The 82,659-nt window shown below is 69.1% G+C and carries 68 protein-coding genes and 10 pseudogenes (1 of these 78 only partly in view); 45 read left to right on the top strand and 33 right to left on the bottom strand.

Annotated features, from left to right (window positions below; translation table 11 throughout):
• A pseudogene (locus tag RNB18_RS21040) lies at nt 1-327 on the bottom strand (protein phosphatase 2C domain-containing protein); the annotation flags it as partial.
• Nucleotides 328-1,819: 1,492 nt separating this feature from the next.
• On the opposite strand from RNB18_RS21040, the gene RNB18_RS21035 reads away from it, so the two are divergent.
• Together RNB18_RS21035 and RNB18_RS21030 are read left to right on the top strand one after the other, a co-directional pair.
• Nucleotides 1,820-2,305 carry a DUF456 domain-containing protein gene (locus RNB18_RS21035; protein ID WP_311715615.1) on the top strand — a complete coding sequence of 162 codons (486 nt, stop codon included), beginning with the start codon at nt 1,820-1,822 and terminating at the stop codon, nt 2,303-2,305.
• Nucleotides 2,306-2,382: 77 nt separating this feature from the next.
• Nucleotides 2,383-2,754, top strand: coding sequence for a PPOX class F420-dependent oxidoreductase (locus RNB18_RS21030; protein WP_057610970.1), 372 nt, complete (start codon nt 2,383-2,385; stop codon nt 2,752-2,754).
• Here RNB18_RS21030 and RNB18_RS21025 read toward each other — a convergent pair.
• From RNB18_RS21025 to rsgA, 3 genes are all read right to left on the bottom strand, one after another.
• Complete coding sequence (locus tag RNB18_RS21025; RefSeq protein WP_311715614.1) at nt 2,751-3,233, bottom strand: methylated-DNA--[protein]-cysteine S-methyltransferase; 483 nt, start codon at nt 3,231-3,233, stop codon at nt 2,751-2,753. The two genes, RNB18_RS21030 and RNB18_RS21025, sit on opposite strands and share 4 nt — an antisense overlap.
• A gap of 2 nt (nt 3,234-3,235) precedes the next feature.
• A complete protein-coding gene (locus RNB18_RS21020; protein WP_311715635.1) occupies nt 3,236-4,615 on the bottom strand; it encodes a bifunctional transcriptional activator/DNA repair enzyme AdaA in 1,380 nt (459 codons plus the stop codon).
• A 134-nt stretch (nt 4,616-4,749) separates the two neighbouring features.
• Nucleotides 4,750-5,850 (bottom strand): ribosome small subunit-dependent GTPase A, encoded by a 1,101-nt coding sequence (rsgA, locus tag RNB18_RS21015; RefSeq protein ID WP_311715613.1) that lies wholly within the window; start codon nt 5,848-5,850, stop codon nt 4,750-4,752.
• A gap of 326 nt (nt 5,851-6,176) precedes the next feature.
• Here rsgA and RNB18_RS21010 point away from each other — a divergent pair, with 326 nt between their 5' ends.
• From RNB18_RS21010 to RNB18_RS20980, 7 genes are all read left to right on the top strand, one after another.
• On the top strand, nt 6,177-7,001 hold the full coding sequence (locus RNB18_RS21010; protein ID WP_311715612.1) for a hypothetical protein: 825 nt from the start codon (nt 6,177-6,179) through the stop codon (nt 6,999-7,001).
• A gap of 102 nt (nt 7,002-7,103) precedes the next feature.
• On the top strand, nt 7,104-8,291 hold the full coding sequence (locus RNB18_RS21005) for an NAD(P)/FAD-dependent oxidoreductase (protein ID WP_311715611.1): 1,188 nt from the start codon (nt 7,104-7,106) through the stop codon (nt 8,289-8,291).
• A complete protein-coding gene (locus RNB18_RS21000; protein ID WP_311715610.1) occupies nt 8,288-8,587 on the top strand; it encodes a (2Fe-2S)-binding protein in 300 nt (99 codons plus the stop codon). The genes RNB18_RS21005 and RNB18_RS21000 overlap by 4 nt, the downstream gene beginning before the upstream one ends.
• Entirely contained in the window at nt 8,580-9,977 is a 1,398-nt protein-coding gene (locus RNB18_RS20995) for an NAD(P)/FAD-dependent oxidoreductase (RefSeq protein ID WP_311715609.1), read from the top strand. Before RNB18_RS21000 ends, RNB18_RS20995 begins: the two co-directional genes overlap by 8 nt.
• 30 nt (nt 9,978-10,007) lie before the next feature.
• Nucleotides 10,008-10,901 (top strand): dihydrodipicolinate synthase family protein, encoded by an 894-nt coding sequence (locus RNB18_RS20990; RefSeq protein ID WP_311715608.1) that lies wholly within the window; start codon nt 10,008-10,010, stop codon nt 10,899-10,901.
• A 20-nt stretch (nt 10,902-10,921) separates the two neighbouring features.
• Complete coding sequence (locus RNB18_RS20985) at nt 10,922-11,923, top strand: proline racemase family protein (RefSeq protein WP_311715607.1); 1,002 nt, start codon at nt 10,922-10,924, stop codon at nt 11,921-11,923.
• A 65-nt stretch (nt 11,924-11,988) separates the two neighbouring features.
• Nucleotides 11,989-12,666: a GntR family transcriptional regulator gene (locus RNB18_RS20980; RefSeq protein ID WP_311715606.1), complete on the top strand. Its 678-nt coding sequence runs from the start codon at nt 11,989-11,991 to the stop codon at nt 12,664-12,666.
• Between the two features lie 30 nt (nt 12,667-12,696).
• On the opposite strand, the gene RNB18_RS20975 is transcribed toward RNB18_RS20980, so the two are convergent.
• The 4 genes from RNB18_RS20975 to RNB18_RS20960 form a co-directional block, all read right to left on the bottom strand.
• A complete protein-coding gene (locus RNB18_RS20975; RefSeq protein WP_311715605.1) occupies nt 12,697-14,175 on the bottom strand; it encodes a cellulose-binding domain-containing protein in 1,479 nt (492 codons plus the stop codon).
• A 353-nt stretch (nt 14,176-14,528) separates the two neighbouring features.
• Entirely contained in the window at nt 14,529-15,848 is a 1,320-nt protein-coding gene (locus RNB18_RS20970; RefSeq protein ID WP_311715604.1) for a radical SAM protein, read from the bottom strand.
• Between the two features lie 62 nt (nt 15,849-15,910).
• Nucleotides 15,911-16,609, bottom strand: a complete 699-nt coding sequence (locus RNB18_RS20965) for a pyridoxamine 5'-phosphate oxidase family protein (protein WP_311715603.1) — start codon at nt 16,607-16,609, stop codon at nt 15,911-15,913.
• Between the two features lie 38 nt (nt 16,610-16,647).
• Entirely contained in the window at nt 16,648-17,655 is a 1,008-nt protein-coding gene (locus tag RNB18_RS20960; RefSeq protein ID WP_311715602.1) for a hydroxyacid dehydrogenase, read from the bottom strand.
• A gap of 108 nt (nt 17,656-17,763) precedes the next feature.
• Here RNB18_RS20960 and RNB18_RS20955 point away from each other — a divergent pair, with 108 nt between their 5' ends.
• The 10 genes from RNB18_RS20955 (at nt 17,764) to RNB18_RS20910 (ending at nt 31,638) form a co-directional block, all read left to right on the top strand.
• On the top strand, nt 17,764-19,017 hold the full coding sequence (locus RNB18_RS20955) for a D-arabinono-1,4-lactone oxidase (RefSeq protein ID WP_311715601.1): 1,254 nt from the start codon (nt 17,764-17,766) through the stop codon (nt 19,015-19,017).
• 115 nt (nt 19,018-19,132) lie between these two features.
• Nucleotides 19,133-20,377, top strand: a complete 1,245-nt coding sequence (locus RNB18_RS20950; RefSeq protein WP_311715600.1) for an ROK family transcriptional regulator — start codon at nt 19,133-19,135, stop codon at nt 20,375-20,377.
• Between the two features lie 411 nt (nt 20,378-20,788).
• On the top strand, nt 20,789-22,648 hold the full coding sequence (locus RNB18_RS20945) for a glycoside hydrolase (protein WP_311715599.1): 1,860 nt from the start codon (nt 20,789-20,791) through the stop codon (nt 22,646-22,648).
• A 230-nt stretch (nt 22,649-22,878) separates the two neighbouring features.
• Nucleotides 22,879-24,141, top strand: a complete 1,263-nt coding sequence (locus RNB18_RS20940) for an ABC transporter substrate-binding protein (RefSeq protein WP_311715598.1) — start codon at nt 22,879-22,881, stop codon at nt 24,139-24,141.
• 20 nt (nt 24,142-24,161) lie between these two features.
• On the top strand, nt 24,162-25,130 hold the full coding sequence (locus RNB18_RS20935) for a carbohydrate ABC transporter permease (RefSeq protein ID WP_311715597.1): 969 nt from the start codon (nt 24,162-24,164) through the stop codon (nt 25,128-25,130).
• Nucleotides 25,127-25,993 carry a carbohydrate ABC transporter permease gene (locus tag RNB18_RS20930; protein ID WP_311715596.1) on the top strand — a complete coding sequence of 289 codons (867 nt, stop codon included), beginning with the start codon at nt 25,127-25,129 and terminating at the stop codon, nt 25,991-25,993. Before RNB18_RS20935 ends, RNB18_RS20930 begins: the two co-directional genes overlap by 4 nt.
• A gap of 25 nt (nt 25,994-26,018) precedes the next feature.
• Nucleotides 26,019-28,883, top strand: coding sequence for a glycoside hydrolase family 2 TIM barrel-domain containing protein (locus RNB18_RS20925; protein ID WP_311715595.1), 2,865 nt, complete (start codon nt 26,019-26,021; stop codon nt 28,881-28,883).
• A gap of 139 nt (nt 28,884-29,022) precedes the next feature.
• Nucleotides 29,023-30,027, top strand: coding sequence for an ABC transporter ATP-binding protein (locus RNB18_RS20920; protein ID WP_057610992.1), 1,005 nt, complete (start codon nt 29,023-29,025; stop codon nt 30,025-30,027).
• A gap of 1 nt (nt 30,028) precedes the next feature.
• On the top strand, nt 30,029-30,832 hold the full coding sequence (locus RNB18_RS20915) for an ABC transporter permease (protein WP_311715594.1): 804 nt from the start codon (nt 30,029-30,031) through the stop codon (nt 30,830-30,832).
• Between the two features lie 5 nt (nt 30,833-30,837).
• Nucleotides 30,838-31,638: an ABC transporter permease gene (locus RNB18_RS20910; protein WP_062036493.1), complete on the top strand. Its 801-nt coding sequence runs from the start codon at nt 30,838-30,840 to the stop codon at nt 31,636-31,638.
• Between the two features lie 27 nt (nt 31,639-31,665).
• Here RNB18_RS20910 and RNB18_RS20905 read toward each other — a convergent pair whose 3' ends face one another.
• Nucleotides 31,666-32,928 carry an MFS transporter gene (locus RNB18_RS20905; protein WP_311715593.1) on the bottom strand — a complete coding sequence of 421 codons (1,263 nt, stop codon included), beginning with the start codon at nt 32,926-32,928 and terminating at the stop codon, nt 31,666-31,668.
• A gap of 173 nt (nt 32,929-33,101) precedes the next feature.
• Between RNB18_RS20905 and RNB18_RS20900 the strand changes: the two are divergent.
• Nucleotides 33,102-33,299 (top strand): annotated as a pseudogene (locus tag RNB18_RS20900) (hypothetical protein); the annotation flags it as partial.
• Nucleotides 33,300-33,357: 58 nt separating this feature from the next.
• On the opposite strand, the pseudogene RNB18_RS53735 reads toward RNB18_RS20900, so the two are convergent.
• Nucleotides 33,358-33,429, bottom strand: a pseudogene (locus RNB18_RS53735) (hypothetical protein); the annotation flags it as partial.
• Here RNB18_RS53735 and RNB18_RS20890 point away from each other — a divergent pair.
• From RNB18_RS20890 to RNB18_RS20870, 5 genes and pseudogenes are all read left to right on the top strand, one after another.
• On the top strand, nt 33,413-33,577 hold the full coding sequence (locus tag RNB18_RS20890; protein WP_311715637.1) for a hypothetical protein: 165 nt from the start codon (nt 33,413-33,415) through the stop codon (nt 33,575-33,577). The pseudogene RNB18_RS53735 and the gene RNB18_RS20890 sit on opposite strands and share 17 nt — an antisense overlap.
• Before the next feature lie 41 nt (nt 33,578-33,618).
• Nucleotides 33,619-33,723: pseudogene (locus tag RNB18_RS20885) on the top strand (class F sortase); the annotation flags it as partial.
• A 189-nt stretch (nt 33,724-33,912) separates the two neighbouring features.
• Nucleotides 33,913-34,200: a hypothetical protein gene (locus RNB18_RS20880; protein WP_311715592.1), complete on the top strand. Its 288-nt coding sequence runs from the start codon at nt 33,913-33,915 to the stop codon at nt 34,198-34,200.
• Nucleotides 34,201-34,202: 2 nt separating this feature from the next.
• Nucleotides 34,203-35,366, top strand: a complete 1,164-nt coding sequence (locus RNB18_RS20875) for an LPXTG cell wall anchor domain-containing protein (protein WP_311715591.1) — start codon at nt 34,203-34,205, stop codon at nt 35,364-35,366.
• Between the two features lie 516 nt (nt 35,367-35,882).
• Nucleotides 35,883-36,086: a hypothetical protein gene (locus RNB18_RS20870; protein ID WP_280859260.1), complete on the top strand. Its 204-nt coding sequence runs from the start codon at nt 35,883-35,885 to the stop codon at nt 36,084-36,086.
• A 427-nt stretch (nt 36,087-36,513) separates the two neighbouring features.
• On the opposite strand, the gene RNB18_RS20865 is transcribed toward RNB18_RS20870, so the two are convergent.
• The 5 genes from RNB18_RS20865 to RNB18_RS20845 form a co-directional block, all read right to left on the bottom strand.
• The gene (locus tag RNB18_RS20865) at nt 36,514-37,002 is read right to left on the bottom strand and encodes a hypothetical protein (protein ID WP_311715590.1); all 489 of its coding nucleotides are present in this window, start codon (nt 37,000-37,002) and stop codon (nt 36,514-36,516) included.
• Nucleotides 36,990-37,745 (bottom strand): hypothetical protein, encoded by a 756-nt coding sequence (locus tag RNB18_RS20860; protein ID WP_311715589.1) that lies wholly within the window; start codon nt 37,743-37,745, stop codon nt 36,990-36,992. Before RNB18_RS20860 ends, RNB18_RS20865 begins: the two co-directional genes overlap by 13 nt.
• Complete coding sequence (locus tag RNB18_RS20855; protein WP_311715588.1) at nt 37,667-38,035, bottom strand: hypothetical protein; 369 nt, start codon at nt 38,033-38,035, stop codon at nt 37,667-37,669. The genes RNB18_RS20860 and RNB18_RS20855 overlap by 79 nt, the downstream gene beginning before the upstream one ends.
• Nucleotides 38,036-38,066: 31 nt before the next feature.
• Nucleotides 38,067-38,546 carry a hypothetical protein gene (locus RNB18_RS20850; RefSeq protein ID WP_311715587.1) on the bottom strand — a complete coding sequence of 160 codons (480 nt, stop codon included), beginning with the start codon at nt 38,544-38,546 and terminating at the stop codon, nt 38,067-38,069.
• Nucleotides 38,547-39,248: 702 nt separating this feature from the next.
• On the bottom strand, nt 39,249-39,728 hold the full coding sequence (locus tag RNB18_RS20845) for a hypothetical protein (protein ID WP_311715586.1): 480 nt from the start codon (nt 39,726-39,728) through the stop codon (nt 39,249-39,251).
• A gap of 166 nt (nt 39,729-39,894) precedes the next feature.
• Here RNB18_RS20845 and RNB18_RS20840 point away from each other — a divergent pair, with 166 nt between their 5' ends.
• Nucleotides 39,895-40,533: a hypothetical protein gene (locus RNB18_RS20840; RefSeq protein WP_311715585.1), complete on the top strand. Its 639-nt coding sequence runs from the start codon at nt 39,895-39,897 to the stop codon at nt 40,531-40,533.
• Between the two features lie 450 nt (nt 40,534-40,983).
• On the opposite strand, the gene RNB18_RS20835 is transcribed toward RNB18_RS20840, so the two are convergent.
• Nucleotides 40,984-41,451, bottom strand: a complete 468-nt coding sequence (locus RNB18_RS20835) for an ester cyclase (RefSeq protein WP_311715583.1) — start codon at nt 41,449-41,451, stop codon at nt 40,984-40,986.
• An 87-nt stretch (nt 41,452-41,538) separates the two neighbouring features.
• On the opposite strand from RNB18_RS20835, the gene RNB18_RS20830 reads away from it, so the two are divergent.
• From RNB18_RS20830 to RNB18_RS20820, 3 genes and pseudogenes are all read left to right on the top strand, one after another.
• Nucleotides 41,539-41,889, top strand: coding sequence for a winged helix-turn-helix transcriptional regulator (locus RNB18_RS20830; protein ID WP_311715582.1), 351 nt, complete (start codon nt 41,539-41,541; stop codon nt 41,887-41,889).
• A gap of 867 nt (nt 41,890-42,756) precedes the next feature.
• The gene (locus tag RNB18_RS20825) at nt 42,757-43,275 is read left to right on the top strand and encodes a hypothetical protein (protein ID WP_311715581.1); all 519 of its coding nucleotides are present in this window, start codon (nt 42,757-42,759) and stop codon (nt 43,273-43,275) included.
• Nucleotides 43,268-43,642: pseudogene (locus RNB18_RS20820) on the top strand (GntR family transcriptional regulator); the annotation flags it as partial. The gene RNB18_RS20825 and the pseudogene RNB18_RS20820, both read left to right, overlap by 8 nt.
• 242 nt (nt 43,643-43,884) lie before the next feature.
• Here RNB18_RS20820 and RNB18_RS20815 read toward each other — a convergent pair.
• The 4 genes and pseudogenes from RNB18_RS20815 to sigJ all read right to left on the bottom strand — a co-directional run bounded on the left by RNB18_RS20815 (nt 43,885) and on the right by sigJ (nt 48,107).
• Nucleotides 43,885-45,258, bottom strand: coding sequence for a WD40 repeat domain-containing protein (locus RNB18_RS20815; RefSeq protein ID WP_311715580.1), 1,374 nt, complete (start codon nt 45,256-45,258; stop codon nt 43,885-43,887).
• A gap of 22 nt (nt 45,259-45,280) precedes the next feature.
• Nucleotides 45,281-45,509 (bottom strand): annotated as a pseudogene (locus RNB18_RS20810) (transposase); the annotation flags it as partial.
• A gap of 72 nt (nt 45,510-45,581) precedes the next feature.
• Complete coding sequence (locus RNB18_RS20805) at nt 45,582-46,190, bottom strand: hypothetical protein (RefSeq protein ID WP_311715579.1); 609 nt, start codon at nt 46,188-46,190, stop codon at nt 45,582-45,584.
• A 978-nt stretch (nt 46,191-47,168) separates the two neighbouring features.
• Nucleotides 47,169-48,107, bottom strand: coding sequence for an RNA polymerase sigma factor SigJ (gene sigJ / locus RNB18_RS20800; RefSeq protein ID WP_311715578.1), 939 nt, complete (start codon nt 48,105-48,107; stop codon nt 47,169-47,171).
• A 168-nt stretch (nt 48,108-48,275) separates the two neighbouring features.
• On the opposite strand from sigJ, the gene RNB18_RS20795 reads away from it, so the two are divergent.
• Nucleotides 48,276-49,376: an LUD domain-containing protein gene (locus RNB18_RS20795; RefSeq protein WP_311715577.1), complete on the top strand. Its 1,101-nt coding sequence runs from the start codon at nt 48,276-48,278 to the stop codon at nt 49,374-49,376.
• A gap of 106 nt (nt 49,377-49,482) precedes the next feature.
• On the opposite strand, the pseudogene RNB18_RS54090 reads toward RNB18_RS20795, so the two are convergent.
• Both RNB18_RS54090 and RNB18_RS20785 read right to left on the bottom strand, forming a co-directional pair.
• A pseudogene (locus RNB18_RS54090) lies at nt 49,483-50,543 on the bottom strand (IS110 family transposase).
• A gap of 168 nt (nt 50,544-50,711) precedes the next feature.
• A pseudogene (locus RNB18_RS20785) lies at nt 50,712-50,888 on the bottom strand (IS5/IS1182 family transposase); the annotation flags it as partial.
• A gap of 314 nt (nt 50,889-51,202) precedes the next feature.
• Between RNB18_RS20785 and RNB18_RS20780 the strand changes: the two are divergent.
• On the top strand, nt 51,203-51,547 hold the full coding sequence (locus RNB18_RS20780; protein ID WP_394817646.1) for a hypothetical protein: 345 nt from the start codon (nt 51,203-51,205) through the stop codon (nt 51,545-51,547).
• A gap of 34 nt (nt 51,548-51,581) precedes the next feature.
• Here RNB18_RS20780 and RNB18_RS20775 read toward each other — a convergent pair whose 3' ends face one another.
• Nucleotides 51,582-52,397 carry a hypothetical protein gene (locus RNB18_RS20775; RefSeq protein ID WP_311715576.1) on the bottom strand — a complete coding sequence of 272 codons (816 nt, stop codon included), beginning with the start codon at nt 52,395-52,397 and terminating at the stop codon, nt 51,582-51,584.
• 309 nt (nt 52,398-52,706) lie between these two features.
• On the opposite strand from RNB18_RS20775, the gene RNB18_RS20770 reads away from it, so the two are divergent.
• The 8 genes and pseudogenes from RNB18_RS20770 to RNB18_RS20735 all read left to right on the top strand — a co-directional run bounded on the left by RNB18_RS20770 (nt 52,707) and on the right by RNB18_RS20735 (nt 63,862).
• Entirely contained in the window at nt 52,707-53,270 is a 564-nt protein-coding gene (locus tag RNB18_RS20770) for a hypothetical protein (RefSeq protein WP_311715575.1), read from the top strand.
• On the top strand, nt 53,267-53,878 hold the full coding sequence (locus RNB18_RS20765) for a hypothetical protein (RefSeq protein ID WP_311715574.1): 612 nt from the start codon (nt 53,267-53,269) through the stop codon (nt 53,876-53,878). Before RNB18_RS20770 ends, RNB18_RS20765 begins: the two co-directional genes overlap by 4 nt.
• Before the next feature lie 1,063 nt (nt 53,879-54,941).
• The gene (locus RNB18_RS20760; protein WP_311715573.1) at nt 54,942-59,393 is read left to right on the top strand and encodes an AAA family ATPase; all 4,452 of its coding nucleotides are present in this window, start codon (nt 54,942-54,944) and stop codon (nt 59,391-59,393) included.
• Between the two features lie 314 nt (nt 59,394-59,707).
• Nucleotides 59,708-60,241, top strand: a complete 534-nt coding sequence (locus RNB18_RS20755) for a hypothetical protein (protein WP_311715572.1) — start codon at nt 59,708-59,710, stop codon at nt 60,239-60,241.
• A 1,009-nt stretch (nt 60,242-61,250) separates the two neighbouring features.
• Nucleotides 61,251-61,673: an effector-associated constant component EACC1 gene (locus RNB18_RS20750; protein WP_311715571.1), complete on the top strand. Its 423-nt coding sequence runs from the start codon at nt 61,251-61,253 to the stop codon at nt 61,671-61,673.
• On the top strand, nt 61,673-61,993 hold the full coding sequence (locus tag RNB18_RS20745) for a hypothetical protein (protein ID WP_311715570.1): 321 nt from the start codon (nt 61,673-61,675) through the stop codon (nt 61,991-61,993). The genes RNB18_RS20750 and RNB18_RS20745 overlap by 1 nt, the downstream gene beginning before the upstream one ends.
• Before the next feature lie 9 nt (nt 61,994-62,002).
• Entirely contained in the window at nt 62,003-62,215 is a 213-nt protein-coding gene (locus RNB18_RS20740; RefSeq protein ID WP_311715569.1) for a DNA-binding protein, read from the top strand.
• 790 nt (nt 62,216-63,005) lie between these two features.
• A pseudogene (locus tag RNB18_RS20735) lies at nt 63,006-63,862 on the top strand (IS5 family transposase).
• A gap of 64 nt (nt 63,863-63,926) precedes the next feature.
• Here the strand turns inward: RNB18_RS20735 and RNB18_RS20730 are convergent.
• The 3 genes and pseudogenes from RNB18_RS20730 to RNB18_RS20720 all read right to left on the bottom strand — a co-directional run bounded on the left by RNB18_RS20730 (nt 63,927) and on the right by RNB18_RS20720 (nt 67,302).
• Nucleotides 63,927-65,711: a VanZ family protein gene (locus tag RNB18_RS20730; protein ID WP_311715568.1), complete on the bottom strand. Its 1,785-nt coding sequence runs from the start codon at nt 65,709-65,711 to the stop codon at nt 63,927-63,929.
• 186 nt (nt 65,712-65,897) lie between these two features.
• Nucleotides 65,898-66,287, bottom strand: a pseudogene (locus RNB18_RS20725) (helix-turn-helix domain-containing protein); the annotation flags it as partial.
• Nucleotides 66,288-66,846: 559 nt separating this feature from the next.
• Nucleotides 66,847-67,302 (bottom strand): MarR family winged helix-turn-helix transcriptional regulator, encoded by a 456-nt coding sequence (locus RNB18_RS20720; RefSeq protein WP_311715567.1) that lies wholly within the window; start codon nt 67,300-67,302, stop codon nt 66,847-66,849.
• Between the two features lie 173 nt (nt 67,303-67,475).
• On the opposite strand from RNB18_RS20720, the gene RNB18_RS20715 reads away from it, so the two are divergent.
• The 3 genes from RNB18_RS20715 to RNB18_RS20705 all read left to right on the top strand — a co-directional run bounded on the left by RNB18_RS20715 (nt 67,476) and on the right by RNB18_RS20705 (nt 69,936).
• Nucleotides 67,476-68,441, top strand: coding sequence for an alpha/beta hydrolase (locus RNB18_RS20715; protein ID WP_311715566.1), 966 nt, complete (start codon nt 67,476-67,478; stop codon nt 68,439-68,441).
• Between the two features lie 123 nt (nt 68,442-68,564).
• Nucleotides 68,565-69,152 (top strand): TetR/AcrR family transcriptional regulator, encoded by a 588-nt coding sequence (locus RNB18_RS20710; protein WP_311715565.1) that lies wholly within the window; start codon nt 68,565-68,567, stop codon nt 69,150-69,152.
• Nucleotides 69,145-69,936 carry an alpha/beta fold hydrolase gene (locus RNB18_RS20705; RefSeq protein ID WP_311715564.1) on the top strand — a complete coding sequence of 264 codons (792 nt, stop codon included), beginning with the start codon at nt 69,145-69,147 and terminating at the stop codon, nt 69,934-69,936. Before RNB18_RS20710 ends, RNB18_RS20705 begins: the two co-directional genes overlap by 8 nt.
• Here RNB18_RS20705 and RNB18_RS20700 read toward each other — a convergent pair.
• On the bottom strand, nt 69,931-70,389 hold the full coding sequence (locus RNB18_RS20700; RefSeq protein WP_311715563.1) for a hypothetical protein: 459 nt from the start codon (nt 70,387-70,389) through the stop codon (nt 69,931-69,933). The genes RNB18_RS20705 and RNB18_RS20700 overlap by 6 nt on opposite strands.
• A gap of 75 nt (nt 70,390-70,464) precedes the next feature.
• Nucleotides 70,465-70,833 carry a VOC family protein gene (locus RNB18_RS20695; RefSeq protein ID WP_311715562.1) on the bottom strand — a complete coding sequence of 123 codons (369 nt, stop codon included), beginning with the start codon at nt 70,831-70,833 and terminating at the stop codon, nt 70,465-70,467.
• A 77-nt stretch (nt 70,834-70,910) separates the two neighbouring features.
• Between RNB18_RS20695 and RNB18_RS20690 the strand changes: the two genes are divergently transcribed.
• The gene (locus RNB18_RS20690) at nt 70,911-72,353 is read left to right on the top strand and encodes a hypothetical protein (RefSeq protein WP_311715561.1); all 1,443 of its coding nucleotides are present in this window, start codon (nt 70,911-70,913) and stop codon (nt 72,351-72,353) included.
• Here RNB18_RS20690 and RNB18_RS20685 read toward each other — a convergent pair.
• From RNB18_RS20685 to RNB18_RS20675, 3 genes are all read right to left on the bottom strand, one after another.
• The gene (locus RNB18_RS20685; RefSeq protein ID WP_311715560.1) at nt 72,343-74,319 is read right to left on the bottom strand and encodes a PE-PGRS family protein; all 1,977 of its coding nucleotides are present in this window, start codon (nt 74,317-74,319) and stop codon (nt 72,343-72,345) included. The genes RNB18_RS20690 and RNB18_RS20685 overlap by 11 nt on opposite strands.
• Nucleotides 74,320-74,343: 24 nt before the next feature.
• The gene (locus RNB18_RS20680; protein ID WP_311715559.1) at nt 74,344-76,035 is read right to left on the bottom strand and encodes a DUF2264 domain-containing protein; all 1,692 of its coding nucleotides are present in this window, start codon (nt 76,033-76,035) and stop codon (nt 74,344-74,346) included.
• A gap of 69 nt (nt 76,036-76,104) precedes the next feature.
• On the bottom strand, nt 76,105-77,145 hold the full coding sequence (locus RNB18_RS20675; protein ID WP_311715558.1) for a rhamnogalacturonan acetylesterase: 1,041 nt from the start codon (nt 77,143-77,145) through the stop codon (nt 76,105-76,107).
• Nucleotides 77,146-77,340: 195 nt separating this feature from the next.
• Here RNB18_RS20675 and RNB18_RS20670 point away from each other — a divergent pair, with 195 nt between their 5' ends.
• Nucleotides 77,341-79,023, top strand: a complete 1,683-nt coding sequence (locus RNB18_RS20670; RefSeq protein WP_311715557.1) for a rhamnogalacturonan lyase B N-terminal domain-containing protein — start codon at nt 77,341-77,343, stop codon at nt 79,021-79,023.
• 2 nt (nt 79,024-79,025) lie between these two features.
• Here RNB18_RS20670 and RNB18_RS20665 read toward each other — a convergent pair whose 3' ends face one another.
• Complete coding sequence (locus RNB18_RS20665) at nt 79,026-80,435, bottom strand: RICIN domain-containing protein (protein WP_311715556.1); 1,410 nt, start codon at nt 80,433-80,435, stop codon at nt 79,026-79,028.
• On the bottom strand, nt 80,432-81,508 hold the full coding sequence (locus tag RNB18_RS20660) for a glycoside hydrolase family 43 protein (protein ID WP_311715555.1): 1,077 nt from the start codon (nt 81,506-81,508) through the stop codon (nt 80,432-80,434). The genes RNB18_RS20665 and RNB18_RS20660 overlap by 4 nt, the downstream gene beginning before the upstream one ends.
• A 189-nt stretch (nt 81,509-81,697) precedes the next feature.
• On the opposite strand from RNB18_RS20660, the gene RNB18_RS20655 reads away from it, so the two are divergent.
• On the top strand, nt 81,698-82,659 hold the start of the coding sequence (locus tag RNB18_RS20655) for an autotransporter (protein WP_311715554.1). Its footprint extends 1,132 nt past the window's final position; the window shows 962 of its 2,094 coding nt (coding positions 1-962); the start codon lies at nt 81,698-81,700; its stop codon lies off the right edge, out of view.

Genomic DNA, 82,659 nt, shown 5'->3' with positions numbered 1-82,659 from the left:
GTAGGTGGGAGGGCCGGAGCCGACGAATCCGGCGGGGGCGGGAGGGAGGGTGGGGATGTCCACGCGGGTGGCGGTGCGGGGTGCCTGCGGCGCGGGGGCGGGGCCCGGGTCGGCACCGTCCTGGTCGCGGTCGGCGGTCCGGCCACGTCCGGGTGGCTCGGGAGGCTCAGCGGTCGGGTTGGGCTGAGTGGAACCCGGGCCGGCTGCGGGGGGTTCGGCTTCGACGTCAGGTGCGGCGGCCCACCAGTCGACTTCGACGCGGCGCGCACCGGCTCCGCCTCGGTCGGAGGGTCCTGGAGGGCTCTCGGGGCCGCCAGATGTGGGCACGTCCTCGGCGCCGCCTCCGGGGTCCGTGATGCCGGAGGCGGGGCCACCCCTACGCGGGTCGACTCGGCCGACACCAGGCCCTCCGAAATCGCCGCGGCCTGGCTCAGCGGCCCGATCGGCGTCCTGCGGCGGACCATCCTCGACATCACCCCGCGAAACCGCTCCGCCGACGCCGTCGGGCGAAACGGCCCGGTCGGATTCCTGCGGCGACGGGGGTGGAGTCACGGGGCGAGGTGGGGCTGAGGGGTGCGGGGGTGGCGCGGTCGGCGGCCTCGGGGGCTCGTTCGGCATGCGCGAGGTCGGAACGGTCGTGGCCGGAGGCTTCTCGGTGGACGTACGGCCGCCGGGTGGCGGGGGCGGACGGTCCTCGGCGGGCCGCTCGACGAAGCCGGGCGGCTTGGGGCCGGGCGGGAAGGACGCGGGGCCGTCGGATGCATCGGGTGGCGCCTGCCAGGGGATGCGGTGCCGGCCGGGTGGGGGATCCGTCCCCTCGGAGAAGCCTGTCCGCGGCGCGGGGACCCCGGTACCGGGCCGACGGCTCTGTTCGTCCGCAGCACCCGGCTCGGAACCGGGCTGTCCGTCACCGGGTCCCGTCTCAGAGCCGGGCCGTCCACCACCCGGCCGTGCCCCCGAGCGCGACTGCTCCCCACCGGGCCCCGCCTCCGAGCTCGGCTGCCCCCCACCGGGCCCTACCGCCGCCCCAGGCCATCCACCACCGGGCCCAGTCTCAGCGCCCGGCCGACCACCACCGGACCCCGCCCCGAGGCTCGCCTGCCCAACACCAGGCCGCACCTCCGACCCCGGCGGTCCACCACCGGGCCCAGGCTCAGACCCGGGCCGACCACCACCGAGCCCCGCCCCCAAGCCCGGCCCACCCACACCAGGCCCCACCTCCGAATCGGACCGTCCACCACCAGGCCCCACCTCCAGCCCGGCCCGTCCCTCGCCAGCCCCTGCCTCGAAGCTCAGCCGTCCACCCCCCGACCCGTCCCGCACCGCCCCCGCCGCAGAGGCGAAGCGGTCGTCCAGGGTGTCCGGGGCCGGTGTGGGGCCCGTGTCGTCGGTGGAGTCGTACAGCTGCCCCCACCAGTCGTCCTCGTGACCGCGACCGGTGGGTGTTCCCCCCTGCTGGCTCATGCCCCCAATTGTCCACCGCATGGGCCGTATGAAAACGGGGCATCCCGAAAATCAAGCTCCGCCCCGCGCATCGAACTGTGTTACGAAAGCGTCGCCGGACGGTTCCACCCCCCACGGGAGAACCGCCCGGCGACGCCGAGTGACCCCCCGATCCACCACGGCGGACGCACGTCGTGGTGATCGGTCGGGTCGGCCCTGAGTGTGACCTGCTTCCCTGTCGCAGAGCTGTGACGGACGACGGCCCGAGTGCCCACCGCCATGAGGCCGATGCGCAGCTCTTCCTCAACGGGCCGGGAACGGGCCGGGTTGATATCGCTGACCTGCACTTTCTGCCTGCCTCCTGCACCCTGGACTCATGGGAGTGTGGGATCTCCTGCTGGTCGGCCTGGTCATGCTGTTCGGCCTGGTCGGGGTCCTGTTGCCCGGGGTGCCGGGGTCGTGGCTCGTGTGGGCCGCGGTCCTGTGGTGGGCGCTGAAGGATCCGCAACTGGTCGCGTGGAGTGTGCTCGTGGGGGCCACGGTCGCCCTGTTCCTCTCCCAGGTGGTGCGCTGGTCGCTGCCGCCACGCCGGCTGCGGGAGAGCGGGGCCACCCCGCGCATGGGGGCCTACGCCGGAGCCGGCGCGTTCCTCGGCTTCTTCCTGATCCCCGTGCTCGGCGCGATCCCCGGGTTCATGGGCGGCATCTACCTCTCGGAACGCCTCCGCCTCGGCCACCACGGGGCGGCGAAGGCCGCCCTGCGCACGGCGATGCGCTCGGGCGGTTCCAGCGTGCTGGCGGAACTGTTCACGTGTCTGCTGATCATGGGCGCGTGGCTGGGGACGGTGCTGTGGGGCGGCTGACCTAGGACCGCAGTCCCGGACAGGCCTGGTACGAGATTCCGATGTGCGGGCGGCGCGGGCGTGTTTGGCTGGCGGGCATGACCGAATTCAGCGAGGCCGAGCGCGCGTACCTGAAGTCCCAGCGGCTGGGACGACTCGCCACCGTCGACCCCCAGGGACAGCCGCAGGCGAACCCGGTCGGCTTCTTCCCGCAGGACGACGGCACCATCCTGATCGGTGGCTACGCGATGGGCCGCACGAAGAAATGGCGCAACCTCCAGAAGAATCCGAAGGTCGCGCTGGTCGTCGACGACATCGCCAGTCTGAAACCGTGGACGGTGCGCGGCATCGACATCCGCGGGGAGGCGGAACTCCTCACGGGCCCACACGAGTTGGGCCCGCACTTCAGCGAGGAACTGATCCGCATCCATCCACGACGGATCCACAGCTGGGGGCTCGAGGAGTCCTAGAGGGCGCCTTCGAGGGTGAGCAGGGCCGTCTTGCGCTCCAGGCCGCCCGCGTACCCGGTGAGCAGGCCGTTCGCGCCGATCACCCGATGGCACGGGCGGAGGATCAGCAGCGGGTTCGCGCCGATCGCGCCGCCCACGGCCCGGACGGCGACGCGGGCGGCACCGACGCGGGCGGCGATCTCGCCGTACGTCGTGGTCGCCCCGTACGGAACGTCGTCGAGGGCGTCCCAGACACGGGTCCGGAACTCGGTGCCGTCAGGACGCAACTCCAGCTGGAACTCCTTGAGTTCACCGGCGAAGTAGGCGGCGAGCTGCTCCTCCGCGTCCCGGAAGGGGGTGGGGTCGTGGACCCAGCCCTCCTGGACGGTACGGCCCTTCTTCTGCTCCGGAACGGACAGCGAGGTCAGCGCGCCGGTCTCGTCGGCGGTGAGGAGCAGGGTGCCGACGGGGCTGTCGAGACGGTTCCAGCGGATGGCCATGATTACTCCAACTCTCCTGCTGTGCACAGGTGTTGCCAGGCGTAGGAGCGCCAGGGGCGCCAGGTGTCGGGGGCGTCGAGGCCCGGTGGGGCGACATCGGGGTCACCGAGGGCACGGGTGCGGATGACGGCGACGGTACGGGCGTCCAGGCCGGGCAGGGCGAGGAGGGCGTGCTGCACCTCGTCGCGGTCGGCGCCCGGATCGAGTCGTACGGCCCCGTCGGCCAGGGCGGTGGCCAGCGTGCCCAGCGGGCCGGCCGCCTCCGAAAGGGCCGCGGGTTCGGGGAAGAGGTGGGTGAGGCTGCCGCAGGGCGCGTCCAGGGTCTTGCCGTATCGCTGGACGAGCCGTTCGGATGCGCTACGGCCCACCAGTGCCCGTACGGCGAACTCCTCGGGGTCGGCGGCGCCGGGCGACCGGAGTCCTGGCCGGGCGGCGACCAGGGGAGCGAGCCGGGTGTCCTCGCCGAGCCGCTCGTCGACGGCGTAGGGATCGGCGTCGAGGTCGAAGAGCCGCCGCAGTCGTCCGACGGCGGTGGTCAGGTCGCGGAGGTCGGTGAGGTGCAGGTGGGCGTCGAGCCAGCCGCCGGGGTTCGCGCCGGAGGTGGTTCCGGTCGTGCCGGTGCGTTCGTGGACGGCGACGATGCCGGTGCCGTGCGGGAGGCGGAGGGTACGGCGGTAGGTGCGCCGCCCGGGTGCCCCGCTCACCTCCTCGACGCCGGGTACGGCCTCGCTCTCCAGCAGGTCGAAGACGGCGCCGGACCGGTAGGGGCCGCGGTGGGCCAGTCGTAGCGGAATGCCCGCCGTGGGGGTGGCCGCGCGGCGTGTGGTCCGGGCGGCGGCCCGCAGGTCGCTGGGGGTGGAGGCGTAGATCTCCCGGACGGTGTCGTTGAACTGCCGCACGCTGGCGAAGCCCGAGGCGAACGCGATCTCCGTGACCGGCAGGCCGGTGGTCTGGAGCAGGACACGCGCGGTGTGGGCCCGCTGGGCGCGGGCCAGGGCGACGGGGCCTGCGCCGAGCTCGGCGGTGAGCTGGCGCTGGACCTGGCGGGCGCTGTAGCCGAGGCGGCCGGCGAGCCCGGCGACGCCCTCCCGGTCGACGACACCGTCGCCGATCAGGCGCATCGCCCGGCCCACCACGTCCGCCCGTACGTTCCAGCCCGCGGAACCGGGGACCGCGTCCGGGCGGCACCGCCGGCAGGCCCGGAACCCGGAGCCCTGCGCGGCGGCGGCCGTCGCGTAGAAGCGGACGTTGCGACGCTTCGGGGTCACCGCGGGACAGCTGGGCCGACAGTAGATCCCGGTCGTCTCGACGGCGAAGAAGAACTCCCCGTCGAACCGGGCGTCCCGGCTGCGAACGGCTTCGTACCTGGTGTCTTCGTCCATCACGTGTTCCAGTGTCCGCCGCGGGCGAGGATGCCGCTGGCGGAAATCGGACACGGTGATGGGGGTGCCGCGTCGGGTCCGTGGGCGGGCGCGGGTCCGTCGCCCCCACCCCGCCGCGGCCGAACGACTGCCCGCTACCTCCGGGACCCCCGCTTCGCCTCCATCGCCGCCTTGCCTTCCGCGCCCCTCTTCTTCCACTCCTTCCTGATCTCCGAACGGAGCCTCGCATCCGTCTTCGCCACGATCCGCTGGTTCTCCCGGATCAGCTTCCGGTAGCTCTCCAGCCGCCGCTCGGGCAGCTCGCCGGAGTCGATCGCGGCGAGCACCGCGCACCCCGGCTCACTCTCGTGCGCGCAGTCATGGAAGCGGCACTGTGCGGCCAGGGCCTCGATCTCGGAGAAGACCTGTCCGACACCGGTCTCGGCGTCCCACAGCCCCACGCCCCTGAGGCCGGGCGTGTCGATCAGTACGCCCCCGCCCGGCAGGGCGAGGAGATTGCGGGTCGTGGTCGTGTGGCGCCCCTTCCCGTCCGCGTCCCGTGCGGCCTGCACAGTCATCACGTCCTCGCCGATGAGCACGTTCGCCAGAGTCGACTTCCCCGCGCCGGACTGCCCGAGCAGCACGGTCGTACCGCCGGAGACGACCGCGACGAGTACGTCGAGCCCCTCCCCGTCCAGCGCGCTGACGGTCAGCACCGGGACGCCCGGCGCCGTCGTCTCCACGTCCTGCACGAGATGCGCGAGCGTCACCGCGTCCGGCACGAGGTCGGCCTTGGTGAGCACGACCACCGGCTGAGCGCCGGACTCCCAGGCCAGGGCCAGGAACCGTTCGATGCGGCCGAGGTCGAGTTCGACGGCCAGCGACACGGCGACGATCGCGTGGTCGACGTTGGCCGCGAGGATCTGCCCCTCGGACCGCTTGGAGGAGGTGGAGCGTACGAATGCGGTACGGCGTGGCAGATACGTCCGTACATAGCGAGGGTTGCCCGCGGGCTCGACGACGGCCCAGTCACCGGTGCACAGGACCCGCATCGGATCGGGCGGGGTGACGAAGGCCGTGTCGGCCCGCATCATCCCTTCGGCGGTGACGAGGTCGCACTGCCCGCGGTCGACCCGGACCACCCGTCCGGGCAGGAGCCCCTCGGACTCGTAGGGGGCGAACGCGTCCGCCCATGCCTCGTCCCAGCCGTAGGGAGCGAGAGCGGAGAAAACAGAAGAGGTGGAGCTGGAAGTCAAGGGAGACCCTTCACAAGGGTGGCCCCGGCACCAGGAGTTGGTGTCAGCCGACGGCCACGGAGGTGGACTTGATGATCTGGATGCGAGCAGCGCTCATCGCAAAGACAGCCATCGGTCGACACCTCCCTCATTCCTCGCACGTGGGGCACGGCAGCCGTGAGCGGCCGTGCGAAGCGGTCTCACCTTAGAGGCGTCCGTGTAGGGGGCGCCACCGGTTTTCCGGACCCCGGTGCCGTCGCCCCCTCACTCGAACAGCCCGGTGCGCTGGTCGTACGGGAGGAGCGGTTGTGGCATGGAAGCACCCCTCATCTCCAGGAGACCTCGTGATGACCCACCGTCCGCCCCGCCCCTTCCGCGTCCTCGCCTCGGCCCTGGCGGCCGGAGCCCTGTTGACGACCGCCGCGTGTGCGGACGGGGACGACAGCGGTCCGGAGCGCGCGGACACCACGGAGATCACCACGGAGATCTCCTCCTCGCCGCTCGCGCAGGCCTCCCCGGCCGCGCTCACCCAGGCCGGGGCGCGTGCCGCGCTGGTGACGGAGGCAGATCTGGAGGACGACTGGACGCAGGTCAAGAACGCGGCCACCTGGCGGGACAGCCTGCTGGTCGGCCAGGTGGACGTCGCCGACTTCCTCACCGGCAAGGCCGACGCGGCCGACTGCCAGAAGCTGCTCGACCGGCTCTACGACGACGAGCTCCTGGGCAAGCCGTCCGGAGCGTCCGCGCTCACCGGCTTCAAGGAGGGCGAGTCCCGGCTGCTGTATCAGGTGGCCGCCTATGACAAGGCCGCACTGGACACGTCCTTCGCCTGGCTGAAGAGCCTGCCGGTCAAGTGCGACCAGTTCACGGTGAAGGACAGCTCGGGCGGGCAGCGCACGGTCCAGGTGGTCGGGACCTCCCTTCCCAAGGAGGGTGATGCCCGGCAGGGGCTGCAGGTCACGGTCCGGGGCACCTCGGGCGGCGAGCCCACCACACTCACCCTCGACGTCGCGGCCCTGCGGGTCGGCACGGACGCGATCACCTTCACCAACGGCGGTCTCGACGGAGCCGACGACGACACCACCGAGCAGGCGGCGAAGCTGGGCACGGCACGTCTCGAGGACGTCCAGGCGGGCCGGACCCCGTCCGCCGACCCGAGCGAGATCGACTGACGGCCCGGTGGGTCCCGTCCGTCCCACAGCCCCGACGGTCCGACGTCGCGGTGTTCCCGACGCGGTGTTCCCGACAAGAGCGGCATGTGACATAGTACTGCCGTGAGCAAGCGACTGACCTGCGATGTCGTGGTCGTCGGAGCCGGGATGGTGGGCGCGGCCTGTGCCCTGTACGCCGCCCGGTCGGGCCTCGAAGTGATCGTCGTCGACCGCGGTCCGGTGGCCGGCGGTACGACCGGCGCCGGTGAGGGCAATCTCCTGGTCTCCGATAAGGAGCCGGGCCCCGAGCTCGAACTCGCCCTGCTGTCCGGCCGGTTGTGGACCGAGTTGGCGGAGGAGGTCGGTGATGTCATCGAGTACGAACTCAAGGGCGGCGTGGTCGTGGCCTCCACCTCCGACGGCCTCGAAGCCCTGGAGAAGTTCGCGACCGGGCAACGGGCCGCAGGCGTCGAGGCGGTGCGGGTGGACGCAGGCCGGCTCCGGGAGCTGGAGCCCCACTTGGCGCCCGGACTCACAGGCGGTGTGCTGTATCCCCAGGACGCCCAGGTCATGCCGACGCTGGCCGCCGCTCATCTCGTACGGGCCTCGGGTGCCCGGCTGTTCACCGGCGCGGCGGTGACCGAGGTGCTGCGCGGCGCCGACGGTGCCGTGCGCGGGGTGCGCACCGGCCGGGGCGAGATCCATGCCCCGCATGTCGTCAACGCCGCCGGGACCTGGGGCGGTGAGCTGGCCGCGCTGGCGGGAGTGAGCCTCCCCGTACTCCCGCGCCGCGGCTTCGTCCTCGTCACCGAGCCGCTCCCCCGCCTGGTCCACCACAAGGTGTACGCCGCCGACTACGTGGCCGACGTGGCCAGCGACTCGGCGGCCCTGCAGACCTCACCGGTGGTCGAGGGGACGGCGGCCGGGCCCGTCCTGATCGGCGCGACCCGGGAACGGGTGGGCTTCGACCGGTCGTTGTCGCTGCCCGCGTTGCGCGCGCTGGCGGCGGGCGCGACCCGGCTGTTCCCGTTCCTGGAGCGGGTGCGTGCGATGCGGACGTACCTCGGCTTCAGGCCGTACATGCCCGATCATCTGCCCGCGATCGGCCCCGATCCGCGGGTGCCCGGGCTGTTCCACGCCTGCGGGCACGAGGGCGCGGGCATCGGACTGTCCACCGGGACGGGGCAGTTGATCGCCCAGGTGCTGGCCGGACACGCTCCCGATCTCGATCTGGCGCCCTTCCGTCCCGACCGTTTCCCCGCCTCCGACTTCGACGCCGACTCCGACTGCGACTCCGAGGAGGCCTCGTGAACCCGCTGGAGCTGGTGCGCGCCGAGCCCGGTCCCGCCTTCACGGTCACTTTCGACGGGCGGGAGATCGAGGCGCTGCCAGGCCAGACCGTCGCCGCCGCGCTGTGGACGGCGGGCGTCACCTCCTGGCGCACCACCCGCGGCGAGGGCCGCCCGCGCGGGATCTTCTGCGGCATCGGCGTCTGCTTCGACTGCCTGGTGACCGTCAACGACCGCCCGAACCAACGGGCTTGCCTGATGCCCTTGCGGCCGGGCGACGCGATCCGCACGCAGGAGGGAACGGGCCACGATGACTGAGCCGAGCCTGGCGGTGATCGGCGCGGGTCCGGCCGGACTCGCGGCCACCCTCGCGGCGGCCGCCCGGGGCATCCGTGTCACCCTGATCGACTCGGCCGCGGAGGCGGGAGGGCAGTTCTACCGGCAGCCCGCACCCGCCCTCGGGGCCCGTCGACCGCAGGCACTCCACCACCAGTGGCGGACCTGGGAGAGACTGCGGGACGGCCTGCGCGCCCATGTACAGGCGGGCACGGTAAGGCATGTGACGGACCATCACGTCTGGTTCGTCGAGCGCCGGGACAGCCCCGGGTTCGCCGTGCACGCTCTCGTCGGCCCCGAGCAGGAGCAGCCGGCCGAGGTACGCGCAGCGGCGGTCCTCCTCGCCACCGGCGGCTACGAGAAGGTGCTGCCCTTCCCCGGCTGGACCCTGCCCGGTGTCATCACGGCGGGCGGGGCGCAGGCCATGCTCAAGGGCGGGCTCGTACTGCCCGGCCGTACCGCCGTCGTCGCCGGGACCGGGCCGCTGCTGCTGCCCGTCGCCACCGGCCTCGCCGCGGCGGGCGCGACGGTCGCCGCGCTGGTGGACTCGGCCGACCCGAAGTCGTTCGTACGACGGTCCCGGGCGCTGGCGGGCCGGCCGGGCAAGGTGGCCGAAGGCGCCCAGTACGCGGGGCGGTTGCTCCGGCACCGGGTACGCACTGTCCTCCATCACACCGTCGTGGCGGCGCACGGCGCCGAGCGGCTGGAGGCGGTGACCATCGCGGCCCTCGACCGGGACGGGCGGGTGCGCCAGGACACCCGCCGACGCCTCGTCTGCGACACCCTCGCCGTGAGTCACGGCATGCTGCCGCACACCGATCTCGCCGACGCGCTGGGCTGCCGGGTCGACGGTACGGACGTGTACGTCGACGACGAGCAGCGCACCGACGTGCCGGGGGTGTGGGCGGCGGGCGAGACCACCGGCATCGGCGGCTCCGCCCTCTCACTCGCCGAGGGGCACATCGCCGGGCGGTCGATCGCGGCGCGGCTGGCCGGGCGGGCGCCGGATCCCGGTGAGTGGGCGGCCGCCGCGCGCACCCGGGCCGGGCTGCGGGCCTTCTTCGCCGCCGTCGACTCCGTCTACGTGCCGCCCGCGCACTGGGCCGAGCAGGTCAGCGACGGGACGGTGGTGTGCCGCTGCGAGGAGGTGTCGGCCGGTACGGTGCGGGAGGCGGTGCGCGAGCTGGGGGCCGGTGATCTGAGGACCGTGAAGCTGCTGACGCGGGCCGGGATGGGCTGGTGCCAGGGCCGGGTGTGCGGGCCAGGAGTGGCCGGTGTCGCCGGGTGCGCGGAGACGGCGGGCCGCAGGCCGTTCGCTCGGCCGGTGCCGCTGGGCGTGCTGGCCCGGGCCGGCGAGACCGAGGAACAGTGATATGTCACACCCTATTGAGAGGGGATCCACATGACCACCAGCCTTCGTCCGTGGCGCGGAGTTCTCGTCGCCACCGCCCTCCCGTTGAACGACGACCTGTCGGTGAACTACGCCAAGTACGCCGAACACTGCGCCTGGCTGGTCGAGAACGGCTGCGACGGCGTCGTACCGAACGGCTCGCTCGGCGAGTACCAGGTACTCACCCCCGAGGAGCGGGCCAAGGTCGTCGAAACGGCCGTGGCCGCGATCGGCGGCGAGCGGGTGATGCCGGGCGTCGCCGCGTACGGCTCGGCGGAGTCCCGCCGCTGGGCCGAGCAGGCGCGGGACGCGGGCTGTGGGTCCGTGATGCTGCTGCCGCCCAACGCCTACCGCGCCGACGAGCGGTCGGTCCTCGCGCACTACGGCGAGGTCGCGAAGGCGGGTGTGCCGATCGTGGCGTACAACAACCCCATCGACACCAAGGTCGACCTGGTGCCGGAGCTGCTGGCCACACTGCACTCCGAGGGGTTCATCCGCGCGGTCAAGGAGTTCTCCGGTGATGTCCGCCGCGCCTACCAGCTGGCCGAACTCGCCCCGGAACTGGACTTGTTGATCGGAGCCGACGACGTCCTGCTGGAGCTCGCGATCGCGGGGGCCAAGGGCTGGGTGGCCGGCTATCCGAACGCGCTCCCCAGGGCCTCCGTCGAGTTGTACCGGGCGGCCGTGGCCGGCGACCTCGCCACCGCGAAGAAGCTGTACGAGCAGCTGCACCCGCTGCTGCGCTGGGACTCCAAGGTCGAGTTCGTGCAGGCGATCAAGATGTCGATGGACATCGTCGGCCGGCACGGCGGGCCCGTGCGTCCACCGCGCGTCCCCCTGCTGCCCGAGCAGGAGGCGGTCGTACGGGCCGCCACGGAGAAGGCCGTCGCCGCGGGACTCGCGTAACTCGTCAAGGAGAGCGGACCATGCGCAGCAAACTCGTCCTGCACGCCGTCGACTCGCACACCGAGGGCATGCCGACCCGTGTGATCACCGGCGGCATCGGCACGATCCCCGGCGCGACCATGAACGAGCGCCGGCTGTACTTCCGTGAGCACCGCGACGACATCAAGCAGCTCCTGATGAACGAGCCGCGCGGGCACTCGGCGATGAGCGGCGCGATCCTCCAGCCGCCGACCCGCCCGGACTGCGACTGGGGTGTGGTGTACATCGAGGTCTCGGGCTATCTGCCGATGTGCGGACACGGCACGATCGGGGTGGCGACCGTGCTGGTGGAGACCGGCATGGTCGAGGTCGTCGAGCCGGTCACCACGATCCGGCTCGACACCCCGGCGGGCCTGGTCGTCGCCGAGGTCGCGGTGGAGGACGGCAGGGCGAAGCACGTCACGCTGCAGAACGTGCCGTCCTTCGCCGTCGCCCTCGACCGCAAGATCGCACTGGCCGACGGGCGGACGGTGACATATGACCTGGCGTACGGCGGCAACTTCTACGCCATCCTGCCGCTGGACCAGTTCGGGCTGCCCTTCGAGCGGGCCCGCAAGGACGACATCCTGAAGGCGGGGCTGTCCCTCATGGAGGCGATCAACGCCGAGGAGGAGCCCGTCCACCCCGAGGATCCGTCCATCCGCGGCTGTCACCACGTCCACCTGATCGCGCCCGGCGCGACCGCCCGCCACTCCCGGCACGCGATGGCCATCCACCCCGGCTGGTTCGACCGCTCCCCCTGCGGCACCGGCACCAGCGCGCGCATGGCCCAGCTGCACGCGCGCGGCGAACTCCCGTTGCACACCGAGTTCGTGAACGAGTCCTTCATCGGGACGCGGTTCACGGGCCGGCTCCTCGGCACCACCGAGGTGGCGGGCCGCCCCGCCGTCCTGCCCAGTTTCACCGGGCGGGCGTGGATCACCGGCACGGCCCAGTACCTGCTCGACCCGACCGATCCGTTCCCGGCGGGATTCGTCCTGTGAGCCCCGAGGGCGTCGAGGATAATGCCGGGTGCCGCGTGACATTGCACCACTAGGAGATGCCCCTCATGGCCGCCCAGCGATCCAGCACCCCCGCCCTGCCCGTCCTCGGCGGCAAGAAGAGCAGCTACCGGGAGCGGGTCGCCGACGCCCTGCGGGCCGCGCTGATCGCGGGCGAACTGCTCCCGGGCCAGGTGCACTCGGCGCCCGCGCTCGCCGCCCGCTTCGGTGTGTCGGCCACCCCCGTGCGCGAGGCCATGCTCGACCTCGCCAAGGAGGGCCTGGTCGACACCGTCCCCAACAAGGGCTTCCGGGTCACCGCGGTCTCCGAGAAGCAGCTCGACGAGTACACCCACATCCGCTCGCTCATCGAGATCCCGACCATCGTGGAGCTGGCCTCGACCGCCGACCCGGTCTCCCTGGAGGCGCTGCGCCCCGCGGCCCGGGAGATCGTCCAGGCGGCGGTGTCCGGTGACCTCATCGCGTACGTCGAGGCCGACACCCGGTTCCACCTCGGCCTGCTCGCCCTCGCGGGCAACGCCCACCTGGTCGAGGTGGTCGGCGACCTCCGCAAGCGGTCACGGCTCTACGGCCTCACCCCGCTGGTGAAGTCCGGCCGCCTGCTGGCCTCCGCCGAGGAGCACCTCGAACTCCTCGACGCGCTGATCGCCCGCGACGAGCAGGCGGTCCACGCGGTGATGACCCGGCACATCGGACACGTCCGGGGGCTGTGGGCGGCCAAGTAGGCGCGACAGCCCCCGACTGGGCCGAAGGCGTCAGGACTTCGCGCACTCCCGCCCGTTGAGGGAGAAGTGGTACGCCGGGGCGTTCCTGCCCTGCCAGGACGCGAGGAAGCCGACGGAGAGCGAACCGTGCGCCGGGACCGACTTGTTGTAGTCGGCGGCGCTCGCGGTGACCTTCGCACCGCTCTGGGTGAAGCTCCCGTCCCACATCTGCGTCACCTTCTGGCCGTCCTTGAAGGACCAGGTGACCCGCCAGTCGCTGAGCGCCTCGGTGGTGGTGACGGTGACGGCGCCCTGGAAGCCGTCGGGCCACTGGTTGACGAGGGTGTACTCGACCTGGCAGGACGGTGTGACGCTCACGCTGGGCTCCGGTTCCGCGGCACCGGCGGAGGAGGTCCCCTGGGGTTCCGGGTCGGAGTTCTTCGCACCCGTGGACTCGGACGGGTTCCCGCTGGGCGTGTGCGACGGACCCGCCGAGCCGGGCGCCCGGGACGTGGCGGCGGGGACCGACGAGCTGGGGTTGGCCACCGGCTGGCCGTCGGCGGAGGTAGCGGTGCCGGGCTTGGCGGCACTGTTCCCCGTGTCGCCTCCCGGCATCATCGAGACGGCGAGGGCGAGCAGGGAGACGAGGACGGCCGCGACGAGCAGTCCGTTGCGCACGACCTTCGCCTTGTGCGCGCCGGGGTTCGGGGGCCCGCTCTCCAGTGCCTCCGGGCGCCCCGCGCCAAGGCGTACCTCGGCGGCCCGGCGGCGGCGTTCCAGATAGGCGAGCCCGCCCCAGCCGATCACCCCGCCCGCGAGGGCCGCGGGCAGCCCGCCGCCGTGCAGTCGAAGACAGGCTGCGGCCTCCGCGCACTGCCGGCATCTCGCGAGGTGGTGGGAGAGGTCGTCCGGGGTCTCGCCGGAGGTGGACCGGGTGACCGCGTCCAGCAGCCGGGCGTAGCTGCGGCACTGCGCGTCCATCGGCATGTCGAGATGGTTGCGGTGGCTGCGGTCCCGGAAGAGGCCGCGCACCTGGGCGAGTTCGTCGCCCACGCTGGCCGGGTCGAGGCCGAGCCGGCGGGCCACCGCGGACAGCGGCAGCGCCTCCACCTCGGCCAGCCACAGCAGTTCGGCGTCCGCTGCCTGCAGATCGCGCAGTCCGCGCAGCGCGATCGGCCGCTGGAGCGGTGGGCCGGTGTAGCGGGCGGCCTTGTCCGAGTTGAGCCACAGCCGCAGATCGGGGTCGAGCCGGTGGCCCAGACCCTGTGTCTCCCAGTCCGCCGCCGTCGTGCGAACAGCGGTCAGCAGCAGAGGTATTCGGGGCAGCCGGGCCGGACGGCGGCCGGCGCCGCGGGAGGCGGCCTCCGCCTCACGGGCCTCGCGCATGCCGAGGGAGAACGCCTCCGTGGCCAGCTCGGTGGCGGCGGTGGAGCCGGCCGTGCACAGATCGGCGTACGACAGCACGGCATCCCAGCACTCGGAGAACAGCGCGGCCTCGGCGGCGTCCTGGGGGGTCGGCAGGTCGGGCATGGGTCTCCTGCATCCAAAGCGAGGTCAACTCGCCATACTGGCAAAGGAGTTGGGGGGAACCTCGCGGCAGGACAGGAGCCTTTCACGTCTCCCACACAACTGACAAGCAGGCTATTCAAATCGGTTACCGAGGGTTCGCGCCAGTGGTCGGAGCGCACGACCGGGAGCGCTGTTACGAGAGTTATACGGAAAGAACGCCGGGAAATCTCGATACCGGGTGCAACTCATCGCGAAAATGTGCGGAGCGGCGACCACTCCGGTCACCTTGTCGATAAATCCTTCGACACAGCCGAGTGGGCCGCGGACCCAAAGGTCTCCGCGGCCCACGCCCTATCCGTTTCGGCGGTGCCGAGTTACACCTCGACCGGCTCCTGCGCCGGAAGGCTGTCCATGAAGGAGCTCACGGAGAAGACGGCACGGCCGGGTCCGGGCGGGCCGTAGCCGGGAGGCGAGGACAGTCCGAAGTCGTCCATCGTCTGGCGATAGGCCTGGAGCAGCCGGATGTGGTACTCCAGCGGCGCGCCCTGCGGGTTGGCCTTGCCGAGCGGGGTCGTGGGTTCCGGGCACCACGTGGTGAAGCGGGGTGTGATGCCCTGCGACATGAAGAAGCGCAGGCCCTCCGTCGTGGACGCGATCGCCTCGTCGACCGTCTTGAAGCCGAACGGCTCGGCCATCTCCACGCCCGCCACGAAATTGGGGATCACATTGCGCGCGCCGAAGATCTCCGCCGAGTCCAGGATCCGCTTGTGCCACTCGTCCCGGCCGACATACCGCTCCTTGCCCGGGCAGTACATCTTGAACAGATACTCGTCCCACACCTCGTAGTTGGGGTGGTAGATCTGCACGCCGTAGTCCTTGAAGCGCTGCACGTCGTCCTTCGGCAGCGCCTGCGCGACGACCTTGCCGATCCAGCGGCCCGGGAAGTGCTCCTCGATGGCCTTCGCGTACATGCCGTAGAAGTCGGCCTCGTCCCGGCCCTGGAGCTTCGAGGTGATCGCGCCGCCGGTGAGCGTGTAGGCGGTGGAGATCTTGTCGGTGTCGTACCGGTTGATGATCTCGAGCGCCTCCAGGACCTCGTCCACGTCCTTGACGCCCGTGTACGGCCGCCCCGCCGCCTTGTGCTGGCGCCAGTTGTGGTTGATGTCGCAGTACTGGCACTCCTCCTTGGCGCCGAAGTACTGGCACACCCGGAAGACGGTCAGATAGATCAGGTAGCCCCACTGGATGGTCGGGGCGACCTCCATCACGGACTTCCCGTTGGAGAGCTTGTGCCGGTAGTACTCCGGCATCGGCGGCACACCCACGTCGGCGATCCGCTTGCCGTCGAGGTAGAGCCCGAGCATGCCGGAGTCGTCGGCCGCCACGCGGTAGGGCGAGGCGGGGTTCACCCGCACCGACACCACGGTCCGCCTGAGGTCGTACGGCCCGCCGGTGAGGATGATCTCCTCCGGCGGGCGCCGCAGCGCGGCCTCGCCGAGCTCCGGCAGCGTGCCGTGGTCGAAGGAGAAGATGAAGTACGACTTCGGCTTCATCTCCCCCGACTCGTTGTCGCTGAGGGCGGACGGGTCGAAGGCCACGCCACCTCGCAGCAGGTCCTCCTTGAAGACGGCTTCCCGCGGCACCTGCGGAAACCGCTCCATCAGATCCTCGACCAGCGCGGTACGGCTGCCCATCCCGTGTCTCCTCCCGGCTCAGACGTACGACCGACTCCTCACGGTATGCCCTCGCACCGACATCACCCGTGCCGGGTCCCCTCACGGCGAGCTATATGGGTCGGTACGGGCGTTTCCTGCGGCAGGAGCGGGTCGGGAACAGGCGCCTCCCACGTCGAGGTGAGCGGAAGCACACCGGCCCACAGCCCCAGCGCCGCGTCGGGTCCGTCGCCGTCGTCGGGCGCGCCGGTGCGGATCTTGACGGAGGCCTCCTCCAGGGAGACGGCGAGCAGGGTGGTGGCCGCGAGTTCCTTGCGGCTCGGCTGCCGGGCATACGCCCACTGCCCTGGCGCCGCGTGGTCGGTGAGCAGGCGCAGGCCCGCCAGCTTCTCCTGCGGGTCGGTCACCTTGCGGGCCTCACCGTGGATCATGGCGCTGCGGTAGTTGACGCCGTGCTCGAAGACGGACCGCGCGAGGACCAGCCCGTCGACGTGCGTGACCGTGACGCAGACCGGCGAACCGCCCGCGAGGCTGCGGCCGGCCACCGAGCCGTGCACGTACAGGTGTCGCTCGTCCCACCCGTACACCGTGGGCACGACCAGGGGCCGCCCCTCGACCACCACACCCAGATGACAGACGAACCCCGCGTCGAGGATCGCCTCCAGATCGGCCCGGTCCAGGCTGCCCTGTTCGCGCAGGCGGCGATGCCGGGTGAGCTCGGTCTGCGGGAGGGAGGCGGGGAGGCGTTGCGGGTGAGGCTCGGGGTGTGTGTCGGGGCTCATGACCAGGCAGGCTACTGACCAGGCAGGCTGCCGACGCCTCAGGCCCCGCGCTCCAGAGCCTCGAACGTCACCGGGAACGCCACCCCTGCCCCGGACACCACCCGCTCGGCCTCTCCTGCGACCGCCAGGCCCAGCCGCGCCAGTTCGTTGCCCTGCGATCCCGCGAGGTGCGGCGTGACGAAGGCACCCGGGAGCTCGTGCAGCGGCGAGTCGGCGGGCAGGGGTTCCGGGTCGGTGACGTCGAGGACCGCGGAGAGGCGACCTGTTCGCAGTTCCGCGACGAGGGCGTCCGTGTCGACGAGCGACCCGCGCGCGGTGTTGACCAGCACCGCTCCGTCCGGCATCAGGGCCAGCTCGCGGCGACCGATGAGATGCCGGGTCTCGGGGGTCTCCGGGGCGTGGACGGTCACGATCTCCGAGGTGCGCAGGAGCTCGTCCAGCGGCAGCAGCGGGACGCCCAGCTCCGAGGCAGCGCTCTCGTCGACGTAGGGGTCGGTCAGGCCGACCGAGAGGTCGAACGGCCGCAGCAGCTCGATCACCTTCCGCCCGATCCGGGACGCCCCGATCACACCGACCCGCCGCCCGTGGTTGCCGATACCGGGCACGATCCCCCAGCCGGGAGACGCCCGCTCGGTGCGCAGCCGCTCCCGGCGCACGAAGACGTCCTTGCCGGCGAGCAGGATCACGGCGAGCGTGTACTCGGCGACGGGCACCGCGTTGGCCTCGGCCGCCGAGGACACGGCGATCCCGCGCCGCCAGATCTCGGGAGTGGCGAAGCCCTTGACCGACCCGGCCGAGTGCAGGACGGCCCGGAGTTTCGGGGCCGCGTCGAGGACGGCCGCGTCCAGGCGGGGGCAGCCCCAGCCGGTCACGAGGATCTCGGTGCGGGCCAGGACGTCCGCGAGTGCCGGGTCGGCGAGGTCCTCGGCCACCAACCCGGGATCGATGTCCACGGACTCCCGCAGCCGTGCCAGCACCTCGGGCGGGAAGACGAGCGGCACGTTCTCGGCGGTCATGGCGAACAGCGCCTGGGGTCGCTCGGGCAAGGTGGTGATCCTCCAGACCGACGGAAAGCTTGTAGTAACCGCTCTCTACGGTAGGCCCCGACAAATGAGAGGGTCAACGCATACACACTTCCGGGAGGAACGACGGACATGTCGGAGACGATCACCAACTGGGCGGGGAACATCACCTACTCCGCCAAGGAACTGCACCGGCCGTACTCGCTCGACGGGGTCGCCGCCCTGGTGGCGGGCAGCGCGAGCGTGCGGGTGCTGGGCAGCGGGCACTCCTTCAACGAGATCGCCGAGCCCGGCCCCGAGGGCGTGCTGCTGTCGATCGCCGACCTGCCGCCGGTGATCGACGTGGACACGGCGGCCCGTACGGTACGGGTCTCGGGCGGCGTCCGCTACGCCGAACTCGCCCGCGTGGTGTACACCCACGGTCTCGCGCTGCCCAACATGGCTTCACTGCCGCACATTTCCGTGGCCGGCTCGGTGGCGACCGGCACCCACGGCTCGGGCGTGGGCAACGGTCCGCTCTCGTCGGCCGTGCGCGAGGTGGAGCTGATCACCGCGGACGGCTCCGTGCTGGCCATCGGCCGGGACGACCCGCGCTTCGGCGGGGCGGTCACCTCGCTGGGCGCGCTCGGTGTCGTCACCGCGCTCACCCTGGACCTCGTGCCCTCCTTCGACGTGGAGCAGTACGTCTTCACCGAACTCCCCCTCACCGGGCTGGACTCGGCGACCTTCGGGACGGTCATGGCCTCGGCGTACAGCGTCAGCCTGTTCACCGACTGGCGGGCGCCGGGCTTCCGGCAGGCATGGGTCAAGCGGCGGACGGACCAGCCGCTCGCCGACTTCCCCTGGGCCGCGCCCGCCACCGAGAAGATGCACCCGGTGCCGGGGATGCCCGGGGTCAACTGCACCGAGCAGTTCGGGGTGGCGGGCCCCTGGCAGGACCGGCTGCCGCACTTCCGGGCCGAGTTCACGCCGAGCAGCGGAACGGAGCTCCAGTCGGAGTACCTGCTGCCGCGCGAGCACGCCGTCGAGGCGCTGCACGCGGTGGACGGCATCCGGGAGACGGTCGCCGGGGTGCTCCAGATCTGCGAGGTGCGGACCGTGGCCGCCGACGAGCAGTGGCTGAGCCCCTCCTACGGCCGGGACACCGTGGCCTTGCACTTCACCTGGATCGAGGACACCGCGGCCGTCCTGCCGGTGGTGCACCGGCTGGAGGAGGCGCTGGACCCCTTCGACGCGCGGCCGCACTGGGGGAAGGTCTTCACCACGCCCGCGGACCTGCTGCGCGAGCGCTACCCGAGGCTCGGCGACTTCCGGAAGCTGGCGCGTGAGCTGGACCCCGAGGGAAAATTCGCCAACGCCTTCGTCCGGACCGTACTCGCCGACTGACTTTATAAAGCCCCTTTCCTAACCCCTTGTACAAAGTCCCCCGCAGCCCATAATCTTGCGCCGCGCCGGTGCCACTGTCGTCCCGGCATGAGCGAAGGGATGGGGGCCGGCCCCGATGAAGCGCACATCACGTGACATCCGCACCGCGAACCGCTACGAGGTGTTGCGCCAGATCATCGCCGAGTCGCCCACCTCCCGGCAGGAGCTGGCGGCGGCCACCGGGCTGAGCCTGGCCACGGTCGCCACGCTCGTGGGCGAGCTGCTCGACCTCCGCATGATCACGGAGGTCGGGTTCGAGGAATCGGCAGGCGGGCGCCCCCGGGGGCTCGTGGCGGTCAACGCGTCGGGGGGCGCGTTGATCGGCGTGGACATCGCGGAGACGTACGTCCATGTCGAGCTGTTCGACCTCGCGCTGAACGTGCTGGCCCGCGCCGAGGAGGACGTCCGCCCCGGCGAGAGCCTCCCCGAGCAGCTGGTCGGCCATGTCGCCGCCGCCGTCGGCTCGGTGGTCACGCAGGCCGGGATCGAGGGCGCCCGGGTGCTCGGTGTCGGCGTGAGCGTGCCGGGGCAGGTGGACCGCGCCACCGGCATCTCGGAGTACGCGCCCAACTGGGACTGGCACGACGTGCCGCTGGTCGACCTGCTCTCCGAGTACATCGCCTACCCGCTCTACCTGGACAACCCGCTGCGTGCCGTCGCCGTGGCCGAGCTGTGGTTCGGGGCGGCGCGCGGGAGCGGGAACGCCGTGGTGGTCACCCTCGGGACCGGCGTGGGCGCCGGGCTCGTCCTGGGCGGCGCACTGCATCGCGGTGTCTCCAACAGCGCCGGCGAGTGGGGCCACAACACGATCGTCCTGGACGGACGCCTGTGCCGCTGCGGCAACCACGGCTGTGTGGAGACGTACGTGGGCGCGCCCGGGATCATGCTGAACCTGCGCGAGCTGAGCCCCGACAGCGAGCTGCTGCACCCGGGCGACCAGACGGCGACGATCGCCGCGCTGGCCCAGGGGATGCTCACCCAGGACCCGGTGGCGGTCAGGGTCGTCCGGCACACCGCCCGTTATCTGGGCGCCTCCATCGCGCACCTGGTCAACCTGTTCAACCCCGAGGTGGTCGTGCTCAGCAGCTGGGTCGCGGCCGCCCTCGGCGAGCCCCTGGTCGCGGAGGTGCGCGAGGCCGTCGCCCGGCACGCGCTGCCCCGGCCGATGGCCGCCACCGAGATCGTCCTCTCCCCGATCCCGACGGACCCGGCGTGTCTGGGCGCGGCGACGTTCGCGCTCGAAGGGGCGCTCCAGTCGGTCGGGCAGAGGTCTGCGAAACGCACCACCCCGGCAAGGACGAAGACGCACGACCCCCGCTAGGAGCCGTACCGCACCACCTTCATGACGACGGAAGGGATGCACGTGTCTCACCGTTCCTCTGGACGGAGCAGGAATGAGCCCGCTCTGCCGCACGCCCCGAACGGTCTTGGGCGCTCCCCCACTGCCTTAAGGGCGTGGGAGGTACCCCCAGGTCCCCGGCGTACTCGACCCCGAGGCAGCGACACGGATCCTGTCCGTGGTCCGATCCCGGGAGGCCAGTTCCCTCACGATCTGGCCAGTTGGGTACGGCCAGAGGCGACGGGGAGGCCCCGAACCATCGCTCCGGTGGAGACGGGGGCCCCGCACGCTGGCGCCGTACCCGGCGTCCCAGATCGCACGATCACCGTAGCCCGAACGGCCCAGCACACCGCAAGCCCAGAAGCCGACCATCACACGATCGAGGTAAACCACGTGCGCGCTCCCCGGAGAGCAGCTGGCAACCCCCACCGCACGAGATCGGCCCTGCTGACAGCCGCAGCCGCGTTCGCTGTCGCGGGACCCCTGATATCCGCCCCGCCCGCCTCGGCCGCCACCCCCACGGTGGCCGAGGTGTCCCCGCACGCCGCCCAGACCATCGACAACATCGGTGCCTCGGGCGCCTGGTGGGTCAACGACCTGAAGAACTTCGACCCGAAGGTCCAGGCCCGGGTGTCCAAGCTGCTGTTCTCCAAGGACGGCCTGGCGCTGAGCAGTTACCGCTACAACATCGGCGGTGGCGGCACCGGCGTGACCTACGCGCCGCGCGCTCCCGAGGACTTCCTGAAGGACGACGGGTCGTACGACTGGAGCAAGGACAAGGCGGGCCGTACCTTCCTGTACGCGGCCGCCAAGTACGGCGTGAAGGACCTGATCGCCTTCGTCAACAGCGCGCCCGCGCAGTGGAAGACCAACGCCAAGAGCTGCGGCGGCTATCTGAAGGCTGAGAACACGCAGGACTTCGCGGACTACGTCGCGGACGTCACGGACCACTTCGTCAAACAGGGCGTGCGGTTCGACTACATCAGCCCCTTCAACGAGCCGACCAACAGCTTCGGCGACTGCGGCCAGGAGGGCATGCTGGTGCCGGTCGACCAACGCGACGACATCGTGCGGGCGTTGGGCGCCGAGCAGCAGGCCCGGGGTCAGAGGACCGGCATCATCGCGGACGAGTCCAGTAGCACGGTGAGCTTCAACACCGAGGTCCCGCAGTGGATCTCGCAGCCGGACACCGCCCAGTACGTCGACAAGCTCGCCCACCACACGTACAACAATCCGGGCGACGACCAGCGGGCGAAGATCTACGAGACGTCCAAGTCGGTCGGCAAGCAGTCCTGGTCCACGGAGATCTGCTGCTTCGGCAACGGCGGCACGGGCTGGGCGCAGGAGTACGACCCCACGATCGACGGTGGTCTGAACCTCTCCCGGATCATCTACAAGGACTTCGCGACCGCGCACGACTCGGCGTTCCAGTGGTGGGTCGCCCTGTCGGAGCAGATCGGCTCCGACCCCCTCGCGAAGAACGCCGAGGGCTGGAACGACGGCCTGATCTACTACGACCCGAACTACGCCACCAACGGCAACCAGACCCTGTACTACACCAAGCGCTACTACGCGCTCGGCCAGTACAGCAAGTTCGTCCGGCCGGGCTCGGTCGCCCACAACGTGACCGGTGTACCGGACGGCGTCGAGGTGTCGACGTACGACGACCACGGCAAGTGGGTCGTCGTGGTCAACAACCACAACACCACCGACACCGCGGTAAAGCTGCACTTCAACAGCAAGGCGCCGGTCCGCGCGAGCAAGGCCGTACGGACCTCGGCGACCGAGAGCTGGGCGAACGTGGCGAAGCCGTCGGTCAAGGGCGGCACAGCCTCGGCGACCCTGCCGGCCCGGTCCATCACGACGTACGTCCTCGACCAGAAGGGCCACGGCACTTCGGCGGTCACGGGCGCGCTCCAGGGCAAGCAGTCCGGCAAATGCCTGACCGCGAACGCCTCGGGTGCGGTGATCAGCAGCTGCACGGGCGGGTCCGAGCAGGTGTGGTCGTACGACGCGAAGGGCCGCCTGAAGGGCGTGAACGGCTATCTGACTGCGGGGAGTTCGGGGCTCACGACGAGCCCGGAAGCGACCCGTGACGGCAGCCGGCAATGGCTGCTGAACTCCAACGGCCAAGTCGTCAGCGAGGCGTCCGGCACCTGCCTGGACGTCGGCGGACAGGCGACGGCCGAGGGCAGCAAGGTCGGCCTGTGGTCCTGCAACGGCGGGACCAACCAGGCCTGGTTCAAGCAGTAACACGTCACATCTGCAAGGGGGTTGCGGGCCGCTGGTGCGGCGGCCCGTGACCCCGGGGCGTCCGGTATCCCGAACGCCACACAACGCTTCGTGCAGACTTCGTCCAACCCCTTGCCGAAGCCTTAGCCGAAGGTTAACGTCCCGCACCGCAGGTCCATTTGAGCCACCTGGCGCTGAGCCGCAGAGCCATGGCACAGAGCCGCAGCCGTATTCGAGACAAGGACGTCAGCATGTCGGCATTGAGCAACACCAACTGGAACCGTCGAAACGTTCTGCAGGCCGCGATGGGCCTGGCCGCCGCCGGCGGACTGGCCGCGTGCGGCGGGAACACCGGGCGGAGCAGCGGAGGATCGGGCGAGGCGCTCACCCAGTACTTCCACGCCTACGGCGAGGCGGGCACGGAGCAGGCCATCAAGAAGTACGCGGCCGCGTACAAGAAGGCCAACGTGAGCACCAACTGGATCACGGGCGACAACTTCGAGTCCGCGCTCTTCGCGGCCCTGCTCACCAAGAAGGCGCCCGACGTCTTCGAGTTCCACCCGCAGCTGCAGCTCGTCAAGAGCGGCCAGGTGGCGGACCTGACCGACCTGATCGACCCGGTCAAGGACGACTTCAACCCGAACGACATCAAGTCCCACACGGTCGACGGGAAGATCTACGGGATACGGATGATCGACGACCCGCAGTTCTTCTACTACCGCAAGTCGATGTTCGAGAAGGCCAAGGTCGAGGTCCCCACCACGCTGGAAGAGCTGATCGAGGCCGCCGCCAAGCTCACCACCAGCAAGGTCAAGGGCGCCTTCCTCGGCAACGACTTCACCGCGATCCAGAACGTCATCATCTGGTCCGCCGGTGCCGACACCATCAACGAGAAGAACGAGATCGCCTACCACACGGACGGCGTCGTCGAGGGCCTCAAGCAGCTGCGCCAGCTGTTCACCAGCGGTGACGTGCTCCTCGACGCCCCGACCGACTTCTGGGACCCGTCCTCGCTCAACCAGGGTCTGTGTGCCATGCAGTGGGGCGGCATGTGGTCCATGCCGGCGATGCAGCAGGCGCTCGGCGACGACCTCGGCATCTTCCCGTTCCCGAAGATCGGGTCCGCCGGCAAGCAGTCCGTCTACAACGGCGGCTGGTCGATCTTCGTCAACGCCAAGGGCAAGAACGTCGAGGCCGCCAAGGAATACGTCAAGTGGCTGTGGATCGACCAGAAGCAGTACCAGGAGGACTGGGCCACCTCGTACGGCTTCCACATCCCGCCGCGCACCTCGATCGCCAACTCGGCGACCAAGCTCAAGACGGGCCTGCCCGCCGAGGGCGTGAAGCTCTTCACCGACTACGGCCACTTCGACAACATCGCCTACGACCAGACGATGCAGACCGCGTTCGCCGAGGTGATCGCCTCCTCCATCCGTAAGAACGGCAACCCGGAGTCGGCGCTCGACACCTGCGACAAGAAGGTCAACGTCGAACTCAAGAAGCTGTTCGGATAGGCCGCAGGGAACCCCACGACATGTCGACCACCACCACGCGCGGGGTCGCCCAGCCCGCCCCGGCCAAGGCCTCCCCGGCCCGGCCGAGGCGGGGCCTGCGGGGCAACCCCACCTTCAACTTCTGGCTCTTCACCGGGCCCTTCCTCATCGGCCTGGTGATCTTCGTCTTCGTGCCGATCTTCTGGAGCGTCTGGCTCAGCTTCTTCGACGCGCGGTACACCGTCACACCGAGCCACTTCATCGGCTTCGACAACTACAAGCAGATCCTGACCAACAGCAACTTCCCCGACTCACTGCTGACGTTCAGCGTGTTCGCCGCGTTCATCGTGCCGACCACCTGGGCGCTGTCGCTGGGTCTGGCGCTGCTGGTGCACCGGCTGCGGTTCATGCGGGCGTTCTTCCGCTCGGTGTTCTTCCTGCCGACCGCCGTCTCCTACGTGGCCGCCGCGCTGATCTGGAAGATGTCCATCTTCAGCGGCGTCCGCTTCGGTCTGATGAACACCGTCCTCGGCTGGTTCGGCGTCGAGAACATCGCCTATCTGGCCAACCCCAGCCCGCCCTGGTATTGGGTGGTCATCGTGAGCCTGCGTCTGTGGATCCAGTCCGGCTTCTACATGATCCTGTTCCTGGCGGCGCTGCAGAACATCCCGGGCGAGCTGTACGAGGCCGCGGCCATCGACGGCGCCAAGCCGGGCTGGCAGACCTTCCGGTACATCACGCTGCCGCAACTGCGCGCCACCTCGACCGCCGTGATCCTGCTGCTGCTCATTGCCGCGTACCAGGCGTTCGACGAGTTCTTCAACATCATCGGCCAGAAGGCGACCTGGGCCCAGACACCGCTCATGGAGCTCTACAAGGCGGCCCTCGGCACCAGCCAGGACTACGGCGCCGGCAGCGCGGGCGCGGTCATCCTGTCGCTGCTCATCTGCCTCGTCACCCTGATCCAGGGCAAGTTCATGGGCTTCGGAAGGGGGGAGGAGGGCAAGTGACCACCACCGCACCTCAGCTCGGCAAGCAGCGCAGGAAGGGCCGGGACGTCCTCGGCAACGCGGGACTGTACGCAGCCGTCGGCATCGCCGCCCTGCTGTTCCTGATCCCCTTCTACCTGATCGTCCGCAACGCCCTCTCCACGGATCTCGAGATCACGGGCGAGAACTGGAAGGTGCTGCCCTCGTTCCAGTGGGGCAACATCTCCGAACTGTTCCACGACCCCACGGTCGAGTTCGGCCGCTCCATGGTGAACTCGCTGGTCGTCGCCGTCTCGACCACCCTGGGCACCCTCCTGGTGTGCTCCCTGGCCGGCTACGGTCTGGCCCGCATCCCCTACAAGCACGCCAACAAGGTCTTCTACGCCGTCCTGGCGACCCTGATGGTCCCGACGGCCGTGACCTTCGTGCCCAGCTTCGTACTGGTCTCGTCCCTCGGCTGGGTGGACACGTATCGTGGTCTGATCATCCCCGGCCTGTTCAGCGGCTTCACCTGCTTCCTGTTCCGGCAGTACTTCCTGGGATTCCCGAAGGAGCTGGAGGAGGCGGCACGCGTGGACGGGCTCGGCTACTGGGGCGCGTACTGGCGGATCGTCGTACCCAACTCGCTGAACTTCTTCGCGGCCATCGCCACGATCACGTTCATCAGCGCCTGGAACTCCTTCCTGTGGCCCCTGGTCATGGGTCAGGACCCGAGTTCCTGGACCGTCCAGATCGCGCTCTCCTCCTTCATGACCAACCAGACCGTGAACTTCCACCTGATCTTCATGGCCGCCGCCGTTTCCATCCTGCCCCTGGTGTTCGTGTTCCTCTTCCTCCAGCGCTGGCTGGTCCAGGGGATCGCGCAGACCGGCATCAAGGGCTGACACCTCTCTCAGGACCTGGAGACCGATGTCTTTCCGCACGACCAGCGCTTTCGACTACGTCGAGGACGTCTCACCCGGCAGCGGGGCCCTCCCGCCCCGCGCCTGGTACGCCTCCTCCGACGCGAAGGCCCTGCCCCTCGACGGCGCCTGGCGCTTTAGGCTCTCGGCGACCGCCGACGCCGAGGACGACTCCTTCGCCGAGGAGGGATACGACGCCGACGGCTGGGCCGAGGTCACGGTCCCCGGGCACTGGGTCCTCCAGGGAGACGGGGCCTTCGGGCTGCCCATCTACACCAACCATCTCTACCCCTTCCCGGTGGACCCGCCGCACGTCCCCACCGAGAACCCGACCGGTGACCACCTGCGCGTCTTCGACCTGCCGGAGGACTGGCCCGCCGACGGCGGTGCGGTCATCCGGTTCGACGGTGTCGAGTCCTGCGCCCGGGTCTGGCTCAACGGCACGGACATCGGCGAGTTCAAGGGCTCCCGCCTCGCGCACGAGTTCGCGGTCGGCCATCTGCTGAAGCCGAAGGGCAACGTCCTCGCGGTCCGGGTGCACCAGTGGTCGGCCGGGTCCTACCTGGAGGACCAGGACCAGTGGTGGCTGCCGGGCATCTTCCGCGAGGTGACCCTGCTGCACCGCCCGGCGGGCGGCGTCCTCGACTTCTTCGTGCACGCCTCCTACGACCACCTCACGGGCGAGGGCACCCTGCGTGTCGACTCCGACGTCGACGGCCGGGTGCTCGTGCCCGCCCTCGACATCGATGTCGCCACCGGCGAGCCGGCGACCACCCTGGTGGCACCGTGGAGCGCCGAGAGCCCCCGGCTCTACGACGGCGAGCTGGTCACCGAGGGCGAGCGGGTCCCGCTCAGGATCGGCTTCCGTACGGTCGTCCTCGAAGACGGTCTGATCAAGGTCAACGGCAAGGCGGTCCTGTTCAAGGGCGTCAACCGGCACGAGTGGCACCCCGAGAAGGGCCGCACCCTCGACCTGGAGACCATGCGCGAGGACGTGCTGCTGATGAAGCGGCACAACATCAACGCCGTGCGCACCTCGCACTACCCGCCGCACCCGGCCTTCCTGGACCTGTGCGACGAGTACGGCCTGTGGGTCATCGACGAGTGCGACCTGGAGACCCACGGCTTCACCGAGCAGGACTGGCGCGACAACCCCGTCGACGACGACCGCTGGACCCCGGCCCTCCTGGACCGGGCGGCCCGCATGGTCGAACGCGACAAGAACCACCCCTCGATCGTCTTCTGGTCGCTGGGCAACGAGGCCGGCACCGGCCGCGGCCTGACCGCGATGGCCGAGTGGATCCACGCCCGTGACTCCTCGCGCCTGGTGCACTACGAAGGCGACTGGAACTGCCGGGACACCGACGTGTATTCGCGGATGTACGCGAACCACGCCGAGGTCGAGCAGATCGGCAAGGAGCTGGACGGCGGCACCCACAAGCGCCGCGGACTCCCCTTCATCCAGTGCGAGTACGGCCACGCCATGGGCAACGGCCCCGGTGGCATCGCCGACTACCAGGAGCTCTTCGAGAAGTACGACCGTCTCCAGGGCGGCTTCATCTGGGAGTGGATCGACCACGGCGTCAAGCACGCCGAGCTCGGTTACGCCTACGGCGGCGACTTCGGCGAGGAGCTGCACGACGGCAACTTCGTCTGCGACGGCCTGATCTTCCCGGACCGCACACCCTCCCCCGGCCTGATCGAGTACAAGAAGGTCATCGAGCCGGTCCGCATCGACGGCGCCGACGGCACCGTACGGGTCACCAACACGTACGACTTCGCCGACCTGTCCGGGCTCGCCTTCGAGTGGTCGTACCAGGTGGACGGCGAGACGGTCGAGGCCGGCACGCTCTCGGTGCCGGCGCTGGCACCCGGGGAGTCGGCGGACCTGAAGCTGCCGGAGCCGCCCGCGCACGAGGCCGCGGAGGCGCAGTGGACGGTGCGGGCGCTGCTGGCGTCCGACACGGCCTGGGCGCCGAAGGACCACGTCGTCGCGTGGGGCCAGTTCCCGGCTTCCTCAGGGGTACGGCCCTCCGTCGCGCCCACCGACCGGCCGGTGCGCGGCGAGAAGCTGATCACCCTGGGTCCGGCCTCCTTCGACGGCCGTACCGGTGCGCTCAAGGCGATCGGCGGGGTCGCCGTCGAGAGCCCGCGTCTGGACGTGTGGCGGGCGACGACCGACAACGACGAGGGCACGGAGTGGGCCTCCGGCATCCGCTACAGCTCTCTGTGGCGGACCCTGGGCCTGCACAGGATGCGGCACCGCCTGTCCTCGGTGGAACTCGGCGAGGACGCACTGACGGTCCGGACCCGGGTGGCGCCCGCGGCCCGTGAGGTGGGCCTGGGTGTGGTCTACCGCTGGACCTCGGACGGCTCGCGGCTTCGCCTGACGGTGTCCGTGGGCCCCGAGGGCGAGTGGACCCAGCCGCTGCCCCGGCTCGGCATCCGGCTCGGGCTCCCCGAGGCCGACCAGGTGAAGTGGTACGGCGGCGGGCCCGGCGAGGCCTACCCGGACACCAGGAAGGCGTCCATGGTCGGGCGCTGGCAGGCGAGCGTGGACGAGCTGCAGACGCCGTATCTGCGCCCGCAGGAGAACGGCGCCCGCGCCGACGTCCGCTGGGTGGAGCTCGGCGGTCTGCGCATCGAGGGCGACCCGGAGTTCTCGTTCACCGCCCGGCGCTGGACGACCGAGCAGCTGGACGCGGCCGCCCATCTCACCGACCTCACCCCCGGTGACACGGTCTGGGTCAACCTCGACCACGGCCACCACGGCATCGGCTCGCAGTCCTGCGGACCGGGCCCGCTGCCGCAGTACCACCTGCGGGCCGAGCCGGCGGAGTTCTCGTTCGTCTTCTCGGTGCTTTCCCGGTGATCGATTAGTCCAATTCACCAGTGGATTAATCCATTGCCAATGTGATCGAGATTCTGCGACGGTCATGGTGTACCCGCGGCCGGTCGGCCTTCCAAGCCGACCGGCCGCAACTCTTGTTCGCAACAAGGGAGTTCACAGCGTGCCCGGAAGCATCGAGGTTCGCGGCCTGTCCCGCACCTTCCATACCACCGTCCGTCGCCCCGGCCTCGCCGGCACCCTTCGCTCCCTGGTCAACCCGGAGCGGGTCGCCAAGCACGCCGTCTCGGACATCACCTTCGACGTGGCGCCCGGCGAACTCCTCGCGCTGCTCGGCCCGAACGGCGCCGGCAAGTCCACCACCATCAAGGTGCTCACCGGCATCCTCACGCCCACCTCCGGCGAGGCCCGGGTGGCGGGCGTGGTGCCGTACCAGGATCGCGAACGCAACGCCCGTAACATCGGGGCGGTGTTCGGGCAGCGCACCCAGCTGTGGTGGGACCTGCCGGTGCGCGAGTCGTTCTCGATCCTCAGGGACATCTACGAGGTGCCGAAGGCCGAACACGCCGCGCGCCTCAAGGAGTTCGACGACATCCTGGAACTCTCCACGTTCTGGGACACCCGGGTGCGCCACCTCTCCCTGGGCCAACGGGTGCGCTGCGACCTGGCCGCCGCGCTGCTGCACGACCCGCCGGTCGTCTTCCTCGACGAGCCGACCATCGGCATGGACGTGGTGGTCAAGGAGCAGGTGCGGGAGTTCCTGCGCCACCAGGTGGAGGAACGCGGCCGTACGGTCCTGCTGACCACCCACGACATGACCGAGGTCGAGCGGCTCGCCGAGCGGGTCGTCCTGATCAACCACGGCCGGCTCGTCCTCGACGGCAGCCTCGACGAGATCCGCCGCAGGTTCGGCTCCACCTGGCAGGTCCGCGCGACCCTCGCCGACGCGCACACGGACGTCGTCCCGCTGCCGGGCATCGCGGTGCTGCGCAAGGAGGGTCCCCAGGTCGTGTTCGGCCCCGAGAGCCCCGACGGACCGGACTCCCCCACCGTGCACCAGGCGCTGAAGGCGGTCATCGAGCGGTACGAGGTGACGGGCGTCGCCATCGACGAGGCCGACCTCGAAGACGTGATGCGGGCGGCCTACGTCCACGCCGAGGCGGTCTGACATGGCCGTCCTGCACGGCTGGCGCGCCGCCCGCGTCACCCCGCTCGGCGAGCTGCACGCGCCGCCCCGGATGACGGCCGTCCTGGTCCGCCTGGCCGTCCAGGTGGTCCTGGTGGCTTCCCTGTGGCACGGCCTGTACTCACACACCGGCACCACCGCGGGCCTCACCGAGGGCCAGGCCGTCACGTACGCCGTGCTGGCCGTACTCGCCTCCCGCCTCAGGGAGTTGGACCAGTACGCGGGCCGGGACACCGTGCTCCAGCACATGCACTTCGGCACGATCGTCTACTGGTATCTGCGCCCGCTGCCGCCCCAGCGCTACCACGCGCTGCGCGCTCTCGGCGAGCAGGTGTACGGCTTCGCGTGGGCGCTCGGCGGCTACCTGGTCTGTCTCACGGCCGGGGTGGTGGATCCGCCCAGGTCGGCCGCGGTGGCGGGGGTGTTCGCGCTGAGTCTGCTGCTCGGCCAGTGCGTCCTGTACTTCGTGCTGCTCACCCTGGACCAGCTGTGCTTCTGGACGGTCCGCAACAACGCGGCGATGCTGATCCTGATCTTCGCGCAGAACCTGCTGTCCGGTGTGTACGCGCCGCTGTGGTTCTTCCCGGACTGGTTCATCACGCTGAGCACATTCCTGCCGTTCCAGGCCACGTTGAGCGTGCCGCTGTCCCTCTACATCGGGCGCATCCCGCTCTCCGACGCCTTCGAGCAGCTGGCGATCCAGGCGTTCTGGGTGGTGGCGCTCTTCCTGTTCACCCGTTTCCTGTGGCGGCGGGCCGCCCGCCGCGTCATCTCCCAAGGAGGCTGAGGCCAGTGAACGGCATGCGGATCGCGTGGCGCGTCACGCGTCTCAACTTCCGTGCCCAGCTGGAGTACCGCACCGAGTTCCTGCTGATGATCGCGATCGGCGCGATCTGGCAGGTGTCGGTGATCGTGTTCGCCACGGTGCTGCTGACCCGGTTCACCGGGATGGGCGGCTGGGACAGCTCGGAGGTCCTGCTGATCCCGGCGACGAGGATGCTCGCGCACGGACTGTTCGTCCTGTTGCTGGGCCGGGTGCACGGCGCGGGCCGGCAGATCCAGGAGGGCAGGATCGACATCTACCTGACCCGCCCGATGCCGGTGTACCGCCAACTCCAGCTGGCCTTCTTCCCCACGAACGCGATCGGCGACCTGACGGTCGCGGTGGGCCTGATGGTCGGCGCACTGAGCCGCAGCCAGCTGGACTGGACACCGGGCCGCGTCTCCTATCTGATCGCCGCCATCATCGGGGGCATGTTCCTGGAGGCGGCCCTCTTCACGGCGATCACCTGCGCGGCGCTGCGCTTCCCGGCCGCCGACTACTGGAGCCGCTGGCTGGAGGAACTCCTCGGCACCTTCGGCAGCTATCCCCTCAACGTCCTCCCGAAGGCGGTCGGCGGTCTCCTCACCTACGGCCTCCCCCTCGCCTTCGTCGCCTACTTCCCGGCAGCGGTCCTGACCGGCCACGGCCACGACACCGGCGTCCCGTACTGGCTGGCGGCGGTGTCGCCACTGCTGGGCGTGGTGGCGTACCTGGGGTCGCGGGTGCTGTGGGGGTGGAGTCTTCGGCATTATGCGGGGGTGAACGGGTGACGCGGGCCCTGCCCGGAGGACGCGGTCTCAGGCCCGCCGGACGGGGGTGAACAGGGCCGTGATCGCGATCAGTACGCAGCACGCGCCGGCGGCCACACCGACCGGGGCCGTGCCGTGGTGCTCCGCCGCCCAGGTGAGGACGGCCGCGCCGATCGGGGCCGCTGAGTAGTGCAGGGTCCAGAAGGCGGCGGTGACACGGCCCAGGAGCGGTTCCGGGGTGACCTCCTGGCGTAGGGACATGGAGCAGGTGCCCGCCACGGCGACGCAGGCCAGGAAGGCGGCGCTCAGGGCCGCGACGACGGGCACGTCCCGCGCCCAGCCCATGCCGGCGAAGGCGAGCCCGCACACCGCGACCGCGGCCGTCCAGGTCACGCCGAAGCCGAGCCGGCGGCGGGCCCGGGCCACCAGCAGGGCGCCGGTGATCGTTCCGAGTGCGCCGACGGCCATGACGGTGCCGACCGTGTCGTCGCCGTGGCCCAGGTCGTGCTTGAGGTGGTAGATGATCAGGTCGTTCAGGCCGAAGGTGAGGAAGCTGAAGACGAACAGCAGCGCGGTGAGCGTACGCAGGACGGGATGGCCGCGCAGGAAGGTCACTCCGGTCCGCAAGTCCCGCCAGAGGCCTGTGCGTTCGCCGTCGGCTCCGACGGGCCGCGCCCGGAACCGCACGAAGGCCGTGCACACCGCGGACACCCCGAAGCTCGCGGCGTTCACCCCGACGGCGGCGGCCGGCCCGGTCCAGGCGGCCACCATGCCCGCGCACAGCGGGCCCAGTACGCCGGCCGCAGCTGCGGTCGCGTTCAACCGCCCGTTGGCCTCGGTCAGTTGGCCGGTCCCGACGAGACTCCGTACGACGGTGACGTAGCCGACGGCGAACAGTGTGCCGACGGCCTCGCACAGCGGCAGGACCGCGTACAGCAGCCAGACCTGCGGCCCGAACAGCCACACCACCGGGATCACGCCGTACAGCACCAGGCGCACCAGGTCACAGCCGATCAGCAGCCGGCGCCGGTCGACCCGGTCCACCACGACCCCGGCGAACACGGCCGCCACGACCGCGGCCGCCCCGCCCACCGCCGTCAGCAGCCCCATCCGCGCGAGGGAGCCCGTGGCCTCCAGCACCAGCAGGGGCAGGGCGATCAGGGCGAAGGAGTCGCCGAGGACGGAGAGGGTCTGGGCGGCCCAGAAGACGGCGAAGTCCCGTTGCCGCCACAGCGGGCGCGGCTTGTCGTCGGACGACGGGGAAGCCGTACGGCCATCGGGCTCCCCGTCACGCCGCGCCTCGTACGCCATGCCCCTCCCCAGGTCCCGGACAACCTGGGCAACCTTAGGGCCGCCGCCACCGGCACGGAAACGACTTTCTGCGACCGCGCCCGCGCCCCGGGCATCGCGGGACGTGGTGCGACGGGAGTACGCCTAGTCCGTCCGGGCGGGGAGGCCGGGCGAGCCCGACTCCCGTGTGAGGAGAGGGGTTGGGTGCCCGGCGGGCGGCGGTGGTGCTGGGCTGGGACAGCGCCTCCGCTTCCCGTGTCGAGGGAGCGAGGGCACGGCTGAAACGGCTGGTGGAGCGGGGCTGGCTGGTCGAGGAGAAGCCGGGCAGGTACATGCTGCCCGTGCCGGAGCAGGACGCTGCTGGCGCTGGGCGGCCAGGCGGTGGCTCATGAGCATGGTCATCGACCACAGGATGACGGCCTCGCTGGTGTCGGTGCGTCGTTCGTAGTCACGGACCAGGCGCCGGCTGCGCAGAAGCCAGGCGAAGGATCTTTCGACGACCCAGGTGACGCCGACCCTCAACTCGGTGGTGGCCCGCTCCTCCGGCCTGACCGCCGCTGGCACCTACATCGAGATGACCTCCCGCCTGACCGAGCCCCTCCTGTTGGGACTGGCCGGCACAGGGCTCCGCCGGGCCGGGGCAGGGCAGGGCAGGGCAGTCAGCGTTTGACGCGGTTGCGGGCTGCTGGGCGCCAGGCGCACGTCCGCTGCCGCGCCGAACTGCGCCTGATCACCTGCGGCTGCGCCTTCGACCGGCCGAGCCGCGGTTACTCCGCGAACGTCGTCGTCTCGGCGTATCTGACGGGCGGCCGGTAGAACTCGGGGGCAACCCTCGGTGGCCGCCGGATGTCTGAGTGGCTGGGCGGAGCGAGACACGCTCCGCGGGTAAGGGACCCAGGATGATCAACCGCCGACGCATGGCGGGGGCCGTGCTGACCGCCGTCGCGGCCGTCGTCGTCGCATGGCTGCCCGCGACATCCCGCGCAGTCCGCGGACGGTCCGATCGTGCACATCAAGATGCGCCAGGACAAGATCGCGTTGCCCATCCCACCAAGCGATGCTCCGTCACAGGTGAGCTGGCTGCTCCGCAACGACGGGCCCGGTGTCGCGAAGGACGTCACCATCAGCATGGACCTGACCAACGTCAAAAGCTGGCTCATCGTCAACCGCAAGCTGCTGACGACGTCTACACATGGCCCACCCTCGCGGAGGTTGCCGAGGGCGATACCCCCGGCGGCATCGCGAACATCAACCCCAAGCCCGGCACGCCGCGCGGCACCACCGGCACGGTGATCATGAAGGGCACGTCGTCCAACGGCACGGTGGTCTCCACCCCCGTCCAAATGACGGTGGGCTCCGCCGAGTTGACGGTGAACAAGTTGGCCGACCGCAAGGGCGACAAGCCGGGGACCACGATCGGGACGCCGGTCATCATCAGCAACACCGGCATCGTGCCCGCCGACGGGGTCCAGCTGAAGGTGCTCACCACCCGAGGCCTCGCGTACGCCGACCGGTTCTCCAACTGCGCCTACTCCTCGGTCTCCCCAGACCCGTACGGCGGCCCCTCCGAGCAGGCCCTGTGCACCTTCGACACGGTCGTCGAGCCCGGCAAGAGCTACCGGCTGGACCAGCCGCTGGACCTGGAGGTGACCCACCAGGCCCTCCACGAGTTCGTCCGCCGCGAGGCCCTGCCCCTGTCGGGCGCCGAGGCGCCGTCGGGGAGCGGTCCGAAGCTCTCCCTGGTCGCTGCCGGAGCCGCGGACACCTCCGGCACGAAGATCGGCAGGCAGTACGTGCTGGCCGACAACTCCGCCGACATGGCCGCGGGCGGCGACACCGCCGAGGGCGCGCCGGGCGACCTGGTGCACGTGGACCTCTCGTTGAGCAACGAGGGCCCCGCCCGCATGGACAACAACTACAGCGACGACCAGCCGGCGCTGCTGTTCACCGTCCCCACCGGCACCAGGGCCGTGGAGATCCCCAGGCAGTGCAGCGTGTGGATCGCCGACGCGCAGATGGGCAACGGCGAGCAGACCCCCGGCGCGCCGCAGTACGTCTGCAACCCTCTGGACACCGGATTCGAGGTCGGGGACACCCGTACCTTCCGCTTCGGCCTGGAGATCCGTGATGGTGCCGACACCACCACCGGTACGGCCAAGGCGACCACGGCGTACGACAACACCCTGGAGTTCGACGACAACCAGGCCAACAACACCGCGCCCGTCACCGTCGAGGTCGAGGACGCCGACACCGCCACCGCCTCGGCCTCCGCGTCCCCCGCCGGCACGGGCGACAACGGCAACGACGTCCGCTCCCGGACGGTCGCCGACGCGGCCGTGACCGGCTCGCTCGCCAGCACGGGCAGCAGCAGTGCGCTGCCCGTCGCCGGCGCGGTGGGCGCGGGCGCCCTGCTGATCGGTGGCGCGCTGGTGTTCTTCGTGCGGCGCAGGAAGGCCTGACGAGAAGGACTCACGGCACCTGGCCCGGTCGGCGACCCGCTCCCCCGAAGTCGCCATTTGTCGACGAGGTAGCGCACCGCGTCGATCATCTGCCGGTGGCAGTAGCCCTCCGGACGGCCGCCTCGGCCCGCCAGCCATCCCGGAACCGGCAGCAGATCCCGCACCAGTGCCCACTCCGTATCGCTCATGTCCGAGCCGTACCGGGGTCGGCGCTCTGGCCGGTCGGCCGCGTTCCCGAACCGATGGGCGAGACAGCCTCGCTGGACTCGACAACCGCGAGCTACCAAGAGGCCCTTCCTCTATGACCCACCAGCCAACAAGAGAACGGAAAGTCAGGGACGGCTAGGGGATGCAGCAATCACCCTACTCGCCCCATGGGATCGTGTGGGCTGAGGCGATCAACTCCACGGCTCTGGACAGCCGCTTTGGAGCGAGCCCCTAAGATCACGGCCCCGGAGCCGCTCCGTTGATCGCGCGGTAGCGTGCCGCGCCGCACCAATTGACCTGGAGACATGCATGGCCAGCTACGAAGAGCACGAGCAAGCCGCCATCGAACTCTTGACGCCGCTGAGAGGTGCCATGGGAGGAACAGTCCAGCCTGACTACCGCTTGCAGATGGCTCAAGTGGAGGCGCTTCTGGCGCTCGCCGCAGCCATAGCCGGTCGCCACCAGGAGGGCGCAGCGCCGGGTCAGCCGCCGATCGGCCCTGCTGGCTTCTGACGAGGAAGGCCAGCCCACTTGCCCCAGGTACGGCCTGCGTTCCCGCCGAGGACGACAGCGCAGGAGTGCTCAGCGTCCGTAAAGCTCGAAAAAGATCTCGATGATCGGACGAAACAGCGAGATTCAACCATCAAAAATGGCCTTTCGGAGTCGGCTCAGCTCCGTATCGTCTTTCGTACGGCTGGAAACGGCGATCAAGGCTCGTTGGGGACAGTCCGTAGTCCAGCGCGGCCGCGGCGGCTGGGTGAGTGTCTCGCGTGCGAGACGTCTCGGTGCTGGTCCGCCAGGACGGCATTCGGTCGGGTTCTTGGTCTTCCGGGCCCGCTTCGCGCCACACCGGATCTAGGAACCGACGTCCAGATAGTGAGCAGCGGCCCAGGCCGCCCCGGAGGCTTCCGGGGCGGCCTGGGGCCGGGGATGGCCTGGGTCAGGACGGGCGTTCGTGTCCCGGCCGCCATCCGACTGACAAGCCCCAGTGGATTCCGGCGCCGGCCGTGACCGTGATGAGGACGTGTTGCTTGCTGCTGCCCAGCCCGATCTCGTTGTAGGTCGTCGAGGGTGTGGTCGTGCAGGGGATGGTGTAGGTGGTCAATTTCCCGACCATGATGATCGTCTTTCCCTCGCCGGCGCATTCGGTTGCCACGGCGATGGTCCCTGCCTTGATGCTTGGGATCACTGTCACCTCTTCCGACCCTGTTCGGTCGGCCAGGCGAACGAATGTTTTGGTCGAGCCGGAGATGTCCGGTGGCGTTCTTGTCACATCGATGGGCGGAGTCGGATGGGACGGGGTCGGGGACGCGTTCGGGACGTTTTGCGATGAGGTCTGGCTGTCATGCGTTGTGCAGCCCGCTACGAGGGGAACGCTCACTGCTAGGACAATCACCGCTGCAACGCGTGCCCTTGTCAGGTTTGCCATGTGTACCAGCCGACGGTGTAGGACGTGTAAGAGATGACGGTCGAGGACGCGGAGCGCGTGCAGTTGCTGTACAGGATGTAGCTAGTGCCTGTTATTCGCCGTCGCCAGACACCGTACTTGCCGTTGAGGGTCTTGTGCGGCGGGATGATCGCGGTTATCGAATTCCCCAGTTTCGCGGTGAGCGATACGGAAAAGTTGATTCCATAGGTTGCTTCTTGGCGTGCGATGAGTTCGTTTGCCGAGACCTTCACCGATCCGGTCAAGCTGATGCCGGCGGTCCCCGATGCCTCAGCAGTGAACGTGGTGGTCTCGTTGTGGGTGGTGCCGTTGTAGTTGGACTGCCAGGGGCCGAAGGAGTGGATGTACTTGCCGCCAAGCGAGGTGGGCTTGTAAACGCCGCCCGCGGTGTCGCAGTACACGCCTGCGGGTGCGATGCCGGTCGGCGCGTCGGTGGGAAGGGCAGGCTCGGAGGAGGCGGCCGCAGGGTCCGTGGGCGCGTCGGTCAGATCTGTCTCCGGGGGATCAACCGGCGGTTGCGTTGTCAGGGCGCCGCTGTCGTCGTTGCCGTCGAGGGAGAACCAGCCCTGCAGGTCGACGATGAGCTGGATGGTGCCACCGCTGGCGTTGTAGATGCTCACTGCGCCCTGGTCACCGGGCTGTGCGATCACCAGGTCGGCGGTGGAGGTGTTCGCCTGGAAGTTGCCCACCAGGTGGTCGACGGCATCGGCTGTCCGGTTGGCCACACGCGCAGGTAGCCGGAGTTCTGCTGCCCGGTCGTGGTCAGGTTGAGCACGGCCGCGCCGAAGGACGCAGGGATGCCGTCGTTGCCCGCCACCATGACGCTGACGCTGCTGTCGGCCGGGATGGCAGTGGAGGTGCGGGTGTCAAGCAGCCGGCCTTGGGCCGCGGTAAAGACCCCGTCACCGGAGGACGCTTGAGTGAAGTAGCCATAGACGTCGAGGACTACGTCGACGGACTGAGTGGACGATCCGTTCTTCAGGGTGATCTGCCCGTTTGCGCCTACGGGGATCACTGCCCCCTGCGACGTGGTGACACTCTTGTAGTCAACGACGGGTTGACCTGCCGATCCTCCGGTGGCGTAGGCGTAGAGGGTTCCGGAACTGCCGGGGGACAGGAACGGTGATATTGGCATAGACCGATCCCTCGTCAGTTATGCCGTCCGCACCGTCGATCTGAACGTTCAGGGTTCCGCCGGGCGCGATCTGCGCCTGGGGGGCACCTGTGCCGTTTCGGGTGTCGACGAGCCGGGACTGGGTGACCGGAACGTATCCGCCGGGGAAGGTCGCGTCGCCGTCAGAGGTGAAGTAGCCGTTGACGTTCACGATGAGGTCAGCGGTGCCGCTGGAATTGGAGACGTCGACCTTTCCATCCGAACCGACAGCGACAATCGCTGAGTTGCTGACGTCTGCGCTGCTGGAGAAATCGATGGCGGATGCCGGGTAGGGCCTGGTGGTGCCGTCGGGCCACAGCTCCAGGTAACTGCCGGACGAGGTGGCGTTGGCCGCAGTGATGTCCAGAGACACAGCCGATACCCCGGAACTGGGAACGCCGCCCTCCCCCAGTGAAAGACATTGGTGGACGCCGCACCGAGCGCGGCGCTGACGCCGAGACCCGAACGCGTATCGACGATCGTGGCCGAGGGCGAGATCGCGGAGAAGTCACCACTCGCAGTGGTGGCACTCGCTTGGGTGCTGCTGGCCAGACCGAAGCAAGCGAACACCGTGAAGAAGACGACAGCCCAGGAAACACGTCTGTGTCTGGTGTGTCGGGCAAGCAACATAGGACCCCCCTATGACGAATGAGGACGTGCCATGAAAATGGCGAAAGCATCCGAATTAAGGCGACCTTAATGATCATGTAAGCAAATATTCCACGGCACTCACTCAAAAAATGCGCAAAGGAATATCCCCCGAGCCGTCGGCGGGCAACGTTGCTTACGGTGGACGCCCTGGATTCAGTCAAGAATGAATGAGGAATCGACAACGGCGATGACGCCTGCGACGTAGGCGGCGGGGACGCGTCCCCGCCGCCGAGACGCGGAGCCCTCTCCAACCTCACGTGAGCTTCTTCGAGTTGGTCACCGATCGGGTGACGGTCTACGAAGCGCAACGAGCGAGGCACCTGAGCTGTTGATCGCGATGTCTGACGTCTCAACCACGCTTCTCAGGGGCCTCGACAGCGTTCGGGCAGTACTTCGGCGTCCTGCCTGAGCACTGCGGGCGTGGCTACGGCCGGGCCGGGGTGCGCGCGCGGCAGCGAGGCTCACATCTCCGCGTCGTCGGGAAGCTCCAGTTCTGCTTGCGCGGGGCGGGAAGCAGCGTGCGCGGACCGGCAGGGAGCAGTCCGCGGCGCCGGAGGACCTTGTCCCGGTCACGGCACCAGGTGGTGCAGAACTTCCGTGGCCGACCAGTGGACTCGGGCAGGGCCTGGATGCACACCGGGCAGCAGCCGGGCCCGGCGACTGGCGACAGGCGCTCCAGCAGCTGCTGGACGCGTTCGGTCTCCTCCTCGGTGCCGAAGTACCCGGCGTCGGCCCGGCCCCGGCATCCGGCGAGCAGTTCGCCGAACACGCCGCGCAGCTCGGCGAGGTCGCGGCGGCAGGCGCCCAGCAGGGCGAGGAAGTCGTCGACGGGCCAGGAGGCGAGGACCCCGGAGCGGGGACAGGTAGAGGCCGACCGTGTCGATGCGGTACCGGTCGGCGGCATCGAGCAGCAGATAGCCGGTCAGCTGCCACGCAGTGCGCTGGCACATCTCCTGCTCGGCGGCCTCGCCGCAACACCGATGCGGGGGATAACCTCAGCGGCACGCCGTATGACCCGCGGGGTTGCACGGTCCTCGTCCGAGCGGTCCACGCCACAACGAGGGGGTTCGATGCGCTGGCGATCGCTCAATGGCGAACGACGGACGGTCACCGGCGCCATCCGGCTCGGCGACGACGCGATCGCTCGCGGCCAGTGGGCCCTTGCCCTGCGCCACTATGGGAAGGCCAACCGCCATGCGGTCAGGGTCGCCCAGGCGGGAGAAGGCGACCAGGACCAAGCGGTATTGGGCTCCGTCTACTACAACCTGGCTGAGCTCCGTGTAAAGACCGGCGAAGTCTCGATGGCCTGGCTGTGCGCGCTCCAGGCCTGCCAGGTGTACGGCCGGCTGGACCCCACGAACGCTCGTCCCACCGCCGTGTACTCCTGCCTCACGGACCCGAGCCAATTCACGTCCCCGAGCCCGCCCCTGGCCAGGGAACGGATTGCCCTGAACGCCGACGCCCGATCCCGCTACGTCCTGCTCAGTGCAGGCCTGGTGCGGGAATTCGGGTCTCAGGCCCTACGGGTGGACATTGGTGGCGGTGCACTCGACGGGATCACCGATGTCCGCGAAGTGGTCGAACGGATCGGTGAATCAGCCGTGCGCACCTACCAGGAGCTGGTGCGTCACAACACCGTCTACACCGAGGCCGATGTCACCCGCACCCGAGAGCGCGTTACCAAGGCATGCAGCATCATCGACGCCTAATCCAGCCGCAGGCCGGGCCCACCGCTGTTCTGGCTGTCGCAAAGCAGCGGGCGCCGACCGTGGGGCAGCATGGCCCGAGGGGCGTGCAGCAGCCGGCCGTGCTGCACCGGCCGGGCCGGGCTGCTACCCGTGCAGCACCCGTGTGCCGCCTGGCCCATGCAAATCCTGCGCTGCACCCACGACACCGCTCTGCGGCAACTCAGGGACCACGACCAGGACCACGAGCAGCACCCCAACCACGACGTCCGCCACGCACTCGTGCTGCAACTCGCTGCACACTGGCTTTGTAACCGCGGGAGGGAGTTGTTCCGACGTGACTGTGGGAGTCACCTGCTGACTGAGTATTGCGATGACGGTCTGTTTTGACGTCAGCCAAGGGCTTGCGTGGGACGGTGGGGGTGCTGCTGCCGCAGGGCTCGGGGCAGGTGTGGTCCGAGAAGGTCACGATCTTCAGGCCGGCTGCGCGCCGCTGCTGATCTGTTGGGTGAGCTTGAGCATTTCTTCGACGTGGTAGATCTCGGTGATCTTGCCGTCAACAATGCGCATGATGTCCTGGCCGTTGATATCTACCGGGTTGCCGCTGGCGGGGAACCCGAAGGCGTCTCCGGTGTGGGTCGCGGTCATCCGCCAATGAAGGACGACCCAGCCGCCGGGGAGCTCCTCCTGGAACAGGATCCGGTGCTGCCTGTCGCTGAATCCGACGCGGGTCGCGGCGATCAGCGCTCGCATGCCGTCGATGCCCGAGGCAGCGTCACCAGCGGGGTTGTGGTCGATCAGATCCGGGGCGAACACCTCATCCGCCCCGGCGACGTCCCCGGTGTCATAGAGCTCCAGCTCACGCGCGGCGACCCGCAACGCGGTGCTCGTGGCCGAGCGCACCATCTCGCTCGCGGTGTTGGCCGTACTGATCGCGGTCATGAGGTCCTCCATCGTGTGGGGCGCGGGCTCCTCCGGCTATGGTTCCCTGAGGGAATCAGTTCCCTCAAATGAACTAATGGGGAGAACATGAGTGAGCTGGATCACCCCTTGCCGGAATGTCCGATCGCCCGGTTCCTGACCGTGCTGGACGGGCCCTGGGCGACGCTGATCGTGCGGGAGCTGCTGACCGGCCCGAAACGCTTCACCGAGCTGCGCGCCGGGCTTCCGGGGATCAGCCCCAAGACCCTGTCCTCACGACTACGACGATTCGTACTCCTAGGGCTGGTCACCCGCACGGCCTATCCGGAGATCCCGCCCCGCGTGGAGTACGAACTCACCCCGGCAGGCGCACGACTCGAGGTCGTGCTGGCCACCATGGGCGCCTGGGCCGAACAAGACCTTCCCCGCACCGGCGCGTTCCCCATCGAAGATCGGTAACCAGGACCCGCCGACTGCCCGGCGCTGAGCGTAAGAGACTGGTCAGGGCGACCGAAACAGTGCCTGACAGGACATCTCAGGCCGAAAGGACGCCGGCGGGACTTGGAGAATCCGGGCCCGCAGGCAGGCACTGACGCAGCGGCACAGTGACATCGATTCCCATCGCCATTGATCACGAAAACGCGCGCCAGGTGACTCCCAAACTCAAGTCGAAACGACATCCAGGGGAAGTGACACAGCCAGCACACCACGGCGAGCAGCACGACCAGGAGCAGCGGGCCCCGTCGCCGCAGGCCCTCGGCCCACACCTCACACCGCGCCTCGCCCACCTTGGGAAACGGGCTGTGTGTCTCACAGGAGCAGCAGGGATCGCTCCGCAGGCACGTCAGCGAACAGTGCGTCAAGCGCGAATCGCACGCGCCCTCCTCATCGCTCGAGTCTCGGTTCCACGCTATCGCCAGCCTGCGGCGCCGGGTCCGTCGCCGTCAGGAAACAGCGCACGCCCGCTCGCCTACACGTCTTCGGACGGCCCCGACACGGTGGCTGTGCCGTGTCCGCCCATTCCCGAGATGTCAGCCCAGGTCACGACCCGATCTTCGGCTGTAGTACTAGCTATGACCGCTCTTCTTCGGAAGCCATGTGACTTCACCGCGCTCGCCGAGCACCAGTGCCTCGCCGACACGATCACCACGCCGGGGGTCGTCTTGGCGCGCGGCCCTCGCCCGCCGGGCTCACCCACGCCCACTCGCACCATCCACAGCCGGACTGCGATCACCCGAGCCAGACGACGTCGACGACGTACAGGCGTCCGGCGTACGCACCGCGAGTCTCGCCCCGCGCCTGGCCCGAGCCCACGTGCCGCCCCGTATGACGCCCCTGCTTCTCCTGCAGGCGGCCTCCCTCGCCACCCTGCTGGTGATCGGTGTGGTCACGGCATCCTCCGACCCCGGCCGGATAGGCAGAGCAGGGCGTGTCATGACCGTCACCTGCGAAGGAATACGCACTTCCCTCGGCCCCTGGCCGGGCCTGTACTACAGCGGCCCGATGTTCGCCGCCCTCGCGGTCGGAACCCCCGCCTGCGTCTGGGCCCTGCGCCGTATCGCACACGGCCCGGGCAACGACCAGCAGCGCCGTGACCGCGCGTGGGCGATCACCGGAGCCTGGGGGCTGCTGGTGTCGAGCCAGGTGCTGCTCGTTGTTCTGATGATCTTCGTCGCTCTGACGGAGAATGCCTGCGCCGGCCCGCTGGGCGCCGCCACCATCGTGGTGATCTGCCCCCTGGGCCTGCTGAGCCTGTTCACCTTCGGATGGTCTCTGATCACCGTGGTGCCACCCCGGGCGGTCGACGACGAGGCAGCCGACGATGGGACTTTCGACGATGAGTGACCCCGCCGTCCGCGTCGACACCACTAGCCAGGTACCGCCGTACGAGCAGATCCGCGCCCAGCTGGCCGCGTTGATCCGCACCGGCCGGCTGGCCGAGGGCGAGCGCCTGCCGACCGTACGCCAGCTCGCCGCCGACCTCGGTCTGGCGCCGGGCACCGTGGCCCGCGCTTACCGCGAGCTGGAGGCCACCGAGCTGATCCGCACCCGCCGTGGCGCGGGCACCCGGGTAGCGGCACTCCCGTCCGAGCCGCACGCGCACGATGCCGACCAACTCGCTACTCTGGCCCGGGACTTCACCTCCGCCGCCCGAGCGCTCGGCGCCGACACCGAGGACATCCTGACCGCCGTCCGCGACGCCCTGGACCCGGGGACCGCCTCCTCTTCGGCCACCGCCGACAGCGGAGCGGGTGGCCCCAAGACGGCCGAGGCGTCAGCACAAGTCACAGGCATGAGGAACAGGCTTGAGCAGCAGGCGTAAGTACCAGACGTAATAGGCACGGGTAACAGTGGGTGATGAGCCACTGTTACGCCACGGCACGGCCACTGAAACAGCAGAGCCGGACCAGATCAATTGAGACAGCATCCGGCGTCCACCCGCCCAGGACCACATCACTCGAGATTCCCGGCACCCCCGCGTCTCAACTGAACTGGTCGCCGCAGGTCAGTGGTCCGACTCGAAACCAGATCATTCACTGCGGTTCGGCAGGGGCGTACGGCCGCACAGCCCGTCTCCGTCCCGGCCCGAGCAGGTCTGCGGCTCAGCCGTCTCGGGGCTCGCAGGGAGGGACGCGGCCGCGGGTGCGGAGGCAGCGGATAGCGCGGCGGCTTCCTCGCGGCAGAGCTTGCACAGCCCATCCCCCGAGGACCTCGCCCGGCGCGAGTAGCCTGCTCCTCATGCCTGCCCCAAGGGGTGTAGCCGAGGTTCAGCTGCCCGAGTCTTCCCTGCCCCGCCTCCACCGCCGGTGAGGGGAGCCGCCAGATCCGTACGACGTTGTCGGCGGCCCGGGTCACGACGAACCGGCCGGACGGACGGACGTTCAGCACGGTGTCAGGATGCCGCAATGTCTCGATGACGTGCCCGCCTCGCCACACCAGCACGTCGCGGTCGACCGACCCGGTCACCAATGTGCCGGATCGTGTGTAGGCGACGGCCGACACGTCCTCCTGGTGCTGCTGCGGCCGCTTCGGGGAGGAGCCCGCCGAGGTCCACAGCCACACCCGGTGGTCGTCGCCGCCGAAGGCCATCTCCCGTCCGTCCGGACGTACCGCCACGCTCTTCGCCTCGAACTGGTCACCGAGCTCCATCGTCTCGGCGCCTCCGGCGTGCAATCGCCACGCACGCGGCCCGCGCGCGTCACCCGAGGCGAGCAGGTCGCCCGCGGCGGACAGTGCCACTCCCGCGGGGCGAGATCCCACCGACAGCGCGATCGGTGCACCGCCACCCGCCAGGTCCACCCGGACGCCCCCGCGCTGGTCCACGGAGGCGATGGTGCGACCGTCTGCGGAGATCGCCAACGCCCTGACACCATCGTGCCGGTAGACCTCAGCCGGTGTGGCGAGGGTGCGGGCGTCGGTCACCAGCCAGGTCCGCACGAGGCCGTCCTGGTGGGCGGTCACCAGGGTGCGTCCGGCGAACGCCAGGGCCTCGATGGGCGAGGGCGGCATGACGCCGACGGCCTTGACCGGGGCGTACCCGGCCGTCAGGTCCCTCAGCCGCAAACCGTCGGTGGCATCTGCGGTCGCCAGGATCGTGTCGTCCGCGCCGAGCGCGAGGCCGGTGACCGTCGCCGCGAAGGCCGGAAGCCGAGTAGCGGTCGGCGTGCCGTGGGAGCTGAGGACGGCGCTGCGGGCCGCGGGAGTGTCGGCGAACCGCCCGGAGGCCACCGCTACCTGAGCCGCAAGCGCCGGATCAGTCTCGCGCAATGGGTCGGCGCGGGCAGCCACCCGCTGCGACCACGCTTGGCGGGTACGGTCGTCAGCCACGCCCTTCTGCTGCAGCGCCAGACTCGGTGAACCGGCGGAAGGCGGTGACGCCGGACAGGCCGAATCCGGGTGGCAGTTGATTCCACGTGCAGCCGGAGGCGGCCACGAAGATGATCGCAGCAAGCACCTCGCGGTCCCCTCGTCGACGGTGCCCTCCGCCCTGCTGGCGTTCCGGTTCCGGCGGGGACCACCCGCTGGAACAACTCCCAAAGCTCTTCCGGCGCCAACCGTTCGACAAGCGCAGCAGTCATCACCCCAGAGTGCCGCAAGATCACACCAACTGAAATGACGTCTAAAGAGTTCGGTCCGCTGGACGTTCCGTCTCACGCGCTCCGCCGGAAGGTCCAACGGAGCGACCAGTACCGGATGAACCACCACGCCTCACGCCGCGGACGTGAGGTGTGGGCCGCACGAAGATAGCGGACGGCTGCCACTGCCCAGACCCAGAGGAACGATCCAACCAACGCGAAGTAGCAGAAGGCTGCAGTCGCTCCAGCCGCGTCTTGCCCTCCCTCAGCCAACCAACGAAGAGATGCAATCTCCGCAGCGGCAAGCACTCCACCGATCAGTGTCGCAGAGAGCGTGTACAGCACGATCAAGAGCCGCTTGCCTTTGCCCATTCGCAACTCCCGCAACCGTCGACGCGCATCCTCATAATCTTCTCTCGTGGGCTGAACACCACCCGCGAACAGGCCCGCCACGATGTGGCTCATCTCTGCGTCTCGCCGAGAGACCTCGCGGATCTCGTCTCTAGTTCTGTTCATCTCGACTGTAGCCACCAGCAGGATCACAGGGGCTACAGCAGCAACCGTGGTTGCGAACTCCTTGGTCATCCTCACATCAGCTGTGTATACCCGGCCGAGGCGATACGGCAGACATGTCGATGCATCGCTGCCGCGGGCCCTCGCCATGACGGCGTTGACTCCCGTCACCGCGCCGATCCCTACGTAGGATCTGCGCCGGTGGCACACACCTTCGAAGAACTCGTGGAGAAGCAGCTTCAGCTGACCAGGTGCACGCTCAGGTCCTCGCCTTGCGAGACGAGAACGGCCTACCTCCACCCAGGAAGGTGACTGGACGACAAGCAGGCCACCGCGTACGACCTGGGAGGACTGGCGAGATACAGCCGCGGCCATCCAGGCCGCCATTAGCGAGTACGCCAGAAGCCGAGGGCAAGGCCCGATACGACGTCGCGGCGGCCGCCAAGCGCCACGCGTCGAACAACACGTTCGCTCGTGTGGCCTGCTCGAACTACGGCGGGCGGCAGCCGCAACAACCTGTCGCAGCGACGTCGGTCCTGCAGCTGGGAAGACGAGGGCCGGGGCCCTCGCTGAAGGAGACTAGGGAATTGTCGGAGGGGTCTGATCCGCTCCTGCTGCATCACCATCGAGGGTGGGCAAGGGTACAGGCTCGAGGCGTACTTCCCCCTGGCTGAGATAGCGCTTGAGCTCCGGCGGCCGGTAGTTCGCGTCTCTTTCGTAGCGCTGCTTTGCGGTTGCCGAGAGGTATTCGCACCCGTCTTTGCGTTGGTCTGCCCAGGAGGAAGCCACTCCGATCGGCCGGTGCGACGGGCGCGCGGTTCTGGCAACGCCAGTCCCCGAGAACTTCGCCCCGGCCCCTACCGCCCGTCGCCGCGGCCGAGCCGTCAGGGGTACCTGATGCTGTGTGTGCCACAACGGTCCTATTTCAGCGACGAGTTCAGCGATCACCGTCGGCGACAACCCGGTGATCCGGTAATCCGCCACGATCAATTCGCGCGCCCCAGCCCCCATCATGCCCAGTACAACGAGCTACCCGCGGCCGAGCCACGGCCAACTGTGCACGAGGTCGTTAGGGCGTGTTTGAGATATGGGCTCGGTGCGGGTTGGTACTGGCCACGATCCGATCGCTGCGGTGTCTCGGATCGCTCCTCAGCTGATCCGCCAGGGCCGGAGCTTCTCGGGGTTTCTCACCGCCCAGATGTGCCTGATCCGGTCATCCACGATCTCGAACGCGAACACGGTCGAGAGGTTGCCGTCCTGCCGTGTCACCAAGCCGGGCAGGCCGTTGACCGTGCACTCCAGGAACGTTGTGTGGCCGCCCGACACACGGGCGATCTCGGCGTAGGCGCATGCGATCTGCTCACCGCCCACGATCGGGTGCAGGTGGGTGACGGCCAGCCCGCCGCCGTCGGCGGTCGCAACGGCGTCGGGGTCAAGCAGACTGATCAGAGCGTCGATGTCCTTGGCCTCCCACGCCGTTCTGAACTGCCTGACGATGCCGGCCTGCCCGGCACTCGGGCCCGCCGGCCTCTGCGCGCTGCGGATGCGCCGGCGGGCGGACGAGGCCAGTTGACGGCACGCCGCCGGAGTGCGGCCGACGACCTCGGCGACCTCACCGAACGGGTAGCGGAAGACGTCGTGCAGGACGAACGCGACGCGCTCGGCCGGCGTCATCGAATCGAGGACGACCAGGAAGGCCATCGTCACCGACTCGTCGAGGGTGACCCGGTCGGCCGGGTCGGTCCCGCCGGCGCCGGAGCGCCCGGTGATCCACTCCGTGGGCTCGGGCAGCGGTTCCGGGATCCAGTCGCCCACATACGTCTCCCGCCTGGCCCGCGCCGAGCCAAGCAGGTTCAGGCAAATGCGGCTGGCGACCGTCATCAGCCAGGCGCCAGGCGACTCGATGGCCTGCTGCTCGGGTGCGGACATGGCGTACCAGCGGGCGTAGGTCTCCTGCACGACGTCCTCGGCGTCGGCAAGGGACCCGAGGAGTCGATAGCCGAGGTTGATCAGCTGGCGCCGCTCACTCATGATCGCGCTGAGGTCCGGATCGCTCCGACCGTCCCCGGGCTCGGTTCTCGTGGTCATGGTCTGGCCGTCTCCCTCGCTCGCTTCTGTGCCGCTACCCCCTACGACAAGGCAGCGCACAGGAATGTGAGGCCGACGCGCCACCTCACATTCCGAAGCGCTGCGTTGTCGTAACGGTGTCGTACCGGTGAGGGCGACAGCGAGACGGAAAACAGAGAGGGGACTTTGATGAACGACTTCCGGACCATCGCGGACCGCGTCGAGATCGAGGCACTGCGCAGCGAGTTCACCGACGCGGTGATGATGCGCGACCGACCTCGCCTGGCGTCGCTGTTCACACCGGACGGCGCTCTGCGCATGCCTAACATCCCCGTAGAGCAGATCGGCCGCGAGGAGATCCTCGCCGGGGGCGAGCGGCTGCAGAGCCAGTGGGACTTCTTTATACAGAACACACACCCCGGCACGATCCGGCTCGACGGCGACACCGCGACCGGCCGCGCCTACATCGAAGAACTCGCGCGCACCCTCGACGGACGCGAGGGTCTGAACTACGCCGTCTACCACGACCGTTACCAGCGCACCGAGGAAGGCTGGAGGTTCGCCGAGCGGGTGTACGAGGTCAGGTACCTCGACACCTCCCCGCTGGCGGGCACGGCGCCCCACGCTGCGCAGGGCTCCAGGACCGAACGGGCACACGCCACGGCCCCCCCGGCTCCGGCCACGTCCTTCACCGACCCGGCGACGGCCGAACAACTGGAGGGGGTGGCCGCTGCGCTGCGTGCCAACGGCTTCGCCGCCGAGATCCTCGACGACGCCGCAGAAGCGCGCGTCCGCATCAAGGACCTGGTCCCCGAGGGCGCCAGCGTACTCACCGGAGCCAGCGAGACGCTCCGACTGTCCGGCATCGACGAGGACATCAACGCCAGCGGCCAGTACGACGCCATCAGGCCGCGCATCCTGGCCATCGACCGTGCCACCGGCGCCGACGAGATCCGAAGGCTGGTCGCCAGCCCCGAATTCGTCGTCAACAGCGTCGCCGCGGTCACCGAGACCGGCTCGCTCGTTCTTGCCTCGGGCAGCGGCAGCCAACTCCCCGCCAACGCGGGCGGCGCCGCCCACGCGGTCTGGATCGTCGGCGCGCAGAAGGTGGTGCCCGACCTGAGCACAGCCCTGCGCCGCATCGAGGAGCACGCCCTTCCGCTGGAGAACGCCCGAGCCCAGGCGGTGTACCGGATGCCCAGTGCCGTCAACCGCCTGCTCATCCTCAATGCGGAACCCCGCCCAGGGCGCGGCACCGTGCTGCTTCTCCGGGAGGCCATCGGATACTGACCCGGCCGACAGTCCGTTTGACTCACGGGCTCAGAGCCAGTCGTTGATGGCGGCGATCTGGACATTGGCTTCGTAGCGGACGGCGAGCTTGATGCCCCTATGGATGTCAAGCAGCTGCTCTTGGCTTGTCCATATTCGGTCGGAGCGTGACGATCGCCTGGTAGATCTCGCGGGCGACGTAGCGTTTGAGGCAGCGTATGGCTTCGCGGCGTGTCTTGCCTTCGCAGACTCGGCGTTCGATGTAGGCGCGGGTGCGGGTATCCCAGCGCATCCGGGCCAGGACGATTGTGTAGAGGGCGGAGTTGGCCTGGCGGTCGCCGCCGCGGTTGAGTCTGCGGCGCTGGGTCTTGCCGGAGGAGGCTTCGACGGGGCTCGCGCCGCAGAGAGCGGCGAAGGACGCCTCGCTGCCCATCCGTTGCGGGTTGTCCCCGGCCGCTGTCAGTAACGCGGCAGCGGTGTCGGGGCCGACGCCGTAGACATCGAGGAGTTTGGGCGCGCAGACGCCGATGGCCGAAGTGATTTGTTTGGTGAGGTCGCTGATCTCGTCGGTGAGATGCAGGATGCGCCTGGCCAGGAGACGGAGCGTGTGTCGGGCGGCGGCCTCAGGGCCGGGTCCCTCGCCGGGGCTCAGCTCACTGCAGCGCCGGATGAGCTTGGGGTTGCTCAGGTCGGCCAGTGACTCACGCAGGGTCGGGTCTGCGGCAACCTGGAAGGCCTTGAGCTGGTTGATGGCCTGCGAACGGGACTTGATCGCGGATGTCTTGGCCATCTTGAACAACCGGATGGTCTCCACCGGGCCGTTGGTGGTCCTGGCGGCGGCGGTGGCGCGGCCAGACAGAACGGCGTGAGCCGCTGCTGCAGCGTCGATCGCTTCGGTCTTGCCGCGTCGGCGGCGTTGTCCGGCTGGTTGACCTCGGTGACCGTGAGGCCCTTGCTGAGCAGGTAGCGGGTCAGTGCGGCTCCGTAGGAGCCCGTGCACTCCACGCCGGCCCGCTGTAACTTCCCGAAGGAGCAGGCCCAGGACAGGAGTTGGCAGTATCCCTCCCTCGTGGTGGGGAACGTGCGACTGTCCAGCAGTGCTCCGGTACTGGTGACTACCGCGGCTGCGTGGATGTCCTTGTGGGTGTCCACCCCGAGCACCACTTCCGCGCGGGTGTGCTGGGTCATGCTGGTCACGGTCGACTGTCTCCTGACGTCTCGGGAACACCGGCCGACGCCGGGCCGAGTGTGACGGTCAGGACTGTGACGGTGCCTGTCGCGAAGGCCCCTATCGGGAGACGCCCACCGGTCCGGCGGCAGCATGCGCCGCCTCAGACAGTGGTCGGCAGATCAAACTCAAGGCACCAAGGCCAGTCGTATCGCGGGCCAGACCACCACCCGAGGCGGCACCCCCACATCCTCACAGTCGTACCGGGTCGCCACGGCCCTGTGCCGCTTGAGGCGGTTGACTCCACATTCGACTGCATGCCGAGCCTTGTAGTCCTCGCGGTCGAAAGCCGGTGGCCGCCCGCCGGCCGCTGATGGCAGACCCCAGGTCGAGGCACTCAGCACCGCCGACCGCGGCTTACTCCAGCGGGAGATCGACGACACGATCTCCCATTCCGAGCCTGGCGGGGTGCAGATCAGTTCGAACGAGATCGCCTGGCGCGGCGGCAAGGCCGTGATGGTTCTCCCCCTGCCCGGCGCCAAGCAGACCCCCCCCCCCCGACAGCCCGCAGCTCCAGGCCGTCTACGCCAAGCTGGAGGGTGCTGCGCGCTCCCATGGCGCGGCCGCTGTCCCGCCGCTGCCCGCGGCCGACTACCACGGGTGCCCGCGGGGCACCGTCGTGCGCTGGTACTGCTTCTACAAGAACCGGGACTGGAACGAGAACGTCGCAGGCCGCCGTCTGCAGTGGAGCGACCCGCACTGTGACGACGTCATGGACTTCGAGCAGTGGAGCTTCGCCAACAAGACCTCGTCCTGGGTCAACACCGGATTCCTGGAGGTCACCGTCTGGGACGACACCGTCCACAAGATCTGGACTGAGGCCCCGAACTCCCTGTCCTCCTACGTCGGCTCCTCCCACAACGATTCGGCCCGCTTCTTCGAGGCATGCGCCTGCCCAAGTGCACGAGGCATCAGTAGGCCTCTCAACGCCGGAGAAACTACGGTGCTTTTTTCCGATCCCTGACAGAAATGTTCCCAGGGGCCCTGTCTGCTGTTACTCAAGGCCGCGATCCAGTGTCCCTAGTCCTTCCCCATGCCTGCCGCTCGCCGTAGGAGAGAAGCCCGGGTGGCTCCAGGTCAAGTTTCCCGGCACGCTTCACCAGGACTTCTTGGTGCCCATTCAATTCCCCTGTCGCCGGATCCAGAAGCAGAGTGAACTGCGCCCCCTGGCCGTCCACTGGAGCAGAGACGCCGAAAACCGTGCGGCCGGATTCATCTGAAGCCCTTCCCGCAAGGATCAGGCCATCCACACCTGCCAGCACACGCAAAATCGCGGCACGTAGTGACGCCCCCAAAATCCCCAGATCATAATAGATGTCTTTCACGACTCCAAGCAGAGCCCGCGCGCTTCCACCACTCACGGAGATAAGCTGCCGAGAAAGGTCGTCGGGATCGTCGGATAAAGGCATGACGCCTTCCCATACGTCCTGGAGCGTGCTGAACTCTCCAGGACGAACCCGGCGATCCACGACCTGTACATCGTGTTCCGCATCTGCTTCCCGCAGTCGGGCTGCACCAACTGAGACAAACTCGGGAGGGTAATTTCTGCGCACGAGGCGACCGGATCCATCCGGGCTACGCCAACGCTCTATCTGAGTGGGAAACCAGGCGCTGGCGGCCCTTCCGTCGATCACTCGAGTCGTTAAGTTCAGCCCAATGTCCCTGGTGTAGATATATGAACCCTCGACAGGCGGGTCATGAAGTCGTGAGGTAGCCTCAGAGAGACCCGTCAAAAATTCAATCCTGCCGAAATTGAGTTGCTCAAACGACAGCATGAACTCACCATTCCATTCCGGATGTCGATATTCTTTCACAGGGCGTTGGTCCCACGAGCTCCTCGAGCTGAGTTGCTGCGGGACGGTATCGAGGGGCTGCGGCGGCTGCATGCTGGGGGTGGTCTCGGCCGGGCGATGACGCAGCAACCGGAGCCAGGCCGCCGTCGGACCGAGCCCGGGCGTTTCATAGGCGGCCGCTCATGAGTCCCGGAGAAGTCAAGAACGACCAGGCCGTCGCGTACAGGGCTCGCGCTGAGTGATCTGCGCGAGCTCGGCGGCACCTGGCAGTCTGCTGGCGATTGGCATGATGGGCGGTGGCAAGTCTCAGGTGTCTCCAGAGGAGCGTCTATGGCGTTCAAGACCGGAGTCGCCGAACGGGACGAGTGGTCCTATTCGCCGAGTGTCGGCGTCGGACCGCTCCGGTTCGGTATGACCGTCGACGAAGTGGTTGAAGCGGCTGAGATGCTCGGCCAGACGAAGGTCAGCGAGTGTGCACCGGACCACGCGATCTTCTCGCCGACTTGGAAGGTCGAAGTCCACCGTCGCGGTGTGGCCCCCTCACTGCCTGCCGTCACGGCCTATGTGAGCCAAGTTGCGGGGCTGTTCTGCATCGCTGTTGACGCCGTGCACGGTCCCCAGGTTGCGTACGACGGACTCCCGCTGGTCGGGAGGGACCTGTCGGAGCTGGAGAGCGACGCCATCGCGTATGCCGAGGCAATGGACGTGCCCTTTCGCTACACACCCGAGGGCTACGAAGGACCGGATGATTCCGGGGTGGTGATGCGCGGGCAACCAGTCGGGCAGGTCCTCCGATCGCGTCCGTTGTTCATGGTGACGCGCGACGGCGCGAATACTGAATGGGACTCGATGCCCTCCGAGGAGTACGGGGTGACTGAGACGATGCCCCGGTGAGCTACTCCTCGCATTTCAGCATCGGTCCTGGTCATGACTGGCAGCATCTCCCGGATCCCAGGCCGGCCGAGCCCGGTCAATGGCCGAAGCTGGAGGCCGCATTCGCTGCGGTCAATCGCGACCTGATGGCGACCCTGCCGGATCAAGAAGCACTGATACTGATGGTTGACCCGCCTCGGCAGCCTTTGCCCCCGAGCGGAATCGACATGGGTCAGGTCTACGTGGCGCTGCCCGACGGCCGTTGGCACGGCAATTCGGCGAATGCGTGCGACCTGGAGGAGGGCGACCCACCAGAGCCGGACGATGCGACGACGGTCCTGACTGCGGTCGCAGATGCGGCGCAGTCGACCATCATGGAGTTGCTCTGGCGGGTCTGGCCGATCTGCTCGGAACACAAGATCGGAATGCACCCTCGTTCCGCAGGGACCACTGGCGACTGGTACCAGGGCGAAACGGACGCGGTCGGCCCACCGGTGTGGTGGTGCCGGGGCAGCCAAGATGGCGATTGCCACGACGTCTCCCTGGTGGGCGAGTTGGCCGCCACCCTGCCAGGAAAGCAACGTCGCGCACTGCGGCGCAGCGAGCGTAAACGAGATGACCGCCGATAGCCGCGGGGCCAGACAACTGCGCGTTGGCGCCGTATCCACCTTTCGCTGCCACCCGCGAAGTACGGAGCTGGTTCGTGCCGGATAGCCGCTCGCCGAGCTGCTGGCACACACGGCCGGCCATACGGCGCGCGGCCCCGATCTTTCGGGGACCAGAAGTCCCTGACGAGGCCAGACAGCCACATGGTGAACGGCAGGCCGACGACCAAGATGACCACGGTCAGCAGGGCCGCCAGGGTCGGATTGTCAATGGTGAGGGACACGATGGCCTCGATGCTGCTCTTCAACTTGATCTCCACATTCGGTGACCGGGCGGGTGCCTGGTCCGTGGGATCAGGCCGCCAACGCCCAGGAAGGACTTGGGGTGCCGAGATGCAGAGCGAGTTCAGGCCCCCCGTGGAACCAGCGGTGACGCCATGCGGATCACACCGCACGGCGAGCAGGCAACGGGCGGTACGTGGTCGTCGTACGCGTACGCCGTTGGCGTGAGGCGGCGCTGAATGGCCAGTAGGAGTTTCGCCTGAAGCACCGACAGCAGATCAGCGAGGGCGGCGAGCTGGTCGGTAAGGAGCCTGGCAGGCCAGATGGGCTGTGGGCGGGGCCGCCGCGGTCGGTGTTGCGGGCGGGCAACACCCTGTCCCGCCTGCACAGTCTGGGGTGTCTCTGTCTCCGGTTCCTGCTGCACGAGGCGGACCTGGCGGCACAGGACGGAGAGCTCCTGCTCCAGCCTGCGGATGGTCTCCGTCATCTCAAGGCTGCGCACAGGCATGGAAGGCCCCTCCAGGCGCTCCTCGATGGAAAGCAGCCCGAGGCGTTCCCGATCGGCACCGAGGTACGACTGCGTGACTCCGTCGGTGCGCCTGGGGAGTGGTGACGTACTCCTCTGCGCCAGCCGTCTCAGCGGCCCGCAGTATGATTGGGAAAGGGCAGCAGGTCACCACTGAGATCAATAATCAGGCCGGCCCGGTTACCACGCCACAGTTGCTGTGGATGGCAATAGGAGAAACCTGACCGGTCTCCGTAGCATCTCCCCTAAGCTCCGTGACATCACGTCAGGGAGGGTTACGTGGTCAACGCGCTCGTCGTCGGAATGAGCTACTCGGCGGGCGGCAGGAAAGCGGTAGAGGGAGTCACACCAGTCGCCCTGCGACCGCTTCCCTCCGCGCCAGGGATCGCCGCCGAACTGACCGCTGCACTCGGCAGCCACCCGGGGGTGTCGCTCACCGCTGGAAGTCCCCGGATGGACCTGTCTCATGACGACTTGCAGCGGGAGTGGCGGGATGCCTACGAGGCGTGTGCGCGCACGGGCTCGGCTCTTATCGTGCAGTTCCTGGGACACGGCATTAGCGGCTCTACCGCCAATTCACTGTTCCTCGCGGCCACCAACACCGATCCGGAGCGCCCAGCCTGGACGGCCGCGGACGTAGACCAGTGGTTGAAGCAGGTGGAGAGCACCGATGGTGGTCCGCCGGTGCTGTTTCTTCTCGACGTGTGCGGCTCCGGCCGGGCCCCCATGCAGCAGTGGTTGCACGGGTTGTCGGCCGACCGGCGTCGGGCCTGGGTGATCGCCGCCTGCGCGGACGACAGCAAGGCGTACGGTGCGCGTTTTTCCCGGGCCACTGGTTCCGTGCTGACCCGGCTCAAGGCAGGCTGGCTGGATCTCTCCCCCGCCATGAGGCATGTACCGGTGGAGACCTTCGCGCGGGAGATCGACCGGGAGCTTGCCCGGCTGCTTGCGGCCGAAGACAAACCACCGCAGCGCGTTTTGCGCACGGCGCACGCGGAGGCCGACGGACCCGTACCGCCATTCTTCGAGAACCCCGGCTATCGGGAGACGCCGGCGGGACGATACCGGCAGCAGATGGAGAACGGCCTGTGGCAGTTCGCCTCCGCGGCCGACCCCGCCCTCGATGTCGTGCACTTCGTGTCCCGTGCCTCCGGAGCCCCTCACCAGCAAAACGTCACCCGTCGCTGCTTCTTCACCGGCCGCCGTCCCCAGCTTCGGCGGCTCAAGGAGTGGCTGGAGGATGACCAGGCCGCTCGGCTCATGGTGGTCACCGGCAGCCCCGGCTCCGGCAAGTCAGCGCTCCTCGGCGTCCTCACGTGCCTCGCACACGAGCAGTTGGAGGAGGTCTCCGGATCGATCCGCGACCGTGTGCCCCGCCATCTCCGTGTAGAGCGCCGGTCGATGGTCGCGGCGGTGCACGCACGGCAGCGGGATCCCGCTGCCGTTCTGGCCTCCATAGCGGAGCAACTGGGTCTAGGGCAGGCACCGTTGCGGGGCTGGAGTGCGGACGAGGTGTTGACAAGGTTGCGGGGGGCCGTCGCAGACAGGGATCGGGTCAGGAAAGCGGCAGAGGAAAGGCGGGAGGAGGCGGAGAAGAACGCGGCAGAACATCCGGACAAGAGCAAAGAAAGTGATCCATATGAGCCCATCGAAGTGCCGCCTCCCCTGCCACCCGCAGTCGTCATTGTCGATGCTCTCGACGAGGCGTCCCTCGACAAGGAACTGCTCAGCACGGTTCTGCTACCGCTCGCCACGGCATCGAGTGACCGCGGTGACGGTGCTCCTGTGTGCAAAGTCGTCGTCGGTGTCCGCCCGTGGTGGGACCGTTTCCCCGAACTGAGCGGCGACCCCAGGAAGGCGTCGCCGCACGCGCGAATGTCGGTCATTAACCTCGACAAGACGTCCGGTCCCAAACGCACGAAGGAACTGAGTAACTACCTCGCGGACCTGCTGGAGCAGGCCCCGGCCTACACGGGCCCGGGGAGCACCGAGGCGCGGTTGGAGCTGGCCCAGGCTGTGGCCCAGCGGCTGACCACCGTGCGCCACCGGGGTGGCTTCTTGCTCGCTTCGCTCTTCGCCCACTACCTCACGGAGCATGACGGTTCGCTAACGGTTGAGGAAGCCGTCCGGCGCGTCCCCGAGGACCTGCCCGGCATGCTCGACCTCCACCTCGGCGTACTGACCCGCCAGCGGTCGACCATCCGGTCCGTGCTCTCAGCCCTCGCCCACGGGCTGGGCGAGGGAATGCCGCTGGAGGTTATTCACGCGGTGGCCGGGCGGCTCACCGCTGACGCGGACGAAGTACCTAACCTGGACGACACCCGAGACGCCATCGAAGCCGCATCCTTCTACATTCGGTCAGCCATTGACATCGATGGACGCAGGCTTTACCGCTTCTTCCACCAGAGCCTGGCCGACCATCTGGCGCCGGCCTCCTCGGACCGCCGCGCGGTCTGGCACGCTGTCCTGGGCACGGTTTCCGGTCGCGACGCGGCAGGTGAGCCAGCCTGGGATCTCGCCCTTCCCTACGTCCAACGGCACGCAGCCCAGCACGCGGCAGCCGCAGGACAGCTCGACGGTCTCCTCAAGTCGGCTGCTTTCCTGGTGCATTCAGATCCCACCGCCCTGCGAGCCCGGCTGCGTGACACCCGATCCCTGCGGGCGCGGCACATCGCCGAGATCATCGCTCCGGCACTCTCCCCGCAGGACGACCCATGGATCCGCTGGGAGTGGCTGCGCCACAACGCGGTCGTCTGGAACGAAGACTGGCTGGTGCGGGCTCTCGACGCACTCCGCGGAACGAACAATCACTCGCCGGCTCCACTGACCCTGCAATGGGGGTCGCGAACCCGCGCCCTCAAAGACACCAGACGCTTCGCGGAGCAGGCCGAGCTGGCAACGGCGTCCGACGGCCCTGTGGCCGTGACGACGCATGCTGACGGACACGTGTGGATCCGCGACGCCCTGGACGGTGCATCGCTGGCGGTCCAAAAGGCTGGTTCGGGCAAACGACGGCCGGTGTTCGCGGTAGGAGTCGTCGGCGAGGCCACACTGATGGCCATCAGTTCCGGCAAGCGGTCGCTACGCCTGTGGAATCTGAACACAAACGACAACATTCAATGGCTCACCCTGCCCAATAAGCCGGTCGCCGTCGCCGTCGGCACCGTGGGGGGGCATCCAGTGGTGGCTGCGTGCGGCAAGCAAGACATCACTGTGTTCTCCCTGCCTCCGTCCCTCTCCGGCGAGGATCTGCGGGTCACTACCTTCCCCACCGCCGCCGCATCCCCGTACACGGCGATCGCGATCGCCGACTTGGACGGCACGCCGACGGTGCTCGCGGGCACTGTTGGCGGCACCCTCGAGTTGTGGAATGCCGACGGCACGGGCCATCGCAGCTGGAAGATGCACACCGCCTCCGTACGAAAGGTGCTGCCCAGCCGCAAGCGGAGTGGTCGGCATATCGTGACCTGCGCCGACGACGGTATCCGCGTGCTTAGTCTCGACGACGGTCGCATACGCGAACTGACGGCCACTCTGGGATCGGACCAGCCTGTCGCCCTGCTCGACCTCAACGGCGAGGAACATGTCGCCACCACGAGCGACGGACAGGTAGAGATCAGGTCTGTGGTGGACGGGACCCGGCACAGCCAGCGTCACCCTTACCCGGAAGGGACCCGGATCCGGGCGCTGGGCAGTGACGGCTCCAGGCTCCTGGCACTCGCCGAATCACGCGACTTCGAGGCCGAGGTACTCAACCGTCTCGACACCGCGGGACGGCTCGCCCAGTGGGACGGTCACGACAGCCGGGTAGTCTCCGTCGCCCTGACGAGCCATCGCGGGCGCCAGTTCGCACTGAGCCTGAGCGAAGACGGCGTCCTGCACACCTGGGACACGGAGGACGGCCTGTGCCTGTCCTCCGGACGGTTCCGCGGCGCCGTCACAGCCGCGGCGGGTGTGGTGGACGGCGTGCCGACCGCCATCGTCAGCACCGGGCAGAGAACGGGCTGGGCCGTGAATCTCACCAACGGCGTCGTTACCCGCAGCGGGATGTGGGATCTCTATCCGAAGAAGCTCTCCTGGCACACCTACCGGGGCACGAGCGCTGTTGCTGCCCACGACTCGCACGGCATCAACACGGTGGTCGACGCGGCCGAGCCGCAGCGCGTGCTGCTGTTTACCCACGTTCAACCGGGCGTGTGCCATGCCATCGGCGACGTGGGCCCGCTCACCGCCGTCGCCGTATACAGCTCTCCTCCCGATCCAGGCGGCGACTCGAACCTGCCGGCCGTGATGGAGGTCCACGACGGCGTCCGGACGCTGAGCTTCCGCGTGTCTGGCGAACCGGCAGCGACGGCAATGGAGTGCCACCAGGAAACTCCGGTATTGGTCAGTGGATTCGCCGACGGGTTGGTCGTAGGCCGGGATCTCATCAGTCGTCACATCGTGTTCTCGTTCCACAACCCCGACAAAATCCTGCACTCCATACATACGATGCCAAGCGAAGACTCCTTCCACGTCGTGACGGCTTCCCGCAACGGAACCATCCGGGTCTGGGATCCGTTCGACGGAGCGAAGATGCTCACGCAGGTCGAAGTCCCCGATCAAATGGGGCCGATCGCCGTCTCACCGCGTGGAGTCCTCGCCGCGTCCGGCTCCCGCATTTCGTATTTCAGCTGGTCACAGGCCAACGACGAGCCACAGGAAGAGGCACGGGGGGAAGAAGACGCATGACACAACACTCGGTAGTCATGGTCCATGGCGTACAGAACTGGCGCCCCGGCGTCCCAGTTCCCGAGGCCACTGCCGAACTCGCTGCGGAGTGGTCACCGTGCCTCGCCGAGGGCTATGGCGCTGCGGGACTTGGGCACATCCCGGCACCACACGTTCAACCCGCCTACTATGCACATCTTCTCAACGACGACGAGGTCCAGTCCGCCGCGACGAGAATCGAGGAGCTGAGTGCGCCAGAAGCCGCCCTCGTCATCTCGTGGTTGCAGGCCGCAGGCCTACCGGCCGAACCCCCTGAGGGCCAGGCTTGGGGGACGATGCCGGTAAGACAAGCCCTTGACTGGTTCGCGCGACGCCAGGGCATCTCGGCGGACCTGCTCGCGCGGATTGCGATCGCGCTGATGCCGGAGGTGTACGTCTACCTCACCTCGCCAGCTCGCCGCTCGGCTGCTCGCGAGGCGGTCGCGGAGACCGTACGAGCTTCTGGAGCCACCGTCGTCGTCGCCCACTCTCTCGGCTCAGTGGTCGCCTACGAAGCGCTGCACGCCTTCGCACTGCCGCAGGTGGAACTCCTCGTCACCCTCGGCTCGCCGCTCGGCCTGCCGGGAGGGGTGTTCGATGCTTTGGATCCTGCTCCCTCTGGCGGCCGGGGCATGCGCCCGCCCAGCCTGGACCGCTGGGTGAACATCGCCGATCCCGGTGATCTCGTCGCGGTGCCGAGACGTCTGGGCGACCGTTTCGATGTGGACAGCCATCACGAGTACCACATCGGCGCTCTGGACTTCCACACCATGAGCAGTTATCTGCGGTGCGGTCTGGTGGCCGGTGCCGTGGCACCCCACCTGTCCTGAATCCGCGCTGCTGGCAGGCGATCAGGAGGCGGATCCCGTCCGTGAACGTCTGCCTCATCACCCACCGCCACGTCCAGACGGCGGCGCAGGACGGAGAGCTCCGGTCAGCGACGAAGAGATGCGCGCCTTCTACCTGGAACGGGTCCGCTGGAACATGAGTCTGGCCGTGGCGACGAAGCATCACGGACGACCGCCTTGAGCAGACCGCGCGGCTCGCCACGATCGCGCAGGCCCTCCGCCCCGACCCCCGGTCGTGATGGTCGAGTTCAGATGGTGGCAGAAACTGCTGGGGCTCTACCTGCTGGCCCTGATCTTGATGGAGTGCCTCTGCCTCAGCCGGACGCCCACGACGCTGCGGGACTGGCTGTACATCACCCTCTGGCTGGCCCCGGCATCGGCGATCTTCTTGTGCCTGCTGCTGTGCGTTTGTCTACTTCGTGATCACGCCGCCCAAGGCATCGCAGGCGTTGAACAGCGCCAACCGCGCGGTACCGATGTCCCGCGGGCGCATCGTCCGGCACCGTCTCGGGGCCATCCGCCGCTACCTCGGCCAGGTCTCCGACCGCATGGCCGAGCACTACGTCCACCTGAAGGGCGCGGTGGCAGCCGTCGCGCGCGGCCTCTCTGGTCTTCGCCGGGCCCGTAGTGGACCGAGGAAGCCATCCAGCGGATCACCACCAAGAACACCACCCTCAATCAACGAGTCCGCCAGTTCACCCCCGCCAGCCGCACCCTCGACGAACGGCTCAAGGCCGCCGGCTCCAACCTCCGCTTCCAGGACCGACGCGTCGCTGACCTCGAAGCTCGCCTTGCCGACCCCGGACCGGCCAACGTGATCCCGCCTCGCGTGTGATCGGGGAGTCGATCACCGGCCCGAAGAGAGGGCGCAGGCGGGCGGGCCGGAGGATCCAAACTTCTGGATCAAGTGGTCAGTTGGGCGCTCGGGTAGTCTTCGTTAGCTCTATCGTGAGCTCGCGCCCGAGTGTGGGAAACAGCACGGGGGAGTGCCATGGAGGTCGAAGTCAGGGTCCCGGCGGACGACGGTGGGGTCACGCTGACCGATCTGTATCGCTGGTTCCGGCAGGACGCCGAGCTGCGGCGCTATGCCGAAGTGCGGCTGCGGCCACCACGGCAGACCGGCGGCGCCATGGGTGCGGCCGAGGTCATCGAGGTGATAGGCCAGGGTATCGCCTTGGCCAGCTTCGCGGTCTCCTATGCCACGTGGCGTCAGGGGCGTGCCAATGCCAGGCAGGTCCAGGTGGTGATCATCGTCGACGGCGAGTCGGTCACTCTGACGGATGGTTCGGAGGAGTCGGTACGGCGGATCGTGGAACTACGGTCCAGCAGCAGTGGCAGCGACCTCGGGCCTGACGGCGACAACGCCGGAAGCGACGGCGACGATGCCAGGAACGACGACTCCGGGAACGACTGATGGACCTGCCCGACCCCGCGAGATCCCGGGCGGTCCTGATCGGCGTGGACCACTATGACCATCTCGACGACCTGCCCGCCGTACGCAACAACGTGCGCCACCTCGCCGAACTCCTGATGGCACCCGACCTGTGGGGCCTCCCGCTCGAGCAGTGTGCGGTCTTGGAAAACCCGCCGTCCACCGACGCCGTACTCGACGTCGCGGTCTCCTCGTCGAGCGGCCGAAGGCGGCGGAGTGATGTACGAAAGGCACCGGCCGGGGTGGCCGTGGTCGCGGAGCAACCGCAGCTACGTTCTGCTCAAGGTGGACACCGTCGATGACGCTGCTGGATGTCGCAGCCAGAAGCCGCCCGTCGCCTGGGCGTCACGCTCATCCGCGTCGGGATGCTCATCGCCAACCGCCGTCTGATACCGGCGGAGAACCCAGCCGGCCAGGCTGGAGTCACAACCGCCAGCGTTCAAGCCGAGGAAACCTGGCAAGCGAACGGGACGAAGCGGGCGAAGCTCGCCCGCCTCCTGAAGGACACGATCAACTGGTTCTGATCACTGACCCACAAGTCTTGACGATAGCTCCATCCTGCAACGCGGCGAGGGTGACTCAGAGCTGCGGCGTCCTGGCAGCGACCTCGAACCCGGAGGGCCCCCCGGCAGGCTCACCATGGCGGCCCAAATGCGGTGCACCAGAGCCCAGTCGGGGTTCTCCCCGCCAAGTGACGGTGGCTAGAGGTCGTCCCGCATCTGAACCATCGCCCAGGGGCAAGACGATGCCGTGCTGGAGGAGGCCGAGGCCGGCCTTCGCAGCCGTCTTCCCGTCACTGCCCGCGTGTCGTCGGTCGATCTGATGGTCCACAACGGAAACAAGGTGGCAGCATCGAGCGTCGTTCGCGATCCTGTGATCCCTCTGCGGGTCATCGGTCAGCCGCCGCCCAGCTGGGCCTGGGTATACGCGAGGCGGTAGAAGTCGCCGCCGGTTTCGATGATGTTTCTGCTATGGCCACAGAGCCTTGGGTCGGCCTTCATGCCCACAGCCGACGGCAACCACCCGACCGAGACTCCCGTTCGACGCGAACCCCTCACGATCGGAACGACAACAGCTACTGAGAGGTGGTTTTCATCTCTAGTGCGGCGATAGCTCCGCTTTTGCACCCTCCGATGAGCTGGTGCGAGTGAGGCCACCGAGATGGTCTTGCTTCCTGCGGCGGATGGTGTGACGTCTGGGGTGCGAGTCGGCTTACGCCTGTCTCATTCCAGGACGCCCGGATCCTTCTCCGTGCTTCCGCCAGGCAAGATGCACGCCTGGGCGCACGCCCTGGACCGGCGGTACGTCCAGGACATGGCCGACCGACGTTCGTATCCAAGTGATCTGTCCGATGCCCGCTGGGAGTTGATCGAGCCGGTCCTGTCCGCGTGGCGCTTCGAGCGCCGCGGCCGGGCCCTGGACTTCGGCCGGCCGCCCGAGCATCATGAACGCGATCCTCTACGTGGACCGCACCGGGGTGCAGTGGCGCTACCTGCCTCACGACTTCCCGAACTGGAACACGGTCTACGGCTACTTCGCCAAATGGCAGCCCGACGGCATCTTCGCCCAACTCAACGGCTTGCTACGGGAGTTGGTGCGACAGCGAGAGGGACGGAACGCCGAACCGTCCGCCTGCGTGATCGACGCGCAGAGCGTGAAAACCGCCACCAGCATCCCCGCCACGAACCAGGGGACAGATGCGGGCAAGAAGATCGTCGGACGCAAGCGCAGCATCGTCACCGACACCCTCGGCCTCCTCCTCGCGGTGCTGGTCACCGCAGCCAGTGTCCAGGACTCCGTGGCCGGCACCCAACTGATCCACCACGTCGCCACCACTCACGCCTCGATCCGCAAGGTCTGGGTCGACGGCGGCTATCGCAGGGCATTTCGTCGAGCACGCCGCCACCCTCGGCATCGACATGGAGATCGTCCAACGCACCCTCGGGGTCAGGGACTTCACCCCGATCCCGAAGCGGTGGACGGTCGAGCGGACCTACGGCTGGCTGATGTTGCACCGCCGTCTGGCGCGAGACTACGAGACCCTCCCTGTCCGCTCCGAAGCCATGATCCACCTCGCCATGACCGACCTCATGGCCCGCCGCCTCACCGGCGAGAACACCATCTCCTGGCGCGACCCGACATCACTCGACCAACTGCGCATACCAGGATGAAACAAAGGGGGAAAACGACCTCTGAACACCGCCTTGACCAAGCTCGGGAATACCGGGCTCATTCTCATGTGTCAGGCGGGCTGGACGCCGTTCCCGACTGGGCGTTCACGTTGATCACGGTGGTGGAGGAACCACAGGTCACGAGCGTCCGCCAGACAGCCGCCCAGGTGTCATGGTGGCGTACGGCCAAGAGTTCGCCGACTGTCGTCTTGGCCGTCTTGGCGCAGTGGGGGGACGCCTTCAGGGCCGCACGTGCCGCGGCAGCCCGGGAGATGACTACCTCGGGCACTTGCACGTCCTGTGCAGCGCGGGCGGAGAGCTGGGAGATACGGCCCGCGCGGTCGACCTGGATGTCGAGGCGCATGGGCATGAGGACCTTGTCGCGGTAGCGGCGGAAGCTCACCAGCCAGCCGAGCGTCGCGTGGTCCCCGACCCCGGAGACCTCGATCGTGCTGTCTGGCTCAGCCCACGGGTAGTGGCGCCCGGCGTAGGTTACGGCGATGGCCTTGGCCTGGGTGGCGGTGCGGGGGTGGGTGGTGACGCCCTGCACCGGGTAGCCGGACTCCGTGCCCTTGTCGGACATGTCGAGGCTCGCCGTGACGTCCGCGCGGTCGGGCCAGGTCAACTGGAGGAAGCCCACAGGAAGGTTGGCCACGACGGTGCCCTTGTCCTCGCCCGGCGATGCCATGTACTGGACACCCTTGATGGCGTAGTAGTGGCCGAACGCCGTGGACACGGCGGTCTCGACGGCCCGTCGCTGCTGTGCGTTCGCAGAGCCCACGGCCTGCGTGGCCGCCACCTCGTCCGGCTGGATGTACCCGGTCCAGGCGACTGCGAGTGCCGCCGCGCAGACGGCAGTAGCCATGGCTGTGGGCCGCGCGCGGAAGGTCCACGGTTCCAGAGTGCGCGCGACGAAGCCGATCAGGAGCCGGCCGCAGACCGCGCCGGCCAGTGCGCCGGCCGAGTTGGCCACGAGGTCGCTGGTGTCGCAGGCCCTGCCGATGGCGGGGACTGCTCCCTGGACCGTCTCGATCACGGCCGACAGCACCGCGCCGGCCACGGCGGCGGGCAGCAGGCGCCGGGTCACGAGTGCCCCGGTCAGCCCGACGGGGACGAACATGGCGGCGTTGAGGAGCCCCTGTTCCGTGGTGAACGGCTCCAGCAGGCTCAAGTTGACGGTGCAGTTGCGAGCGATCTGAGAGCCCCCCGCTGACCACAGGGTCAGGCAGAGGACACTGATGACGGACGACACCCAAAGCCCGACCAGGGCCGGCCGGTCGGACTGCCGTGCGGCGAACCGGACCGCTGCGAGGCCGCTTCCGGCGGTGATGAGCAGCGCGATGAGAATGAAGGCCGACTGTCCTCGGAAGACGGCTTCCAGCACAAGAGCTCCGTTGTGTGTGGGGGAACACGGTCCGGCGGGGGAACACGGTCCGGGCGAAGACTGGCCCGGACCGTGAACCGCTTGCCGCCAGCAGCTCTTGGTGGGCGGCGTCTGATACGTGGTGGAGTTCGCGTACAGCAGGCCGACATCGGGCTTGCAGCTCGCCGACACGCTCCACGTCGCGCTCTGCTGCAACGAAGTGCTGCATGTCTTCGTCGCGCTCCAGTGGTTAGTACCGCTGCGCAGGTAACCGAGCTTGCAGGAGACGGCCGACCCTCCGCTCTTGCCGTACTCGACGTCGATGTAGTCACCGTTGGAGGTCTGGTGCAGGTACAGCGTGCCGTTGGTCAGCTTGGTGCAGACGTCACCGTTGGTGATGTATCCGTCGTGCGGGCAGTCGGTGTCCACCGCCTGCGCGGAACCGGCAAGCGGGCCGAAGAGCGGAAGCAGCACTATGGAGGCCACGGTGGCAACACTGCGAAGGCGTCCCGACCTGGACGTTCCCCCTAAAGATCAACTTTCAAGTGGTCGCCGGTGATCTTACGAGCCCCACATCAAAGAGATGATCAAGCAGCGGCCATCAATCGGTGATGTCATCCTCGGGCAAGCGAATCCGGAACCGGTGTCACTCGTTGCCTGATCAGGGGCCCGCGGCCTGGTTATGTTGCGCCGCAGGTGATCGGCGAGCTTGCGGATCGACCAGCGGGTGAAGGGCTTACCGAGCTTGGTCGGGCGGGTGGTGGCCGTTGCCACGACGAAGTCCTCGTCGTCACGGTCGAGCAGGCGGGGACGGCCTCCCGCCCAGCGAGGGTCCAGGCATGCGAGCCCGATCTCGTTGAAGCGGTGGATCACGTCGCGGCCGGTGTCCTCGTCCGCCTGGACCAAGCGTGCGATCACCTGGACCGTGCTGCCGCTGGCCGAGGCCAGGTGCATCATCGCCCTCCTGAACCGCACCGAGCTGGTACTGCCCCGCCGCACGATCTGCTGCAGCCGCTGCCCCTCCTGCTCAGACAGATCACGAACTCTCACCGGTGGTGCCATCCCGCCTCCCACGCCCGGCTGAAGCCGTCAACAGCACAACGAGCAACCCGGCAAAGGTTCGCGGTCACAGCACTCGGCGGACACAAATGTGAGTGCCGGATACACCTCCGGGTCGCCCTCGACACCTGCCTCACGGAGGATCGGAACGAGGATCTCGGCGAAGCGGTTAAGGGCCTCCTCGGACTCCCAGACGTCGACGACGCGGAAGGTGCTCTCGCCCTGTCCCGCGATGTGTGCGAGCAAACCTTCTACGGGCCAGTCAGCTGGAGACTCCATCCGGTTCCGCGCTGCGGGACGGCGGAGTTGCCGGAGGCCTGGTGGCGCACGCGGTCCTTGCGACAACATGGGCACTCTGGAGCCGTGGGACCTCCGGACCGATCGACGCGTGGGCACCCTCGCGGGGCAGAGCACGGACACCCACGCGGTGTACGCCATCACGTCGCCCGGGCGGCCACCCCTACGCAGGTCCAGCACCTCCCCCTCCGGCCCCCGGGTCCGTCGGCGATCAGCTCCTCATCTGCCGCGCCAACGACGTCGGCTGTCCGCCGGGCCGGAACCCTCAGCCCGCCCCCACATTGCTCGTGATCAACCGCAGCAGCTGCTTCACCACGGCATCCTGCTCCGGCGTCAGCCCCATGGCGTCCCCCATCGCCGACGGCACCGCCCGAGCCCGCTCCCGCAGTGCGGCCCCCTCCTCGGTGAGCCGGATGGCCACCGAGCGTTCGTCTTCCGGCCGGCGTTCGCGGCGCAGCAGCTCGGCCGCCTCCAGTCGCTTCAGCAGCGGTGACAGCGTGCTGGACTCGAGCTGGAGGGCCGTACCCAGATCGCGCACGGAGATCGAGTCCTGCTCCCAGAGCACCAGCATCACGAGGTACTGGGGATAGGTCAGCCCGAGTTCGTCGAGGAGCGGGCGATAGCGCGCGGTGACCGCTCGCGACGCCGCGTAGAGCGCGAAGCACAGCTGGTCGTCCAGGAGCAGGGTCTGCTCGGCCCTGCTGCCTGCGGATGTACTCACGGAACGGCTCCCTTCGCCGGGCCCTCCACCGTACGGCTTCGAGTCCTCTCGATTCTATCGACCCCTAATAAGTTGTGCACGACTGAATAGCGCGCTACTATTCTCGACATGCCGCCACTCGGCCGAACCCGCAGACTGAGCGCGTCCCCGGCACCCGATCCGAGGAGATCGTCATGACCGACAGCACCCCCCGCCCCGTACTGGAACCCGCCGCCCAGGCCTTCGCCGAGGCCACCGCGAACCCGCCGTACCTCTTCGACCTGGGCCCCGCCGAGGGCCGCAAGACGGTCGACGAGGTGCAGTCGGGTGAGATCGCCAAGCCCGCCGTCGACGAGGAGTGGGTGACCGTCCAGGGCGGCCCGACCGGCAGCGTTCGGACGCGGATCGTGAAGCCCGCGGGCGCCACCGGCACCCTCCCCGTGGTGATCTACCTCCACGGCGCGGGCTGGGTCTTCGGCAACGCCCACACGCACGACCGGCTGGTCCGGGAACTCGCCGTCGGCACCGGCGCCGCGGTCGTCTTCCCGGAGTACGACCTCTCCCCCGAGGCGCGCTACCCGGTCGCCGTCGAGCAGAACTACACGGTCGCCCGGTGGGTCGTGGAGCAGGGCGCGGCCAAGGGCCTGGACGCCACGCGCATCGCCGTGGCCGGGGACTCCGTCGGCGGCAACATGACCGCCGCGCTGACCCTGATGGCCAAGGAGCGCGGGGACGTCCCGCTCGTCCAGCAGGTCCTCTTCTACCCGGTCACCGACGCGAGCTTCGACACCGGCTCCTACCGCCAGTTCGCCGAGGGGTACTTCCTGCGCCGCGATGCCATGCAGTGGTTCTGGGACCAGTACACGACCGACGAGAAGCAGCGTGCAGAGATCACCGCGAGCCCCCTGCGCGCCTCCGTCGACCAGCTGCGTGACCTGCCCCCGGCTCTGGTCATCACCGCCGAGGCGGACGTCCTGCGCGACGAGGGCGAGGCGTACGCGAACAGGCTGCGCGAGGCCGGCGTCCCGGTCACCGCGGTCCGTTACCAGGGCATCATCCACGACTTCGTGATGCTGAACGCGCTGCGCGAGACCCACGCCGCCGAGGCCGCCATCGCCCAGGCGGTCAGCACGCTCCGCACGGCCTTCACGGCTTCCTGATCTCCCGACCGCCGCATGCCCAGGCCCCGGACCGCAAAAATCCGGGGCCTTTTCCTATGAGGTCCAGTAATGTACCTAGGAGTCCTAGGTTTACGGAGCACGCACAGGTTTTACGGAGCACGCATGGTCCCCCGCGCAGGCCTCACCGCCGACCGCCTCACCGAGGCCGCCGCCGACCTCGCCGACGACATCGGCTTCGAGAACATCACCCTGGCCGCCCTCGCCAAACGCTTCGGCGTGAAGGACGCGAGCCTCTACTCGCACGTCAGGAGCCTCCAGGACCTGCGCACCCGGATCGCCCTGCTCGCCGGCGGAGAGATGATCGACCGGATCGCCGTCGCGGTGGCGGGGCGGGCCGGAAAGGACGCGCTGGTCGCCTTCGCCGGCGCCTACCGGGCGTACGCGCTGGAGCGGCCGGGGCGGTACGCGGCCACACAGATCCGGATCGACCAGTCGCTGATCGCCGGCACCCCCGCGCTCCACCGCACCGTCGAGATCACCTACGGCATGCTCCGGGCCTACGGCCTCGCCGAACCCGATCTCACCGACGCGGTACGCCTGTTGCGCGCCGCCTTCCACGGTTACTGCGCCCTGGAGTCGGCGGGCGGCTTCGGCGACCCCCGCGACGTACAGAAGTCCTGGGACAGGGCGGTCGACGCCCTGCATGTGGCACTCGAGAACTGGCCCCAAGAGGAGAACACCGATGACTGACCCGCACTACGACATCACCGGCCACGGCCCCTTACTGCTGCTGCTCCCCGGCGGCGCCGGACACCCGATGGGCCTCGGACCGATGACGGAGTCGCTCGCCGGGCACTTCACCGTCGTCACGTACGACCCCCTCGGCCTCGCCCACGGCCGCCTCGGTGAACCCGTCGAGGACCAGCGGGTCCAGGACTGGAGCGACGGGGCGCGGCGGGTGCTCGACGCGACGCTCCCGGGGGACGGGTCGGCGTACGTCCTCGGCACCAGCGCCGGAGCCATCGCCGCGCTCGATCTGCTCGCCCGGCGCCCGGAGCGGCTGCGGCACGTCGTCGCGCACGAGCCGCCGTGTGTGGGGGTGCTGCCGGACGGGGCGCGGCAGCAGGCCGCGTTCCAGGAGATCTGCGCCGTGTACCGGGCCAAGGGGATCGCGGCGGCGGGCGCCCTGATGACCGCCGTACTGGAGGACCGGGCGGCGGGGGAACTCCCTGAGGGCCAACCCTTGACTCGCGAGGAGGAGTTGATGAGTCCGATGGCGCTCTCCCTCGCACATGTCCTTGGGCCCTTCACGGCGTACGTCCCCGAGGCGGGCCCCCCGCAGGCCCGCCTCACCGTCGCCGCGGGCACCGACTCCCGAGGTCAACTCCTTCATCGCACCGCCGAGTTCCTCGCGAAGGCGCAACAGGCCGACTTCGTCGAGTTTCCCGGCGGTCATCTCGGCATCCTCCAGCACCCGGTGGACTTCGCCGACCGGCTCACGCGGACGCTGCTCGGGACCGGCGTGCGGTCATGACAGGTCGCCGAGCGCGTCGGCGTAGTACGTGGATCCCCTGAGGTGCAGGGCGAGTTCGCGGAAGGTCCAGCCCTCGCCGGGTGAGTGGTCGAGCTGGTGCTCGGTGAGGGCGCCGAGGCGGTTGGCCCAGATGCGGGCGAGCCGGGTGAGACGGCTGCGGGCCTCGTCCAGGTCCTCCTGGGTGAAGGGCGCGAGGTCGGCCGCGGTGGTCGTCGTGGACGCGTGCCAGTCGTCGGGCTGCGGGGTCTCGCCCGCGAGCCGCGCCTCCAACTCGGCGAGGTGGTCGACCAGATGGTCGGCGACCCGGCGGATCGCCTTGTGCGGCGTGTAGACACGGTCGTCGACATGGACGGGCTCGCCGTCCCAGGCGGTCCAGGTCTCGGCCAGGACCAGCACGTGGTGGACCATGCCGGTCACGGCATGGTCGGGCGTCTGCTGCGGGTGTTCGGTCATGCGGGCACGCTAGGCGGGTGTTGCTTCGGCACCGGCCGAAGTGTGGTGACCCCGAGGGGCCGGGCGGGGCCGGCCTCAGTTCTCCCGTTCCGCCGCACTCCGCTCCACGCAGAACTCGTTGCCCTCCGGGTCGGCCAGGACCACCCAGCCCATGCCGTCGCCCGTGCGCTGGTCGTCGATGAGCGTGGCGCCCAGGGTGAGGAGGCGGGCGACCTCCTCGTCGCGGGTGCGGTCCTGGGGCTGAAGGTCGAAGTGGAGGCGGTTCTTGACGGTCTTGGTCTCCGGGACGGTGACGAAGAGCAGGCCCGCGTCCTCGATCAGTGCCTCCTCGTCGCCCGGCCGGTCCTGCTCGTGCAGCGGCTGTCCGAGGGCCTGGGACCAGAATTCGGCCACCGCGTAGGCGTCGGCGCAGTCGATGGTCACATGGCGGATGGTGGAGGTCATGCGGGGATTCTCGGGGTCCCGGTCGACCGCCGCAAGATCGGCGGCAACGTTCGCACCGCCTGCGGCGACCTGGAGGTATGACTTCCGCAAGACGCACACCGCGCGACGCCGACACCCCCCGAGGCACTGCTCGCGACACCGCTCGCGACCTCCCTCGCACCGGCCACCGCCGGGTCCGCGCCGCCCGTAAGCCCGTCGTCGCCGGTCTCGCCGCGACGGCCGCGCTCGTCGGCGCCTGGTACGCCACCGCCGGCGCGGCCACCGCTCCCACGCTCACCCCCGCCACCACGGCCGTGACCCTGGCCGCCAAGTTCCCCTATTTGTCCGCCGGTTACAACAACACCCGCGAGTGGACGCGGACGGCGACGGCGGCGGCACCGAACGGCACCCTGCGCGTCGCCTGGCCCGCCTCGGACGGCATCCACGTCACCCCGCTGACGTCCGCCGGAAAGCGCTCCGGCACGGACACCGTCGTCAAGGGGGCGAAGGAGGTCGGCGGTCTGGTCGCGCACAACGACGGCTTCGCGCTGCTCACCCGGGTCGCCGACAACAACAAGTGGAAGGAGACGGCGGCCGCGATCGTCCGGTACACGAACGGCAAGCAGACCTTCCGGACGACGCTCACCGGCACCGCCTCCCACGACACCTCGCCCACCCTCGACGGCCAACTCACCTGGAACGGCAAGAAGTACGGCGCCTACTACGTCGTGCACGGCGCGGGCGGCTTCGCGGACGGCCACTTCGGCGACAAGCTGTCGTACGTCAGCGCCAAGGGCGCGAAGCTCAGCGGGGGTTGGGGCTGGGGATGCAGCCACAACGAAGGCATAGCGCTGCACGCCGAGACCACCGGCGACTTCACCTCCCTCTGCTTCGACGACTGGCGTTCGGGACTGTTCGTGTCGACGGGCATCGGCGCCCCGGACGTGGCTCCGGTGGTGCAGCGCGAGCAGTGCTGGGCGGGGTACTGCGGCGGTACGTTCCCCGGCCGCACCGGCGACCTGGTGAAGTCCTCGACGGGCCGTTACGCGACCGCCTTCGCCTCGCGCGGTGCCGCGTCCGCGAAGAAGAACCCGGACGACTCGAGCGGCCGCGGCTGGACGGTCAAGCCGAGGACCAGCACCCACCAGGTGGCGGTGGCCTTTCTGAAGAACCGCAACTCCGGCCCGGGCAAGGCCGTTTACCTCACGAACGCGCCGGGCACCGAGCATGTGAACGTGCACGTGGCGCCGTACGGCAAGAACCGCCTTCTCGTGTCCTGGGAGTCCCTGAAGAACGCCAAGTGCGCGAGCGGCACCTGCACCGGCACCTTCACGGGCACGCACTTCCGGCTCATCGACTGGAACGGCAAGTTCCAGAGCGCGGACAAGGTGGTGTCGGCGCGGATCACCGGCGGCATCGCGGTCCAGAAGGACGGCACGCTGGCCTGGGCGTACGTCCCGGTGACACCGTCGTACACGAAGCCGCTGACGGGCACGTCACCGACCTCGACGAGCCTGCGGATCGCCCGCCTCAAGCCCTGAGTGCTCCGAGCCGCTCGACCATGCGCCGCATGACCTCCACCGGCAGGGCCGGGTTCCGGGCGGCGGTCTCCGCGGAGCCGGTTCCCTGCCGCAGCAGCTGGACGAGGATGCGGGCCGGCAGGTGGGGGTGGCGAGCGGCCGCACTGCGGATGTGTTCGTGCGGGTTTTCCAGCAGTCGTGCCGCGGCCGCCGGAGAGAGCCGCGGGTCGGTCACGGCCCGGCGGCGGACCTCTTCGCTCCTGTCCCGGCTGAGCCGTTCGACCAGCTCGGGCGTGGACTCCGGGTCGTCGAGGGCCAGTCGGCGCATGCGCGGGTTCGGGTCGTCGGCGTAGCGCAGGAGGTCGTGGCGGGGGAAGTTGGGGTGGCCGCGCGGCCGGTCGGGGCTCGTGAGGCTGCCGTCCCACCACTGCCACACCCGCATGAGCATGTCGGCAGGCGCGTCGTCGCAGGACTCGGCGAGGAAGAGCTGGACGACGCGGTCCTCGTCGTCGGCGAGAAGGGCCACGGCGTCCGGCGGGAGGTGCCGGGCTCGGGCGACGCTTCTGCGGACCAGGGGGTGGGAGGAGGCCGCCAGGCGGCGCATGGCGTCCCGGTCGTCGTGGAGGGCGACGACCCAGTCGAGCGGGAAATAGTGGCCGGCCGGATCGAAGTCGTAGAGGATGCCGGCGCGTTGCTCCTCGGTGAGGTCGGCGCGGCGGGACACCACGAAGCGGACACCGGCATCGCGGTCCTCGCCGAGAAGGGCCACCAGATCAGGGTCCAGGCGGGGGTTCTGGGCGAGGGAACCGCGCTCACCCGGCTGCCCGTTCCTCGCCAGGTGCTCGGCGAGGCCGCGCTCCAGCAGGCAGGTCTCCAGCGCGCGGGTCCCGACCCCCTCGGCCTCGTACACCGAGCGGGGCATCGGGTGGTCCTGGTGGTGCAGCAGCAGTGCCTCCGCTCGCACCTTGTCCTCGGAGTCGTTCAGCAGCCGGTGCCGCGCCGAGGTGTCGAGGTGCGGCCAGGCAGACTTGCAGGCCGCATACCGCACGCCGCCGTCGGGATCGGCGGACAGGGCAACCAACACCGAGGCGGGCAGGCCCTTGAGACCGGCCGCCTCGGAGCGCACGCGGGCGGACGGGTCGGCGGCGAGCGTCCGGCAGGTGTCCACGGGGACTTCGGCCCGGCGCTCGGCGGCCAGCAGGGTGAGGACCCACCGTTGCCGTGCGTTCTGCTCGCCGAGGAGTACGCGGGACCATTGCTCGGGCGTGATGTTCGGTTGCACCTCAGCTGCCCGGGACCGCACTTGCCAGTCCGGATGGGCCAGTGCTGCGTCCACCGCCTCCGTCGGCAGGGCGCTGTACATCCCGTAGTGGGACCTCTCCCACAGCTTGGACCGCAGCTCCTTCGGAGTCGCCGGGTTGAGCGAGAGCCCGCTCGCCCACGCGTCGAGCAGTTGCCCGCGGGCCTGCGGTCCCCGGAACAGCGTCTCCCACGCGGCCGCCCGCTCCTCCGGTGTCTCCGCTCCGGCCGCCCGTGCGGCCTCCTCATGGCGCTCCCTCAGCCGGTCGACCGCGACGAGCCAGACCGCGTACTCCTCGGTCGTGGCGCCCACCATCGCGTCCCCGTCCAGGGACAGCGTGAGGAACTCCGGCTGCCCGGGTCGAGGACCCAGGACTCCGGCGAGATCCCAGCCGTCGGTGAGCCGGACCCGCACCCAACTCCGGCCCTGGTTACCGGAGAAGTCGATGAGGAACACCCCGTCGCCACCGAAGATTCCCGCGTCGGACGCCAACCGGTGCCACTGCGCGTTGAGTTCGGCGACCAGATCCGGCCGGTCGTCCGCGACCGCCACGGTCGGCACCGTCTGGCCCCCGATGACATGCCGCCACACGACCGGAGGCGGCGGCACCTCCTCGACCCGCCGCTCCCCCACGACCTCCAGCCCGGCCCGGCCCAGCAGTTCGACCAGTTCGTCTCCGCCACTCATGATCCTCATACTGCCCGAGGCGGCTCAGTCCCCGGCGGTGATTTCCACTCCGGAGCCGTTCAGCCGAACCCGCGCCTCGGGGCCCCCGCTCCACACCACCGTCAACTCATCGGCCCCTCCTGCCCGTACCGTGACCGTCTCCTCCAACGGCACGGCATCCGCGTCACCGGTGAGCCGGGCCAGCGCGACGAACAACGTGTCCCCCTCCCCGGTCACCCCGCTCAGCTCGTCGTCGAGGCCCACGGCGGGCAGCAGTTCGGCCCGCACGCCCTCCCGGGGGGCCCACCCGGTCACCCGCACCGACGTCCCGGGCTCGGCTCCGGCGACGAGGAAGGCGCGCACCTCCACGGCTCCCCGGGCGAGCACGACACTGGAAACGCGCGTACCTCCGGCCGCCGTGTGCCGAGAGGCGGCCCACCCCTCCCCCACCCCCAACGGCACGATCTCCGTACGGCTCGGATCGCCGCCCACGATCACGCTGTTGTCGTACGACGTCGCGGGCTCCGTCACCGTGGAGTAGGCGAGACGGGTGTAGTACGGGTCGTAGCGGACGTCCTCGCTGCCGTGGTTGTGGAGGCGGACGAGGCCGTCTGAACTCGTGGACTGCAGGAGCCAGTTGGGGGCGGTGATCGAGGTGACCGCGTCGGAGCTTTCGGCCGGGCCCGGCTCCTCCACCGCCGTCCACACCTCGTGGTCCGCCGGGAGGAGCAGGCCGAGGAAGCCCTTGCTCGCCCAGTACGGGGACGCCGGTCCCGAATAGCCCTGCAGGACAGCGGGGTCGGGGCCGTGCCAGCCGAGGGTGAGCAGGCCGTGGGAGTCCACCGACCCCCGGTCCAGGAAGTACTTGAGGGCTCCGGAGGCCAGCCGCCGGGTCTCGCCCGGGGCCAGCGGGGTGTGGCCCGTCAGTGCGCCCAGCCACAGCGGGGCCGTCGTCGCGAAGCGGTACGTCAGGGAGCGGCCCTGGTGCATCGGGGCACCGTCGGCGCCGAACAGGCGGGCGTAGTCCTCGAGATGGCGGGAGAGGCGGCCGCCGTACAGGTCCGCCAACTGGTCGTCCTGGGCCAGCCAGGCGTGCAGCACCGGGTAGAGGTGCATGGCCCAGCCGTTGTAGTAGTCGAACTTGCGGCCGTCGCCGTCGGTGTACCAGCCCTCGCCGACGTACCACTGCTCGATGCGCTCAAGGCCGCGGTCGATCGCCTTGCGGGAGGCGTCCGGCTCATACCCGGCCGACGCCAGGAAGCCGGCGACCGTGACCGGGAAGAGCTCCCAGTTGCAGGGCCAGGCCTCCGCGGTCAGCGCGTCGCCGAGCCAGGCCGCGGCGCGTTGCCGTACGGCGTCGTCCAGCCGGTCCCAGAGCAGCGGCTTCGTGATCCGCAGCGCGAACGCGATCGACGCCGCCTCCACCAACGGCTGGCTGCGGTCCTCGATATGGGGCCAGACTCCCGAGACTCCGGCGGCGAGCCCGTCCGCGTACCGCTCCAGTGCGGGCCCGTCCTGACGGAGGGCCGCCAGCAGGAGCGTACGGGCGTAGCCCTCCAGGCCGTCGGAGAGCCGGCCGGACCAGCTCTGCCGGTCGCCGGGGAAGTGGTAGAGGGCACGGTCCTCGGTGGCGTACGGCTCCACCGCGGCGAGCAGGGCGTCGGCCGCGGCCTCCCAGTGGGCGCGCGTGTAGCCGGTGTACGGACTGAGGGTGCGGTCCTCAGGAGGCAGCTGCATCGGTTCTCTTTCTTCGGCTCACATCACAGACCTGGGGCGCCCCGGTTCCGGTCGGGACGCCCCAGGCGTCTATCCCACCCGCACCAGCCCTGCGGGCACCAGCCTCCGTGCGACGAGTTCGTCGCGGACCAGGCCCGCGTACACGGTGGCGCCGTGTACGGAGGTGTGGGTGTTGTCCCTTTTCTCGTTGTAGAGGTAGATCGCCTTCGAGCCCTCCACTCCCAAGGACTCCACCAGCGTCTTCGTCTTCGCCGTCAGGTCGATCAGCGGGACGTCCTCTGCTGCGGCCACCGAGCGGATCACCGCGGGATGGTCCACCCCGAGGCCGTTGACCAGCAGGGCCGTCCCGTTGTTCAGCGTGCCGTCCGAGTTGAACCAGCGTCGCACGATGGGCGTCACGAGGACAGGGTTCCCGCCTTTCTCCCTCACACCCGCGACCAGTGTCTCCAGGTTCGCCCGGTACGTCGCCTCGTCGGTCGTCTTGTCGTTGTGGGCGAGTTGGACGAGGACGAGGTCGCCGGGACGGATCAGCGGCTGGACCGTGGCCCACAGGCGCGGCTCGGACAGATACGTCACCGTGCTCTCGCCGGAGTCGGCGTAGTTGGCCACGGACACGCCCTTGCGCAGGTACTGGGGCAGTTGCTGGCCCCAGCCGGAGTACGGGTCGCCGGGCTGGTCGCAGACCGTGGAGTCGCCGACCAGGAGGATCTGGCGGGTGTGCCGGGCGGGGGTGACCTTGATGCCGGCGAGCGCGGGGGCCGAGCCGCCCAGCGCGAGGTCCAGGCCGGGCGTGCCGTCGGGGCCGGTGGGCTCGCCCTCCGGGGTGCGGACGTTCACGGTGAAGCTGCGGGAGGCCCGCTCGCCGGCCGCGACCGCCGTCTCCGGCAGCAGTGAACGCCGGGTCTCGCCGCTGATCGCGGTGTGCGACTCCGCGTCACCGCCGAGCAGCACCTTCACGTCGTACGTGCCCGGCGGGACGTCGAAGTGGCAGCCGGACGCGGTGCAGTTCTCGATGCCCGGCGGACGTCCGGTGTGTGCCTGCGCCGGTACGGCCGTCAGGCCCGAGGCCAGCGCCACCGCCGCCAGCACGGCGAGGTTGAAACGTCTCATTCGTGGTTCCTCCGTCAGAGGGACAACACCTGGCGCCGGACCGTACCGCCATCTGCAAGCGCTTTCTAGACCTTGAACCGTTTTCACAAGATTGCCAACTTCCAGCGAGCGAAAGCCCTTTCGCGAAATCGATTCAACTGTCACTCTCCAAAGCACCCGCACCACCCCCACACCTCCCGGAGGAGGCACCCCCACATGTCCGAATCCACCGTGAACAGACCGGTCGGACGCCGTACCTTCGTCCTTGGCACCGCGGCCGCCGCAGGGACGGCCGCGCTCGCCGGGCCGCTCGCCGAGACCGCGTCCGCCGCGAGCTTCGGCTGGAGCGACGACGGCTCCAACTACGTCGTCGACACCGGCGCGAGCCTCGTCTTCAAAGTCAGCAAGACCAACGGCGATCTGACCTCGCTGGTCTACAAGGGCACGCAGTACCAGGGCTACGGCGGCAAGAACTCGCACATCGAGTCCGGCCTCGGCACGTCCACCGTGAGCATCAAGCAGTCCGGTACGACGATCCTGATCTCGGTCGCGTACGGCACGCTGAAGCACTACTACGCGGCCCGCAGCGGCGAGAACAACGTCTACCTGTGGACCAACAAGGCCGACGACTCGGTCTCGGCGACCCGCTACATCCTGCGCGTCAACGCGGGCAAGTTCCTCAACGACGAACCCGACTCGTACACCTACGCGCCCACCACCATCGAGGCCCAGGACGTCTTCGCGAAGTCCGACGGCCAGACCCGCTCCAAGCACTACGCGAAGGCGCGGGTCATCGACTACAACTACGTCGGCTGGACCACCGGCAGCGTCGGCCTGTACATCGTGCGCTCCAACCACGAGAAGGCCTCCGGCGGCCCGTTCTACCGCTCCCTCCTGCGCCACCAGAGCGCGGACGGCGGCGGCCTGTACGAGATCCTGTACTACGGCGAGAACCAGACGGAGGCCCAGCGCTTCGGCCTCCAGGGCCCCTACGTCATCGCCTTCACCGACGGCGGCGCCCCCTCCTCCTCGCTGTACCCCGGCACCCTCACCACCTCGTGGGCGGACTCGCTCGGCATCTCGGGCTACGTCCCCGCGAGCGGCCGGGGCAAGGTCGCCGGCGTCGGCATCACCGGCCGGAACACGGCGTACGCCTACACGGTCGGGCTCGCCAACTCCGCGGCCCAGTACTGGGGTTCGGCGCGGTCCTCGGACGGCTACTTCTCCATCGGGGGTGTGCTGCCGGGGACGTACACGCTGACCGTCTTCAAGGGTGAACTCGCCGTCTACACCGGCTCGGTGAGCGTCAGCGCGGGCGGCACGACCACCCTCAACTCCATCACGATCCCGTCCTCGAACGACCCGAGCAACGCGGGCACGATCTGGCGCATCAACGACTGGAACGGCACGCCCAGCGGCTTCAAGAACGCCGACCTGATGACGTACGCACACCCGTCCGACGTCCGTGCCTCCTCCTGGACCGGCAACGTCGTCATCGGCAGCGGCACCGAGACCTCGGGCTTCCCCTGCTACCTGTGGAAGGACGTCAACAGCGGCATCATCGTCTACTTCAAGCTGACGGCCGCCCAGGCCGCCGCCGCGCACACCCTGCGCATCGGTGTGACGACGGCCTACGCGAACGGCCGCCCGCAGGTCGTCGTCAACGACACCTGGACCTCCGCCGTCCCCTCCCCGCCCACCCAGCCGAGCACCCGGTCGCTGACCGTGGGCTCGTACCGGGGCAACAACTACACGTTCACCTACAGCGTGCCGGCGTCCGCCTGGCTGACGGACACCAGCGCCTACAACACGCTGAAGATCTACGTGGCGAGCGGTTCGGGGTCGACGTCCTTCCTCAGTGCGGGCACATCGATCGACGCGATCGATCTGCTGGCCTGACGTCAGGTCCCGCGCGTCCACTGCTGGTTGGTCGCTCCGTTGCACGCGTATGTGATGATCGCGGCGGAGTTGGCGGTGGACGCGCCGTTCACGTCCAGGCACTCCCCGGAGGCCCTGGCCTTGATGTTCACGTACGAGCCCGAAGTGACCACCGACCACTGCTGGGTGGTCGCGCTCCCGCAGTTCTCCTGGGTGACGTTCGTGGCGTTCTCCTGGAGGCACAGGGAGCTGCCGCGGCCGACCAGCTGGTAGTAGCCGGTGCCGAGGTCCTTGAACCACCACTTCTGGTTGGCGCCGCCGTTGCAGGTGTACTGGCTGATCGCGATGCCCTGCCACAGCGACTGGCCGGCCACGTCCGCGCACTTGCCGCTGTTGCGGGAGACCAGCGTGTTGTACGTGGCGCTGGTGCCGCCGATCGTCCCGGCCGCCGCGTCGATCGTGATCTGGGGGTACCAGGACATGGACATCGTGGTGGAGGTGGGGAAGGTCAACGGCAGCCACACGTAACGGGAGTCGTTGACGGTCCCGCCGAAGGAGTTGCCCCAGCGGTCGCCCATGTAGAGGTACGAGGTGCCCGAAGTCCCCTGCACCGGAAGGACGTAGGCGGTCTGCGAGTTGTAGGTCGTGGAGTCACCGACGTTCGCCATCGAGGTCCACGGTCCGGCGAGGGAGGTGGCGGTGGCGTACTGCTGCTGGTTGGCGCTCCAGCCGGTGGCGCCCGACGTCAGCATGAAGTAGACGCCGCCCCGCTTGAACAGGGCCGGGGCCTCGCGGTGTCCGCCGACCCACGGGTTGGCGACCAGGCTGTCGATGCCCGTGTAGTCGGCGGTGAGCCGGTAGATGTGCAGGTCGTAGTTCTCGTTGGCCGCCGAGACCATGTAGCCGGTGCCGTCGGTGTCGACGAACGTCGTGATGTCGCGGGACATGTTGTCGCCCAGCGGGCGGAAGCTGCCCTGGTAGGTGTAGCTCCCGTCGACCGTGGAGGAGACGGCGACGGCGGCGCGGGCCTCGCTGTAGTCGGTGCCGTTCTCCTTGTGCATCCACATCACGAACTTGCCGGTGGACGCGTTGTAGACGACCTTGGGCCGCTCGATGTAGGCGGTGGCGAGCTCCGAGGCGCTGGACTGGGTCAGGACGTGGTTCCTGAACTCCCAGTTCTTCAGGTCGGTGGAGCGGTAGGCGTCCACGTACCGGAAGGTGTTGTCGGAGTTGCGGTCCTCGCCGAACCAGTAGTAGTAGGAGCCGACCTTGATGACCCCGCCGCCGTGGGCGTGCAGGGCGTTGCCCGACGTGTCCGTGAACTGGACGCCGTTGGGGATCGTCAGCGGAGCGGCCTGGGCCGGTCCGGCGGTCACCAGGGCGCCGGCCAGGGCCAGACACAGGGCGAGCAGTACCGCGTAAGCACGTCTCATGACGCAACCTCCGTGTCCGTGGCGGTGTCCGCCACCGGTATGCCGAAGTTCGGGGTGCCGTCCGCGTGCCAGCCGAGCTTCTGGACGCGGGTGTGGCGGTTGGGGTCGTTCAGCGGGTCGCCGACGATCTCCTTGTACTGGCGGGCGTGATAGACGAGGACGTCACTGCGACCGTCCTCGGCGACGGTGAAGCAGTTGTGGCCGGGGCCGTACTGCTTGGTGGTGTCGTTGCTGGTGAAAACCGGGGTCGGCGACTTGGACCAGCTCGCCGGGTTCATGAGGTCGGCGTCCGCGTCGACCGTGAGCAGACCCATGCAGTAGTGCCAGTCGGTCGCGCTCGCCGAGTAGGACATGAAGAGCCGGCCGTTGCGGGCGATGACCGAGGGGCCCTCGTTGACCTTGTAGCCGATGCACTCCCAGTCGTACTCCGGGGTGGAGAGCCTGATCTGAGGACCAGTCAGGGTCCAGGGGTTCGCCATCCTCGACAGGAAGATGCCGGTGTTGTTGTCCAGGCCGGGCTCGTGCTGGGCCCAGGCGAGGTAGCGGCTGCCGCGGTGGGTGAAGGTGGTGGCGTCCAGGGAGAAGGTCTCCCAGGCGGTCCTGATCTGGCCCCGCTCCACCCAAGTCCCCTTGAAGGGATTGGGGTTGGCGTTCTCCAGGACCCAGATACGGATGTCCCACACGCTCTCGGCGGGCGCGGAGGCGAAGTAGATGTACCACTTGCCGCCGACGCGGTGGATCTCCGGCGCCCAGATGTGGGCGCCCATGACACCGGTCGGGTGCTTGGTCCAGATGACGGACTCGTCGGCGGTCGCGAGGCCGCCCAGGGTGCGGGAGCGGCGCAGGATGATGCGGTCGTACTCGGGTGCGGTGGCCGTGAAGTAGTAGAAGCCGTCGGAGTGACGGTGGATGTACGGGTCCGCGCGGTTGCGGACGAGCGGGTTCACGAGGGGGGCGGCCTTCTTCGGGCGCGGTGCGGCTTGGGCGACTGTGGGGGTCGCGGCCAGGGCGCCCGCGGCCAGGGCACCTTTCAGCAGCAGTCGTCGGTGGGGGACGTCGGGGGCGCGGCTCATACGGACTGCCTCTCGGAGTGGGGTGTCCTGAGAGAGATGTTCGATATTGAGAACATCTGTTGTTATTGCGAACAGCCGAAAGGTAAGGCTGGGGAACCAGGAGGTCAACGGGTCGGACGTGACCAAAAGAAGGCGCTTTCTGTTTTCGGTTTTCTGTTATCGGCCCGCGCCTCGCCCGTCTCCGGTCATGTGCACAGCCATTTCCACAAGACAGCAGCCGCGGCCGGAGCCCTGGCGGCGGCGGCCGCCCTCCTGGTCACCGCTCCCCCGGCGTCGGCCGCCGGTTCCCGTGACGTCACGGCCGACGTCCTCGCGGACCGGGACGTCACCCTGACCGGCGACACCGTCGTCACCGTGCCCGCGGGGACGACGACGTACGACGGGGTGTTCCGCGGCGAGGGCACACTCACCGTGCGCGGCAGCGGGACGCTGGTCCTGACCAGGGACAGCGACTTCACGCTGCCCGGGTCCCGCCGACGGCAGTCCGTGCGGACGCCGGGCGGCAACCACCCGTACGTCACCACGACCCGCCCGGACCCGCCCGCGGTCACGGTCGAACGCGGAGCGACCCTCCAGTACGGCAACGGCGGGACGACGGGCCTGATCGGCCACTTCCCGTACAACACCCCGGCGTTCCGGCTGAACCAGGACAACATCCGGGTCGACGGCACCCTGCGGCTGTCCCTGAAGAGCGCCTACAACCTGGGCACCGTCAGCGGCTCCGGCCTGATCACCCAGCCACGCTTCCTCTGGGGCACCTGGGACCTGACGTCAGGACCGTTCTCCGGGGTCATCGACAACGGCACGCAGGCCAACGCCGGGCGGCCCGAGTACGCGACCTCGCTGCCAGGCGTACGCAAGGTGCTCAACCAGGGCACCTGGACCGTGGACACCCCGCTGGGCCAGACCGTCACCCAGCGGATGGACTTCTACCAGCGCGAGTACGGCAGCGACATCAACGTCCAGTCCCGGCCGGGCAGCAAGGTGGTCCTCACCGGCCAGTACAGCTGGTCGAACCAGGGCGGCGACACCGACCCCTCGCTCAGCGATCCCGCCCTGAACTGGACGCCGGCCACCAAGAACGTCAACAAGCGCGGCACCAACATCAAGGGCGCGAACGTCCAGTGGGGCGACGGGACGACCAGCAGGAT

This window comes from Streptomyces doebereineriae (assembly GCF_031845645.1).
Taxonomy (GTDB): domain Bacteria; phylum Actinomycetota; class Actinomycetes; order Streptomycetales; family Streptomycetaceae; genus Streptomyces; species Streptomyces canus.
The sequence above is the reverse complement of the archived record's forward strand: the minus strand, read 5'-3'. Positions and strand labels throughout refer to the sequence as shown.

Coding starts and splice junctions, on each gene's coding strand:
- RNB18_RS21035 (WP_311715615.1), top strand. CDS start 1,820: ATGGGAGTGTGGGATCTCCTGCTGGTCGGCCTGGTCATGCTGTTCGGC.
- RNB18_RS21030 (WP_057610970.1), top strand. CDS start 2,383: ATGACCGAATTCAGCGAGGCCGAGCGCGCGTACCTGAAGTCCCAGCGG.
- RNB18_RS21025 (WP_311715614.1), bottom strand. CDS start 3,233: ATGGCCATCCGCTGGAACCGTCTCGACAGCCCCGTCGGCACCCTGCTC.
- RNB18_RS21020 (WP_311715635.1), bottom strand. CDS start 4,615: ATGGACGAAGACACCAGGTACGAAGCCGTTCGCAGCCGGGACGCCCGG.
- RNB18_RS21010 (WP_311715612.1), top strand. CDS start 6,177: ATGACCCACCGTCCGCCCCGCCCCTTCCGCGTCCTCGCCTCGGCCCTG.
- RNB18_RS20995 (WP_311715609.1), top strand. CDS start 8,580: ATGACTGAGCCGAGCCTGGCGGTGATCGGCGCGGGTCCGGCCGGACTC.
- RNB18_RS20990 (WP_311715608.1), top strand. CDS start 10,008: ATGACCACCAGCCTTCGTCCGTGGCGCGGAGTTCTCGTCGCCACCGCC.
- RNB18_RS20985 (WP_311715607.1), top strand. CDS start 10,922: ATGCGCAGCAAACTCGTCCTGCACGCCGTCGACTCGCACACCGAGGGC.
- RNB18_RS20980 (WP_311715606.1), top strand. CDS start 11,989: ATGGCCGCCCAGCGATCCAGCACCCCCGCCCTGCCCGTCCTCGGCGGC.
- RNB18_RS20975 (WP_311715605.1), bottom strand. CDS start 14,175: ATGCCCGACCTGCCGACCCCCCAGGACGCCGCCGAGGCCGCGCTGTTC.
- RNB18_RS20970 (WP_311715604.1), bottom strand. CDS start 15,848: ATGGGCAGCCGTACCGCGCTGGTCGAGGATCTGATGGAGCGGTTTCCG.
- RNB18_RS20965 (WP_311715603.1), bottom strand. CDS start 16,609: ATGAGCCCCGACACACACCCCGAGCCTCACCCGCAACGCCTCCCCGCC.
- RNB18_RS20955 (WP_311715601.1), top strand. CDS start 17,764: ATGTCGGAGACGATCACCAACTGGGCGGGGAACATCACCTACTCCGCC.
- RNB18_RS20950 (WP_311715600.1), top strand. CDS start 19,133: ATGAAGCGCACATCACGTGACATCCGCACCGCGAACCGCTACGAGGTG.
- RNB18_RS20940 (WP_311715598.1), top strand. CDS start 22,879: ATGTCGGCATTGAGCAACACCAACTGGAACCGTCGAAACGTTCTGCAG.
- RNB18_RS20935 (WP_311715597.1), top strand. CDS start 24,162: ATGTCGACCACCACCACGCGCGGGGTCGCCCAGCCCGCCCCGGCCAAG.
- RNB18_RS20925 (WP_311715595.1), top strand. CDS start 26,019: ATGTCTTTCCGCACGACCAGCGCTTTCGACTACGTCGAGGACGTCTCA.
- RNB18_RS20915 (WP_311715594.1), top strand. CDS start 30,029: ATGGCCGTCCTGCACGGCTGGCGCGCCGCCCGCGTCACCCCGCTCGGC.
- RNB18_RS20905 (WP_311715593.1), bottom strand. CDS start 32,928: ATGGCGTACGAGGCGCGGCGTGACGGGGAGCCCGATGGCCGTACGGCT.
- RNB18_RS20875 (WP_311715591.1), top strand. CDS start 34,203: ATGAAGGGCACGTCGTCCAACGGCACGGTGGTCTCCACCCCCGTCCAA.
- RNB18_RS20870 (WP_280859260.1), top strand. CDS start 35,883: ATGGCCAGCTACGAAGAGCACGAGCAAGCCGCCATCGAACTCTTGACG.
- RNB18_RS20865 (WP_311715590.1), bottom strand. CDS start 37,002: ATGGCAAACCTGACAAGGGCACGCGTTGCAGCGGTGATTGTCCTAGCA.
- RNB18_RS20845 (WP_311715586.1), bottom strand. CDS start 39,728: ATGCCGCCGACCGGTACCGCATCGACACGGTCGGCCTCTACCTGTCCC.
- RNB18_RS20840 (WP_311715585.1), top strand. CDS start 39,895: ATGCGCTGGCGATCGCTCAATGGCGAACGACGGACGGTCACCGGCGCC.
- RNB18_RS20835 (WP_311715583.1), bottom strand. CDS start 41,451: ATGACCGCGATCAGTACGGCCAACACCGCGAGCGAGATGGTGCGCTCG.
- RNB18_RS20830 (WP_311715582.1), top strand. CDS start 41,539: ATGAGTGAGCTGGATCACCCCTTGCCGGAATGTCCGATCGCCCGGTTC.
- RNB18_RS20825 (WP_311715581.1), top strand. CDS start 42,757: ATGACGCCCCTGCTTCTCCTGCAGGCGGCCTCCCTCGCCACCCTGCTG.
- sigJ (WP_311715578.1), bottom strand. CDS start 48,107: ATGACCACGAGAACCGAGCCCGGGGACGGTCGGAGCGATCCGGACCTC.
- RNB18_RS20795 (WP_311715577.1), top strand. CDS start 48,276: ATGAACGACTTCCGGACCATCGCGGACCGCGTCGAGATCGAGGCACTG.
- RNB18_RS20770 (WP_311715575.1), top strand. CDS start 52,707: ATGGCGTTCAAGACCGGAGTCGCCGAACGGGACGAGTGGTCCTATTCG.
- RNB18_RS20755 (WP_311715572.1), top strand. CDS start 59,708: ATGCCGGTAAGACAAGCCCTTGACTGGTTCGCGCGACGCCAGGGCATC.
- RNB18_RS20750 (WP_311715571.1), top strand. CDS start 61,251: ATGGAGGTCGAAGTCAGGGTCCCGGCGGACGACGGTGGGGTCACGCTG.
- RNB18_RS20745 (WP_311715570.1), top strand. CDS start 61,673: ATGGACCTGCCCGACCCCGCGAGATCCCGGGCGGTCCTGATCGGCGTG.
- RNB18_RS20740 (WP_311715569.1), top strand. CDS start 62,003: ATGTCGCAGCCAGAAGCCGCCCGTCGCCTGGGCGTCACGCTCATCCGC.
- RNB18_RS20715 (WP_311715566.1), top strand. CDS start 67,476: ATGACCGACAGCACCCCCCGCCCCGTACTGGAACCCGCCGCCCAGGCC.
- RNB18_RS20710 (WP_311715565.1), top strand. CDS start 68,565: ATGGTCCCCCGCGCAGGCCTCACCGCCGACCGCCTCACCGAGGCCGCC.
- RNB18_RS20705 (WP_311715564.1), top strand. CDS start 69,145: ATGACTGACCCGCACTACGACATCACCGGCCACGGCCCCTTACTGCTG.
- RNB18_RS20700 (WP_311715563.1), bottom strand. CDS start 70,389: ATGACCGAACACCCGCAGCAGACGCCCGACCATGCCGTGACCGGCATG.
- RNB18_RS20695 (WP_311715562.1), bottom strand. CDS start 70,833: ATGACCTCCACCATCCGCCATGTGACCATCGACTGCGCCGACGCCTAC.
- RNB18_RS20690 (WP_311715561.1), top strand. CDS start 70,911: ATGACTTCCGCAAGACGCACACCGCGCGACGCCGACACCCCCCGAGGC.
- RNB18_RS20685 (WP_311715560.1), bottom strand. CDS start 74,319: ATGAGTGGCGGAGACGAACTGGTCGAACTGCTGGGCCGGGCCGGGCTG.
- RNB18_RS20680 (WP_311715559.1), bottom strand. CDS start 76,035: ATGCAGCTGCCTCCTGAGGACCGCACCCTCAGTCCGTACACCGGCTAC.
- RNB18_RS20675 (WP_311715558.1), bottom strand. CDS start 77,145: ATGAGACGTTTCAACCTCGCCGTGCTGGCGGCGGTGGCGCTGGCCTCG.
- RNB18_RS20670 (WP_311715557.1), top strand. CDS start 77,341: ATGTCCGAATCCACCGTGAACAGACCGGTCGGACGCCGTACCTTCGTC.
- RNB18_RS20665 (WP_311715556.1), bottom strand. CDS start 80,435: ATGAGACGTGCTTACGCGGTACTGCTCGCCCTGTGTCTGGCCCTGGCC.
- RNB18_RS20660 (WP_311715555.1), bottom strand. CDS start 81,508: ATGAGCCGCGCCCCCGACGTCCCCCACCGACGACTGCTGCTGAAAGGT.